Raw genomic sequence first — 115,343 nt, 5'->3', positions numbered from 1 at the left:
CCTTATAAAGTACGTCGTTTCAACTGGTTCTTATACGCTCAAAACGATGAGTTTGATTACCACATGAATGATGATTTAGGTCGTATGGTATTGAATCCAGATGTAACAGTTCGTTCACGTGGTGTGATGGAAAAATGTTCTATGTGTATCCAAATGACACAAAAGACCATTTTAGATGCCAAGCGTGATGGACGTCAAATCAAGGATGGTGAATTCCAAACAGCATGTTCTGCTGCATGTAGCAGTGGCGCTATGACATTTGGAGATATCAATGATAAAGAAAGTAAGGTGGCTCACCTTAAAGAAGATAACCGTATGTACCACTTATTGGAGCACGTTGGAACAAAACCAAACGTGATGTACCAAACTAAAGTGAGAAATACAACTGAAGCATAAACATTAATTAAGAAACAATTATAAAAGGATTATGGCGTCTCATTACGAAGCACCTATTAGAAGACCTTTAGTTACAGGCGAAAAATCATACCACGATGTATCTGTGGATGTAGCAGCACCTGTTGAAGGTAAAGCAAATAAATCTTGGTGGATTGTATTTTCTATAAGTCTTGTAGCATTCCTTTGGGGAATAGGCTGTATTATCTATACAATTTCAACAGGTATTGGAACTTGGGGTTTAAATAAAACCGTAGGTTGGGCTTGGGATATTACTAACTTCGTTTGGTGGGTTGGTATTGGTCACGCAGGAACGTTGATTTCTGCAGTACTATTACTGTTCCGTCAAAAATGGAGAATGGCAATTAACCGTTCTGCGGAAGCCATGACAATATTCTCGGTAGTTCAGGCTGGTTTGTTTCCTATTATTCACATGGGTCGTCCTTGGTTAGGATATTGGGTATTACCAATTCCAAACCAATTTGGATCGCTTTGGGTGAACTTTAACTCGCCATTACTTTGGGACGTTTTTGCAATTTCCACCTATTTATCAGTATCGTTAGTATTCTGGTGGACAGGATTATTACCTGATTTCGCCATGATTCGTGATAGAGCTGTGAAACCATTTCAAAAGAAAATATATTCTTTATTGAGCTTCGGTTGGACAGGTCGTGCGAAAGATTGGCAACGTTTTGAAGAAGTTTCTTTGGTTCTTGCAGGTTTAGCAACGCCTTTAGTACTTTCTGTACATACTATTGTATCGTTTGACTTCGCAACGTCGGTAATTCCAGGTTGGCACACTACTATATTCCCGCCATACTTCGTTGCTGGTGCTATTTTCTCTGGATTTGCTATGGTAAACACGCTTCTTATTATTATGAGAAAAGTGTGTAGCCTTGAAGATTATATTACGGTTCAACACATTGAATTAATGAACATAGTCATCATGATTACGGGTTCAATAGTTGGTGTGGCCTACATTACGGAGTTGTTTATTGCGTGGTACTCTGGAGTTGAATACGAACAATATGCCTTTTTAAACAGAGCAACTGGACCTTACTGGTGGGCATATTGGGCTATGATGAGCTGTAACGTGTTTTCACCACAATTTATGTGGTTCAAAAAATTACGTACCAGTATTATGTTCTCATTCTTTATCTCTATTGTAGTAAATATTGGTATGTGGTTTGAGCGTTTTGTAATTATTGTAACGTCTTTACACCGTGATTACTTACCATCTTCTTGGACTATGTTCTCACCAACGTTTGTGGATATTGGAATTTTCATCGGAACGATTGGATTCTTCTTTGTATTATTCCTATTGTATGCTAGAACATTCCCTGTAATTGCACAAGCAGAGGTTAAAACTATTTTGAAATCTTCTGGACAACGTTATAAGAATATCAGAGAAAGAGGTGAAAGTTTAGTTGGTACTGGAGCGGATGCTAGAACATCTGTATTAAAACTACCAAAAGAAACAGCTGAATCACATCTGGCGGTTGATCATTCTGATAAAATCAATAATTTATTATCAAGTATTGGTTCTTTTGATTCAGAATCGCAATCTGCTGATGATTTAAAGAAGATAAATGGTGTTGGTCCTAAAATGGAAGAAGCACTCAATAGCATAGGCATTTATACTTTCTTACAAGTGAGTAAAATGACTAAAAAAGAATATGATTTGTTGGATGAAATTACCGGTTTGTTCCCAGGAAGAGCAGAACGTGATGATTGGTCTGGACAAGCTAAAAATTTATTAAACTAAAGTAGCATATGGAAGCTTCAAAAGTAATTCACGCTATTTATACAGATGACGATGTATTAATGTCCGCTGTTAAACGAGTTAAAGCAGAAAAACATCATATAGAAGAAGTTTACACACCTTTTCCTGTTCATGGATTGGACAAGGCAATGGGCTTGGAACCAACACGAATAGCCATTGCATCATTTATTTATGGTTGCATTGGTTTAACAGTTGCGATAGTGATGATGAATTTCATCATGATACAAGATTGGCCTCAAAATATTGGTGGAAAGCCTAGCTTTAGCTACTTGGAGAATATGCCAGCTTTCGTACCTATTATGTTCGAGTTAACGGTATTCTTCGCAGCGCATTTAATGGTAATCACTTTTTATTTACGTAGTAGAATGTGGCCATTTAAAAAAGCTGAAAATCCTGATAAAAGAACAACTGATGATCATTTCTTGATGGAAATTGCCATTCATGGAAATGAAAAGGAATTAGAAAGTTTATTGAAAGAAACCGGAGCTGTAGAATTAAATATAGTTGAAAAAGAAGCGCACTAGTATATTATGAAAAGCTTATTTAAAATAACACTTGTAGCATTAGTATTGATTGTGGTGGTTTCCTGTAAAAAGGATTCTAGACCGAACTATCAATTCATGCCAAACATGTACGAACCAGTTGGTTATGAAACCTATGCTGAATCGGATGCATTTAAAAACGGTAAAGAAGGACAGTTACCTGCAGAGGGCAGTATTCCAAGAGGTTTCAAACCTTTTGACATTGAAAATACAACTGACGGCTACAATTTTGCAAAAGAAAATTTAATGAGTCCTCTCGATTCAATGCAAGTTGATCTGGCTAAAGGGAAAGAACTGTATGATATTTATTGTGGTATTTGTCATGGTAATAAAGGTGATGGTCAAGGTAATTTAGTCAAGCGTGAGAAAATTTTAGGTATCCCTAGTTATGATGATGTGGGAAGGGCTATTACCGAAGGTAGTGTATACCACACTATTTATTATGGTAAAAATGCCATGGGGTCTTACGCTAACCAATTGAATGAACAAGAGCGTTGGCAAGTTGTGGCTTACGTTATGGATCTAAAAGCTAAATTAGAAAAATAAGAACGATAAAGTTTATATATAGATATGTACACATTCTCGAATAAATTAAAGACCGTTTCTATAGCCCTAATGATTATTGGAGCGCTTGGTGTGGGATATGGTTTTATGACATCTCACAAATCTTTTGAAGAGGTGGAAACCATCTTGACAGAAGAGGCTTCCCATCACGGAGGAGGTCATGGTGAAGAAGCTGCACATGGAACTAGTCATGATGCTCACGCTGCTGAAGCTGCTCATGGAGAAGGTCATGCTGATTCAGCTGAAGAACAAGTAGATGAGCATACGAAACATGTAGAGCATGTACAACATCAGATAGCCAATAGACCTTGGTCGGCTTTCTATGTAGCCGCTTTCTTTTTCTTTATGATTGCATTGGGTGTTTTAGCGTTTTATGCCATTCAGTTTGCAGCGCAAGCAGGTTGGTCACCCGTACTGTTCAGAATTATGGAAGCTATTACAGCTTATGTGTTGCCTGGTGCTTTAATTGTATTGGCAATTGCAGTTGCTTCAGGAACGATTGGGCATTATAATATTTTTATTTGGATGGATCCTGAAGAGGTTGCACACGATAAATTATTACAAGGTAAATCAGGATTTTTAAATATGACTGGTTTTATCATTCGTGGATTAATCTTTATTGCTGGATGGAGTTTATACAGACACTTTGCACGTAAGTTCTCATTGGCGCAAGATAAAGCTGATGTGAATGATAATCGAAATTTCAAAAAATCATTTAGAATCGCTGCTGGATTTTTAGTGTTCTATATCTATACCGAGTCTATGATGTCTTGGGATTGGATTATGAGTGTTGATCCGCACTGGTTTAGTACCTTATTTGGTTGGTATGTATTTGCCAGCATGTTTGTAAGTGGTATTACCGTTATTGCGATGATTACCATGTATCTAAAATCAAAAGATTTATTACCATTTGTTAATGACAGTCACTTACATGATTTAGCGAAATTCATGTTTGCTATCAGTATTTTCTGGACTTACCTGTGGTTCTCGCAATTCATGCTTATTTGGTATTCGAACATCCCAGAAGAGGTTACTTATTTTGTAACGCGTTTTGCAGATTATAAATTACCATTCCTTGGCATGGTAGTCATGAATTTCGTATTCCCATTATTGGTGCTTATGAATAGTGATTACAAGCGTATTCCTTGGTTTGTAGTAATGGCAGGTATCGTCATATTATGTGGTCACTATATTGATGTTTTCAATATGATTATGCCAGCTACAGTGGGAGACAGATGGTTTATTGGTATCCCTGAAATAAGTTCAATCATGTTCTTTGCTGGGTTGTTCATATTTATAGTGTTTACAGCACTATCTAAACATCCATTATTAGCTAAAGGGAATCCATTTATTAAAGAGAGTGAACACTTTCATTATTAATATTTAATTAAAGTAGAGAAAAGACAATGACAGCTTTTTTATCCATTATAATAGTACTTTTTATAGCTATTGCAATTTGGCAAATGGTCAAGATATTTGATTTGGCACAGGTTGGTGTATCAAATAACCAAGTGGCCAATGATCATGATAACCGCTTGAATGGTTATTTAATGATTGGTTTCCTAATCTTTATTTATGTCATAACCATAGTTTGCATGGTCAAATGGGGTGATTTGCCATTAATGTCAAATTCGGCATCTGAACATGGACCTGGAATCGATAATTTAATGATTATCTCTATGGTCATCATTTTTATTGTACAGACTATTACTCAATATCTATTGCATTATTTCGCATTTAAATATAGAGGTGAAGAAGGTAAGAAAGCCTTGTATTTTGCAGATAACAATACATTAGAAGCCATTTGGACTATCATTCCAGTAATAGTTTTGGCTGGACTAATCATATACGGTTTGTTTACCTGGAATACCATCATGAATGTCAATGAAGATGATGATCCATTGGTTGTGGAGCTATATGCGCAACAATTTAACTGGAAAGCGCGCTATGCAGGTGAAGACAATACTTTGGGACAAGCAAATGTGCGTTTAATCAATATTGATAACGCCAACATTTTAGGATTGGATGAATCGGATCCCAATGCTCAAGATGATGTAATTACAACCGAACTTCACTTACCGGTTGGTAGACCAGTATTATTCAAAATGCGTTCTCAAGATGTATTACACTCGGCTTACATGCCGCATTTTAGAGCTCAAATGAACTGTGTTCCTGGTATGATCACGCAGTTTGGATTTACACCAACAGTAACGACTGCTGAAATGAGACAAACACCTCAAATGATCGATAAAGTTGCTAACATCAACAGAATCAGAGTCGAGAAAAGTAAGGAATTAGTTGCCAAAGGTGAGGCTGAATTAGAACGCTATGAGTTTGATTATTTATTGCTTTGTAATAAAATTTGTGGAAAATCACATTACAACATGCAAATGAAAATAATTGTTGAGACTCAAGAAGAATATGACGCTTGGATGGCTGAACAAAAAGAATTTAAAGATTCTTTATTAAAGTAATTAAAAAAACAGTTTTTAAAAGTATATAGAAGATTATGTCAACACACGCAGATACTCACGCACACGAAGACGATCACGGACATCATCATAAAGAAACATTCGTGACTAAATACATTTTTAGTCAGGATCATAAGATGATTGCCAAGCAGTATCTTATTACAGGTACTATTATGGGTGTTATAGGTGTATTAATGTCTTTAATGTTTCGTATGCAAATTGCATGGCCAGAAGAGCCTAATGTATTGTTTGAGGCATTGTTGGGCAAATGGGCACCTGATGGTGTTATGGATGCTGATATTTATTTGGCTCTAGTAACGATTCATGGTACAATCATGGTGTTCTTTGTACTTACAGCTGGATTAAGTGGTACATTTAGTAACCTGTTGATTCCATTGCAGATTGGGGCTAGAGATATGGCATCAGGGTTTTTGAATATGGTATCTTATTGGTTATTCTTCCTTTCTAGTGTTGTCATGGTTATCTCTTTATTTGTTGAAGCAGGACCTGCTGCAGCTGGTTGGACTATCTACCCACCGCTTTCAGCATTGCCAATGGCACAAGGCGGATCAGGTATGGGTATGACTCTATGGTTAGTCTCCATGGCTATCTTTATTGCGTCTTCTTTATTAGGTTCATTGAACTACATAGTTACTGTCATTAACTTACGTACCAAAGGGATGTCAATGACACGTTTGCCATTAACAATCTGGGCATTCTTTGTTACAGCAATAATTGGGGTAGTATCATTTCCAGTATTATTATCTGCTGCGTTATTATTAATAATGGATAGAAGCTTTGGAACCTCATTTTTCCTATCAGATATATTTATCCAGGGGGAAGTGTTGCACTATCAGGGGGGGTCGCCTGTTTTATTTGAACACTTATTCTGGTTCTTAGGTCATCCTGAAGTATACATTGTAATTTTACCTGCAATGGGCTTGGTGTCTGAAATTATGGCTTCCAACTCGAGAAAACCAATTTTCGGTTACCGAGCAATGGTAATGTCTATTTTAGCCATTGCTTTTCTATCTACCATTGTATGGGGTCATCATATGTTCGTTTCTGGTATGAATCCATTTCTTGGGTCAGTGTTTACTTTTACAACATTATTGATTGCAATCCCTTCGGCGGTAAAAGCTTTTAACTGGATTACAACTATTTGGAAAGGAAACCTCCAAATGAACCCGGCTATGCTATTCTCAATCGGATTTGTTTCGACGTTTATCACAGGTGGACTTACTGGTATTATTTTAGGTGATAGTGCATTAGACATCAATGTGCATGATACGTATTTCGTAGTGGCTCACTTCCATTTGGTAATGGGTATTTCGGCACTATATGGAATGTTTGCTGGTATTTACCATTGGTTCCCTAAAATGTTTGGTCGTATGTTGAATAAACGTTTGGGTTATATCCATTTTTGGGTAACTGCCGTTTGTGCTTATGGCGTGTTCTTCCCAATGCATTTTATTGGTATGGCAGGATTACCAAGACGTTATTATACGAACTCTAATTTTCCATTGTTTGATGATTTAGCTGATGTGAATGTCATCATTACAGTCTTTGCATTGGTTGGTGGTGTATTCCAATTGGTATACTTATACAACTTCTTTAGTAGTATTTTCTTTGGAGAGAAAACAGTTCAGAATCCATGGAGATCGACTACTTTAGAATGGACAGCTCCAATTAAACATATTCACGGAAACTGGGAAGGTGAGATACCACATGTTTACCGTTGGTCATATGATTATAGTAAACCAGGTCACGATGATGATTTTGTACCTCAAAATGTGCCTTTAAAAGAAGGAGAAGAAGAGTTGCATCATTAGTGAGTGATACTTAATAATACTAACAAGGCCTTTCTGATTTAGAAAGGCTTTTTGTTTATATTTGTGTTATATGAACGAGAATCTCAATCCAACAAACGAACATTTTTCATCTGAAGAACTTGATGTAGAAAAAAAATTAAGGCCCTTAACCTTTGATGATTTTACGGGTCAAGATCAGGTGCTGGAAAATCTTCAAATTTTTGTTCAAGCAGCTAATGGTCGTGAAGAAGCTTTAGATCATACCTTATTTCATGGCCCTCCAGGACTGGGAAAAACAACCTTGGCTCATATTCTAGCAAGCGAATTGAATGTTGGTATTAAAGTAACTTCTGGTCCTGTCTTGGATAAACCAGGAGATTTGGCTGGGTTACTAACCAATCTGGAAGATCGTGATGTGTTGTTTATTGATGAAATCCATCGATTGAGTCCCATAGTTGAAGAATATTTATACTCGGCCATGGAGGATTATAAAATTGATATCATGATTGAATCTGGGCCTAATGCCAGAACGGTTCAAATCAATTTAAACCCCTTTACATTAGTTGGAGCTACTACGCGTTCAGGATTGCTTACAGCTCCCATGCGAGCACGATTTGGTATACAAAGTAGATTACAATATTATAACACCGAATTACTAACAACTATTGTACAGCGAAGTGCATCCATTTTACAGGTACCCATTACCATGGAAGCTGCCGTTGAAATAGCAGGAAGAAGCCGAGGAACACCACGAATAGCTAATGCCCTTTTAAGAAGAGTGCGTGATTTTGCACAGATAAAAGGTGATGGCAATATCGATATTAAAATTGCTCGTTTTGCCCTTGAAGCGTTGAATGTGGATGCTCATGGATTGGATGAAATGGACAATAAAATACTGTCAACCATTATTGATAAATTCAAAGGCGGTCCAGTAGGAATTACCACTTTAGCCACAGCAGTAAGTGAAAGTGCGGAAACCATAGAAGAGGTTTATGAACCTTTTTTAATTCAACAAGGTTTTATTATGAGAACACCTCGTGGAAGGGAAGTAACAGAACAGGCCTATAAACACCTAGGTAAGATTAAGGGACCTATTCAAGGTGGATTGTTTTAAAGTTTATTGTTCTGAATGTCACTTAAAGAAAAATATTCCCAACTTATTAAAACCGAAGCTAAACGCCTCGGTTTTTTATCTTGTGGTATTAGTAAAGCTCAATTTTTAGAAGAAGAAGCGCCCAGACTTGAAAAATGGTTGAAAGACAACAGGCATGGAGAAATGCGATATATGGAAAATCATTTTGATAAACGTCTGGATCCAACAAAATTAGTTGAAGGTTCCAAAAGTGTCATTTCACTATTGCTCAATTATTATAATCCTGAAAAACAGAACGATGAATCGGCTCCAAAAATAAGCCAATATGCTTATGGAATTGATTACCATTTTGTGATTAAAGATAAATTGAAAGCCTTACTACAATTTATTCAAGAAGAAATAGGTCAAATATCTGGTCGCGCCTTTGTAGACTCGGCACCAGTTTTAGATAAAGCCTGGGCAGCCAAAAGTGGTTTAGGTTGGATCGGGAAGCATAGTAATTTGTTAACGCAGCAGGTTGGGTCATTTTATTTTATTGCCGAATTGATTGTAGATTTAGAATTGGATTATGATTCACCAACTACCGACCATTGCGGTACCTGTACAGCCTGCATTGATGCGTGCCCAACAGAAGCCATTATTCAGCCTTATGTTGTAGACGGTAGTAAATGTATTTCGTATTTAACGATCGAGTTGAAAGATAATATCCCGACAACGTTTAAAGGCCAAATGGATAATTGGATGTTTGGATGTGATGTGTGTCAAGACGTTTGTCCTTGGAATCGTTTTTCTAAACCACACCAAGAACCTTTATTCGATCCACATCCAGACCTTTTAGATATGACCAAACAAGATTGGGAGGAAATTACCGAAGAGACATTCAAAAAAGTATTCAAAAAATCAGCCGTAAAACGAACTAAATTCTCTGGGTTGAAAAGAAATATCAATTTCTTAAAACAATAGACTATAATTTTTTGGTCGAATCCCTTAATATAATATCAGTTTTTAGCTCAATGTTTTTATAATTAATTTTCTTACCTTCTTTTCTTTTCTTAATTTCTTTATAAAGTAACTTGAAAGATTTTTTTCCCATCAAATAGCCAGGTTGATTCACTGTAGATAGAGAAGGAGAAATTACTGAAGACATAAACCAATTGCTAAACCCAATTATAGAAATTTGTTCAGGAATTTTTATATTTCTTTTATTTAATTCAGTAATTGACCCAATAGCAACCAAATCAGTATTAATAAATATACCATCAATATCATCATGATCCTTTAATAACTCTTTAGTAAAATGTTGACCTTCTTCAAAACTCATAGAATCCAAAATATAAACTAAAGAAGGGTCATAAGGAATCTGATTGTGAAGTAATGCTTTTTTATAACCTAAAAATCTATCTATAGAATTTTGGGGAGTTAATGGTCCTCTGAAATGAGCTATTCTTTTGCATCCGGTATCGATGAGATGTTGGGTTGCATCAAAAGCCGCTTTTTGATCATCAATAATTACTTTTGAACAGTCCACAATTTTAGCGATTTTGTCAAACATTACTAAAGGGATACCTTGATTCATAACAGCTTTTATATGTGAGAAGTCATATGTGCCATTGGCTAATGATATCAAAATACCATCAACTTGCTTGTTGGCTAATAATTCAATTTGTTTTTTTTCCAATTCAAATGATTCATTTGATTGTAATATTATCACCAAATATCCTTTATCTTCCGCTTCACTAATTATTCCCTTTATTACACTTGAAAAAAAATGATGGACAACTTCAGGTATAACAAGTCCAATCGTTTTAGATTCTTTTGTTCTTAAATTTACCGCAAAAGCATTCGGTCGATAATTTAAAGTTTCTGCTAACTCTTTTACCAGTTTTTTAGTCTTATTACTTACATCTGGGTAATCTTTAAGCGCTTTTGATACAGTTGAAATAGATAACCCCAAGGTTGCTGCTATTTCTTTAAGGGTAGCTGGCTTCATAATTAATTTGAAAGTAAATATAATTAATTTTTACATGATCGAAAACGTTTTCGGTAAAATCGAAAACGTTTTCGATATTAAATTGTCATTTTTTAATATTGTTAACTAATAATTTAGAAGATAAATAAATAAAATATCACTAATTCAATAAAAACCAAAATGAAAAAACTAACGAAGCTCAAAAAGTTCTTTATAACAATCTTGGTATTAACTACATCCTTTGTAATGGGGCAGGTTAATATTTCAGGAACAGTAAGCGACACAAATGGGGAGACGCTACCTGGTGTAAATGTAATCATCTCAGGAACAACACAAGGTGCAGTTTCAGACATAGACGGTAATTTTGTCATTGAAAATGTGGAAGATGGAACATACACTATACAAGCTAGTTTTTTAGGCTACGCTAATGTAAATAGTAGTGTTGAGGTCTCTGGAAATGATGTCACACTTGATATTGTAATGAATGAAGATACTGAATCTTTAGATGAGGTTATTATTACTGGAGTTGTAAATCCTAGGTCAAAAATTGAATCAAGTGTTTCAATTACAACAATGAAGCCTAAAACAATTGTTGAATCTGCTCCGAGAACAACAGCGGAAATTTTTAGAACATTACCTGGTATTCGATCAGAATCATCAGGTGGTGAGGGTAATGCTAATATAGCGGTTCGTGGTGTGCCCATTTCCTCAGGTGGATCTAAATATGTACAACTACAAGAAGATGGGTTGCCTGTGTTATTATATGGAGATATTTCATTTGGAACAGCAGATATTTTTACAAGATTTGATGCTAATGTTGCACGTATTGAAGCAATTAGAGGTGGATCTGCTTCAACATTATCATCCAACGCACCTGGAGGAATAATAAATATTATTAGTAAAACAGGTAGAGTAGAAGGAGGATCAATTGCAACTAGCTTTGGTTTAGATTATAATTCTTTCAGAACAGATTTTGATTATGGATCAAGGATAGGAGAAGATTTATATTTCCATATGGGAGGATTTTACAGAGTTGGTGAAGGTGTACGTGAAACAGGTTTTACAGCTAATAATGGAGGTCAATTTAAACTGAACTTCACTAAAGATTTCAAGAATGGTTATGTTAGAGTATATGGTAAGTATTTGAATGATAAGGCTGTTGCTTATTTGCCAATGCCAATGAAGGTGACAGGTACTAATAGCGACCCAGATTGGGGAGATGCTCCAAATTTTGATGCAACAACTGGATCTTTACATACATCTAATTTAACTCAAAATGTAGGTTTAGGCGGTGATGGTCAATTAAGAAGATCTAATGTTGCCGATGGAATGAACCCAATTTCGACTTCGGTTGGCTTTGAAGCTTCATTTGATTTAGGAAATAACTGGAAAGTTAGAAATAACGGAAGGTATTCATCAAATAAAGGAGCATTTGTTTCGCCATTTCCTGCAGAAGTTGCATCTGCATCGGCAATCGCTGAATCTTTTGGGACAGGGTCAACTTTATCGTTTACTGATGGAACATCAGTTGCAGATAATAGTTTAGTGGCTAGAATTCACATGTTTGATGTTGAATTGAATAATTTTAACAATTTTATGAATGATTTTAAATTGTCTAAATCGTTTGGTAATGTTGATGTTACATTAGGATATTTTAAGGCAATTCAAGATATTTCTATGTCATGGTTATGGAATTCTTACCTACAAGAGGTAAATGATGACAATGCTAGATTGATTAACGTATTTGATTCAGCTAGTAATCCTTTAAGTGATAACGGCTTATATGCTTACGGAGTACCGTTTTGGGGTAACTGTTGTACTAGAAATTATGATACTCAATATAACGTTTCTGCACCATATGCAAACGTAACAATTGAAGCTGGTGAAAAATTTACAATTGATGGTAGTGTAAGATATGATAAAGGACGTGTTGATGGTTCATTTGCTGGAACAGTTCAAACGGAGTTCGATATTAATAACGACGGGTTTATTTCTGTGCCAGAACAAGATGTTTCGGCTGTTGATACTGCTAACCCAACTGCTGTTGATTATGACTATGATTATGTTTCTTACTCGTTAGGATTAAATTTCAAGATACAGGATAACCAGTCTGTTTTTGGTAGATACTCAAGTGGTGCATCGGCAAAGGCGGACAGGATTTTGTTTTCAGGTTTAAATTATCAAGATGGAGATAGAATTAATGCATTAGATTTTATAGATCAAGCCGAATTGGGTTATAAGCGTGGTTTTGCTAACGGAGCAATTTATGCAACTGCATTCTATGCAAAAACTAGAGAAGAAGGTGGTTTTGAAGCTACTTCAAATAGTATTATCGAGAATGATTATAAATCTATTGGTGTTGAACTAGAAGGATATTATAGATTTAATAATTTTAATTTAAGAGGTGCAATAACGTATACTGATGCTGAAGTAAACTCTGGGGACAATAAGGGAAATACGCCAAGAAGACAACCAGACTTAATTTACAATATCATACCATCTTATAATTTTGGTACAACTAAACAGAATGCTGTAGGATTAAGTTTTATTGGGCAAACAAAGGCATATGCACAAGATACCAATGAATTGGTAATGCCTGGTTTTATGATAGTAAATGGATTTGTAAACGTAGGAATTACGAAAGATTTATTTGTTAACCTATCAGCTAACAATATTTTTGATTCAATTGGTGTTACCGAAGTTGAAGAAGGTAGTATTACTGAAGGTCAGGATAATTATGTTAGAGCAAGACCATTGCCCGGTAGATCAATGTCATTAGCACTACAATATAGATTTTAGAATTAGTCTTTAGGATTTAAAATGGGTTGGTTTTTAAAATTGATATAACCTTTTTTAAGTGTGTGAAAGGAGTTGGTGTTAACACATTTAATACCGGCTCTTTTCTTATTAAATTTAGTTTCATGAAAAAAAATGTGTTTTTTATTACTGTAATTCTTGCTCTATTGAATAATTTTTCAGCATTTAGCCAAGGAATTAAAACAGATGATATAAATAATCAGGTAGTTTCTGAAAAACTTATAATTTATGGAAGTGATACCTGCCATTATTGTTTAGAAACAAAAATATTTTTAAAAAAGAATAATATTGAATTTCAATATTATGATATTGATCTAAATCTTGCTAAACAAAAGGAAATGATTGCCAAATTAAAAGCCGCTAAAATTTCACTTTCCAATTTAAGTCTTCCAGTAGTTGATAAAGCTGGTAGTATATTCACAAATAATGATGAGTTTGAAGAGTTTCTAAATAAATTATTAGAAAGATCATGATAAAGAAACCTAAATTAAGTTTTTGGCAAATATGGAATATGAATGTTGGTTTTTTTGGCATTCAATTCAGTTTTGGTTTACAACAAACCGCTGTAAACCCAATTTTTTCCTTTTTAGGGGCACATCATGAGGAATTACCATTACTTAATTTGGCAGGTCCGGTTACAGGATTATTAATACAACCAATTATTGGAGCTATATCCGATAAAACTTGGTCACCACGTTATGGAAGGCGAAAACCATTTTTTCTTATAGGAGCTATTATCGCGAGTATGTGTTTAATCTTATTTCCTTTTAGTTCCGAACTATGGTTTGCTGTTGGGTTACTCTGGATATTAGATGCAGCTAATAATACAGCTATGGAGCCCTACAGAGCTTTCGTTGGAGATAAATTACCAGATGAACAATTAACTTATGGCTTTCAAATGCAGAGTTTGTTTGTTGGTGCAGGTATAACTTTGGCAAATTTTTCTTTGTTTTTGTTTCAAGATTGGTTTAGCGTTCCAGCTGTTGAAGGGGCTTCATTATGCGGTAGTGAAACAGAAACTATTACAGCTATACCTAAATGGGTATACTATTCATTCTTTTTAGGCGCAATAGCTTCAATCGGAACTATTTTATGGTCAGTTTTTAAAACACCAGAAATACCTCCATCAGAGGAAGAGTTAAAATATATTAACGAGCGCAATAAAAACGCTTCTTTTTTGCATCGAACAATCGAGCCTTTCATTGAAATTTACCAAGCTATTGGAGAGATGCCAAAACTATTGAAAAAATTAGCTGGTATTTACCTATTCCAATGGTATGCATTGTTTATTTATTGGCAGTTTATTACTCCCATGTTACGTTCAAGTATGTTTGGAATAAGCAATGAGGATACCAATAAGTTTGACTCCATTATAGATGCATGCAAATCTGGAGCTGAAATCAGTATATCTGACACAATGTTTGCTCAAAACATACAATCGTTATCTGAACAAGCATTGGCTCAAACTGGATTAATGAATGGGACTTATAATTTTGTTACTATGATAGTTGCATTAATACTAGTTCCAATTGCTTTAAGATTTAGTAATAAGCTCGTTTATGTTGGAAGCTTATTTTTGACTGGTATAGCAATGATTAGCATGCCATATATAACTAACCAATATGCATTATTGGCACCAATGATTTTATTAGGTATTGGATGGGCTGCCATGATGGGTATTCCTTATGCCATGGTCTCAAAAGTTATTCCTGAAGAACGCAGAGGTGTTTACATGGGAATAGTTAACATGATGATTGTTATTCCAATGGGTATTCAAACTTTAACGTTTGGACCAATAGTAAAAAATGTGCTCGGTAACGATGCTATTAATGCCATATTATTTGCTGGAGTCTTATTTGTTATTGCCGGTTTGTTAGCTCTTCGTTTAAAGGGAAGGCCCAATGATAATTTAGAATTTGAAAATCAGAAATAATATAATATTCATTTTAGTAAAATGATAGTCTCAATGAATAATATTCCAAAAGCCCACGAAACATTGTTTTTAAATGGTATTAAACACCCTTATTTATACTTATGGGATGCATGGTCTTATTGTGAGGATGAAACACTTCATTTGTATTGTCTGGCTGTGCCACGATTTTTATCTGATGGTTCAAAGTTAGACCCCAACGAGCGTAATAATTTTCCGTTTCATATCAGGCATTTTTCATCCAAAGATGTCGGCAATTCTTGGAGGGATGAAGGATGTTTATTAAGTACAGATGAAGTAAGTAAACTCAATTTTAAAACTATTTGGAGTGGAAGTGTAATGCCGCTTTCAGATGAAAGAAAACTTGTGGCTTTTACTGGTATTGAAAATATTGATTCCAGTAGAAATTATCATCAAAGCATTGCGTTAGCAATTTCAAATGATGGTCATTCAGTGCTAGAAAATAGTATAAAAACCATTTCTTCTCCATCTAAAGATTGGGATGAAATTGTAGATAGAGGATATTATTTAGATAGAATAGATAATTTGGGGAGTAATTTGGGAGAAGAGAATGGACCTATTATGTCATGGAGGGATCCGTTTATTTTTTCTGATAAAAATGGTGAGTTAAACCTATTTTGGGGAGCAAAAGCAAATCCTATAACAGGAGCTTTAGCAAGAGCAACAATTGTAGAAAATGATGGTGTTTTTAAAATAAATAAACTATATCCTCCAATTTTAATTCCTGATGGTGATGATTTTACTCAATTGGAAGTTCCCAAAATTTTGTATAATAAAGATAAAGATTTATATTATCTCATAATTTCTACCTGTAACCGTTTGCATGAAAGCCAACCTTCCAATGAAGTATCAAAAGAAGTTAGGGTATATACATCTCAAAATGTTGAAGGTCCATGGATTTCTCTAGGTTCTAAAATTCTAAAAGATGAAAATCTGTTTGGTTTGACTGTATTAAAAGCGGATTTTAATAATAACCGATTATTATGCATTGCCCCTTATACTGAAAATGCGGAGCCAGATTTAAGGTTAACATTTCCAGAGACTTTCTTTATAAATTTAGACCCATTTAGAGTTGAATTTACTAAAAAAGACTAATCTAGAATATGAAGAAATTAAAAGTAGTCTGTTTTGGCGAAGTTCTTTGGGATGTGTTTTCAACATATAAAAAGGTTGGAGGGGCACCTCTTAATGTGGCAATTAGATTAAAATCGTTTGGGAATGAAGTTTCTATTATTAGTTGCATTGGTAAAGACGCTTTAGGAATGGAACTTCTAGAAATTTTTAAAGAAAACAAACTAGATTTTTCAAATGTGCAATTGGCTTCAGATTTGAAAACAGGAGTTGTTCAAGTTAGTTTAAGTAAAGAAGGTTCTGCTTCTTATGAAATTATGTTTCCAAGTGCTTGGGATTATATAAAATATAATGATGCTTGCAAAAATTTAGTTGCCAATTCGGATATATTCATTTTCGGAAGTCTAGCTGCGCGAAACGACACGTCTAGATCATCTTTATTAAGCCTTTTAGAATACGCCAATTTTAAAGTTTTTGATATCAACTTAAGAGCACCGCACTATACTCAAGATTTATTGAATGAATTAATGGGAAGGGCAGATTTTATTAAATTAAATGATGAAGAGCTTATCGAAATTATTAATAATCTAGGTTTAGATTCAACTTCAATAGAAGATAGTATTAAGAGATTATCAAATCATACCAAAACATCAAGTATATGTGTGACCCTAGGAGATAAGGGAGCAGTGCTATATTATAGTGATAAATTCTATTACAATAAAGGCTATAAAGTAAGCGTGATTGATACTGTTGGTTCAGGAGATTCGTTCCTTGCAACACTAATAAATTCTATCAAAAAAAATGAGTCCCCTCAAAAAGCAATTGATCATGCCTGTGCTGTTGGAGCAATGGTTGCTCAAAGTGAAGGAGCAAACCCAGTTATTACTAATGACGGTATAAGAAAATTTATAAGTAGTAAAATTAAATAATTCAATATCACTTAAAAGTAAAACTAACATTAAACTTAAATACAAGGTTGTCTCCTGAATCAGGCAAAGCATGATAGCCATATCTGTAAAAGGCACCAGCACCAAAGCCCATGTTTGCCATATCTAAATAATTGACTTTTATAAGATTCTTCATTTCCAAGCCAGTTTCCAAAAACCAGCGATCTTTGGTTGTAAAAGGAACACCAAGGTGATTGGTAGTGTTTGTTATGTTACCAATACCTACATTGTTATGCCAAAGAATATCTGGTTGAAAATTACCTGTTTTAAAAAGCAGCCCTCCAAAATTATGATAGGTAAAGAGGTTGACATACTTGTCAGATAAGAACTCATAAGGTTGCAAGGTTTGAAAATAGTTCTTCATAAAAAACGGAAATTTTTTATCATAAGAACCTTCACCTGTAAATAACAATCCATATGGTAAAGAGGTATCAATATACCCTGATTCCAATCTGTAAGTCGTTACCCCAAGATTGGTGATTGTGAAAGTATGATCAAGGCTGAAGACAAATTTATTGTAGTTAAAGTCGCCATTTAGTACACCATTTAATCCCCGCGAGTATGTAAGATTGATTACGGGATCATTACTGTCAATTCTCATTTTACCACCAAAATAAGTCACAACTTTTTCGTTAAAATAGTATTCAAATTTTGCAGTAAAGGTTGTATTGGTATAATTGCTTATAATCTGATTATTATCTATAAAGGTATAATTGTATTTAGGGATTGTTTTAGTGTTTCTGAAATCAAACGTCCAATACAAATTCCTTATAAGTTTCATCTTGCTTTGAAAACTAACGGATTCGATGTGATCCATGTTTTCAGAAATAAAATCTCTTGCCGAGCTAAAAAGACCATATTTATGAAATATCGATTTTCCAGCTTCCCTTAATGTGTTATCATAGCTTAAACTAAAAGATACATCTTTTCTTGTGGGTAAAATGGTATTTACTTTAAAGCCATATTTCCAAGTATGGTCTCTAAAACCATAACCTGCATAACCACCAAATGAAACATTTTCAATCAAATCATCATTAGTGTATAGTCCAACTCCCAATCTGGTGCCTTCATACTTATTGAAGTTGGCCAATTGGTTAATATCAAAATCCACATAGTTAAAAGATAACATTCCTGAATCTAAAGCTTCCAAGTAATTGGCGTATTTATCAAAGTTAACTTCATTACCTATACTGTCAATAAACTTGTAAGTTCTTTTTTCTCTTATATCTAGGGAGTCTGTTCTATGTAAATTCCAAAAAGTTGAATCTTTTACAACGTCTCTTTTTTTAAAGGTTACGGTCTCAAATGGGAAGTCTTTTTTAGTTAATGGCGCATTGGGTAAAATGTCAGTTATATAACTTTTACCAATATACTTGAGTCCAATTTCACTTACACCTACATTTATAATAAAATTAAGTTGTTCAGGGAACCAATAAGCGTCATCTATAAAAGTATATTGTTGTTGAATTTTTATTGAGGTTTTCTGCTTAATAGCAGGTTCAGCATCGATATTTTGAACAGCATATCTATTTGAGTTTATGTAGAAAACACCTTTTAGTCCATCAAAATTCTTATTCTTTTGGGGCTTGAAAGAGATAACATAAATAGTGTCATTCTCTTTTTGAAACGTTTCTTCCAATACAAAATCATATTTTTTAAGACTACCATTACTAATTGGATTTAAATAGTTAATGCCAATTAGATTAATGTATTCGTCGTAAAAAGAAAAAGGTTGAAAGTCAGTTGATAGGACTGAAAATATAGGTTTTTTTAAACCGGAAACACGTGTTGCAATAATACTGTCTTCAACAAAATTAGGCTTCAGGTACTTACGCTTCGAAAGGGTTTCTGTTATAAATAAGTATTTGTCCTTCAAAAATTCATTTATGGTATCATTGTCTTTAGTATTGGAATCTAGAACCACCTTGTTGTAAGAAGTAAACGAAAATGAATTAATGTTTTCAGGGTTGTTCAGTTCCTTGTTGGCGATCACCTTCTTAATAATCGGTATTGCTGGGTTTTCTTTAGGATTCAAAACGACCTCGTCTAAAGAGATAGGATCTTTCTTTAGGGAAATAGTTAAATCTGAAATATTATTTATGCTGATAGATTTAGTCTCATAGCCCAAATGGCTTATGGTTAAAGTTTGTACTTTTTTGTTATCAATAAGAAAGGCACCGTCTATATCACTAGTTGTACCTACAAATTTGTTGTCATTGAATATAATGTTTGCAAAGGCTATGGGTTTATTATTGTCAAAATCAACAACGGTGTATTTGGAGTTAGCTTGTGAAAAAATAGTTATGGAAGTAAGTATAAAAAGTAGAGAAATGATAAAGTGGTTAGGTTTTAACATATTTGAATTAATGATTGTTATGTGTTATTAAAACGATTGTAGGTTAAAAATGTTATAAAAAAATTAAAACACTACATGAGAAATTTTATTAGAATATTCAGTTGTTATACTATAATCTAAAAATAGGATTTATATTTAAAAACACAACATTCATTAAATTGTCAATCACAGTTAAAATGTACTACCTTTGTGTCTTATAAACATTCAAATTTATGAGCAAGCAGAGTAGAAGAAGAGAGGCTTTAGTTTATCATGCCAAGCCAACTCCTGGGAAGATTAAAGTTGTTCCAACAAAAAAATATGCAAGTCAAAGAGATTTATCATTGGCTTACTCGCCAGGTGTAGCGGAACCTTGTCTCGAAATTGAAAAAGACAAAAACAACGTTTATAAATATACTACCAAAGGTAATTTAGTAGCAGTAATTTCTAATGGAACAGCCGTTTTAGGGCTCGGGAATATTGGTCCTGAAGCTTCCAAACCTGTTATGGAAGGAAAAGGTCTGCTTTTTAAAATATTTGCCGACATTGATGTTTTCGATATTGAAATAGATACAGAAAACATTGAAGAATTTATTGCAACGGTCAAAAATATTGCGCCAACATTTGGCGGTATAAACCTTGAAGATATCAAAGCTCCAGAGGCGTTTGAGATTGAACGTCGTTTAAAGGAAGAATTAGATATTCCGGTGATGCACGATGATCAGCATGGAACAGCTATCATTTCAGCCGCTGCTTTGATTAACGCTTTGGAATTAGCAGAAAAAAAGATTGACGAAGTAAAGATTGTAATCAGTGGTGCAGGAGCTGCAGCCATTTCTTGTTCGAGATTATACCAAGCTTGTGGAGCAGTTCGTGAAAATATGGTGATGTTGGATAGTAAAGGCGTTATAAGACAAGACCGAGAAAACCTGACTAAAGAAAAAGCAGAATTTGCGACACATAGAAAAATTGACACTTTAGAAGAAGCTATGGTAGACGCCGATGTATTTATCGGATTGTCTACGGCCAATATTGTGTCTCCTGAAATGCTAAAATCTATGTCAGCTAACCCTATTGTATTTGCCATGTCAAACCCGGATCCGGAGATCGCTTACGATTTGGCAATCGATACGCGCGATGATATTATTATGGCAACAGGAAGAAGTGACCATCCCAATCAAGTAAATAATGTACTTGGTTTTCCTTTTATTTTTAGGGGAGCGTTAGATGTTCGTGCCACTAAAATCAATGAGGAAATGAAAATGGCGGCAGTTCGTGCTTTAGCTGAATTAGCTAAAGAACCTGTACCTGAACAAGTGAATATTGCCTATGGCGAAACGCGCTTGACGTTTGGTACGGATTACATCATTCCGAAGCCATTTGACCCAAGATTAATTGCTCAAGTTCCTCCAGCAGTTGCAAAAGCGGCTATGGAAAGTGGGGTTGCAAAACAACCAATAACGGATTGGCAGAAATACGAAGATGAATTATTGGAACGTTCAGGTTCCGATAATAAAATAGTTCGCTTATTACTTAATAGGGCCAAAACAAATCCAAAACGCGTTGTTTATGCTGAAGCTGACCATTTAGATGTATTAAAAGCAGCTCAAATAGCTTATGACGAAGGAATTGCATTTCCAATTTTATTGGGAAGACGTGATACTATAGAAAAACTAAAAGAAGATATAGAATTTGATGCCGATGTCCCTATAATTGATCCAAAAGCTGATGAAGAAGAGGTAAGGAAGAATAAATATGCTAAAGTTTATTGGGAACAACGTAAAAGAAAAGGTGTCACACTATATTCTGCTGAAAAAATAATGCGTGAACGTAATTATTTTGCCGCTATGATGGTTAATGAAGGTGATGCCGATGCCATGATTTCAGGTTACTCTCGCAGTTATCCTTCTGTAGTAAAACCCATGTTAGAATTAATAGGTCTAGCGCCAGGCTCAACACGAGTAGCGACTACCAATGTCATGATGACCCAACGCGGTCCTATGTTTTTAAGTGATACGTCCATCAATATTAATCCTTCGGCAAGTGATTTAACCAAGATTGCTCAAATGACAGCAGGCGTTGTTAAAATGTTTGGGATGGAACCTGTAATGGCTATGATTTCATACTCCAATTTTGGGTCGTCAAAAAATCAAACAGCCACAAAAGTTGGTGAGGCAGTTGCCTATTTGCATAAAAGACATCCAAACTTATTGGTTGATGGCGAACTTCAAACGGACTTTGCATTGAATAGTGAGATGCTTCAAGATATTTTTCCATTCTCGAAATTGGCAGGAAAAAAGGTCAATACACTTATATTTCCTAATTTGGAATCGGCTAATATTACCTACAAATTACTCAAGGAGTTGAACAAAGCTGACTCCATTGGTCCAATCATGATGGGTATGCGAAAACCAGTGCATATTTTACAACTGGATGCCAGTGTTGATGAGATTGTGAATATGACAGCAATTGCGGTCATAGATGCACAGCAAAAAGAAAAAAGAGAACTTGAATTAAAAGCGGGAATCACTAAATAAACAACTTTGTTTTGTAAATAATTTTATTACATTTGAGAGGTAATAGATTCCTATTTAATGATTTCACATATTCAAGGAAAACTTGTCGAAAAAAAACCAACGAATGTTATTATTGATTGTGGTGGAGTTGGCTATCAATTAAATATTTCCTTACATACATTTTCTCAAATTCCTGATCAGGAAAACTTGAAACTCTTTACGCATTTGCAAGTTAAAGAAGATTCTCACACCCTTTTCGGCTTTACAACGACTTCTGAAAGGGACATTTTTAGACTATTAATATCAGTAAGTGGTGTTGGCGCAAGTACGGCCCGAACCATGTTATCGTCTTTGACGCCCAAACAGGTCAGGGAAGGTATAGCTGTTGGTGATGTGGCATTGATTCAATCCATTAAGGGAATTGGAGCTAAAACCGCTCAACGAGTAATTTTGGATTTGAAAGATAAAATTTTGAAAGTCTACGATATTGATGAAAATTCTGCTCTTGAAAGCAATACAAATAAAGATGAGGCGTTATCAGCTTTAGAAGTTTTGGGCTTTTTGAAAAAACAATCGGAACGTGTTGTCGATAAGATTTTATCACAAGATCCAAATGCTGATGTAGAAACTATTATAAAGCAGGCGCTAAAAAATTTATAATTGATTTTGAATACAACCAACTCAAGTATATTTATATCACATAAGAACCGTTTAGTCTCCATTGTTGCACTGTTGTGTACGGTATTTGCTTTTTCACAAGAACCTGTAGAGCAAGATTCGACTGCTACTGTTACAGGTTTTAATTTAGGTAATATGCAAATGCCTAACCCTAATAGTATAGAATCTAAATATACTTACGATCCTATAACTGATAGATATATTTATACAGAAACTGTAGGTAGTTTTAATATTAATTATCCTATTATTCTGACTAGGGAAGAATATGAAGATTTGATTTTAAAAGAAAGTATTCAATCTTATTATAAGCAACAGATTGATGCGTTGGATGGGAAAAAGGAAGGAGCTGAAGAAGAACAGAGAAATCTTCTCCCAGAATTCTATATCAATTCAGGGTTTTTCGAAACGATTTTCGGTAGTAATACCATTGAAGTTATTCCACAAGGGTCTGTTGAAATGGATTTGGGGATACTATACACCAAGCAAGATAATCCAGCATTTTCACCTAGAAATAGAAGTAGTTTTACCTTCGATTTTGATCAAAGAATCAGTTTAAGTTTATTGGGTAAAGTTGGTACCCGTTTACAAGTTACTGCGAACTATGACACGGAGTCTACTTTCGACTTCCAAAACCTGATTAAGTTAGAATATACACCTACAGAAGATGATATTATTCAAAAAATTGAAGTAGGTAATGTCAGTATGCCGCTCAATAGTTCTCTAATAACGGGAGCACAAAGTTTATTTGGTGTTAAAACGCAGTTACAATTTGGTAGAACAACTATCACAGGCGTGTTTTCAGAGCAACGTTCGGATAGAAGAACCGTCGTAGCTCAAGGCGGAGGTACTCTTGAAGAGTTTGAGTTTTTTGCTCGTGACTATGATGAAAACCGTCACTTCTTTTTAGCACATTATTTTAGAGACCATTATGATGAAGCTTTGGCTAACTATCCATTCATTAATACCAATGTCCAAATAACAAGGATTGAAGTTTGGGTAACGAATAGAACCAACAGAACGGAGAATGTTAGAAATGTGGTAGCTATTCAAGATTTAGGTGAATCAAATCCAGATCCAGTTGACAATGACATCTATTTGCAGCCAATTCCACCAGGATTTTTGAACGCCGGGCCTAATGCCTTCCCAGATAACGGAAATAATGATTATGACCCTACGGCCATTGGATCAGGATCAGTTTTAAATAACCTGATTAGAGATATTGCGACGGCACAACAAGGTTTTGGAATTCTTTCGAATAGAGTTAATGAAGGGTCTGATTATGCTAAATTAGAAAATGCTAGAAAATTAATAGAAGGACAAGAGTATACAGTTAACACGCAATTAGGGTATATATCCTTAAATCAACGTTTGCTAAATGATGAGGTTGTTGCAGTAGCTTTCCAATATACCGTTGGTGGTCAGGTTTTTCAAGTTGGTGAATTTGCCAATGGGGGAGTTGACCCAACTGGGGTTGATACCTCTGGAACTATTACAACAGTAACCAACAACAGTTTGGTGTTAAAACTATTAAAGAGTCCTGTAACCAATGTTCAGCAACCTATTTGGGATTTAATGATGAAGAACATTTATGATACAGGAGCTTATCAGTTAAGTCAGGAAGATTTTAAGTTAAACATTTTTTACAACGAGGCCTCACCGCTTAACTTTATTACTCCTGTTGATGGGACTGCTTTTCCATCGTTTGAAGGTAATCCCATACAAGAAACAACATTATTGAGACTATTCAATTTAGATAGACTAAATTTTAACAATGATCCTCAGGCAAACGGTGATGGTTTTTTTGACTTTGTACCAGGAATAACAGTATTGCCACAGAATGGGAAAATAGTATTTACGAAGGCTGAACCTTTTGGAGAGTATTTATTTAATACACTGGCATTGGGTACAGAAGATTATAACAATACAGCAACATATAATGATAATCAATCAAAATATGTTTATGATATACTATATAAGGAAACCAAAACAGCCGCTTTAGAGGAAGCAGACAAAAATAAATTCAAAATCAAAGGACGGTATAAGTCAGCCGGAGGCGATGGAATACCAATAGGCGCATTTAATGTCCCGCGTGGTTCAGTGACCGTTACTGCTGGAGGACGAACTTTAGTTGAAGGAATAGACTATACAGTAAATTATCAGCAAGGAACGGTACAAATTTTAGACGAAGCACTTAAAGCATCCAACACACCTATTCAAGTTTCAACTGAAAACAATGCGGTATTTGGCCAACAAACCAAACGCTTTACTGGGGTAAATGTTGAGCATAAATTCAATGATAATTTTGTGATAGGGGGTACATGGTTGCATTTAAATGAACGACCAATTACTCAAAAGGCCAATTATGCGCAAGAGCCCATCAATAACCATATTTTTGGCTTTAACGGAAACTACTCCACTGAAGTCCCATTTCTAACAAGAATGGTTAATAAATTACCAAATATTGATACCGATGTGCCTTCAAATGTATCCTTAAGGGGAGAATTTGCCTATCTGGCTCCTGGATCGCCTAAAGGAACCGATTTTCAAGGCGAAGCAACTGCTTATGTTGACGATTTTGAAGGGACACAGAATAATATCGATCTTAAATCACCACAATCTTGGTTTCTGTCAACTAGGCCAAGAGGTATTAATAATAATGATGATGATCAAAACGGTATCGAGCAAGGGTTTAATAGAGCCATGCTGAATTGGTATTTTATTGACCCAATTTTCTACAGTAATAGAGCACCAAGTGGAATAACTGATGAAGATATTTCTGATTTGTTTACCAGTCGCGTGTTTATTAATGAATTATTTCCGCAACAAGATATCGCGCAAGGACAAACAACCATTCTCAACACATTAGATCTAGCCTTCTATCCCGAAGAAAGGGGGCCATACAATTTTCAAACGACCAACATCGATATAAACACCAACACGCTAACAAACCCTGAAGATAGTTGGGCTGGTATAACACGTCAAATAACATCAACAGATTTCGAACAGGCCAATGTCGAGTATATAGAATTTTGGTTACAAGATCCTTTTCAAGACAACCCGACTAATACAGGGGGTAAATTAGTATTCAATTTGGGTAATATTTCGGAAGATATTATTAAGGATGGAAGAAAATTATACGAAAATGGTCTTCCAGCTGATGGAAATGTCATAGGTGTACTTCCAGAATCTCCATCTTGGGGAACGGTTTACCCTCAAAATCAATCGCTGATTTATGCATTTGATACTACTGGACAAGAACGAACCAACCAAGATGTTGGATATGACGGGTATGATGATGCAGAAGAACGCATCAAATTTTCCTCGTTTGCGACATTGAATGATCCAGCAAATGATAATTACGCTTATTTTTTAAATGCAGAAGGCGATATTTTTGAACGCTATAAGCGTTATAATGGCGTTGAGGGAAATTCTCCTGATACGTTTTCAGATACTAATCGAGGCGCAAACCCACAGCCTGATGTAGAAGATGTAAACCGCGATAATACCATGAATACTATTGATAGTTATTTTGAGTATGAAGTGGAACTATCTCCTGCAACTCTGAACCTGAACAACCCGTATATTGTAGATATTAAAAATACTCAAATAAGAAGTCTTCCTAATGGTACAACAGTAACACCTGTTTGGTACCAATTTAGAATTCCAGTTTCTGAATACACAAATGCTGAAGGCGGCATAACAGATTTAAGATCTATTCGTTTTGCCCGAATGTATCTTAAGGAGTTTTCTGAAAAGACCGTTTTTCGTTTTGGGACATTAGATCTTGTAAGAAGTGAATGGAGACGTTATACGCAAACTCTAGATGAAGATGAAGGAGATCCATCATTGGATAATACGGAATTTTCTGTAGGAGTAATCAGTACTTTAAGAAATGATGGTAGTTACCAGTCACCACCAGGTGTGGTTCCTGAAGAGTTATTTAATAATAATACAGTAATTAGGCAAAATGAGCAATCACTATTATTGGATGTTTGTGATTTAGAATCTCATGATGGAAGAGCGGTATTTAAAAACATTAACGTTGACATGCGCCAATATAAACGTTTACGAATGTTTATGCACGCTGAACCAGGAAGTGTTCCAGGTTTAGCTGATGATGATTTGGTGGGCTTTATTAGAATGGGTAATGACTTAACACAAAACTACTATCAAATAGAAGTGCCGTTAAAAGTGTCTCAAGGAACCTCACAAGCGGCATTATGGCCAGAAGCTAACCAAATTAATTTACCATTAAAAGTCCTTCAAGAAATTAAAGCTAAATCAATTGCTTCTGGAAACATCAGTAGTCCAGATCCAACATTTTATGATGTAATCAGTGAACAGGTTAGTGAGAATCCAGTTTTAGAATATGACCCTCTGCCTACTGGAGCTGGTCTTGGAGATGGGTACCATCGTGTTGCCATTGTCGGTAATCCGAATTTTGGTGATATTAGAACATTGATGGTTGGGGTTAAAAACCGAACAGATATTGATCAATGTGGTGTACTTTGGTTTAATGAACTACGCCTATCCGATATGGAAAATAAAGGTGGTTGGGCTGCTGTATTAAGTATGGATTCTAATATTGCGGACTTTGCAAGCATCAGTGCTACTGGTAGACAAAGTACATCAGGATTTGGAACCATAGAACAAGGACCCTTGGAAAGAAGTATTGAAGATGTTGTTCAATATGATGTTGTTACCAATGTTAATATAGGGCAGCTACTGCCACAAAAATGGGGAGTGGAAATACCGTTTAATTACGGTGTTGGTGAAGAAAAAATTACACCAAAGTTTGATGAATTCTACAGAGACATTGAATTGGAAACTCAATTAGATAACAATAGCAACAAAGACTCGATATTAAATGTCAATGAAAATTATACTAAAAGAAAAAGTATTAATTTCATAGGTGTTCGTAAGGTTCGAACAGGTGAATCAGCTCCACGTTTTTACGATGTGGAGAACTTTACGTTCAATTATTCTTACAACAAAATAGAGCACCGGGATTTTGAAATTGAACGATCTGTAGATAAAAATTTATCAACAGGTGTCAATTATGCTTATAATTTCAACCCATTAGTTATAGAACCATTCAAAAAAAATGATTCTCTATTTACTGGTAAGTATTGGAAAATATTAAAGGATTTTAATGTTAACCCGTTGCCAGCGAGTTTTGTTGTTAACACAAATATCAATAGACAATTCAACAGGCAAAAATTTCGAGAAGTGGATTTAACCGGAGCAAATATTGGCCTCGAGGAGTTGTTTAGAAGAAATTACACCTTTGATTTTGGTTATACTATAAATTACAACTTGACAAATTCCTTAAGTGTAAATTTCACAGCTTCCAATGTCAATATTGTTCGAAATTATTTTAAGAACGACATCTTAAACGGAGAACAAGACCCTGAATTGGACATTTGGGATGGCATGTTTGATTTTGGAGACCCCAATACGCAGTATCAACAATTAGGGGTAAACTATGAAATTCCTCTAAATAAAATACCCACCTTCGCATTTATAGATGCCAACTATTCTTACAGTGGTGAATTTCAATGGCAAAAGGGATCTGATTTATTTGGTGATTTACAAGTAGATGGACAAACGTATGATTTGGGAAATACTGTTTCTAACGCCAACCAGCATACATTGAATACAACCTTCAACATGAACAAATTCTATAATTATATAGGATTGAAAAAGAAACCGGTTAGAAGAAGCAGAACATCTGGACCGATAAGTCGAGATAGTAAATCAGAGCCACCTTCATCTAAAGATGGAGAGGACTCCAAAGACGACAAAAAACCGAAAAAGAAAGCATCCAATAGTGCAGGCACAAAGTTATTAAATACAGGAATTGGAATTTTGACCAGCGTTAAACGAATGACACTTAATTATTCGGAGACTAATGGAACCTACTTGCCAGGATATTTGCAAACACCCGGTTTCATTGGGACTTTAAAACCAACTGTTGGTTTTACATTTGGTAGCCAAAATGATGTAAGGGAGTTGGCAGCACGAAGAGGTTGGTTAACCCTTTATCCAGAATTTAATGACCAGTATCGTGTCAATAAAACAAGGCAATTGGATTATACGGCCACTGTAGAGCCTTTCAAGGACTTGAAAATTGATTTGGTTGGGAATAGAATTTATGCTGAAAACTATACGGAAAACTATCGAGTTAATGATTTGGGAGATGAATTAGAATATGAGTCTTTGACGCCAAATTCATTTGGGAACTTTAATATTTCAACCATTTTAATCAAGACAGCCTTTAGTAAAAGTGACGAAAGACAATCGGAAGCATTCACTGAATTTAGAAATAACAGAATTAAGGTAGCCAATAGGCTCGCGACACAATTTTATGGCACCACAGCCTTTCCGGTTGATGCCGAAGGTTACCCTGTAGGATTTGGTAAAAACAGTCAGGCTGTTTTACTCCCTTCATTTCTATCGGCTTATTCTGGACAAGATGCAGGAAAAGTGTCTCTAGATGCGTTTAGGGATATACCAATTCCAAACTGGGACATCAAATATACAGGGTTAATGAATTTTAAATGGTTTAAGGATAGATTTAAGCGATTTTCAATTATTCATGGGTACCGTTCAAATTATACCATTAATCAATTTCGTTCTAATTTAGATTACGATCCAGATAACCCTACGGAAGTAGACCAAAGTGGAAACTTTAAGAACGAGACAATATATAGCAATATCAATTTAGCTGAAATGTTTACGCCACTTTTCAGGGTGGATATGGAAATGAATAACTCCATAAAGATATTAGCCGAAATGAAAAAGGATAGGCTGCTTTCCTTAAGTTTTGACAATAATCTCATGACCGAAATACAAGGCAATGAATACATTTTAGGACTGGGTTATCGAGTTAAAGATGTTAGAATAAAATCGAAATTGGCAGGTCCACGACGGATGATTGTCAGTGATTTGAATATGAAAGCAGATGTTTCAGTACGTGATAATAAAACCATTATCAGGTATCTTGATTTGGATAACAACCAGATTACGTCTGGACAAACCATTTGGTCAGCTAAATTTACTGCCGATTATGCCTTTAGTAAAAATTTAACAGGTATATTTTATTTTGATTATGCCTTTTCAGAGTATGCCATTTCTACTGCATTTCCACAAACTACTATTCGTTCTGGAATAACATTGCGATATAATTTCGGTAATTAAAAACTATTTGTTTGATTTTAAAAACCGAATAAATACATTTGTAAAAAATTTAATTGACCATGAATATACCATCAGAATTAAAGTATACAAAAGATCACGAATGGGTTAAAATTGAAGGTGACATAGCCACTGTAGGCATTACAGATTTTGCTCAAAGTGAGTTGGGCGACATTGTTTATGTAGAAGTGGAAACCGTTGATGACACTTTGGAAGCTGATGAGGTTTTTGGAACCGTTGAAGCTGTTAAAACAGTTTCAGATCTCTTTCTACCGGTTTCGGGTGAAATCATTGAGTTTAATGAATCTTTGGAAGATGAACCAGAAAAGGTGAATTCCGATCCTTATGGCGAAGGCTGGATGATTAAAGTAAAATGTTCTGATGTTTCACAAATAGACAACTTAATGTCTCCGGATGAATACAAGGAACTCATTGGTGCTTAAAGAAAAATCATTACAAATAGCCATATTATATACCATCTTATTGCTAATTGTAAGTTTAATTACAATCGATTTTGGTGGCTTGGACTCTCTTGTGCCCTCTTACGGTGACAAGATTTTCCATTTTTTAGCCTACGGCTTATTAACCCTGTTGTGGTTTATTGCCATAAAATGGCAATTTAATACTTCAAAAATTAAAACTTTAATAGTGGTAGCTGGATCCTGTATAGCATTTGGTACAGTTGTTGAAGTATTACAAAAAGTATTGACCATTTCACGCTCATATGACGAAGCCGATATTATATCGAATATAGCAGGTGTCATGCTCATGAGTATTTTGATACTGTTGGTCAAAAAAACAGACGTTAAAATATATTAATCGTTTGCTTATTTACCATTAATTTGGTTATTTTAGCGAACAGTAATAAACTTAAAATTATGGAACCTAAAAAAAATCCAGAATCAAATGTAGGTAGAAACAGTTCCCTGTTTTTTGCGATTGGTTTAGCACTTATGCTGTTTTTAACCAATTATGCCATAAACTACAAAACATACGATAAGTCAGATATCGACATAGGACAGTTGAATTTAGATGAAGAACTGGAAGAAGAAGTTCCAATTACTGAACAGATTGCGACACCACCGCCACCACCGCCACCACCAGCAGCTCCAGAAGTTATTGAGGTAGTTGAAGATGAGGAAGAGGTAGAGGAAACAGTAATCGAATCAACAGAAACTAGCCAAGAGGAAGAGATTGTTGAGGTTGAGGAAGTTGAGGTAGAGGAAGTTGAAGAAGATGTTGAAGTTCCTTTCGCTGTTATTGAAAACGTGCCAGTTTTCCCTGGATGCGAAAAAGGAAATAACGATGCTAAAAAAGCTTGTATGAACCAAAAAATGAACGATTTCATTAGAAAGAAGTTTAACACTGAATTGGCTCAAGAATTAGGACTATCAGGAATTCAACAAATTCGTGTATTCTTTAAAATTGACAAAACAGGTGAAATCGTTGATGTTCAAGTTAGAGCACCTCACCCAAGTTTGGAAAAAGAGGCTAGACGTGTAATTGGTTTATTGCCACAAATGCAACCTGGAAGACAACGCGGTAAAGCTGTAAGAGTACCGTATTACTTACCAATTAAATTCCAAGTACAAGATTAAGTAGTATAAGATTCATTTATAAATTAAAATCCCGTTACAAATTTTGTAACGGGATTTCTTTTTTGGTATGCTTATTGTGATTTTATCATAATATTAACAATTTAAACTATAGTATTATGAATTTTTCAAGAAAAAACCACGAACTCATTCGGCAAAATGAGGTAAACGTGAAAAAATCGCAAAAGCATGATGTAAATTTACAAAAAAACTCAACGCTCTATTTTCAAATAGGACTTATTCTTTGTTTGCTCTTTGCCTATGGTCTTTTAGAAATGAAATTTCTAAAAACTGAAACAACTATTCCTGATATGGCTTATGTTGACGATGTGCCAACAGAATTCTCAATGGACAAGTATGAAATTTACAGAGAGCCAGTTGAAAAGATTGAGAAGACCATTAAAAAGCAAATAAAGTATTCCAACAAGATTGAGGTCGCCAAAAACACTGATGATGTCGAGGAGAATACAGACGAAATCTTTGATGAGAATTTACCAACAACGGACGAGCCTATTAAACCAGAGAAGATTGTTGTGGATAAAGAACCTGAAGGTCTTATGAATATTATGCTGGTTGAAACAGTTCCTGTGTTTCCAGGTTGTGAAAAATTGAATTCTAATCAAGAAAGACGTGACTGCATGTCTTCCAAATTGACCAAGTTCATTCAGAAAAAGTTTGATACAGATTTAGGGTCTGAATTAGGACTTAAGGGTAAACAGAAAATCTATGTAAACTTTAAAATTAACAGACAAGGCGAGGTAGAAATTTTACAAACCCAAGCCACTCATGATAAGTTGGGTGAAGAGGCTAATCGAGTCGTTAATAAGCTGCCTCGAATGACTCCGGGTAAGCATGGGAATAAAACTGTTGATGTTTTATATACATTACCTATAGCGTTTACCATTCAAAATTAAGTCATACTTTTTAAGTATCATACCGCTATTAACACCTTTTTGATAGCGGTATTTTTTATGACATTATTAAAAAAATAGTATCTTTCTGCACTCATAAAAATTGTATCAATGAATTGGAAACCACTTTTGGTAATAGTGTTGTGTGCTATACAATACAATCTGTATTCACAGGATGATTTATTTTTTGAAAAGCCCCCTGTTTTTCCTGAATGTGAGAGCGTGTCGGTCGATTCGCTTCAAGCCTGTTTTGACAAGCAAGTTTATACTAAAATATTTAATGAATTTCAGGTTCCTGAAAAGGTAACTAAAGACAATTACAAAGGTGAAGTCGTTATTCTTTTTGAAGTAGATGTTGAAGGGGAATTTCGCGTAATTTATGTAGATGCCATGTATAGAGAATTAAAGGAAGAAGCCAGGCGCATTTTTGAAAGCTTTCCTAAAATTCAGCCTGCCACTTATAATGGTAATTCGACCTTCAAGCAATACTCTATGGGAATTCAAATCCCATTAGTTGACCAATCGGTAACTACCAAGGATCTTTCCGAAGATGAAGAATTAGCAGAATTAGAAAACGCTGCCAAATCAGAGTACGATAGTGTCAATCAAAATTTGAAACCATTTTCAAATAGAGAATATTCCAGTACATTAAATATTCCGTTTACCCATAGTTATTATGCCCAGTTTGATAGAAACATCAATTTAGTTGGAACTAATAGCCATACAGGTTCAAAACCTTATATGTATGAAGATGTTGCCAAGTATTATGATTTTGAAGCTGAACAAGCCAAACTAGCCAAGGAAAAATCATCTTTTGCCGGCAGAAAATTATGGAATGAGCGTTTTGTCAGGGTAGAAGGGAAGGATTATTGGTTTACTGTAGACCCCATTTTTGATTTTGAAGTTGGTAAAGATACAGAAGCTGAATTCAATAGCACATTTAATAATACTAGAGGTATTATGTTTCAAGGTGGCTTGGGTAAAAAGTTAACTTTCTACACTTCGGTTTTTGAGAGTCAAGGACGTTTTCCACAGTACTTCAACCAATACGCAGAATCTATAAGGGCAGCCGATGAAATTGCTATTATTCCTGGACGAGGTATAGCAAAAGAATTCAAGAAAGACGCTTATGATTATCCTGTTGCAGAAGCTTATCTTTCCTATTCCCCAGTTAAATTTTTCAATGTCCAGTTTGGACAAGGGAAAAACTTTATAGGCGATGGTTACCGTTCATTATTTACTAGTGATGTTGCCAGCCCTTATCCTTTTTTAAAGCTAAACACTAAATTTTGGAAAATTAAATACACCAGTACTTGGATGTGGTTAAAAGATTCTAGACCTGAAGCAACCGATCCTGAAGGCGCCTATTTAAGTAAGTACATGGCAACCCATTTTTTAAGTTGGAATGCCACCAAACGTTTGAATATTGGAATGTTTGAATCGGTTATTTGGGCAAAATCTGATAATCGTGGTTTTGATGTCAGCTATTTAAATCCTATTATTTTTTATCGCGCTATTGAGTTCCAAACGGGACAGGATGCGGGAAATGCGGTGATGGGACTATCAGCTAAGTATAAATTTACCGATAATATCTACAGCTATGGGCAATTTATATTAGACGAATTTTCTCTAGATGATATAACAGGTGGCAATAAAAGTTGGAAAAACAAATATGGCTATCAATTGGGCGTAAAATATTTTAATGCCTTTAAGGTTAAAAACTTGATGGTTCAAGCAGAATACAATAGAGTAAGACCTTATACTTATTCCCATAATACCATTGTACTAAATTATGGGCATAACAACCAGTCTATGGCGCATTTATGGGGAGCCAATTTTAGTGAGTTTGTATTAATTGGCCGCTATCATTTTAAACGCTGGTTTGCCAATGCCAAGATGGTAGTTGGTGAACGTGGATTGGATTTTAACACTACAGGAGATAATTTTAGTTATGGTGGTGATATTTATCGTAATTATAATGACAGACCTAGCGATAATGGTATAGAGTTGGGTCAGGGAAATAAAACTACCACGTTTTTTACCAACGTCCAAGCTGGATATTTAATTAATCCAGCTACCAATCTTAAGATTTTTGCTGATCTGACCTTTAGAGACTTTAACCCCAACACCATAACCAACACGGCCATTAAGAGTAATACCGTTTGGTTTAATTTGGGTATCAGAACAGACTTGTTCAACTGGTATTTTGATTTGTAAAATTCACACAATTAATCAAAAGTCTCGTTCACGTATTATAAGTATTTTAGCTTATTAAGTTTTATTAGTTTTGACTATGAAACAGACACTTTTAATAATTATAATAACCCTATCCGTTTTATTCTGCAAGGCACAAAGCCCTATTATCGATATAGCAGATAAGGAGACAGAATTGGTTGATGGTGCTTATATTAAAGATGTCCATAATGAGCTTGACAAGTTTGTTGGTACTTGGGTATATCGCCATGGAAATACGTCATTAACAATTACATTTCAGAAGAAAGTTCAAGTGCAAAGTAGATATTTCAGAGATTTATTAATTGGTGAATATCAATATATAGAGGATGGTGTAGAAAAGATAAATACGCTGTCTATTTTACAGAACCAAGCAAATTTAGAAAGTCCATATGAACATAATTTAGTTGGCAGTTCAATTCTCCTTAAATATGAATTTCCAGGCTGCCCTGAATGTGACCCTAGTGAGAAACGTGTAAAAATAGAATTTACTGACCCTAGCCCAAATATGAAGCACTTAAATGGTATTATGTTTATGGGACTCCGTTATATTAATGACAACCCAGAAAAATTGCAAATTAGTTTTGGGAAAATTGGAACTATTATCATTGAGGATGGTGCACCACTTGAGCCCAATGTTCCGTTTGGTAATTACTTATTGGTTAAGCAATAAAAACTTAAAGGTCCTTGGTTCAATAAAGACTATGGAGTTTTTATCAGTATTTGGTGGTTAATTTAACTTTTCAAAGTATCTTTGCACGGCAATAAACAAGCAAATAAGCAAGTATTACTTTGAGTAAATCGGTTACGTCTAAAACATCCCATTCCCTAATTTCAGATTTTAAGGAAATTACCAAAATGCGTTTGGCGTTAAGCGTGGTGTTTTCATCATTAGCTGGATACTTGTTAGGTGCCGAGATTGTCGATTTTCAAACTTTACTGCTGCTAGCGTTGGGCGGTTATTTTATGGTGGGTGCATCCAATGCTTACAACCAGATTATTGAAAAGGATCTGGACGCCTTAATGGATCGCACCAAAAACAGGCCCATTCCTGCGGGACGTATGTCGGTGACCACTGCATTTATTATTGCCACTATTTTTGCCATTTTAGGTATTGTGATTTTGTATATCATCAATCCACAAACGGCTATGTTTGGAGCTATTTCCATATTTCTTTATACTTGTATATACACGCCTTTAAAAACCAAAACACCATTAGCGGTATTTGTTGGCGCCATTCCTGGAGCCATCCCTTTTATGTTAGGGTGGGTTGCAGCAACCGACGATTTTGGTATTGAGCCAGGAACCTTGTTTGCGATTCAGTTTTTTTGGCAGTTCCCACATTTTTGGGCTATAGGATGGTTTTTGTATGACGATTACAAAAAAGGTGGGTTTTTTATGTTACCAACTGGCAAACAGGATAAAGCCACGGCTTTACAAACCTTGATGTATTCCATTTGGACCTTATTGGTCTCACTTATACCAGTTTTTGGATTTACAGGGCGTTTATATTTAACTCCGCTTTCGGCTATAGTGGTAGCCTTGTTGGGCTTGGGAATGGTTTATTTTGCCATTCAACTGTATAAAAAAATGACGGTTAAAGCTGCTAAACAACTCATGTTGGCAAGTGTATCGTATATAACCCTTTTACAAATAGTTTACGTTTTAGATAAATTTTTAAGATAACCATGGATTTAACCCAAGGAACCCAGGAAGAAAAAAACAACAGAGCCAAAAAAATGATGCTGTGGTTTGGTATTGTTTCTTTAATCATGTCTTTTGCAGGTTGGACAAGTGCTTACATAGTAAGTAGAACAAGACCAGATTGGTTACATGATTTTGATTTGCCACAGGCTTTTATTGTAAGTACAGTGCTCATTATATTGAGTAGTGTGACGGTTATTTTAGCCAAAAGAGCCTTGCAAAATGGCAATAGACAATTAACAACTATAGGGGTTTTGGCAACGGTTGTTTTGGGAATTCTATTCATCTCATTTCAGTTTGTAGGTTTTGGCGATATTGTTGGTCTTGGATATAATTTTACTGGGCCAACAAGCAATCCCAAAACATCATTTATATATGTCATTGCCGTTGTACATATCTTGCATGTGGTCGTTGGGTTAATATGTTTATTGGTGGTGATGATCAATCATTTTAGAAATAAATATACATCTAATAACATGTTGGGCTTTGAATTGGCGGCTACTTTTTGGCACTTTGTTGATATTCTATGGGTTTTTCTCTTCTTGTTTCTATACTATGTGAAATAGAAACAGGAAGCTTAAATCATGCAGAAGTTAAGCCTTATTTAGAGTGTTTAAAATTTAGCTTGTTAGTTTCGTTAGATAAATAAAATGATTATTTTTGTGCAACTTTTATAAACTAAACCTTAAATATGAATACTACAGTTGTAAATACTGGAACGGAAGGTAAAACTTGGGGAGGCGGAAATGAGCCTCTAAAAGCGAGTTACGGTAAAATGATGATGTGGTTTTTTATCGTATCGGATGCCTTGACGTTTTCTGGGTTTTTAGCAGCCTACGGATTTTCAAGATTTAAATTTATTGAATCATGGCCAATTGCCGATGAAGTTTTTACCCACGTGCCATTTCTGCATGGTCAAGAATTGCCCATGATCTATGTGGCGTTCATGACGTTCATACTGATTATGTCATCGGTGACTATGGTATTAGCGGTTGATGCTGGACATAAAATGCAAAAGACCAAAGTAACTTGGTATATGTTTTTGACAATCATAGGTGGTTTAATTTTCGTTGGTTCTCAAGCATGGGAATGGGCTACGTTTATAAAAGGAGATTACGGTGCTGTTCAAACAAAAGGTGGCAATATTTTACAGTTTGTGGATACTGATGGACACCGTGTGGCTTTAAGCGATTTTGTTGTTGCAGAACACAAAGATAGAACAGCTCACGAACGTAAAAATGGTCTTTGGTTTGTTGATGAAGGTACATTACCAACCTATACTGTGGATGAAGTTATTCATGGGTTGGAATCTCATGAAAATGTGTTGGTAAGAACACAAATGATTAATGAGCATGGTGAGAAAACGGTTTTATCTAGAGAAGAGTCTTTGAAACAATTAAAAGATAATGGAAAGCTTGTGGTTGAAGGAGCAAACCTGCACGTCAATGAATATGGATCACCATTATTTGCTGATTTCTTTTTCTTTATCACAGGATTCCATGGATTCCACGTGTTTTCGGGAGTAGTAATCAATATCATCATATTTTTCAATGTGATATTGGGAACTTATGAAAGACGCAAGAGTTATGAAATGGTTGAAAAAGTTGGTCTTTATTGGCACTTTGTAGATTTAGTTTGGGTATTTGTATTCACATTCTTCTACCTTGTTTAATTTCAGATAATACAATTTAAAAATGGCACACGCACATAAATTAGAAATATTAAGAGGACTTGTTAAGTTTAAATCCAACACCCAAAAAATTTGGGGCGTCCTGGTACTACTGTCAATTGTTACCGCTGTTGAGGTTGTTTTAGGTATTTACAAGCCAGAAGCTTTGATGGCAAAAGTATTAGGCATGAAAATATTAAACTGGATTTTCATCATCTTGACCATTGTAAAAGCTTATTATATTACTTGGGACTTCATGCACATGCGTGATGAAACCAAAGCTTTAAGACGTATGGTAGTATGGACAGCCGTATTTTTAATATGTTACTTAATATTTATTTTACTACAAGAAGGTGGTTATATTGAAGGTGTTTACTCAACAGGATTTGTGAAGCGCGATTTTTAATTTACCATTTAGAAATATACAGTATTAAAGGCGGTTATTAAACCGCCTTTTTTTATTTTTGCACTATGAACAAAAATCTGATAAAAAGAAACCTGATTCTGGGAATTTTATTCTTATTGCCTGTTTTTTTTGTACTGATTTTGTCGCTTTCCAAGGACAATTATAACACACTGGATATCGTCAAGGAAGGTGTTGTTGAGTTACCAAAAAACGAAGCGAATATAACTTTAAAGGATCATATTACTGTATTGGCTTTTTTAGGTAATAAACCAATGGACAACGTTATTGCGGCTTCCAATTTAAAGGAGTTGATTTATGACAAATTCAAGGGATTTAAGAAATTCCAGATAGTTGTTCTGGTAAATGAATCAGCTAGGGCAGAAGCACAAGAGCTGTTTCGCGAAATAGCAACCTATGAAGATTTGCGGTTTTGGCATTTTGTGTATGCCAACGACTATGAGATATTAAGTACGTTTAAAGGGCTGAATTCGGATATTGAGTTAGATGAAAATCTGGCAACAGATCATGTTTTTATTATTGATACAGATTTGAATCAACGTGGTCGATTGGATGACCGAACTGATAATGAAATTGAAAAGGACAAACCAATTTATGGCTTGTTTTCCTATGACTGCATTGAAGTAGCCGTCTTGAAAAACAAAATGGGTTCAGAAGATTTACGAGTTTTGTTTACAGAATATCGTCAAAAACGCAAAGGAAATTTTGACTCGACTACGAGGCGAGCAGAAGATTTAAACAGAAAAGATGAATAAGAAAACAAATTACTCTTTTGTTGGAATAGCATTTATCATTTTGGTTTTCGGAATTATTTTTATTCCTAAAATCATTGATAGAATATCCAATGATGATACCGTAAGGAATGATAGCAGAAGTCAGCAGGTTTCCACCAATGTAAATGATACCAATGCTGCTTCAGATTTGATGTTTTTGGAAATAAATGGTGCTCCAAAAAAAGTACCTGCATTTAGTTTTGTGGACCAGAATCGGGATACCATAACCCAAAATGATTATTTAGGTAAAGTTTATGTAGTGGAATTCTTTTTTACAACATGTCCTACTATCTGTCCTAGAATGAATCGTAATCTGGTTGAAATACAAAATGAATTTGAAGAGTTTGATAATTTTGGAGTCGCATCTTTCACGATTACTCCAGAAATAGATACCCCTGAAGTGTTGAAAACCTATGCTGACAATTATGGGATTACCAACCCTAATTGGCATTTAATGACGGGTGACGAAGATAAAATTTATGATTTGGCCAACGTTGGGTTTAATATTTATGTAGGTAAAGATGATTCAGTAGCGGCTGGATTTGAACACTCTGGAAATTTTGCATTAATTGATAAGAATGGATTTATCCGTTCTAGAAAAGACGACTTTGGTAATCCCAAAATTTTCTATTCAGGGATCATTAGTGAAGCTGAAAAGGTTGATGATGAAGGTATGAAAGAAGAGATTAGTATGCTAAAAGAAGATATTGCTAAACTATTAAGGGAATAATGGAGAACACAAATTTAGAAAGTAAGAAGTATAATAAATGGATTGTAGTTTTATCCATTGCCATTCCATTGGTTGTAGCTGCCTTGTTTGGAGTAAAGCTGGATGTGGAATTACCTGTTTTTCTGCCACCCATTTACGCTACCATTAATGCCATAACTGCTTTGGTTTTGGTTTTGGCTTTTGTAGCAATCACTAATGGCAAAAGAACCTTGCATGAACGCCTCATGAAGTTTGCTATTGTATTATCGGTATTATTTTTGGTTATGTATGTTGCCTACCATATGACCAGTGACTCTACAAAATATGGAGGAGAGGGTATGATGCGGTATGTATATTTTACGATCTTGGTATTACATATTGTATTGTCAGTAGTGGTTATTCCTTTTGTTTTGATCACCTATGTGAGAGCCATAACCAATGATTTTGAAAAACATAAAAAAATAGCCAAAGTTACTTTCCCTATCTGGTTGTTTGTAGCAATTTCTGGCGTTGTGGTTTATATTATGATTTCACCCTATTATTAACTTGAAAAAGTATATCGTCATATTGCTCTTGGTGTTGTTGGTAACTGTTCCGGCAGAGGCGCAATGTGCCATGTGTCGTGCCGTATTGGAGAGTGAAGAAGGGCAAGGTGCAGCCAAAGGAATCAATGATGGAATTGTATATTTAATGGCTATACCCTACCTGTTAATAGGTGGTATAGGGTTTCTAATTTATAAAAAGTTTAACAAGCCAAAAAAAGGTAAGGCTTAATTAATATTTACTTTTGTTGTAACAATTTTTCGGTTCAGTAGTCTAACTAATAACTGTAGGAATAAACAATAAGTAAATTATGCTAACCATCAATAAACTACACAAGTCTTATCCAATTGGCGATTCCAGCTTACATGTTTTAAAAGGTATTGATCTTTCGGTAAAAGAAGGTGAAATGGTGGCCATTATGGGCTCTTCTGGTTCGGGAAAGTCTACTTTGCTCAATATCATTGGGATGTTAGATGAAGCTGATGAAGGTGAATACATTTTAGATGGTGTTCCCATTAAGAACTTAACAGAAAAGAAAGCAGCTATTTACAGAAATAAATTTTTGGGGTTTATTTTCCAATCTTTTAACCTGATTAATTATAAAAATGCCCTTGAAAATGTAGCCTTGCCGTTATATTATCAAGGTATGAAACGCAAAGAGCGTCAAGAAAAAGCTATGTTCCATTTAGGGAAAGTAGGTTTGAAGGATTGGGCGCATCACTTACCTAATGAATTGTCTGGAGGTCAAAAGCAACGTGTGGCCATTGCAAGGGCATTGGCAGCAAATCCTAAATTGCTTTTGGCTGATGAACCTACGGGAGCTTTGGATACCAAGACATCCTACGAGATCATGGAGTTTATTCAACAACTTAATGACGAAGGTAAAACCATTTTAATGGTAACTCATGAAGAAGACATTGCCAATATGTGTAAACGAATTGTAAGACTTCGTGATGGTGTTATCATGGAAGACACGTTTGTAGAACAAGTAAGAGCAGGAGAGTATGTTTGATATAGATCTTTGGCGCGAAATATTTCAAAGTATAAACAAAAACAGAACCCGTAGCCTGTTGTCAGGTTTTACGGTAGCATTTGCTATTTTGTTGTTTGCTATATTATTTGGTTTAGCCAATGGTTTACAAAACACTTTTTCTGAAGCTTTTAATGATGATGCCAACAATGCCATTTTTATTTACGCAGGAAGAACGGCAAAAGCCAACAAAGGGTTACAGGCAGGAAGACGCATTCAATTTAAAAATGAAGATTTAGATTATGTTAAAGATGAATTTTCAGACAAAGTACAATACATTACCGCTAGAATTTATAGAAATGTAACCGCAACATTCAGAAATGAAAAAAACACCTACAATGTAAGAGCGGTTCATCCAGATCATCAATACCTTGAGATGACACTCATGAAAGAAGGTCGTTATGTCAATCAAAATGATATAGAGAATCATACCAAAGTAGTTGTCATAGGTAGATTGGTTGAAGAAGATTTGTTCTTAAAAACTACAGCATTAGGAAAGTACATTAACCTAGACGGTATTCAGTATAAAGTTGTGGGCATATTTACAGATGAGGGAAATGATAATGAAGAGCGTATTATTTACATGCCCATTACTACTGCTCAAAGAATTTATGGTAATAATGATTACATCGATCAAATAAACCTGACCTATAATCCAGATATGGATTATGACCAGGCCATTGGTTTTGGCAGGTCACTCACAGATAAGCTAAAGAATCGTTTTGATGTTGCTGCTTCTGACCAAAGAGCTATTAGAATACAAAACATGGCCGAAGCCAATAAAAATGTTGGGCAAATGACGGGAGCTTTAGGCATCATTATTTTAATAATAGGCTTTGGAACACTTATAGCTGGTGTAGTGGGTATCAGTAACATTATGATTTTTATTGTAAAAGAACGCACCAAAGAAATTGGCATTCGTAAGGCTTTGGGAGCCACGCCACGCTCCATAGTTTCCATTATTTTAATAGAATCTATCTTAATTACTGCCATAGCGGGTTATTTTGGATTATTAATTGGTATGGGCGTTTTGGAATGGGCAGGACCCATGTTGGAAACTTATTTTATTAAAGACCCAAGTGTTAAGCCATCATTAATCATCGGAGCAACCATAACACTAATATTTGCTGGCGCCATTGCAGGGTATTTACCTGCTAAAAAAGCATCGAAAATAAAACCAATTGTAGCATTAAGAGACGACTAATATGTTTAAATTTTTAACAGATAGAGATACTTGGCAAGAGGTTTTTGACAGTTTAAGCAAAAATAAGTTGCGCTCCATATTAACCATGGTTGGTGTCTGGTGGGGAATTTTATTGTTAATAGGTTTGTTGGGTTCTGCAAGAGGATTGGAGAATGCATTTAACAGACTTTTTGGAGACTTTGCCACCAATAGTGTGTTTATTTGGGGACAAAGCACGAGTAAACCATTCAAAGGTTTTCAAGAGGGTAAGCAGGTTCAACTTACTTTAACTGATGCCAAAAAAGTTGAAGAAAATATTGAGGGTATTGAATTTGTAGTGCCAAGAAATCAAAGCCAAGCCACTGTAGTGCGTAACTTTTTGTCGGGAACTTTTGGAATTAACGGTGACTACCCTTTACTAGATAAAGTTCAGAAAAAGAAACTCATTCATGGACGTTTTATCAACCAGAATGATATTGATGATAACAAAAAGGTAGCTGTAATTTCAGAAAATGTTTACAAGCAGCTCTTTGAGAAAGATGAACAAGCCATTGGAGAGTTGATTCAAATAAATGGCATGAATTTTCAGGTAATAGGCATTTTTGAAGACGGTAATATCAATATGGGGCCATCATCAGATATGCATATACCATTTACTACTTTTCAGCAAATTTATAATCGTGGTGACCGAATTGGTTGGATGATGATAACTGGAAAACCAGATTACGATATCAAGCAAATTGAGGAAGATGCCAAATTATTGTTAAAGAACCTAAATCGCATTCACCCCAAAGATAATCGTGCCTTTGGTAGCTTTAACTTGGGTAACGAGTTTGCAAAAATGACAGGCTTTTTAACGGGTATGCAATTTTTAACTTGGTTTGTGGGTATCGCAACCCTTATAGCAGGTGTCTTTGCTATTGGTAATATATTATTGATTACCGTTAAGGAACGCACCAAGGAAATTGGGGTGAGACGTGCTTTGGGTGCAACACCGTTTGAAATAAAGAGACAAATATTAGTTGAAGCTGTCTTTATCACATTATTGGCAGGATTCATGGGAATTATTAGTGGAGGTTGGATATTAATTTTATTGGATTGGGCATTTGGTCAAGGTGAAGATGCAGCCATTGTGAATGCATCCGTTTCAATAGCCGTAGTATTTATAGCCTTAATTATATTGGTGGTTTTAGGTACGTTAATTGGTTTAATACCTGCATTTAAGGCCACAAGTATCAAGCCTATAGAAGCATTAAGAGAAGAATAGAATAATCAATCATAATTTAAAAATGAACAAAACAATTAAAATAATCGTTGGAATAATAGTGTTGGTGCTATTTGTTTGGGTAATTAAATATTTTAAAGACTCCAACTCAAAGGAAATTGAAGAATTTAAAGTAGAAGAGCCTTTTTACACGTCTATCAAAACAAAAGTTGTTGCAACTGGTAAATTAAACCCTGAAGAAGAAATTGAATTAAAGCCGCAAATATCAGGTATTGTAGATAAGATACTTGTTGAAGAAGGGGATATAGTGAGTAAGGGAGATCTTATTGCCAAGATTCGCGTGGTGCCAAATGAGCAAAATCTGGTAAGTGCCAGAAGCCGTATCAATACAGCGCAATTATCCTATGATAATGCCAAAACCCTATATGATAGAAACAAGGCCCTATTTGAAAAAGGAGTTATTTCTAAACAGGATTTTGAAAACAGTGAGTTATCACTTAACCAAGCTAAAGAATCCTTAAGACAAGCGCAAAATGATTTTCAAATCATTAGACAAGGGTCACTTTCTGGTGGTAGCTCAGCCAATACCAATATTGTTGCGCAAATTTCAGGAACTATTTTAGAGATTCCAGTAAGAGAAGGAGACCAAGTTATAGAGAGTAACAACTTTAACGAAGGTACAACCATTGCGTCTGTAGCTGATATGAGTAAAATGATTTTTGAAGGAAAGGTTGATGAAGCAGAGGTTGGTAAATTGGAAGAAGGTAAGGAAATCATAGTCGTATTAGGTGCCATTAACCAAAAGGAGTTTCCAGCAAAATTAACTTTTGTGGCACCAAAAGGAGTTGAAGAAAATGGTGCTGTGCAATTTACTATAAAAGCTGATGTCAATGTAGAACAGTCTACAAAAATTAGAGCAGGCTACAGTGCCAACGCCGAAATTGAACTAGAAAGTAAAGACAGCATCTTGGTTGTAAAAGAAGCCTTATTACAATTCAATAGAATTACTGAAAAGCCTTATGTTGAAATTCAAAAAGAAGATGGTTCTTTTGAGGAAAAGTATGTTGAATTGGGTATTTCGGATGGTATAAATGTTGAAATTACCGAAGGTGTGAGTGAAGGTGATAAAATTAAGATTTGGAATAAAGCATCAAAAGATAATGAAGATGAATAATAGAAAAGGTTTAATATTAGTTTTTACAATACTGTTTTCAGCTTTTACACAAGCGCAAGACAAAAAAGTCTGGACCTTGGAGGAATGTGTAAATTATGCGTTGGAAAATAATATATCAGTTCAGCAAGGCGAGAACACACTTTTAATTAATGAGCAAGATGTAATTGCTAATAAAGGAGGTTTTCTTCCTTCGGTTTCTGGTGGTTTAGGAGAAAGGTTAACTATTGGTTCTGGTTTTGATCCTGTGTCTAATAGAAGAGTTAGTAATCAAACAACTAACTCATTTAGCTATAATTTTAGTGTTAATCAAAACGTTTTTAATGGTTTTAGAACGCTTAATATCTATAAACAATCTCTAATAACTCTTGAGAGAAATGAACTAGAGTTAAAACGTATTAAAGATGATATTTCGTTGAATGTTGTTAATACATATTTAAATGTATTATTTAACAAGGAAAACCTAGAAACAGCTGAAGCCCAAGTAGATTTTTCGCAAAAACAATTAGATCAGGTAAGAGAATTGGTTGATGCTGGAGTGCAGCCACGGGCTAATATTTATGACGTTGAGGCGACCTTAAGCAGTGATGAACAAAACTTGACTATTGCAGAAAACAACTATAATTTAGCATTATTGAGCTTGTCGCAATTATTACAACTACCATTTGATGGTTTTGAAGTGGAAATAATTGAGATAGACAGTCCGTCTGCAGCATTGATGTACAATGATATTAGTTCTATACTGGACTATGCTTATTCAAATCGATATGAAATAAAAGTTGCCGAAAAAGACATTGAAAATGCTATACTTGGTAGAGAAATATCGAAATCAGGATATTACCCTTCGGTTGGATTTAGTTATGGTTTTGGGTCAGTTTGGAGTGAATCAAAAAACGATTTAAGAAAAGATGCATTTTTTAAAGAGTTGGATATAAACAAAGGTCATACTTTAAACTTGAATGTAAGTATACCCATTTTTTCTCAATACCAAAATAAAACTGCTGTTGCCCAAGCTCAAATTCGAGAAGACAATGCAAAACTAAATTTAGAACAAGCTAAATTAGATTTAGAAAGTAACATTCAAAGGGCTTTTACGGATGCCCAAGCGGCTTTAAAGGCTTATGAAGCAGCAAAAAAGTCTAGAGAGGCGCAACAGTTGGCATTTCAAAATTCTCAAGAACGTTATAACTTGGGTTCAATGAACTCCTTTGATTTGGAGCAGTCTAGAATTCAGCTTATAAATGCACAATCCCGATTAATAAATGCTAAATATGATTTTGTGTTTAAAACAAAAGTGTTAGATTTCTATCTTGGTAAACCAATAACCCAATAACTTGGCTATAATATTAAGCATAGAAACAGCTACAACAAACTGCTCGGTCTCTCTTTCTAAGAATGGAGAGACTTTTGCTTTAAAGGAAGATTATAAGGATGGTTTTTCCCATGCTGAAAAGCTCCATGTTTTTATTGAGGATATCTTAGTAGAGAACGATATTAAGAAAACCGATATTGACGCCATAGCCGTGAGTAAAGGACCAGGTTCTTACACAGGATTAAGAATAGGTGTTTCGGCTGCTAAAGGTCTTTGTTTTGCATTGAATATTCCGTTAATTAGTGTTTCTACTTTAGAATCTTTAGCACATCAAGTCCATGCTAAAAGAGGGCTTATTGTCCCGATGTTAGATGCTAGGCGTATGGAAGTTTATTCAGAAATATTCGATTTTAATCATGTCTCTATGAGAGGGATTGAAGCTGAAATTCTTGAGGAGTCTTCTTATGAGGAATTTTTGAAAAATGATTTAGTACACTTTATTGGAAGCGGTGTTGGAAAAACCAAATCATTGCTATCGAGTGATAATGCCATTTTTATTGAAGACAAACTACCATCTGCTGATCAAATGAGTGCTTTGGCTTATGCCAAATATCAAATAAGCGACACTGAAGATGTCGCTTATTTTGAACCTTATTATTTAAAAGACTTTGTGGCCTTAAAGCCTAAATCAAAATAACTTACTTATTCTTTGTGTATTTCAACTTGGTGTGGGTAAGGAATTTCAATACCGGCCGCATCTAGAGCTTCTTTGACTTGTTCGGTTACATCAAAATATACGGTCCAGTAATCTTCCGTCTTACACCAAGGTCTTGTTGCAAAGTTTACAGAGCTATCTGCTAATTCTAAAACTGTAACTGCGGGAGCAGGGTCCTTTAATATCATTGGATGTGATGTTAATACATTCATGATAACATTCTTGGTTTGTTTGATATCAGCATCATAACTCACGCCAAATACCAAATCCACTCTTCGGGTTCCTTCAGTTGTGTAGTTTACAATATTACCATTGGACAATGCACCGTTAGGGATAATGATTTCCTTGTTAGATAAGCCTGTCAGTTTGGTTGTGAAAATTTCTATTTCTTTGACAACGCCAATTTCGCCTTGAGCTTCAATCAAATCACCAATTTTTATAGGCTTAAAAATCATCAATAATACACCTCCAGCAAAATTGCCCAGTGAACCCTGTAATGCCATACCAACGGCTAAACCAGCCGCTGCTAGTATTGCAGCAAATGAAGTGGTTTCAATACCCAATTGGGATAAAATAGCCAAAATAAGCAGGATTTTTAACGCCCAGCCTATCAGATTTAAGAGGAATTTTTGAAGACTTTCCTCATAATTACTTTTAGTCATGACTCTTTTTACAGCTTTGATCATTTTTTTAATGATCCATGAACCTATAATCCATATGATTATAGCGCCTATTATTTTTATTCCATAGGTAGTTATGATATTCATACCCATTTCAGTCCATTTACTTAAATCGATGTTTTCCATGTTTTTGTTGTTAATTTATTGATTTACAAATTTAGCAATCAGATTAAACTTTATAAATGATTAGATGTTAATTAAACATTATTAACAGAAGCGCCAGAATAGCAGGTAGGGATTGCACATAAAACAGTTTTATTTTTTTTGTGGAAAATGCGCCATAAACTCCAGCAACAATAACACAGCCTAAAAAGAAGCAAATAAAAGGTAAGCTTTCAATAAAATGTGCAAATAGGAGACCTAGTGCCAAAAACCCATTATATAGGCCTTGATTAGCTGCCAATACTTTGGTTTCTTCGGCATATGATTTTGATTTTAAACCAAAAGTTTTAATACCCTTTGGCTTGGTCCACAAGAACATTTCCAAAGTTAAAAAGTAGAAATGTTCTAAAGCCACAAAAAAAATAAGAATGGTAATAATGTTATTCATCAAATAAAAAAGCGCCTTTTTGTGGCGCTTCCAATATAATTTATTTTACTTCAAAAGTCAATTTTAGATTTACTCTAAACTCGGTAACGTCATTGCCGTTTACTATCGCACTTTGTTCTTTTACATAAACGGATTTGATATTTTTGACTGTTTTAGAAGCTTCCTTAACTGCTTTTTTAGTTGCATCTTCCCAACTTTTATCAGAATTTGATAATACTTCAATTACTTTTAATACTGCCATAATAGTTTTTAAATTTTAATTTGAGATTACTTAAAGTTAACTATTTTTTCTGACACATAAAAAAGTAAAAAGTCACGATTCTAACCATTGATAGCTTCAACGGTTTCTACTTTTCCATTGAGCATTTCCTTAAGCATGTTTTCAATGCCATTTTTAAGAGTAAAAGTTGAGGATGGACAACCACTGCAAGCACCTTGTAAAATAACTTTAACCAGTTTGCTGGAAGGGTTATAGGATTCGAATTTAATATTGCCGCCATCACTAGCCACAGCTGGTTTAATAAATTCTTCAATGATATTGACTATTTCTTTAGAAGTGTCGTCTAATGCTTCAAAAGATTTATCCAAAGCTTCGGTTGTGGTTTTTAAAACTTCAGGAGCATGTGCATCAACAACATCTTTGCCTTGTTCAATATAAGCCCTTATAAACTCACGTATTTCCATGGTAATGGTTTCCCATTCCGCAATATCATATTTAGTAACAGATATATAATTGTCCTCAATAAAAACACTTTTAACAAAAGGAAAATGGAATAATTCTTTAGCAAGCGGTGATAATTTAGCTTCATCAATAGAGGTGAATTCGTAAGTGGCTGTAACCAATTTTTTGTTGGCAACAAACTTGAGAACTGCTGGATTAGGTGTACTTTCAGCATAAACCGTTACAGGAACTTTTTTAGTTGTTTCGGTCTCATTGATCACAATACCTCCAGAATTAAGATAATCTTGTATTTGTGTGGCAACCTCTTCTTGCACATCTTGCCACTCCGCAATGCTGAAACGTTCAATGGCAATAAAATGACTGGTTATATAAACTTTTTTAACAAAAGGCAAATAGAATAATTGTTGTGCTAAGGGCGAATTTTTAGCCTCGTCAATGTTGTTGTACTCAAAACTTTGATGGTTTGTGATGAACTTGTTAAGTTCAAATTTTATAATAGTATCGTTGGAAGTCTCTTTAATTGAAACTATGTAGGAATTCATAATAATTATTTTTTGCAAAAATACTAAAAGATAAGCATCTAAACATTTGAATTTTGAGATTAAAGATTGTTTTAATATTTCGGAATATTAAAAGGCTTTAACTATTCTAAATGCTTTGGATAAAAAGTAATTTTATATATTTGGAGTTTTGATTTATAATTTTATCAAAAAAATGGAGTTTATATAGGTTAAAAGCCATTTATGTATGCCAATCTACCTTGAAAAAAAGACTATGAGATTTAAAAGGTTTTGTTTAATAGCAATCATTACCCTATTTGCCCAGTTAGTTAACGGGCAAGAAGGACTTCCAATATATACGGACTACCTTACGGATAATTATTACTTAATTCACCCCTCAATGGCTGGTGCGGCCAATTGTGCCAAAATTAGAATGACTGGTCGTCAGCAGTGGTTTGGTCATGAAAATGCACCAAAATTATTAACGTTAAGCGCTAATGGAAGAATTGGTGAGTCAGATTCGGGTATTGGTGCTATGTTTTATACTGACCAAAATGGATTTCATTCACAAACTGGAGGATATATTACCTATGCGCACCATATTTTATTTTCGAGAAATGAGATAGACTTGAATATGTTGTCATTTGGATTAAGTGTTGGTGCCATTCAGTATAAGTTAGATGAAACTCAATTTATAAATGAATTACCTGATAGATTAATTTCTGGTATTGAACAAAGTTCAACTAACTTCAACATTGACTTCGGATTTTCCTATCATTTATATAATTTTTATGCCCACGCTACTGTGAAAAATATACTTAAAAATGAAGGTATCAATAACGATTTGGAGATTACCAGTAATTTAAGACGTTATTTATTATCAGCAGGTTATGTTTTTGGTAAGTTTGGTAGTGAATGGAGTTTTGAGCCATCGTTAATGTATCAATACAGAGATGCTACTAAAGAATCGTCTATTGATGTCAATTTTAAAGCATACAAAGAAATGGACTTTGGAAAACTTTGGGCGGGACTATCTTATCGTAGAAGTTTTGATGGAGCCGAATACTATGATAATGGTAGTGTAAGCAGTCAAAAATTACAATTAATTTCGCCTCTTGTAGGTATTAACTATAATCAATTTATGTTTGCATATACTTATGCCTATCAAGCAAATTCTATTGTATTTAACAATGGTGGCTTTCATCAAATAACATTAGGCTATAATTTTAGTTGTAAGAAAGAACGTTATCACTGTAACTGTCCTGCTGTTAATTAACAATGAGTCTTTAAAAAAATAAAAAAACGCCTTGATTTTCAAGGCGTTTTTTATTGCAATTTTCTCCGCAGTAATTTCTAAATTTTCTATTTCATATAATGTTTGAATGCCAGACTAATTTATGATGAAACTATTTTTTATAAAACCTATAATGAGTCAATAGGTTATTTAATTGAGTTAAACCCTACTTTCAATTTGTCATTGGGTCTATTTTGTTGAGCAAAGCACTTAAAATAAAGGTTGAGCATTTTATTTTAAACTTGAAAGTATGTATGTTTATACAATTCATTTCTTAAATCATGAAAGCAGGTTTGAAGTTATTAGTTCTATTGGTTGCTGTTTGTTACAGCCAAGGTTTTTATGCTCAAAACTCTCAATCGGCTCAAACATTCACTGTTCGTGGAGTTATTTTTGATAGTGAATTTCAAAAACCTGTTTCCAATGCCAATATTGAAGTGAATGGAGGAGCTTATACAACATCTAATGCTTCAGGAGAATTTAGAATACAAGTAAAAAAAGGGGATGAGATTGTTATTAAACATAAGGATTTTGAAACCGTTTATTATACTATCAAAAATCAAGAGCGCATACGGGTTGAAGTATTTCCCTATCGCTATTCGAGTGAAGGAGAAATTAGTGATGAACCCGATATGCCATTTAATTCATTAATTGATTCAGCCAGTATTTATTTGAAAACCGATTTTGAAAAGAGTATCCGTTTTGTGACACAAGCACTTGCAGAAAGTCGTTCAGTTAAAGAAAATTCGGAAGTTTATGAAATTCTGGGTGATATTTATTTACACTGGAAGCAATACGATTTAGCCGTAACTAACTACCGAATTAGTTTGCAAAGTGTTCAGGCAAATGAGGTTAAATTAAAATTAGCTAAAGCCTACTGGCATAATAAAAATTATCAAGAAAGTTTAAGTGTTTATAATGACATAAACAAAGAAGAACTATCAAATTGGCAATTGGCAGTTTTATATCAGGGCAAAGGTGATACGTATTATAGTATGCAAGATTTTTCTAAAGCTTTAGAGGAATTTAATAAGGGTCTTCAAGTTGCAAAAAAGCATGATATAAAACCAAAGGTTATTGATTTAAACTCAAAAATTGCACAAACTTACGATGCTAAAGGAGATGTGGTTGAAGCTGAAGAATATTTTGAAAGTTCATTGAATTTAGCTGCTCAAGAGGATAAAAAAAGAGCTTTAGAAGAGAAAGTTAAAGTCGCAGATTTTAAAGCAACTAAACAAAACTTTAATGATGAAATTGAATTGCGTAAGGAGGCCATTGAAAATATTAGAGAAATTGAAAGAGATTCCGTAATTGGAATTGAAAGTGCTCTAACCACTCAAAAACAAAATTATAAAATAGGTAATGCATATTTTCTGAAAAATGATTTTGAAAATGCCATAACCTATTTAGACAAAAGTATAGTAGAGGCCAAATCAAAAAATGATTTGGTAGTTGAAAAAGATGCTACTAGAAAATTGTCTGAAGTTTATAGTAGTTCTGGAGACTATAATAAGGCTTTGGAGACCTATAAAGAATATACAAATCTGGTTGAAGCGTTATATGTCAAAAAGGAACAGGAAATCATTCGGGCAGCACGATTTAGCCGTGAGATTGCTAATAAGCAGAGTCGTATAGCCAGTTTGGAAACCGATAGACAGTTGTCTGAGAGTAAATACCAACTAACTACGGAACGCAATAAACGTCAGCAGTTATGGATCTATTCTTTGATTGGAGGATTGGCTCTATTGTTAGTGACAGCCTATTTTATGTATAAATATATCAAACAACAACGCTTAGCCAATAATTTACTAGCATTGAAGTCCCTAAGAAGTCAAATGAATCCGCATTTTATTTTTAATGCCTTGAATTCTGTAAACGATTTTATAGCAAAAAGCGACGAGCGTACGGCCAACAAATACCTTACCGATTTTTCATTCTTAATGCGTGCGGTTTTAGAAAACAGCGAAGAAGATTTCATTCCATTAGAAAAGGAAATAGAATTGTTAGAACGCTATACACAATTGGAACATTTTAGATTTCAGGAAAAATTTGATTACACAATTGATATTGATGAGGACATAGATGTTTCGTCATACAAAATACCTCCTATGTTATTACAGCCTTATATTGAAAATGCTGTGTGGCATGGCTTGCGATACAAAACCGAAAAAGGACACCTGAAGATTAGTTTACAAAAAAAGAGTGAAAATGAAATAACCATTTCCATAATTGATGATGGCATTGGTCGTGAACGCTCGAGGCAACTAAAAACGGAGAACCAGAAAAAACACAATTCCAAAGGCATGAGTAATATTAAAAAACGGGTTGCTATTTTGAATGATATGTACCATGATAAGGTAGATGTCACCATCGATGATTTTCAATCAGAAGGAGATGTAGGAACAACAGTAATTGTAACATTAAAAAAGGATTGATTGTGAAACTTAGGTTAACTCTATTGTCGTTTTTTTTAATGTTGATCTTTAATTGTAAATCAGCAAAACAGAAAAAAAGTTGTTTTGAATTGGTTGAGAATAATTCACCAATTACATTAAAAAATTATGAAGAATTTATTGAATATGTTGGCATAGATAAATTGGAGAATATTACTATTTGGGTAGTTGATGGTATTATTTCTTCACCTGAGAATGTTAAAAATATAATTAATAATAAAAGATATAAACTACTAACAATAGATTTAATAAAAGGAGCAGATGGTTCAACTTTGGACGGGCCAAACGTAGATAGAGCTCTAATTATTACAACAAACAAATGTCTAGAAAAATATAAATCATGGAACTAAAAGCATTAATCGTAGAAGACGAAAAAACAAGTCGCGATATTTTAAAGAATTATTTAAACAAATATTGCCCCAATGTGCAAGTACTTGGAGAAGCTGAAAATATTGACCAAGCTCTGGAATTAATCAGAAATAATGAATTGGACTTGGTTTTTTTGGATGTTGAAATGCCTTATGGTAACGCCTTTGATCTTTTGGAACAAGTAGGTGATATCAATTTCGAGACCATATTTGTAACGGCCTATAATCAGTATGCCATGGATGCCTTAAATGCACATGCATCCTATTACTTGATGAAACCCATATCTATTGAAGAACTCATTAAGGCAGTCGATTATGTTACAGAAATAAAAACTAAAGAAAATGCATTGCATGAAGAAGTACTTATTCCTAAAACCAATCCAGTAAATGGTAAGATTACCATACCGCAGCAAGATGGTTTTGAAGTTATTAATACAGCCGATATTTTGTTCTGTAAAGCCGATGATAATTACACCGAAATATATTTAAACAATAACAAAAAGAAGTTGGTCAGCAAAACCCTTAAGTATTTTGAAGACGCACTAAATGATGGTGGCTTTGCCAGAGTTCACAAATCTTATTTGGTCAATGTTAATGAAATCGTGAAGTATGTCAAGGGCAAAGGAGGCAGCGTGGTTTTAAGAAATGGTAAACAAATTATGGTATCGGCTTCAAAAAAGTCAGATTTATTATCTTATTTTAAGTAACAATTGATTTTTAATTATTGTAAATTATACCTAATTTTTATTTTTCTGCCTATAGGTAGTTTTACACAAACTTTCGATGAAATTTTTGAATTGGATAAATTCCATAATGGGATTAAAATATATAATAAATTGAAATTGAGTTCAGATGGAACTTATCATAAAAAAATATTAAACTCTGGACATCAATTGGAGTCTTATGAGGAAAATGGGAAATGGTATAAGAAAGGAGATACCCTGTATTTACAATTGGAAAGATTAATTGCTTTTCCTGAATTTCCGGAAAGTAAATGGAAGGATTTTACTAGAGAAGATGTGTTTTTAATGAAAAGAAGAAGAATTATACCAATTTATAATCAAAAAAAGGCTTTGAAGTTTAGTCTGATAAGAAAAAATATAAAATATGCCAATAATTAAACCTGTTAACGGGAAACACCCTGAAATACCTAATGATTGTTTTATAGCTGATAACGCTACCATTGTTGGGGAAGTGAGCATGGGCAATGACTGTAGTGTCTGGTTCAATGCCGTTATAAGAGGTGATGTGCATTTTATAAAAATGGGGAACAAGGTTAATGTTCAGGATGGCGCGGTAATTCATGCCACTTATCAAAAATCGCCAACAACTATTGGTAATAATGTTTCTATTGGACATAACGCCATTGTACATGGTTGCACCATTCATGATAATGTATTGATTGGCATGGGCAGTATTGTCATGGATGATTGTGTGGTAGAAAGCAATAGTATTATTGCAGCAGGTGCAGTTGTAACTCAAAACACTAGAGTAGAAGCAGGGAGTATTTATGCGGGCGTTCCCGCCAAAAAAGTTAAGGATATAAGTAAGGACTTAATATCTGGTGAAATTGATCGTATAGCCAATAATTATGTGAAATATTCCAGTTGGTTTAAAAACGAATAGCATGAAAAATATTGGTTGCATAGTAATATTAGGTATTCTTTTATTGGCCTGTAAAAATGACCCAAACTGAAAACGGTCGATTCAAAAACTTATGCTAAAATTGAACAATTACACTGGTTAGTTGGTAAATGGGAGAATTTAACTGAACTAGAAAAGTCCTATGAAAATTGGACCCAAAAAAACGATAGTACCCTTTTGGGACATAGTTTTACTTTAATAGGGACTGATACGGTTTTTGCAGAAAGGGTAACTTTAAAACAATTAGGTGATGAGGTGTTTTTCACAGTCATTGCCTATCAGCAAAATGATGATAAACCAGTAACCTTTAAACTGTCATCAGTGGAAGCGGGTATTTTTTCATTTGATAATCCAGAACATGATTTTCCAACGCGTATTTCTTATTCAAATCCTACAAAAGATTCCATTCATGCATGGATAGAAGGCTATACGGCTGGTGAATTTCAAAAAATTGATTTCCTATTTAAGCGGTCCAATTAAAAATCCAATGGGAGAACTTCATGTCTATTTCCCAGAAGAGAAGCCATTACTTCAGGATTAGCATTACTGTAAAACTTTATGTTTGGTTCTCTGTTGGACGTATTAACTAAATCATTTTGTTTTAAAATAGATAACGTTTGTTTCGCGACAGCCTCACCTGAATCAATTATTTTAATGTGCTTAGGAAGCAACTCCAAAAGTTGAGGCAAAAGGTATGGGTAATGAGTACAACCTAAAACCAAATAATCAATATTTGCCTTAATCATAGGATTTAAGTATTCCTGCAATAATGCTTTCATTTCAGGTGAATACAATTTTCCAGATTCAATTAGAGGAACAATACCTTCACCTTCTTGTTCTATTACATGAATGCCATTACTATAAAGGTCTGTGGTTTGGTGAAACAAGTCACTGGATAGTGTTCCTTTTGTAGCTAAAATACCAATGGCTTTGGTTTGTGTTTTAAGTGCTGCTGGTTTAATAGCAGGTTCTATACCAATGAACGGGATGTTATAATTATTTCGGAGTGTTTTAATGGCATTAGTTGTAGCCGTATTACAAGCTACCACAATCAGTTTACAACCTTTTTCAATCAAAAGTTCGGTGTTCTTAATACTCAACTCTAATATTTTCTCTTTGGGTTTATTACCATATGGGGCATTTTTACTGTCGGCTAAATATATGGTATTTTCAAAAGGCATTAACGCATGGATTTCCTTCCAAATGGAGGTGCCTCCAACACCAGAATCAAATATGCCGATAGGATTTGTATTCATACAGTATAAAAATAAAAAAAGCCACTTTATAAAGTGGCTCTAGAATTTATATTTTAAAAAAATTAAATACCTAATTCTTTTTTAACATCATCCAATAAGTTTTTACCATCTGCCATAATAACACCACCGCCTTGTGTAGAATCTAAAACATATTGGTACCCTTGTGCTCTGGCAACTTTTAAAATAGCTGCTTTTGCCTTTTCAGTGATTGGCTTCAATAAATCAAGCTCTTTTTGTTGCATTTGTTGTTGCGCAGTACCTTGATATTGTTGAATGTTTTGTTGCATGGTTTGTACTTCAACCAAACGCTTTTGATTTTCCTCATCAGTTTTTGATGAAGCTTCAGCTTCATACTGCTTCATTTTGTTCTGATATTCAGTTGCCATGGCTTTAATATCAGCTTCGTAGGTTTTTCCAAGTTTTTCCATTTCAGACTGTGCTGCTGCCATTTCTGGCATGGCCTGAATAAGATCTTGGGTATTAATATGAGCAACTTTGCTTTGAGCTTGCGTGTAACTAGTCGCTCCAATAAATAATGCTGCTGCAAATAATAGGGTTTTGAATTGTTTCATTTTAAAAGTATTAATGTGTGTTATAAATTATTAATTATCTCCACCGCCTTCATCGTCGGGTGCTTCGTCTTGTTCGTCTTCGTTGTTATTATTTTGTTGATTTTCTCTTTCTTCTTTTGCTCGTTGTCTTTCTTCTAATATTCGTTGTTTGCGTTCTTCAAGTTCCTGTTTTCTACGTTCTCTATCTGCAATTTTAGCCTGTCTTCGTTCTTCTGCTATTTGTTCAGGTGTTTTGGCTTGTTCATCAGAATTAGGTGCTGAATCTGTTTCAACACTTTCTGATTCACCTTGTATATCCTCAACAGATTCTTGATCTTGCTGTTGGTTGCGTTCTTGTAATTTAGCCTCTCTAGCAGCATTACGAGCTTCAATAATACTGTCTCTTCGTCTTTGAGCAGCCTGTTTTCTAGCTTCACGTTCATCGAGAACAGCTTGTCTACGCTCTTCATCGGCTGCTTGTTTTGCCTCTAATTCCTCATTAATTTCAATCACAACATCTTCTTCTTCGGCAGCCTTTCTTTCAGCTTTAGAACTAGCTTGTTGACGTTTTGCGCTTCTGGTGATACTTCTAATCACTTGTTCGCTAAAATCAAATCGCTTTGCAGAGTACAGCATAACCACATCAGCAGATTTATCAAAAACAAAATCATATTTTTGTTTTTCAGCAATATCTTGAACTGCTGCAAATATTTGGTCCTGAATAGGTTGAATCAATTGTTTTTTCTGAATCATTAAATCACCATTAGGCCCAAAACGCTTTTGCTGATAATCTAAAATTTCCTTTTCCTCAAAAGCTATATCTTCTTCACGTTCTTCAATCAACTCTTTTGTTAAAAGTGCTTTTTCGTTGCTTAAATCCTTACGTTTCTGTTCAATACCGCTCAATTGTGTTTCAATTTCACTTTTCCATTTTTGAACTTTATTTTCCAGCTGTAAAGTTGCTTCTTGATATTCAGGAACATTTTCAAGTATGTACTCTGTATCAATATAACCGATTCTCACACCACGTTGCGCAAATGTGGAGAGGCTTAACAGAAATACTATAGTCACTAAAAAAAGAACTTTTAATTTCATCTGTTTCATATTTTATAATTTATTGGCATGTAAATTCTAAAACGACAGACCTTTATAATTATTCTACCTGTTTCGAATTTATCTCTCAAAATTAAGGAAATTTAATTTTAAAAAAATTAATTCGGGTTTAAATAACTAATTTGATACTAGAAAATATCGTGCCAAAATTAAAATTGTTGACCAATTATGAAATGTGTTTCCCAACCATTGGCTTTAGATTGACCAGGTAACGGGTCAAATCCATAACCAAAATCAATACCCAATAATCCAAATGCTGGCATAAAAATTCGTAAACCTGCTCCAGTAGATCTATAAAGCGCAAATGGATTATAATCTTTAAAGTCGTTATACGAAACACCACCTTCAACAAAACCTAATACAAAGATTTTGGCTTGTTGTTTCAGGCTGATAGGATACCGAAGTTCCATAGAAAACTTATTATAGATACTTCCTCCATCGTTAGTTATATTGCCATTTTCATCTAATGGTTGAAGCGATTGGTTAGGGTATCCACGTAAGGCCACCGCTTCACGCCCATCTAGGCTGAAATTACCTAAACCATCACCTCCAAGAAAAAACCGTTCAAATGGAATAACGCCTCTATATTGATTATAGGCTCCAAGGAAACCAAATTCAGCTGAAGATTTTACAATTAGTTTTCCAACCAATCGCGTATACCAATCACCTCGCATTTTAATTTTATAAAATTCTAGCCACTTAAAGCGTTCTTGATCTATTGCGGCAATAGCATCAGATGCTTCATTTCTTAAGACTATTGTTTCAGCGTTATCTCTTGCTTCAACCAAATCTTCACGTTCTTCAGATAATGCTTTATAATCTACACCATTGAATAACGAATAGGGTAAAGATAATTTGGCACTAATACTAAAATTAGATCCACCCATTGGAAAAATAGGATCATTATAAGTGTTGTTTCTGGTCAAGCCGATAGTATAGGATAAATTGTTAGAATATCCATCACCAAAAGTAAAGAGACCAGTATTATAGTTTTTAAGATTATAATGTTGGAAACTGATAGCTTGCGATAGGGTGAAAAAATCATCTGGGATGGTCAATCTTTTTGCCAATCCTATAGTTACCCCAGTGATGTTAAATCGTTTATCCTTGTCAGCATTACCAGTTGCTGGGTCATATAAAAATTGTTGTGAATGAGATAATGATGTTGAGAATTGCACCGGTTTTTTACCTCCCATCCAAGGTTCTGTAAAAGAAAAGCTATAGGTTCTAAAAAAGCGACTTACTTGCAAACGAAGCGCCAATTTTTGGCCATCACCTCTAGGCACTGGTTTATAGGCTTCTAAATTAAACAAATTACGTAATGAAAAGTTATTAAAAGAGAGACCTAAAGTTCCAATAAAACCACCGCCACCATAGCCACCTTGCAATTCTATTTGACTGGATCCTGTTTCTACAACACCATACTCCAAATCTATAGTGCCTTCATTAGGATTAGGATTTTGAAAATTGGTAGCTATTTGTTCTGCATCAAAATACCCAAGCTGACTTAGTTCACGAATGGTCCGTACGACATTTTCTTTACTGTAAAGTTGGCCAGGTCTTGTATGTAATTCCCTGTAAATAACCTTGTCATTGGTGACATCATTTCCAGTAACTGATATATTGTTAAAATAAACGGGTTTTCCTTCTGTGATACGGATTTCCATGTCAATGACATTGCCTTCAGTGTTAACTTCAACTGGGTTGATTGTAGAAAATAAATATCCTGAGTTTTGATATAGGTTAGTAATATCCTGAGCGTCAGGACGTGAATTGTCGGCAATTCTTTTTTCCAATTCTACACCGTTGTAAATATCTCCTTTGTTAATTCTAAGAACGTTTTTTAATACCTGATCTGAATAAACAGTATTACCAATGAAATCTATATTTCCATATCTATATTGCTCACCCTCTTCAATTTTTAGTTGTATTGAAATGTTCTTTTTGTCAACCGAAACAATAGTATCAGATATAACACGAGCATCGCGATAACCATTTTCCTTGTATTTATCTATAAGGCTTACCAAATCTTCTTTGTAATCTTCTTCAATGTATTTTGATCTTTTAAAAGGATGCCCAAAAACACTTTTTTGTTTTGTGTTTTTCATGGCGCCACGTAATTTAGACTCCTTTAAAACACTGTCACCAATAAATTCAATATCCTTGACCTTTACTTTTTTACCCTTATCAATATTAATGACCATATTAACTTGTGGTCGATTGGTTGAATCTTGAACCTCTATAGTATTGATGTAAACTTTAGTATTATAAAAACCATCTTTTTGGTATTTGTGAGTTAGATAGTTTTTGGTTGTTGTCAATAGGTTTTCTGTAACTTTTACACCCGTTTGAAGATTGTTTTCCTTTATTAAATCGTCCTTTTTTCCTTTTTTAATACCATTGATCTTTAATTCGTTAAGTTCAGGTAGATCAAACAACCTGATTTCAAGATAGGCAACATCACCTTCGGTTTTCACGAGATATATGTTGATATCACTAAATAAATTTGATTTCCATAATTTTTTAATAGCGTCACTAATTTTATCACCTGGAATCAAAATTTCCTGGCCTTTACGCAAGCCAGAATAGGTAACTATTGTTTGCGGACTAAAATGGGTGTTACCTGAAACAGTAATGTCACCCAAAGTATATTGTTTTCCTTCAGTATTGAAAGATTCTTGAGCAAAAGTGTTGAAACTACCTAATAAAAATAAAAAAGTAATGGTTAGACCTATATATGTTCTCAATGATGTTGGCTTAATTAATTTGTTCACTTGTTTTCCCAAATCGTCTTTCTCTTTTTTGATATTCAATAATAGCTTCATATAAACTTTCTTTGGTAAAATCAGGCCAAAGAATAGGTGTAAAGTACAATTCTGCATAAGCTATTTGCCATAAAAGAAAATTACTAATACGTTGTTCACCACTAGTGCGAATCAATAAATCCACATCCGGTAAATTTTGCGTGTAAAGATGCTCATTTATAACTGATTCATCAATTTTTTCGGGCGAAATTATATTATTTTTAACTTTAACACTTATTTTTTTAACGGTATTTAATATTTCTTCCCTCGAGCCGTAGCTTAGTGCTAATGTTAAGCACATTCTTTTATTGTCTTTTGTCTTTTGAATGACTTCATTGAGTTCTTCGTGAACTTTTTTTGGGAGTTCATTTAGACGGCCGATAGCAGAAAGTTTGATGTCATTGTCATTTAAAGTTTTTATTTCCTTCTTTAAAGATGATACCAATAGCCTCATTAAAGTTTGCACTTCCAATTTTGGCCGATTCCAGTTTTCGGTAGAAAAGGCATATAGGGTTAAATTCTCAATTCCTAACTCGGCACAACTCTCCACGGTTTCCCTGACTGATTTCGTGCCATTTTCATGTCCTACAGTTCTTAAAAGCCCTTTTTGTTTAGCCCAACGACCATTACCATCCATGATGATGGCAATATGTTTTGGGAGTGATTTTATGTCAATAGATTCTTTTAAGCTCATTTAAAAAATACAAAAACAAGGTTTTTTACCAAACGTGTAAGTTAATGTTAGACCAGTAAACATATACCAGTCATTATTATTTGTATTTCCAAAACCAAAAACATCTTTCAAGTTTTCAGAATCAGGAACACTGCCATCCAATTCGTCAGAAAAAGTATAACGAGCACCAATCTCGGCAGAAACAATAATACTTTGAAGAACGTTCATTTTAAAGCCTAAAACCATTGGAATGCCATAAGCATAACTTGATGTGTTTTCAGATTTTAACTGACCTTGATTGTTAAAATAAAAGTTGTCATGATAAGCCACTGTAATACCAGAATATAAATATGGCGTAGCGACATTTTTACCAGTATGTAAATCAAAATCAAAAAAAGTGAACTCTAATCCAACAGAAGCTTCAACTATTTGATTGGTAAAACTATAATTTCTTTCAAGGCGTCTTGGGTCATCAGATTTTGAATCTTTTCCTTCTAATTCAGTATAAATTAACGAGAATCTAAAGGAATGCCGTGGACTTCTATTCCATTTATATACACCGCCAAATGCCGGTTTATTTGGAGATATATATTTGGTGGATCCAACATCGCCAATAAAATTGCTTCCACCAACAAACAATCCAATTTCATGAGTTTGAGATTGGCAAAGTTGATAGCCGAAAAATAATAATACTATAGCGGTTAAATCCCTCATAAATGTTCAAAAGTTTGCAAATATAATAAATATGATTAGCCTATGACAATTTGAATCAAATTGTATTTGATTTAAACTGTTTTTAGTACAAATTATTGTTTAGTTGCGTTTGTCTTCTCCCCAAAGTAATTTTTTTCGGAGGGTATCCAAAAAACTTTCCTCCAATAATTCAATCATTTTTATTGTGAAAGGAGCTTTTTTAATAGTTACAACGGTATCATTTGATAATGTAGCAATTCGGGAGTCTAATGATACTAAATAATTGTCTTCACGACCACTAACACGTAATTGAATTTCAGTAGAATCAGTGATGACTAGTGGCCTAGCACTCAAATTGTGGGGAGCAATTGGTGTAATAACAAAACTATTGGTGTCGGGTGTTATAACAGGCCCACCGCAGCTCAAGGAATACCCTGTTGAACCCGTAGGAGTTGACACTATTAATCCGTCACTCCAATAGGAAGTGAGATATTCGTCATTTAATCGTGTTTCAACAGTTATCATGGAAGTCGTATTTTTTCGACTAACTGCAATTTCGTTTAGAGCAAAATCAAGAATTTTAAATTCTTCGTGCTCTGGTTCTGTGGCAATGGTCAATAAGTTGCGTTCGGATATTTTGTATTTATTTTCCAAAATAGCATCAATAGCATGTGTGATATTTTCATTTTGAATGGTAGCTAAAAATCCTAGTCGACCAGTGTTGATTCCAATAATAGGAATATCAAAATCTTTAACATAAGTAATGGCTCTCAATATAGTTCCATCGCCACCAATACTAATCAGTAAATCATAACTAGTATCTAAAATGTCAAATGTTTTGTGGATTTCAGAATCAAAAAGATTGTTAAATAAGTTTTTGGCAGTATTAAAAAATTGACGTTCAATATAAATTGACACATTTTTATTTTTTAAATGATCCAAAAGAATTTGAAGCGACTCTTCGTTACTTTTTTGATAGGATTGACCAAAAACAGCAATTTTCATAACCTTACATGTTTAAATATTTATTCAAATATTCCGATCGCTCTTTAAGACTCTGTAAATAGCTATCTTCTTCATGTCCTGAAACAATATTGTAACTGTAACGCCTAAAGGTTTGCATGATATCATTTAGTCCAGTATTTCCAATTTTTAGTGTTATCTGGACGATATCATTTTCAATTTTTGAAATAAAAGCCCCCAAAAGTTTTCCGTCATTGGATTCTACTATTTGACTAACCTCACTAAAGGAATAGTCAACAAGTCCTTTTTCAATAACCAAAATGCCACCTGCCTCGGAGAAAAACGGTGTTTCATTAAACAAGCTAATGATGTCATTTAATTCATAATATCCTAGATACGTGTTTTTGGCATTAAGAACAGGCATAATGTTGGTTGAGTTCATGGCAAAGGCCTCAAGTACATCTAGCCAATTAGTACTTTCCCGAACAAAAAAACCTTCAAGGGCATGAGCATACTCCAGAATATCTTTCCTACTATCAAAACAATGCGCATCAGTTTCAGACATACAACCCAAATACATATTGCTTGCATTTTTTATGGGAATATGCGAATAGGTCAACTGATTGAATAATACCTGAATATCACCAATTTTATCAGTATTGTTTAAGGGTTTTATGTCGTTAATAATGTATTCTGAAAGATTCATTTTTGAGTATGGCTATGAACATGCAAATTAATTAAAAAATACTACATTAAGCCTTAATGAGTTTGTATTTTTGTATTCCAAAAAACTAGAGAATGACTAAATTAAGTGTGAATATAAATAAGATAGCGACTTTAAGAAATTCCCGAGGAGGTAATGAACCTAACGTGGTCCGTTTTGCTAAAGATGCTCAACGTTTTGGAGCAGAGGGTATTACTATTCATCCTAGGCCAGATGAACGTCACATCCGCTATCAGGATGCCTATGATTTGAAATCAGAAGTTTATACCGAATACAACATTGAGGGTAATCCTATTGCAAAATTTATGGACATGGTTTTAGAAATAAAACCAACTCAAGTAACATTGGTTCCCGATGCTGTTGATGCCATAACAAGTAATGCGGGCTGGGATACTATAAAACATCGGGATTTTTTAGTTGAGACCATCAAAGAGTTTAAAAACAATGGCATTCGCACATCTATATTTGTGGATCCCGTTTTAAAACAGATTGAAGGTGCTAAAGAAACAGGGACTGACAGGATAGAACTTTACACCGAGGCTTATGCGCATCAATATGGATTTGGAAATAAAGACGCCATTCAACCTTATTTTGAATGCGCGGAATTGGCCAATAATCTAGGATTGGGTGTTAATGCAGGTCATGACTTATCCTTGGATAATATTCGTTTTTTTAAGGAAAACATTCCTGGTCTATTAGAAGTTTCTATTGGGCATGCCTTAATTTCTGAAAGCCTGTATTTAGGAGCTGAAAATGTTATTCAAATGTATTTACATAAACTAAAATGATGGATTTATACTCAAATATTCTAGGTGAAGGAAAACCATTTATAATCTTACATGGCTTTTTGGGTATGGGCGATAATTGGAAAACATTGGGGCAACAATTTAGTGAAGCTGGATATGAAGTGCATTTGCTTGACCAACGCAATCACGGTAGAAGTTTCCATGATGAGGTTTTTAATTATGATGTCTTGGTAGAGGATTTAAAGCGCTATTTAGATGATAAGGCATTAAGAGAAATAGTGCTTTTGGGGCATTCCATGGGAGGGAAGACGGCCATGTTATTTGCTGCTAAATATCCAGAATATGTCAGTAAACTAATTGTAGCCGATATTTCACCAAGATATTACCCAGTGCATCATGATATGATTCTAAAAGGTTTGAGCAGTTTGGACTTTTCTAAAATAAAAAGTAGAGGTGCTGCCGATAAGCAATTAGCTAATTATGTACCCGAATTTGGTATACGTCAGTTTTTATTAAAAAATCTGTATTGGAAAGAAAAAGGTCAGTTAGCGTTGCGAATGAATATTGACGTTTTGCGTGAGCAAGTAAGTGAGGTTGGTGAGGCTTTGCCAGTTCATGCTAGGTTTGAAGGTGATGTATTGTTTTTGCGAGGCGATAAATCGGAATATATAGGGCATCAAGACGAGGCCATCATCAAAAATCACTTTCCTCATTATAAGTTAGTAACTATTTCAAACGCCGGTCACTGGTTACATGCTGAAAATCCCGAAGATTTTTACAATGCTGTAATCAGTTTTTTAAACTAAAAAATTGTACCTTTTTAAAAACTAAACATTAAAGATTATGAAAATTATTTTAAAGGTATTACTAACCGCTGTTGCCGTTGTTTTATTATCCAAGTTATTATCAGGCGTTTCAGTGGATGGCTATACAACAGCCATAATTGTTGCTGCGGTTTTAGGTCTGCTCAATATTTTTGTTAAACCATTGTTGGTGCTCTTTACATTGCCAGCAACTATCCTGACACTAGGTTTATTCCTATTTGTAATAAATGCCTGCATAATTCTTTTGGCTGATAAATTGGTCGATGGTTTTGCGGTAAGTAGTTTCTGGACAGCGCTGTTATTTAGCATACTACTTACCATTTTACAATCGATATTTTACTCCGTTTTGGGAGAGGAGAAAACGGACTGAAATACAATACGTTAAAATACTTTGTTGGAGTGTGAAAAAGTAGTACTTTTGCACTCCAATTTTTATAGTTAGAAAATGAATATTACAAGAGAAAACATTGATGCATTAAATGCTGTAGTAAAAGTAGATATTGCTAAAGAAGATTATAATGACAAAGTCGAAAAAATCTTATCAGATTATCGAAAAACAGCCAACATTCCAGGATTTAGAAAAGGACATGTGCCAATGGGAATGGTAAAAAAGCAATATGGTAAAGCTGTATTGGTTGATGAGGTTAATAAATTACTTCAAGATGCATTAAACAAATATTTAACTGAAGAAAAATTAGATGTTTTAGGTAATCCATTACCAAAACCTCAAGATAATTTGGATTGGGATGCCGATAAATTGTCTTTTGAGTTCGAATTGGGTTTAGCGCCTGAATTTGATGTTAACCTAAAACCAAAGAAAGCATTCATTCATTACAATATTGTTGCTGGAGATAAAATGATCAATGATCAGGTTGAGAATATCCAAAAGCAGTATGGTAAACTGGTTTCTCAAAAAGAGGTAGCTAAAGACAGTGAAATCACAGGTATTTTTAAAAATGAAGAGCGTGAAATTGAAAACACGGTAACCTTAACTTTAGATAAATTTAAAGGAAAAGCTACTGAAAAGAAATTTGTGGGAGCCAAAGCAGGAGATGTTATTGAGCTAAAAACCAAAGGTCTTTATGATGATGAGCACGAGTTAATGCATGCGTTAAAATTAGGTCATGACGATGTTCACGGTTTGGATATCAATGTAACATTTACCATTACTGAAATTAACGAACGCGTATTGGCGGATTTAGATCAAGAGTTATTTGATAAGTTGTTTGGAAAGGGTGTAGTAACTTCAGTGACTGAATTGAAGGAGAAGATAAAAGAAGATGCTGAAAAGCAATTTACCCAACAGTCAGATCAAAAACTTTTGAATGATGTTACTGAATATTTAGTAGAAAACACCAAGTTTGATTTACCATCAGTATTTTTACAAAAATGGATGCAAACGGCAGGTGAGCAGGAATTGTCTGAAGATCAAGCAAAAGAGGAATACGAGAAGTCTGAAAAAAGCTTGCGTTACCAGTTAATTGAAGGCAAATTAATTACGGACAATGACATCAAAGTAACCATGGATGACATTAAAAATCATGCAAAAAACATGATTAAAGCTCAAATGGCACAATTTGGGCAAATGAATCCAACTGATAAAGAGCTAGAAGATATTGCTGCACGTGTATTATCGAATCAAGAAGAGGCGCGTCGTATTTCAGAACAAATTATTAGTCAAAGACTATTGGCCATGTATAAAGAAAAAGCCAATATCAAGACTAAGGAAATTACTTATGATGACTTTGTAAAAGAAGTATATGGTGATAAATAAGCCATAAAGCTTTTAAAGAATAAATCATTATATTTAGGCGCTGAAACTATTAGAGTTCAGCGCCTAAATTTTTATAAAAAACCCTATATATAACTATGGATTACGCTAAAGAATTTGAAAAATTCGCTATAAAGGACCAAGGGATAAGCAGCACATATTACAACAAGATAATAAGCAGTATGTATCCTACTAATTTAACTCCAAACATCATTGAAGAACGCCAAATGAACATTGCGATTTTTGACGTGTTTTCGCGCTTGATGATGGATCGTATTATTTTTCTTGGCACAGGCATTAATGATCAAGTTGCCAATATCATTCAGGCTCAATTGTTGTTTTTAGAAAGCACAGATTCCTCAAAGGATATTCAAATCTATATTAATTCGCCTGGAGGAAGTGTTTATGCTGGATTGGGAATTTATGATACCATGCAATTTATAAAGCCAGATGTGGCAACAATTTGTACGGGAATGGCTGCATCAATGGGTGCTGTCCTATTATGTGCTGGAGAAAAAGGTAAGCGCAGTGGATTAACACATTCGCGTGTCATGATACATCAGCCTTTAGGGGGAGCTCAAGGTCAAGCAAGTGATATTGAAATTACAGCTAGAGAAATTCTTACATTAAAAGAAGAGCTTTATAAAATAATCAGTAAGCATTCTGGTCAGGATTACGACAAAGTATATTCTGATAGTGATCGTGATTATTGGATGAAAGCCGATAAAGCCAAAGAATATGGAATGATTGACGAAATATTGGTACGCAGTTAATCGTTTTTAAAAGAATACAGAATTTAGATTTATGTCAAAGGAAGATTTAGAATGCTCATTTTGTGGTCGAAAAAAACCTGAAACCAATTTACTTATTGCCGGATTGGATGCTCATATCTGCGATAGGTGTATTGAGCAGGCACATGGAATTGTTTTAGAGGAATCTAAACAAAGTGATAATAGTGAGCTATCTGCTGAATTAATGCTTCGAAAGCCTCAAAAAATAAAATCATTTCTTGATGAGTATATCATTGGTCAAGAAGCCACTAAAAAAGTAATGTCTGTTGCCGTTTATAATCACTACAAGCGTTTATTGCAACCACCATCGGATGATGATATTGAAATTCAAAAAAGTAATATTATCATGGTTGGTCAAACGGGTACAGGAAAAACCCTGATGGCCAAAACAGTTGCTAAAATGTTGAATGTGCCTTTGGCTATTGTTGATGCTACGGTTCTAACAGAAGCAGGTTATGTAGGAGAGGATGTTGAAAGTATTTTGACAAGACTTTTACAGGCTGCTGATTATAATTTGGAAAAAGCAGAAAAAGGTATCGTATTTATTGATGAAATTGACAAAATTGCTCGAAAAAGTGATAACCCTTCAATTACGCGAGATGTCTCTGGTGAAGGTGTGCAGCAAGCTTTGTTGAAATTATTGGAGGGTACTACAGTGAATGTTCCACCTAAAGGAGGTCGAAAGCATCCTGATCAAAAATTTATCGAGGTTAACACGGAAAATATTTTGTTTATTGCTGGCGGCGCTTTTGATGGGATTGAAAAAGTAATCTCCAAGCGTTTGAACATGCAGGCCGTTGGATATAGCGCCTCGATGTCTGATGAGCGTGTTGATCAGGCTAATTTACTACAATATATCATTCCAAAAGATTTAAAGGACTTTGGTTTAATTCCTGAAATAATTGGGCGATTACCAGTGTTGACTTATATGGATCCGCTAGATGCCCATACGTTAAGAGCTATTTTAACAGAGCCTAAAAACGCTATTATTAAGCAATATAAAAAGTTGTTTGAAATGGATGAAATTGATTTCAGTATTACGGATGGCGCGTTAGATTTTATTGTTGATAAAGCTATTGAATACAAACTCGGTGCCAGAGGCCTTCGTTCATTATGTGAAGAAATTTTAACCGATGCCATGTTTGAAATGCCAGGAAGTGACGAAAAGGAATTAAAAGTCACAAAAGCTTACGCTGAAGATAAAATTACCAAGACGACGCTCAAAAAATTGAAAGCCGTATCCTAGGTAAACTGACTTATTAAAGACCACTGTATTAAGATGCAGTGGTTTTTTATGCTTTAGATTTAAAATATTCATAACCCTCAATATTCATGAGGATCAGCAATAAACCGTAAATAGTATCTTCAATTGGGATGTTGAACAACCTGATACCCAAATTTTCTAGATCATTATACCAGACTATAGGTTCAACAAGGAAGCTTCCTGTTAGAACTCCATTGCTCAAAATAAAAAATGGGAAAATAAATAAGTAACTCAAATAATGATAAGAAAGATCTTTCTTTTTAATGATCAAATATATCAAATAGAAACTGGCACTAAAAAATGTTATGGACGTATAGAGCCTATTGTAGTAAATGATTGCTGTAATTAATAAAATGCCAATTAGAGCATAGGAAATAATATGTTGTAGTTTTTCAATGGGATTCTTCTTGATTAGGAATTTAAATGCGAAATAACTGAAAACACAACAAAAAGGAATACAAATAAAAAATAGGATTTCCTCTAAAGGGATAACTCCTAAATAAATTCCAGTTACATAATCATTATTAAATCCCCAAACCCCAATTTCAGTAAACCAATAGTCCCAAATTAAAAAGATTATGGCTACTAAAATATTAGCCTTGAAAAATGATTTCCATTCTCTGTAAAAAGGTTTTTTTGGATAAAAGCTAGCAAATAAGGGTATGCTTATACATGCCAGATTAACCAAAAGATAAGTAAAGGATTTCATTATTTGTATTGGTCATGATATTTTTTTGGAACATAAAGCATTCCAAAACACTCACCATCTTCTTTTCCTAAATGCTTATGATGAACTTTGTGGGCTTTTCTCAAACCTAGTAAAAATTTATTTTTAGTGTGTTTAAACCACTTAAAGCGCTGATGGATTAAAACATCATGAACCAAAAAATAGGTTACACCATAAAAGAAGATACCAAGACCAATGAAAAACATGAAATTAAGTTCGGGAACTAATCCAAAATAGAACAATAAGATACTGGGAATGGCAAAAATCACGAAAAAAGCATCGTTTTTTTCAAAAACATGGGGGTATTTTGGCTGATGGTGATCTTCATGCAAATACCATAGAAACCCATGCATAATGTACTTATGAGTGAACCATGTAATGAGTTCCATTAAGAAAAACGTTGCCAAAGTTATTATGATAAATAAAAGAATCTGCATATTGTAATGTAAGAAAATTTAAGCTTATTAAAAAGCATGTAATTTATATCTAATGTAGGATTTGGTTAGTATGAACAATTTCAATCCGTTTGAAATTCTGATGCGTTCGGTTGCAATTTTTTTTGAATCAGCTTTTTTTAGTTTTTTAAGTAACTTTAAATAGTATCTATAAGCAATATAAACGCCAAGCTTGCTTTCCATGGGTAGTTGAATGATTCCTTTGTAGGCTATATGCAAATCCTGTTCGATATCTTGAACAATTTCTTTTTTCGAAACATTATTCAACGCATTACTGGATAAGTTCGGGAAATAGGATCTGCCAAGTTTTTCAGTATCATCTTTAAAATCCCTTAAAAAATTAACTTTTTGGAACGCAGACCCTAAATGTTTAGCTGCGTGTTTCAAATCGTTGAATTTTTCTTCATCATTATTTACAAAAACCCGTAAACACATGAGTCCAACAACATCAGCAGACCCATAAATATAATTCTCATAATCTTCTTGGGTAGTATAATCTGAAACATACAAGTCAGCTTCCATGCGCTTTAGGAAGTCTTCAGCGTAGGTTTCTAGCTTGTAATGTCTGGCTACTTCTTGAAACGAATTTATAATAGGGTTTAGACTTATTTTTCGTTCCAAAGATTTATGATATTCATCAACAAAATCTTTGAATAGTTCACTTTGATCGTAGTTTTCAAATGAATCAACTATTTCGTCAGCATAGCGCACAAAACCATAAATGGCATAAATGGCTGGCCTGATTGAAGGAGCAAATAGTTTTATACCAAGTGAAAATGACGTGCTGTATGAATTGGTTACAATTTTACTGCATTTTAAACTTGATTTGTCAAATAATGCTTTCATAGTTTGTGATATTTATTGATTAAGTCACTGACAATTTTGCCAGAAATAAGAGAAGGTGGAACTCCTGGTCCAGGAACCGTTAACTGGCCACAGAAATATAAGTTCGATACTTTTTTACTTTTTAATTTAGGCCTTAAGATGTGCGTTTGCATTAAGGTGTTAGCTAAACCATAAGCATTGCCTTTATAGGAATGGTAGTCTTCTTTAAAATCTTTAACACAGTAAGATTCTTTGAACAAAATATGTTCTCTAACGGCTTCTCCTGTAATAGTTTCCAATCTGGTTATAAGTTGATCAAAATAACGTTCTCTAATGGCTTGAGTGTCCTCAATATCTGGAGCAATCGGAATAAGGAAAATACCAGCTTCTTTATCTTTTGGTGCAGATGAATCATCTGTTATACTCGGAAAACTGGCATAGAACAATGGTTTTTCAGCCCATTCTTTGGTATCATAAATGGTTTTGGCATGTGCTTCAAAATCGGTATCAAAAAACAAGGTGTGATGAGAGACGTTCTTGAGCTTTTTATTAAAACCAACATAGAATAATAAGGCTGAAGGCGCAAACGTTTTTTTATCCCAAAAGGATTCCGAATATTGCCTGAACTTTTGAGGTAAAAGCGATTCAGTATGATGGTAATCTGCACCGCTTAACAAAATATCACAATCAAAATAATCTGAATCGGTTATTACATGCGAAACTTTATCACCTGATAATTCTATCGTTCTTACTTCCGAATTGGTTAGAATCTTGACGCCTAGAGTAGTTGCTAGATTCGTCATGGCTTGAACAACTTGATACATGCCACCTTTTGGATGCCAAGTCCCAAGTTTAAAGTCTGCATAATTCATGAAATTATAGAAAGACGGTGTGTTACTTGGTTTCGCCCCTAGGAATAAAACTGGAAATTCTAGTATCTTTTGTAATTTTTCATTTTTCACATAACCAGATACTTGATTTTTGATAGTTTGAATAAACTCATGAAGTTTCAAAAATGTTTTACCATTGATAATTTCGAAAATATTTTCACCAGGCTTATAAACTAAATCTTTTATAGCTATGTTATAGTTTATTTGAGCCTTGTCAATAAACTTTTGTAAATTTTTACCACTTCCTGGCTCAATGGATTCGAATGTTTCTTTAATGTTTTCAAGATTATCAGAAATACTAACTGAATCATCTTTTCCAAAGTATATTTGATAGGCTGGATTGAGTTTTTCTAATTTATAATAATCTTTTGTGGATTTATTAAAATCATTGAAGAATCGCTCAAAAACATCAGGCATCCAATAAAACGTAGGCCCTATATCAAATGTAAAACCATCTTTTTTTAATTGGCGGGCGCGCCCACCGACTGTTTCGTTTTTTTCTAAAACAGTAACATGATGTCCACTATTTGCAAGATAACATGCTGCCGACAAGGATGAAAATCCCGATCCAATTATGATTATGTTTTTAGAAGACATCTTTAAATTTACGTTTTTTTAATTAAGTAAACCGGTAACCATAAATAGCTACCGGCTCACTAACTAACTAACTTAAAACAACTGAAATTAGTTCGTTTTAAATTTTAGATAATTAAAATAAGACTAATCTCAATATTAGTTTGGTAACATAACCTTGTTGAGTACATGTATGACGCCGTTAGCTGCTTGAACATCAACAGCAACAACACCAATATCTGTAGCTCCAGAACCATCAGTTATATCAGCAATGTTGTCTCCAGTTCCTGGAACATTAAGAGTAAATGATCCTCCTTGCAAAGAAGTGACTGGATTAGCTCCTGGCATTAAATCACCAGATGTCACATTAGCTTCACTAGCAACATGGTATAATAATACTTGAGTTAGGGTAGATTCGTCTGGAACACCTCCAAGGTCCTCAATTAGGGCATCAAAAGCGTCATTGGTCGGGGCAAAAACAGTATAATCGGGATTAATACCATCAGCATTACTTCCTGATGTTCTGGAAAGTATTTCTACAAAGTCGGTTCCTGGAGTCAAGTCTGTTAAGGCAGAAACTAAAGTGCTGAAGTTTGGGTCAGCAGCAGCAAATGTCACCACAGTTGGTAAGCCAATTACAGCATCAACAGCATGAATAATACCATTAGTTCCAACTACATCAGCTTCAAACACAGAAGAAATACCGTTAAACATGACACCATTGTCTGTATTGAAATACAAGCTCATGGCATTACCACCAGCTCCATTGGCTAGCGTATTGGTATATCCAGCACCTGCATTAATAAGAAATTCTGAATTAACTGCTGCGGATAACACATGATTTAATAAAATCTGTCTCAAAACAGCTGTGTCAACACTTCCTAGTGGGGTGCCATCCAAAAATGTTTCAAACGCATCATTGTCAGGAGCAAGAACTGTATAAGGGCCATCTAATCTTAAATCGGAAACCAAATCACCATCAGCAGCACCAAGAGCAGTTACCAAACTTGTAAAAGAAGGATTGTTAATGGCGTGGTCAACGATATCTGGAAGTCCTAGCACACCATTAATGATGTGTATAGTACCATTAGAAGCGTCAATATCTGGAGTTGTCACCGTGCCAGCATTGTTGAATCTAACACCGCTTGTAGTATCAAAGAAGATGCTAATATTCATTCCAGCAGCGCCGGTAGCACTACCTGAAGCATAACCTGCACCCATGGCAACCAAATCACTAGATGTTACATCAGCCATGATAACATGGTTTAATAAAATTTGTGATAGAACATCAGTAGGTACATCCTCCAGTGAAGCAAATCCGTTTTGGTTCAAAAATGCAGTAAATGCAGCGTTAGTTGGCGCTAAAACGGTGAAGGGTCCGTCACCATTTAATACATCAACTAAATTTCCATCTGCTCTGGTTAAGGCGGCTACTAAAGTCGATAATTCAGGAGTGTCTAGGGCAATCTCAACAATATTTTGTTGTTGTGGGGTTGGATTAAAGGGTATTGAATTGTCGTCGTCACTACTACATGACACACCCAATAAAGTCATGCAGAATAATAGTAAAGTAATTTTAATAGTTTTCATTTTGTCAATTGTTTTATGTTATATGTTAGACAAAAGTATAAATAATTTTTTAATTGTCAAATAATTATACAAAATAATTAGACAAAAAATTTATTTATTAATTGTGTGCTTTCATTTTTTTGTATAAGTTTGTAATGTAAAACGCTAGACATGAGTAAATATACTATGGCACAAATCGTGACTTTAACAGGTATCAATGCCCATACCTTGAGAAAGTGGGAAACACGATATAATATTATAGAACCCGAAAGGACTGATACCAATATTAGGTATTATTCAGATGCTCAACTTAAAAAGCTTTTGAACATCAGCCTATTGACAAAAAACGGTTTCAGGATTTCCAAAATCGATAAAATGTCTGAATCTGAAATCCATGAAGCGGTTAGTAATCAGGTTTCAGATGGACACCATGAAGCTGAAATAAATGCACTGATTGCAGCCATGTTGGATATGGATGAAAGGGCATTTGATCAAATTTTTAAAGAACAAATAATCAAACGTGGTCTTTTAGCTACTACCGTTCAAATTATCTATCCCTTTTTAAATCAGGTTGGTGTGCTTTGGGGAATTGATAAAGTGATGCCAGCTCAAGAGCACTTTATATCAAGTCTTATTAAAAAACGATTTTACTCGTCCATTGATCAATTACCTTATTCAAAAAATGAGTCGCCATCAATAGTGATGTTTCTTACGGAATATGAGCACCATGAGTTGGGTCTTTTACTTGCTTATTATATCGCAAGAAAAATGGGATGGAAAGTTTACTATTTGGGACAAAATGTTCCCATAGTCAATTTGAAACAGGTCTTACAGGATGTCAAACCAGATGTCATGTTCACCATGTTCGTCACACCAATTCATAAAACAATTATACCTAAAGTTGATGACCTTTTTGCCCATGCTGGAAACACACCATTGTGGGTTTCAGGTAACCCTGATAACATAGATGAATTAAAAAATGATAAAAGGGTCTTTTATTTACCAACACCTGAAGATTTTATTGATAAACTGAAAGAGAAAGATTGATGAATGTCATCAAAAAAAAAGAACCCACTCGATTGAGTGGGTTTTTTATTTGGTTGTATGGATAGTTGTTAATTAATACTTATACATTATGATAAAGTATATTGTTCAATGATTAATAGCTTTGTAAAACTATCATTTTTTTTGTAAGAATAAAGAGACCGTATTAATTTTTAGATTAACCACCTTTTAAATTCGATTACAGTTTTTTTTTGGTTGATTTATTCGTTTAAATGCTGTGGTTTAGATTTAATAAATCGTCTAAATAATTTCGTGAATTTGATAATCTGGGAACTTTGTGTTGGCCGCCTAATTTATTCTTCTCTTTGAGCCAATCATAGAACAAACGTTCACGCGCCATATGGATTTTAGGTTTATTCAACGTCATGTTGTTGTATCGTTTTGCTTCGTAATCTGAATTCAAGGCTTTTAAAGCATTGTCTAGCAGTTCGTTGAAATAATCAATATCATTGGGAGGTGTCTTGAACTCAATGAGCCATTCGTGAGCTCCTTTTTCTTTGCCATCCATAAAAATGGGTGCTGCTGTATAATCTACAATCTCTGCTTTAGTTTTTTTACAAACTTTTTTCAGTGCATCTTCGGCATTTTCAATGATTAACTCTTCTCCAAATGCGTTAATATGATGTTTGGTTCTTCCTGAAACTTTAATTCTATAGGGGTTAACAGATGTAAACCTTACTGTGTCACCAATTTTATAGCGCCAAAGCCCAGCATTGGTAGTAATAATTACAGCATAATTTTTATTGACTTCTACCTCACTCAATGGAATAACTTTTTCGTTTTTGGTACCATAGGTATCCATAGGAATAAATTCATAAAATATGCCGTAGTCTAACATCAACAATAATTCACTGGATCTATTTTGATCTTGTATGGCAAAAAAACCTTCAGAGGCATTATAGATTTCGTAATATCTGAAATCTTTTTTGGGTAGAATTTTTTTATACTGATCAGCATAGGGCAGAAAACTCACGCCTCCATGAAAGTAGACTTCTAGGTTGGGCCAAATATCAAAAAGATTGTTTTTGCCCGTTTCCTCCAAAACGTTATTAAGTAGTACAAGCATCCAAGATGGTACACCAGCCAAACTGGTAACATTTTCTTGAATCGTTTCATTTACAATGGCTTGCATTTTTTCTTCCCAGTTACTCATTAATGAAACTTTGCTACTTGGTGTACTACTGAATTCAGCCCAAAAAGGCATGTTATCTATAAGTATGGCTGAAAGATCTCCAAAAACGGTTCCGTTTTCTTTATATAGTTCTTTACTGCCTCCAAGCCTTAAACTTTTTCCAGTGAATAATTGAGAGTCTTCATTGTTGTTGAGGTACATGCAAAGCAAATCTTTACTCGCTGCATAATGACAATCCTCTAATGAATCTTCACTAACAGGGATAAATTTGCTTTTCGCGTTAGTAGTGCCACTAGATTTGGCGAACCATTTTATGGGTTGCGGCCAAAAGATATTATCTTCACCCAAACGCGATCGCTCAATATAATCTTGATAGTCTTCGTAAGTTGATATGGGAATCTGCTCTGTAAATGCTTGATAACTATTGATGGATTCAAAGCTGTATTTTTTACCAAGCTCGGTGTCTTTTGCTTTAGCCAACAAGTTGTTTAGTAATTCTGTTTGTACTTCATTGGGGTATTTTAGAAACAATTCAATTTGATGAAATCGTTTTTTTAAAAACCATGAAGCAATTGAATTTACTATAGGAATTGGCATATTTGCATTATCTTTAAAAAAAACTAAAAATAATACTTTTTTTTATGACCTACCAAGGTGTTCTGACAAAAATGGAGAGTGAGTTTCTGGAGCCAATTCAATACTATTTGGTGTTTGAGAATGACTTTATCAATATTAACCAATTATTGGAAAAACGAATAACTTTAGAGTTTGTTGTTTATCAGTGTTTAAACTGCGGCTTAAACAAGCCCATATTCAGACAAGGATTCTGTAAAAGCTGTTTTTTTGATATTCCGCAAGCTGCCGATTGGATCATGAGACCTGAATTGAGCACAGCGCATTTGGATCAAGAAGATCGGGATCTAGAATATGAAAAGAAGGTGCAGTTGCAACCCCATATTGTGTATTTAGCAAATTCCAGTAATGTTAAAGTTGGCGTAACCCGAAAAAGTCAGGTGCCCACGCGATGGATAGATCAAGGTGCTCATGAAGCCATTGAGATTGTTGAGGTGCCCAATAGGTATTTGGCTGGTATAACGGAGGTAGCACTTAAGGAGCATGTTAGTGATAAAACCAATTGGCGCAACATGTTAAAAAATGACATTCAAGATGAAGATTTGGTAGCATGGCGTGAACGTTTAAAATCTTACATTCCTGAAGAAGCGCATGACTACTATATTGCTAATAATACGGAAACCAATTTGGTTTTTCCTGTTGACAAGTATCCTGAAAAACCTAAAAGCTTAAACTTGGTTAAAGAGAAACAATATTCAGGAAAACTGGTGGGTATTAAAGGGCAGTATTTGATTTTTGACGATGATAGGGTTTTTAATATTCGATCTAACGAAGGTCTTGTGATAGGATTGAGTTTATAAAATAAAAAACGCACTATTTCAATATAGTGCGTTTTTTAAAATTGTGTAAGTTTAAAAAGACTAAATATCTTCTTGATCTCTTAAGCTTTGTATGTATGATGCTTTTTGAATTTCACGTCTACGTTTAACTGAAGGTTTTGTAAAAAATTGTCTTTCTCTTAAGTTTTGCATAACCTTAACGTTTCTGTGTTTACGCTTGTAACGTTTTAATGCTCTTTCGATATTTTCGCCTTCTTTAATCTCTATTTTAATCATAAATTCTGTTTAATTCTTAAATTTCTCATAAGTTACGGCTATTATTTTAATTAAGCGTATCCTTTTCCTTTTTATTCTTATTTAGAATACCTCCCAAAATATTTTTAATGGTTTGTTGACCGCTAGTTGTGTTGCTTGAAGTTGAATCTTGTGTGCTTGAAGAATCATTGGTGTTTTCTGAATTCCCACTAATAATATCTCCCAAAATGTCCTTGACGGTGTCTTGCCCTTGATTCAATAATTTTTGTTTCTGTATTTCCAATAATTGATTCATTAAGTTGGAAACACTTGAACTTAAATCCGTTTTCACCTGCGGATTTGTAAATGACCCTGTCAAGTTAGCAGTAACGGGAATACTAATTTTATTGACTTCAGGGTCGTTTATTTGTCCTATAAGTCTGTTTACGTCACTGCCTAAATATTTTGCTGGGACATTAAAAACCACATCGTAGTCCATAGTTTTGTCAAATCCATGGTTTCCAGCTACAGCTATATCAATATCGTCATATTTAAGATAAAACGGTTTCACATTCACACCACCATCCTCAAAAGTCAAAGAGGTTTTTAAATCCTTCAGATTTAATTTATCAAAGTCAACAAAACTTATTTTGTCTTCCAATGCTTTTAAAACAGTACTGTTGTCCGAATTGAATTGGGTAGTCATTAATTCAGCAAAAGCATTTCCAGAAACAGTCTGTAAGTTGGGTGAAAACGATTCGTTCAGCATACCTTGTAAGTTGATTGTTGAATTTAACTTACCATTAAATACCTTGGCTATTGGTGCTAAAGCGTGCAATAAATCTAAATCGGTGAAAGATTGTGCAATATCAAATCCATCAGCTCCTAAATTTAAATTAAATGAAGGTGTTTTCGCTTGGGTATTAACATCACCAGCAATAGTCATTTTACCATCAAAAATGTTTGAGGTCATATTTTGTAGACTGGCTATTTGATCTTTTATAACAAGTTTACCCGTAACATTTTTTAGATTGAGGTTGTCATAAACTACTGTTTGAACGTTGGCATTAATGGTGCAATCCAAAAAGGCTGGGATTTTTAGTGATTCACCTTCGGAAGTTGTTTTGTTCGATTCTATAGAATCGTCATCAGCTACCATAAAATCACTTACCAAAAATTGTTTGGAATTCACATTGAAAGTTCCTTGAAGGTTTTTGTCACTCAATAAGAAACCTAATAAATTGGTAATGGTCCCTGTAGCCGCAATATCACTGTTGCCTGAAATAGCATCGAATGCATTTAACGATACGGTTCCTGGGTTAAAACTCATTTGAGCCGTTTTTATATGAATGGGATTGACAATATCTTCAGAAGAAAACACAAAATCAGAAACACTGGCCGTTCCATTGTTTTTGATTCGATTATAAGCATTGGTTTCAATGGCATTCATATCAAATTCGGTATTCAGTTTGGCTTTTAGGATACCGCTCAATTCCTTTTCAAGTTCAATAGGGTAGGCCTTTGAAATATTGGCAAGATTTAAAGTGCCATCTATATTGGCATTCACCAACATGTTTTCGGTAATATTCTTAAGCGTTGCAGACGATTTGAATTCATCTGCATCAATCTTAAAATTAAACCTGTTTATATTTACAAAGGTTTCATCGGGATTACCAGTTGTGTTTTTTAGAGCAGCGTCAATTGAAATATTTTCAACGCGTTTTGGTAAATCAGGGTATTTAAATGAGGCATTGTTTGATAGTATACTAATATCCAATTCTGGGATGGTTTCCTCTGAAAGCAGACCCCTAATGATACCATTCACCTTAAAATCACCTTGTGTTTCTACATCGGCAATGCTTTTAGAATAATTGGACGGAATGACCGCTAGAAAATCTTTAAATGAAGCACCAGGATTTTGAAAGGACAAATCAAATTGCTGGCCATTATCAACCTGTTGTACAAAACCATCAAATTTCAATAGAAGATCATTGATATACCCTGTGTTTTCTTTAAATGTGTATTTGTTGTTCGCTAAATCTAAATCAATTAGCGCATCCAGTTTTAAGGTGTTGTTGTTTAAGTAATTGGTACTATCAATGGTTAAACTCAAACGCGCATCGGTTTCAGTTTCCAATTCAGAGATATCACCCGAAAAAGTCCCTTTACCAATATGGTTGAACTCTGTTATATAAAATGTGGTATTATTAGTCTCATCAATATAAGTAAGCGCACTGTTTTCAATACGATAGTCTTGAACATCAAATGTAAAGCCATTCGAGTCAGAAAGATCTTGATCATTGTTTTTGGATGGCTTTAAAATGTCATAATTAACATCGCCTAGTTTATTGGTTTTAAGTGTTAAAAGGGTTTCATCAACATAAATTTTGTTGATAATCAAAGCCTCATCTCCCGAAGTCTTAAAAACTTCGGCAATTGGCAAGGTTAATGAAATGGATTTGGATGTTGCCAAAGTTTCACCTTCAAAGGGTTTGTAAGTAGTTATGGCCAGATCGTTAATGTCAACCTGTGCATTGGGGAAGCTTTTAATTAAGCTTAAGTTTACCGAACTAAAAGATACCTTGGCATTCAGGTTTTCGTCGGCATAACGCTGTACAATGGTTTCTATTTGGGATTGCAATACAAAAGGAATTGCGAATAAAATTAGTAAGAAGATAAGTAAAGTAATTCCAATAATTTTGAATACTTTTTTCATAAAATGTGATTAAGTGTTTAGCTATCAGTATATACGTATAGAATAACCTAAAGGTTGCCTGAAACCAAAACTTTAATAAAACTTTAGTAATTACTGCAAAGGGATTTCATCATTGATTTTCAGCTTAAATCGCCTTCTGAACAGAAAAACACCTAGATATAGAAATGGGGTGTCCAGAATGGCAATTAACACCTTAAATAAAAATCCTGCTATCAATAAACCCAGAAATTTATCCCATTCAATAATATGGAATGAGCACAGCAGCAATAAAATGGTACAGGTATCCACAAACTGTGAGAAAAAGGTTGAAAAATTATTGCGTAGCCAGAGGTGTTTGCCTTTCGTCAGGCGTTTCCAAAAATGATAGATTTGTATATCCACAAACTGTGCAAATAAGTAAGCTAGCATGCTGGCCAACACGGCAATAGCCGTACTACCAAAAACAGTTGTAAATAAATCATCTGTTACTGGAGACCATGTTGTTGCAGGAACAGCATTGGCTGTATACACAATAAGCATGGAGAAAAATGATGCAAAAATTCCCGTAACCACCACTTGATTGGCGGCTTTTTTGCCATAAATCTCACTGATTAAGTCTGTTATTAAAAAGGTAATGGGATAGGGCAGAATACCCACCGAAATTTCAAATAACTTGGTTCCAAAAATCTCAACATCTATAGGATACCAATAAAAAAACTTTTGAAAGATGAGATTGGAAACCACCAACGAGGTAATGAATAGTGCCGCTAGGAGTAAATAAATACGATGGGCTAGTAATCGGTCTTTTAAAGTCATTTAAAATTGTGGATAAATAGACTTTGTAAATATAAACTATTAAATTTTCTTTTAGTTATTTTGGCATGCGCTATGAGTCAACAAAATGCTGTTTATATATCTCTGGGAAGTAATCAAGGTGACCGATTACAAAACTTGCAATTGGCAGTGGATGCCATTTTTAAACAAGTTGGAAATGTGAAGCTAATTGCTAAAGTCTACAATACACCAGCTTTAGGATTTAAAGGTCCTGATTTCCTGAATACCTGTTTGATGCTTTTAACTGATTTATCTGCCCAAGAGGTTTTGGAGGGTCTATTAAAAATCGAATCGCAAATGGGTCGTGAGCGCTCGCAATCTGGTGGCTATGAATCGCGAATAATTGATTTAGATATTTTATTGTTTAATGATGAGGTTGTTCATACTAAAGAACTTACTATTCCGCACCCGCAGATTCCAAATCGTCGATTTGTATTACAGCCACTCTATGAAATTGCTCCAAAACAGGAACATCCTGTATTGAAAGTACCTATTTCTGAATTGTTGAAGCAATGTAGTGATGACAGTGTTTTGGAATCGATTAATATTTGGTTGAAGAACCCAAGTAAGCAATATGGTTTGTCGCAATTCAATTACATAGCCATCGAGGGGAACATTGGTGCCGGTAAAACTAGTTTGGCTACCAAAATCTCAATTGATTACAATGCCAAACTCATTTTGGAACGATTTGCCGACAATCCGTTTTTGCCCAAGTTTTATGAAGATGCGAAGCGCTATGCCTTTACTTTGGAAATGAGTTTTTTGGCCGACCGTTACCAACAAATTTCTGATGATTTATCGCAATTGGATTTGTTTAAGGATTTTATAGTGAGCGATTATGACATCTATAAATCTTTAATTTTCTCAAAAATTACTTTGCCCGAAGACGAGTTCAGATTGTACCGACGCTTGTTTTACCTGATGTATAAGGATATTGCCAAACCCGAATTGTATGTGTATCTCTATCAGAACACGGAGCGTTTGCAGGAAAACATTAAAAAACGAGGTCGCGATTACGAGCAGAATATCGATAATGACTATTTAGATAAAATCAATGCAGGATATCTGGAATTCCTAAAAAATCAAACGGATTTGAATGTCAAAACCATTAACATTTCGGATAAGGATTTTGTAAAAAACCGTGAAGACTATCTGTGGATTTTAAATGAAATTTGTAATGGCGTATAGCATTATCACCCAAAACGATATTTTGGTTGTTGGCAAGAATGCCCAAGTAGATTTTCAGACCATGCCCATGAAAATGGGTCAGTTGGCCAGAGAGTTCATGCCCAGAAGACATGAGATTGTAGGCATAGTAGGAACACATAGTTTTTCTATTCAAGATTATGCTAACAAAGATTTTAATAAGATAACACCACAAACCACATTTGACAAATGGGTAGCTGTTGAAGTTGAAAATCATAATCACGTTCCTGAAGGCATGCAGCCCTTCATTTTAAAAGGCGGCGACTTTTTATTGGTTGATTATAAAGGTAGCTTGCCCGATTTCCCAATACTCTGGCAAACTATTTTAACCGATTGGTTGCCTAATTCTAAATATGAACTGGACAACAGACCACATTTTGAAAAGTTACCTGAAAGTTACAATCCGCAAAACGCAATTAATGAAGAACAGGTTTGGGTGCCTGTGAGGTTGAATTGATTTTTTTGTCCAAATAATTAGGATGAATCAGTTGATAGCTTTCTTGTGTTTTAGCATTAAGCTACATTTTTTAAAAGCGTGATTGACAATAAGATTAGTGATTATTGACTCATTCTTTTACATAAAGTGATTTATCGAAGAATAATCTTCTTCCGAAATTTTTATTATTTAGTTTATTTCTCTCAATAATTACACCTCGAACCCTCTTACTCCCAGATTCCTCATATATAAGCCCAAAATGCACAATAAGATTTAGGGGTAAATCTAATTCTGTTAATTCAGGATGAGGTATTTTGTCGTTTTTTAAACTATAAAAAGTATCTAATTCAATTTCAAAAAGATTTGAGAAGTCATCCTTTAATTCTTCGTCGTAAGTTGGAAGTAAAATATACATATCTGAATTATAACTTATTCTTGGTTCCAAGATAAATCTAAATTCAGTGACCTCTCCAAGTTGAGTTGTATCTTTAAAAATAGCTTCAAAATAATTACCCCCAATGGTATCATTTTTTTTATTAACTACCCAAATTTGATTAACATATTCCTCCCCATTTACGTTTATATATTCTACAATGCTATCCTTGTTAGTGGTCTGGATTTTTTTTATTCCGACTTTATTTGTTGATTTAATAATTGGAGCACCTTTTCTTTTTTTATCAGATTTACAGCTAAAAATTGAGATACATAAAATTAGAATAAAAATTTGCCTCATTAGTTTATTTGTATTATTGATTGTTATTTTGATTGATTCTTGTGGATATTAATTAATTCTAATGTGAACGAAAGTAATCTATTAAACTTTTAAAATCAAACTGTACTAATAGTTGGTATACAATGTCGTCACAATCCGCCCTTTATGATCATCCAAAACAATTTCGCTTAAGATACTTTGAGATTTGGCTTTAAAATTAAAAGGAGGTTGCATTATATCAACACCACTGTTGTTTTTCAATCTGATGCCTTGCCCTGAAATAATATTGCGGTTTGGTACAAAGTCGCCCATTGGAAGGTGTTCGGTGAGTATAATGTATCGGTAAGTCGTTAACTTATTAAGAATATCTTGTATTTCAGCATTGGATAAATGTTGTAACACTTGCCGTATAATGATGCAATCTGCTTTAGGGAGTTCGTCTTTAGAAATATCTAAACACACAAAGCTTATGTTGTCATTTTGATACAGCTTTTGGTTTCTTTCAATGAGTCCTTCGACAATATCAATACCTACATAGCTTTTGGTAAAAGGTGCTAATTGTTTACTGATATTAAAATCACCGCAACCTAAATCGCAAACAGTTAAAGGGTTTTTATGACTTTTTAGAAACGATGTGACACTTTTTATGTATGGTTTAACTATATGTGCCTTGTGCGAACCTTCTCCCGAATAAAAATCATGGTCTTTCCCACCCCAAAGATGCTGGTCATAGATTTGCTCCATTACGGCTTTAGTTGGCCAAGGTTTTTTGGACTTTTTGATCATGGTTTTATTCTTCAAATTCCAAAATATCACCAGGCTGACAATCCAAGACCTTGCAAATGGCTTCCAAAGTGCTAAATCGAACGGCTTTGGCCTTACCAGTTTTGAGTATGGAAAGGTTGGAGAGCGTTACACCAACACTTTCCGAGAGTTCGTTGAGGGACATTTTTCGTTTCGCCATCATGACGTCTAAATTTACAATGATTGGCATGGCTTAAATAGTTAATTCGTTTTCAGTTTGAATGTCTATCCCTTTTCTGAAAATGATAGCAATAACATAGATTATAGCTGCCATCAGAATAAAGGCTTGGCTATCTGCCCAAAACATATTTAGCATATCGGTATCATACCCTTTGTGTTGTAGGTTTTTAGCAGTCTGAAGACCTAGATAACTCAACAACCCAATTGAAAAGGTGTAGTAACTAATTTGTGAAATCTTTTTTGATACAAAATCATTGAATGGTTTTGACAGGTCAATTTTGGTTACCAGCACAATGACTTGGTAAAATAAAATAGCTTTAAGAATGGATATAATTAAGATAAAACTATACATGCTAAAGTAAGCCCACTTACTGCGATCATACATTTGGCTTAAATCTAACTTTTGATACAGATTTTCAACAAATTCAGGTTTGAAAAGACTGAAAATAAAGTTTACGATAAGGCCTCCTGCCTCAATGCATAAACCTACAAAAATGATCCAAGCAACAATTTTTAAGAAGTTGAATACGAAATTATTTGTTTTCATAGTAGTATTATTTTAAATAATAATAACAAATAACGGCAAATATATATTGAAAAACAATAAATATTTTGTAAAAAATAATAAATACCGATATTTCACTCCATATCAAGTGAGGAATTCATTATCTTGGATACCTGCCTGCGCAGGAATAACAAGAAGATTTAGAAAAATGAGAATAGTTTATAAGATACTGAATCATCTTTCGAGTGCATTTCGACAAGTTTAGTGTGACGCCTCTTCGTTCAGGATGACAAACTTTCTAGTTTACTAAACACATCCCACACCACGACACCACAACTCACAGAAATATTTAAGGAATGCTTGGTGCCAAACTGAGGGATCTCCAGAACAACATCACTATTAGAAACCACATCTTGCTGGACACCCTTGACCTCATTGCCGAATACTAGAGCGTATTTTTGGTCGGGTTTGGGCGTAAAGTCATTAAGCATCATGGCGTTTTCGGCTTGTTCAATGGAACAAACGGTTATGTTTTCAGCTTGAAGTTTTTTAACCAATTCAAGCGTGTCTGTAACATATTCCCATGCCACTGTTTCGGTACTGCCCAATGCCGTTTTGTGGATATCTTTATGAGGTGGTTTGGCTGTAATACCGCAGAGATAAATTTTTTCAATTAAAAAAGCATCGCTAGTTCTAAACACCGATCCAATGTTGTTTAAACTCCGGATATTGTCCAAAACAATAATTAAAGGCGTCTTTTCGGTGTTTTTAAACTCATCAACACTCAATCGGTCCAGCTCGCTATTTTTTAATTTACGCATGTTAATTTCTTATGATAATTGTAGATAACTTATAAGTTTCAGGTTTTAAAAACCTTAAATTAATAAGTACTTTAGCAATCCTACATTTTATGCAAAAGTAACATATAAAAATCAGTTAATCATTGGCTAAAAAAGTTAAGAAGGAAACACCGTTAATGAAGCAGTACAATACCATCAAGGCCAAGTATCCTGATGCCCTGTTGCTGTTTCGTGTGGGCGATTTTTATGAAACTTTTGGTGAAGATGCTGTGCGTACAGCCAAAATATTGGATATTATTCTCACCAAACGTGGCGCTGGCAGTGAGAGCGAAACCGAACTAGCAGGTTTTCCACACCATTCCTTAAACACCTATTTGCCTAAATTAGTTAAAGCTGGTGAACGCGTGGCTATTTGTGATCAGCTGGAAGATCCCAAACAAACCAAAACCATTGTAAAACGTGGGGTAACTGAATTGGTGACTCCTGGAGTTGCTTTGAATGATGAGGTGCTGAAATCAAAGTCCAATAATTTTTTATGTTCGGTTTATTTTGGTAAAACCTTTATTGGAATTTCTTTTTTAGATATTTCTACTGGTGAATTTCTCACCTCCCAAGGAAATGCTGAATATATTGATAAATTACTTCAGAATTTTAGCCCAAGTGAAATATTGGTTTCCAAGCAAAAAAGAATGCATTTCAATGAAACCTTCGGTCAGGATTTTCATACCTTTTATTTAGAAGATTGGGTCTATCAAACCGATTATGCCCATGAAACTCTAATCAAGCATTTCAATACCAAAACGCTCAAAGGGTATGGTATTGAAGATTTATATGAAGGTATCATTGCTTCAGGCGCTATCTTACATTATTTAAGCGAAACGCAACATCACAAGTTGCAACATATCATATCCATTAGTCGCATAGCTGAAGATGATTATGTGTGGATGGATAAGTTTACCATTCGGAATTTAGAGCTTTATCATTCTACTAATAACAATGCGGTAACCTTGCTGAATGTTATTGATAAAACTATTTCACCCATGGGTGGGCGCATGCTCAAACGTTGGCTGGCTTTACCGCTTAAGGATGTCAAAAAAATAAAACAGCGTCATGAGGTTGTTGACTTTTTAAGCAAGAACAAGTCCATTCTTCAAAAAATCCAAAACCACATCAAGCACATTGGTGATCTGGAGCGTTTGATTTCCAAGATTGCAACTGCGAAAGTGAACCCCAGAGAAGTTATTCAACTAAAAAATTCTTTGGAAGCCATTGTTCCGATCAAGGCTTTGGCGACAAATACCGATAATGAAGCGCTCAATATTATAGGTGATACCTTACAAAGTTGCGATCTACTGCGTGAAAAAATAAAAGAAACTTTAAATGAAGATGCACCTGTAAATGTATTAAAAGGGCATACTATTGCCGAAGGTTTTTCCATGGAACTGGATGAACTGCGTGCTTTGTCTACTTCAGGAAAGGATTATTTAGATAAAATGCTGGAGCGCGAGAGTGAACGCACCGGAATAACTTCTTTAAAAATAGCATCTAATAACGTGTTTGGTTACTACATCGAAGTACGTAATACTCACAAGGATAAAGTCCCTCAAGAATGGATACGTAAGCAAACTTTAGTTAGTGCGGAACGATATATTACCGAAGAACTTAAAGAATACGAAGCAAAAATATTAGGTGCAGAAGAACGTATTTTGGCTATTGAACAACAATTGTTTTCGGAATTGATTCAATGGATGACCCAATACATCAAACCCGTCCAACAAAATGCGCATGTAATTGGTCAACTTGACTGTTTGTGTGGATTTGCGCAATTGGCCAATGATAATAATTATACCTATCCAACAATTGATGATTCCTTTGATTTAGATATCAAAGATGGTCGTCATCCTGTAATCGAAAAGCAGTTGCCACCCAGTGAGGCCTATATTGCCAATGATGTCTATTTAGACCGTGAAAAACAGCAAATGATTATGATTACAGGTCCCAATATGTCTGGTAAATCGGCTATATTACGTCAAACAGCCCTTATTGTACTGTTGGCACAAACGGGGAGTTTTGTGCCTGCTAAATCGGCGAGAATTGGTCTTGTTGATAAAATATTTACCCGTGTAGGTGCCAGTGACAATATTTCTATGGGCGAATCGACTTTTATGGTGGAGATGAATGAAACGGCATCTATTCTAAACAATATTTCTGAACGTAGCTTGGTTTTGCTTGATGAAATTGGTCGTGGTACTAGTACATATGATGGGATTTCTATTGCTTGGGCCATAAGTGAGTATTTACATGAGCATCCAGCGAAAGCTAAAACCTTGTTTGCAACACATTATCATGAACTTAATGAAATGACGGAAACATTTGAGCGTATCAAAAATTACAATGTTTCGGTTAAAGAATTGAAAGATAATGTGCTTTTTTTACGTAAGCTTGTGGAAGGTGGTAGTGAACACAGTTTTGGTATTCACGTAGCTAAAATGGCAGGAATGCCGCAACAGGTTATTCATCGCGCAAATAAGATATTAAAGAAATTAGAAAAATCGCATTCCAGTGAAGAGTTGACTGATAAGGTGAAATCGTTAAAAGATGATGAGATGCAATTGAGTTTCTTTAATTTGGATGACCCACTATTGGAAAACATCAAAGAAGAGATCCTTCATATTGATATCAATACCCTGACTCCTGTGGAAGCACTCATGAAACTCAATGAGATAAAACGCATGTTGGTCAAGAAAAAACATGCCTAAAATAAAATCTATTATTTTTTTAAAAAGGCTTTGCATTTCCTAGAAATATTTTAAATTTGCATCCGCAATCGCAAGATTGTAAGTTCATTTAAATTGCGAAAGTAGCTCAGGGGTAGAGCATCACCTTGCCAAGGTGAGGGTCGCGGGTTCAAATCCCGTCTTTCGCTCTGAAAACTTTCTTGAAAAATAAATCGAGATGCTGAAGTGGTGGAATTGGTAGACACGTTGGACTTAAAATCCAATGGCCATTATGGCCGTGCGGGTTCAAGTCCCGCCTTCAGTACTAAAAAAAGCCGAAACTAATGTTTCGGCTTTTTTGTTTTATTGTAAAAAGTATACAACTAAAAAATGCCCTCAATTTTGAGGGCATTTTTTATTTCAAAAGATTCACTGATTAGTGACCTCCTGTTAATTCTTTAGCTTTTTCGTCTACTTTGTCAGCAGCTTTGTTGGCAGCATCATCAACAGCGTCAGCAGCATCGTCAACCATTTCACCTGCAGCATCAGCAGCGTTATCGATGGCTTCACCAGTAGCGTCAACAGCATCGTCAACAGCTTCACCAGCGTCTTCTACAGCTTCTTCAACTGCATCACCAGCATCTTCCATTGTTTCTTCAGTAGCATCAACAGCATTTTCTACAGCTTCCTCTGCAGAATCACCTTTTTTCTCATCTCTACAAGATGTGAAAGAAATACTTAAGGCTAATAAGAAAGCAACACTTAATAATAATTTTTTCATTAGTTTAAAGTTTTAGTGTTAATTAATAATGCGAATTTAATAACAAATTTGAAATGTCAATTAATTTTCTTAACATTTTTTAACATTGTTATTAACGTCACTTTAGGACTATATACGTATGTGGTTCATAATTTGGATTACGGCACCAGTATTTTTTTCAATAAAATTAAAGTTTTTTCTTCCGGAATTTTCTCTGAAGGCTTCATTGTTGGCTAACTTATTCATTATCAATTTAAAGGAATCGGCATCCTTAACTGGGAACATACCACCAATTTCAATCATGTTTTTAGCTTCAGGAAACTTATTGTAGTGGGTTCCAATAATAATTGGAATGCCAAATACCGCTGGTTCAAGAGTATTGTGTAAACCAGTTGAGCCTATAGCACCACCTACATAGGCAATATCAGCATAGCTGTAAATTTTGGAGAGTAATCCAATAGTGTCAATTATTAAAACAGAATATTCAGAAAGGTTTTGCCCTTTTTTTTCCGAGTATAGTACGGTTTTTTTAGAGAGATGTTGTTTTAGTTTTTGTATTTGACCACTTTTGATATTATGAGGTGCAATTATAAATTTTAGATTTTCAGGAGCATTATTGATATAGTCAATTAAGACATTTTCGTCTTCAGGCCATGTACTTCCTGCAACAAGACATAAAGAATCATTTTTGAAAGTTTTAATGAAATCTAATTCATTGTCTTGGCTTAATTGACTGTGAACACGGTCAAAACGCGTATCACCAGATACAGTCGTATTGTGGTAACCAATTTGCTCCAACAACTCCTTCGAATTGAGATCTTGAGTGAAAATATGTTCAAACGTAAAAAGTTTGTTTCGCATAAAGCCACCATAAAACTTGAAATAGGATTGATTTTCACGAAATAAGGCTGAAATCAATACGGCTTTAAGGCCTCGCTTTTTTAGTTCCTTTAAATAGTTTGGCCAAATGTCATATTTCACAAAAATGGTTAAATCCGGATTGACTAACTTCAAAAAACGATTGGCATTAAATGACGTATCTATCGGGAGATAGCATACAACGTCAGCCACAGTTGTGTTTTTTCTAACTTCATAACCCGATGGAGAGAAAAAAGTGAGTACGATCTTGTGATCTGGATACTGTTTTCTGACTTCCTGAAATACAGGTAGTCCTTGCTCGAATTCTCCCAAGGAAGCACAATGGAACCACAAACATTTGTCTGTTTCTTGGATGCTTTTTTTTAAAATCCGGAATGTTTCTGATCGGCCATTAACGCCTAATTTTATCTTATGGTTGAATAAGGCAATCACCTGGAGGCCAAGTTGCGCTAAAAGAATTCCAATATTGTATAAAATACCCAATGTTTGTACTTTGTTGCTAAAATACATTTCTTTAAAATAACATCCCGATTAAAATTAATATTATTAGTGAATCATTCATTGGTTTGCAAAGGTGAATTTTGTAATTTCGTAACGTATGAAAAAAATTCAAATGGTTGACCTTAAGGGTCAATATGCCGCAATAAAAGACGTTGTCGACCCTGCAATTCAGGAAGTTATTGAGACAACTGCATTTATAAATGGACCAAAGGTTCATGAGTTTCAAAAGAATCTTGAAAATTATTTAGGCGTAAAACACGTCATTCCTTGTGCCAATGGTACAGATGCATTACAGATTGCCATGATGGGACTAGGATTGAAGCCTGGTGATGAAGTCATTACGGCAGATTTTACGTTTGCAGCGACTGTTGAGGTAATTGCTTTGCTGCAGTTAACACCTGTTTTGGTTGATGTTAATCCGGACGACTTTAACATTAGTGTTGAAGCAATCAAAAAAGCCATTACACCTAAAACAAAAGCCATTGTTCCCGTTCATTTATTTGGTCAAGCCGCTGATATGGAATCTATCATGGAGATAGCTAACGAGCATAATTTATATGTAATTGAAGATAATGCGCAAGGTATTGGAGCAAATTACACATTCAGCAATGGTAATAAAGCCAAAACGGGGACTATTGGTCATGTTGCATCAACGTCGTTTTTTCCATCAAAAAATTTGGGTTGTTATGGTGATGGTGGCGCTATTTTTACCAACGACGATGATTTAGCCCATATAATCAGGGGAATTGTAAACCACGGAATGTATGAGCGTTATCATCATGATGTTGTAGGAGTGAACTCGCGTTTAGATTCTATTCAAGCAGTTGTTCTAGATGCAAAATTACCGCATTTGGACACCTATAATAAAGCACGTCAAAAGGCGGCGTCAAAATATGATAAAGCTTTTCAAAATCACCCTAAGATTGAAACCCCATTTAGAAAAAGCAATGGCTGTTCAGGAAATTGTGATACTTGTGATTGCCATGTATTTCATCAATATACCCTTAAGTTAAGTGGTGTTGATCGCGATGGTTTGGTTAAGTTTTTAAATGCCAACGATATTCCTTGTGGTGTTTATTATCCCATACCGCTGCACAAACAGAAAGCCTATCTTGATGAGCGTTACAATGAAGCTGATTTTACAGTAACCAATCAGCTTGTTAAGGAGGTTGTTTCTTTACCTATGCATACCGAACTGGATGATGAACAAATTGATTTTATTACATCAAAAGTTTTAGAATTTATTGATGGATAAAATACTAGTTACTGGAGGGTTAGGTTTTATTGGTTCACATACCGTTGTCGAATTACAAAATGAAGGTTTTGAAGTCGTTGTTATTGACGATTTATCCAATTCGTCCATTGATGTGTTGCATGGCATAACTTCTATTACAGGTAAAACGCCAATTTTTGAAAAATTGGATTTAAAGGATAAATCAAAAGTTAAGAAATTTTTCAAGGCGCATCAAGACATTAAAGGCGTTATTCATTTTGCTGCAAGTAAAGCAGTAGGCGAAAGTGTACAGAAACCATTAATGTATTATGAAAATAACATTAACACCTTGGTTTATGTCCTTCATGAGGTATGCAATTTATTAGAAGCAAATGTTATTTTTAGTTCATCTTGTACGGTTTACGGTCAAGCTGATGTGATGCCAATAACCGAAGATGCTCCGATAAAACCTGCGGAATCGCCTTATGGAAATACCAAACAGATAGGTGAGGAGATTATTCGGGATACCTGTAATGTTGTACAATCTTTAAAAGCTATTTCCTTAAGGTATTTCAATCCAATCGGTGCGCATCCAAGTGCTAAAATAGGGGAGTTGCCCATTGGTGTTCCCCAAAACTTAGTGCCGTTTATTACCCAAACTGCGGCTGGATTGCGTGATTGTCTTTCTGTTTTTGGAGATGATTATCCCACGGCAGATGGTACTTGTATTAGGGATTATATTCATGTAGTCGATTTAGCAAAAGCCCATGTAGTAGCACTGCAACGATTACTAAAAGGTCAGAATAAAAGCAATTATGAAACCTTTAACGTCGGGACGGGAGTAGGGAGTTCAGTTTTAGAAGTTATTCAATCTTTTGAACGTGTTACAGGATTATCCTTGAATTACAAAATAGCTCCAAGACGTGAAGGAGATGTAACACAAGCTTATGCCGATACCACTAAAGCCAATCTCGAATTGGGATGGCGAGCCAAATCTACTTTAGATGATGCCATGAAATCTGCCTGGTTGTGGGAAAAGCACATTCGAAACTTATAAAACCACCATAATGAAAAATCTCATTTATTTTTTCGCACTATTATTGGCAAATTCAGTAATAGGCCAGAACACCTATTTGCACTGTGGTAAAATTTTGGATACCAAAAATGGCAAAGTTTTAGAAACTAAAACCATTGTCATCAGTGCAGATAAAATCATGGCAGTTGAAGATGGTTATATACAACCTAGTTCACCAGATGATGGCGTCATAGATCTCAAAGATAAAACAGTGATGCCAGGTTTTATCGATATGCATGTACATTTGGAAATGGAAACAAATCCGCAAGAATATTTAGAAGGATTTACGCTCAATGACGCCGATGTTGCCTATAATACAATTGATTTTGCCCAACGAACATTGATGGCTGGTTTTACAACTGTTAGGGATTTAGGAGGTAGTGGAATCAATGTGTCCTTACGTGATGCCATAAATTCAGGAAAAGTTGAAGGGCCTAGAATTTTCACTGCTGAAAAAGCTTTAGCAACAACAGGTGGTCATGCTGACCCAACTAATGGTGTAAAAGATGAATTGCAAGGTGACCCAGGTCCAAAAGATGGTGTGGTAAATAGTATAGACGATGCCAAAAAAGCAGTTAGACAACGCTATAAAAATGGAGCCGATTTAATAAAAATAACAGCTACAGGAGGTGTTTTGAGTGTTGCTAAAAGTGGACAAAACCCACAATTTACGCTTGAAGAAATAAAGGCTATTTGTGAAACAGCTAAAGATTATGGATTCCACGTTGCTGCACATGCACATGGCGATGAAGGTATGCAGCGTGCTGTATTAGGTGGTGTTAAAACCATTGAGCACGGCACCTTAATGAGTGCTGAAACTATGCAATTGATGATAGAGCATGATGCGTATTTGGTACCAACTATTACGGCTGGAAAATCAGTTACTGAAAAAGCTAAAATTCCAGATTATTACCCAGATGTGGTTGTAGGAAAGGCGTTGGATATTGGTCCTAAAATTCAGGACACATTTGGGAAAGCTTATAAAAAAGGGGTTGGTATTGCTTTTGGAACAGATGCTGGCGTATTTTTACATGGTGAAAATGCCAAAGAATTTGGTTATATGGTAGAAGCTGGTATGCCTGAAATGAAAGCTTTACAAAGCGCAACCATTACCAATGCCAAAATATTGAATATGGAAACGGAAATTGGGCAATTACAACCTGGTTTTATTGCGGACATCATTGCCACCAATGACAACCCTGTTGAAAATATTAAAACAACTGAAAACGTCATTTTTGTAATGAAATCGGGTAAAATCTATAAAAAATAGTTTTTAAGACTGTTAATAATTTCAGGGAATTATTAGAAATTTCTTAATTATACCTTGATATCATTATGGTATTCATATTAATCAATTGATTAACAAAGGTTTAATATTGATTTTTTGGATTAGCGGCAGATCCTTTGTTACTTTGTACCAAATGATAAATGATATTATGAAATTGATTACAGTAAAACGCGAAACCCTAATCGAAAAGCGATTCACACCAAAAATGGGTGAATTATTGACCAAAGTAACTTATATCAAAAAACAATTTTTAAGTATTCCTTTTAAGACAATTCATAAGTACCGAGAGACTTATTATGGTGAAGTTAAAGATTGTGAAGCTTGCGAATTGGCAAGATAAGACATAAAAAAGCCTCAATTTAGTTTGAGGTTTTTTCTTTTTTTGTATTTGCGAAACTACTGTAGAGTAGTAATCCCATACCTAGCATAACGGACATGTCGGCTATGTTAAAAATACCGGTTTTAAAAACACCACCCAAATCTATATGGAAAAAATCGGTCACGGATTTATGAACAATTCTATCATAAACGTTGGCAACACCACCGCCTATTATACAGCAAAATCCCACTAAAGAAAAGCGATCCAATGTTTTATTTTTAATGATATAATATAGTACATAGCCCAGCACAACAATTGGAAGTAATAATAACAAGATTAACCGTAAGGTTGGGTTTAAATCACTACCCATTCCCAAAAAGGCTCCTGTATTCTCTACATTATGTAAAGTAAAATAATCGCCAATTATCGGTGTTTCACTAAAAGGTGTGATTTTGGCCCTGACAATGATTTTAGAGATTTGATCAATGGCAATATTGAAAACAATCAACAGAACAATAAATGCCGTTCTAGATAATTTCATTAAGCGTTGGTTTCAAATGTGGCAGATGCTGTTTGGGCGTCTCTATTTATTTTCTTTACTAATCCTTGCAAAACATTTCCCGGACCTACTTCAGTGAATAGTGTTGCACCATCAGCAATCATTTGTTGCACAGATTGGGTCCATTTTACAGGAGCCGTTAATTGAGAAATTAAGTTTGCTTTAATGGTGTTTTCATCCATGACAGCAGTCGTAGATACATTTTGGTAAATCGGACAAATAGGCTTGTTAAATGCTGTATTTTCAATGGCGGAGGCCAGTTCTTCACGAGCTGGTTCCATAAGTGGTGAATGAAATGCACCGCCCACTGGTAATACTAATGCCCGACGCGCACCTTCTTCTTTTAGTGTTTCACAAGCTTTGTTAATAGCATCAACTTCACCGGAAATCACCAATTGTCCTGGGCAATTATAATTGGCAGCCACAACAATCCCATCAGTCATGGCGCATACTTTTTCAACGATATCATCATCCAGGCCTAATACAGCAGCCATGGTACTAGGTTTTAATTCACAGGCTTTTTGCATGGCCATAGCACGTTGAGAAACCAATCTCAATCCATCTTCAAAATTTAAGGAACCATTAGCAACTAGCGCCGAAAATTCGCCTAATGAATGACCAGCAACCATATCAGGTTTAAAACTATCTCCCAATGTTTTAGCCAAAATAACAGAGTGTAAAAATATAGCAGGTTGGGTGACCTTGGTCTGTTTTAAATCGTCTGCCGACCCTTCAAACATGGTGTCGGTAATAGAAAATCCCAATATTTCATTGGCTCGTTCAAACAATTCTTGAGCTAATGATGAGTTTTCATAAAGATCTAACCCCATACCTGTAAACTGGGCTCCTTGACCAGGAAATATAAATGCATTCATGTGATTCAAATTTTGTTTGGTGCAAAAATAGGAATTATATCTTTAAAAGAATTCTGTAATTATTGGTGAAGATCAAACTATCAAAAGTTTGATAAAAACCGATGGATAGCTTCAAAATAACCTTCAGGCTGTTCTAGCCAGCCATAATGCACACATTCATTCAAAAATACCAATTCAGAATTTTCGAGTAATTTATGAGCTTCTCTGGCAATAGTATTTCCCATGACATCTTGCTTGCCCTGAATGATTAAAACAGGATTTGTGAAATTTCTATAGCCATCACGGCAATTAAATTCAATGGCACGCATATTTTGCCAAATTAAACTATTTACTACTGAATTACCTTGTGTTAAACGTTCTGCAATGACAGGTACATGTTTTCGATCATACACATAAGCAGGTGCTAAATACTTCCCACGATTATAGCTTGCCAAATACGTGGTGTCACCTTGGTTGATTCGTTGATTCCAATAATTAAGTGAATCACGTTCAGTTTCAGATAACCTAGCTAGTAAATTTAAATTTCGTGTGATGTTTAAATCAAATCCACCAGATCCGGATAGAATTAATCCGCGAATACGCTCAGGTTGTTTTTTGAGATAATAGGAGGCTAACATACCTCCAAAAGAATGACCCAAAACTATCCAATTTTCAAAACCAAAATACTGTCTAATAATTTCAATATCGGAAACCATCAAGTCCATGGTCATGGTTTCAGAATTAATTTCAGATATAGTAGATTTTCCTGTTCCGCGTTGGTCGTATAAAATGGCTAGATGGGTTTTACCTAATTCTTGAGCCAAAGAAACAAAACCATTGCTATTCATGCCTGGACCACCATTAATAATCAGTATTGGCTCTCCACCACCATAAGTGGTTACATGTATATTACCATTTTGAATTGGGATATTAAGCATGGTTTGCGCTTGAGTAGAATACGCAGTAATTAGCAAAAACCATATAATAAGAGTCCTCATGTTTAGGAGCTTGTTAAGCTCTTTTGTAAGTAATAAATGAAAATGCATAGTTGTGTTTTTCATCCTTATCATGAAACGTTTTAGTCACTTCTTTCCAAGCAGAGCTATTAATTTCTGGGAAGAAAGTATCAGCATTTTCAAAGCTACCATGAACGCGAGTCAGTTCAATTTTATCTGCAAAAGGCATAGCCTGTTTATAAATTTCACCACCACCTATTACAAAAGGCTGCTTGTCATTTTTGGCAGCGTCAAAAGCATCTTCTAAATTATTGACCACAATAATGCCATTGGGAACTTGGTAGTTGTTTTGACGTGTAATGACAATATGAGTCCTGTTTGGAAGTGGTTTTGGAAAACTCTCAAAAGTTTTACGACCCATTATGATGTGGTGCCCATTCGTAAGATTTTTAAACCGTTTGAGGTCATCACTCAAATGCCATATAAGATCATTGTCCTTTCCAATAGCATTGTCCTCACCAGCAGCTACAATAAGTGTTATTTCAGAGTTTTTAGAGTTCTTTACTGGAGTTTTTTTTTCAGTAGGTAACGGATAGTCTTTATCAACCCGTTCTTGAAGTTCAGCAATGCGTTCTTTTTGTTTAGCGACTAAATCATTAAGTTGTTTTTCCTCCCATTTTTTGCTCAATAATTTGGATGTGACAAAAACGTTGAAAAGATGATAAACAAACAGAAAAAACCAAAATAAAATAGCATATACAAACCAGTCTATACCAAAAAAAGTGACGTCTTTTCCTATGTTTAAAACCAAATTGGCAATTATTAAAAATACAGCACCTATCAAAAACACCACAAAATGTGCGTATAAACGTTTTTTTTGTTTAATCCGTTTTTGAGCATGCTTAATAAGTTCTAACTGCTCTTTATCTATTTCTAGAGTTTGGGATTTCTTTTTTCCGAACATGGCTTGTTATTATCTGATGTAAATTTAACTTTTTTCTAGCATTAATAAGAAGAAGTTAAAAATATATGGTCATCAATATTTCCATTTCTGTATTTACAGGTTTACCATTCTTGTACCCAGGACTTTTTAATTTTGGCATACGTTTTAGGACATTGATTGCTTCAGCAGCCATTTCACGTTTGTGAGCTTTGGCAGTAATATTTTCTAATTTGCCCTTTTTGTTAATAGAAAAGCTTACCAAAAATTGTGTGGTTTTATCTAAAGGAAATAATTTGTCAGCCAACTCATAGTTGATACTAACTTTAATATAATCCATGATTTTTTGAGTAGTGCACTCCTTTTGGGTATTATAACTTAATGCTGGGTCACAACCTCTATACACAGGGAATTGCCTGTTAGCATTGTTTTCTTGAGAAAATAATGAATTACAAAATAAAAAAGCCGTTAGTAGCAGTATTCTCAGAACCATGATTTTAAACTGCCACAATACCTTTAATATGCGGATGCGGATTATAATCTACCAAGGTAAAATCCTCAAATGTAAAATCGAAAATATCTGTTACTTCAGGATTTAGAATCATTTTTGGTAATGGTCTAATATCGCGAGACAATTGTAGTTCCAATTGATCATAGTGATTGCTGTAAATATGGGCGTCACCAAAGGTGTGGATAAAATCGCCTGGTTGGTAGCCACAAACTTGAGCCATCATTAAAGTCAATAATGCATAAGAGGCAATATTGAAAGGTACACCTAGGAAAATATCAGCGCTGCGTTGGTATAATTGGCAAGACAATTTGCCATCAGCTACATAAAATTGAAAAAAAGCATGGCAAGGTGGTAAGGCCGCTTTCCCGTTAGCTACATTTTCTGCAAATGATTTGGAGGTGTCTGGCAAAACCGATGGATTCCAAGCTGAAACCAACATGCGACGGCTATCAGGATTGTTTTTGAGTGTATTGATGACATCTTTTATTTGATCGATTTCATCACTATTCCAATTACGCCACTGGTGACCATAAACAGGCCCTAAATCGCCGTTGTCATCAGCCCACTCGTTCCAAATTCGGACGCCATTTTCTGTAAGATAGTTTATGTTGGTATCACCTTTTAAAAACCATAATAATTCATATACGATAGATTTTAAATGAAGCTTCTTGGTGGTGATCATTGGAAACCCTTCACTTAAATCAAAACGCATTTGATAACCAAAAACACTTTTGGTTCCCGTTCCCGTGCGGTCAGATTTCTCATTGCCATTTTCTAAAACATGCTTTACAAGGTCGTGATATTGCTTCATCGTCAATTTATTTTACTGGAAATAAAAATAGAAAAAAGGGTCAAATCAGAATAAACCAACCAATAAATTCTATAAAAAGTTATTAACTAAAATCAGGGAGTAATTAGCCAATAATCATTCCTGCAATGGTCGCTGAAATTAAAGAGGCTATTGTTCCGCCAATTAACGCTTTCATACCAAATTCGGACAAGGTTTTGCGTTGACCCGGAGCCAAAGATCCAATTCCGCCAATTTGAATGCCTATGGAAGCAAAATTGGCAAAACCACAAAGCATATAGGTAGCCATAATAATTGACTTATTGTAGTTCAAGTGTGTGGCGCTAGCAACATTTTTCAAGTCGGCCAATTGGATGTATCCAACAAATTCACTTGCTGCCAGTTTAATACCTAACAATTGCCCCATCATCATCATATCTTCTTTGGCAACGCCAATAAGCCACATAAGGGGTGCAAAAATATAGCCCAAAATCAACTCTAATGATAAATTTTGATAAGGGGTGTTTTCAGCTATCCATGAGTTTAATCCAGAGAAACTACCAATTTGTAAAAAAATGTAGTTAATCATAGCAATAAAAGCTACAAACACCAAAAGCATAGCACCGACGTTAACAGCTAATCTCAAGCCTTCCGTTGTGCCATTGGCAATGGCATCTAAAAAATTAGAACCAATTTTTTCGGACTCAACGGTGACATCTGTGTTGATTTGTTCGGTTTGAGGGGATAATATTTTTGAAATTACAATGGCACCTGGAGCCGCCATGACCGATGCCGCGAGAAGATGCTTGGCATAAACCAATCGCAACGCCGGGTCATCACCACCTAAAAAACCAATATAGGCCGCTAAAACAGCACCCGCAACCGTAGCCATACCACCAATCATCACCAACAACATTTCAGATTTATTCATTTTTTCCAAGTAAGCCTTGATAAGCAATGGCGCCTCCGTTTGGCCTAAAAATATATTTCCTGCAACACTTAAACTTTCAGCACCAGAAATCTTTAATAATTTAGAAAGAAGCCAGCCAAATGCTTTAACAACTCTCTGAATAATACCCAAATAGAACAGTACTGAAGTTAATGCTGAAAAGAACAAAATGGTAGGTAATACTTGAAAGGCGAAAATGAAACCAAAAGTATCCATATCAACAACAAGACCTTCAAATAAAAATTGACTACCTGCCCTGGTAAAATCTAATACCTTGATAAATAATTTCCCTATGGTTTCGAATATTTTTTGAATTATCGGCACTTTTAAAACACCAACAGCAATAACCAATTGAAAAGCCAGGCCAATACCAACCGTTTTCCAGTTAATAGCGCGTCTGTTGCTGCTGAATAAAAAGGCTATGAAAATTAAGGAAATCATTCCTAATATACCTCTCCAAAGGCTATTTATTGAAAATCCTTGACTAGGAATTATGGTGTCTTTATTGTTTTCTGAAATGCTATTGCCTGTTGCTTCCTGAAGTTCCGGAAATGATTTAAAACGATATGTTGTATTGTTTTCAACAAAAACCAATGTTGAATCAGTAAGTTCAGATATTTTATATCTTCTTATCGTATCATTAGGTTGGTTGTAATAAAAAACCAATAAGTTATTTTGATGGATATAATCTCCTGATGCTTCAAGATTTCGAGATGCAATATTATATTTAAAATCGCCTTTATCTAAAACAAAAACATCAGATTCAGATAATTGAAATAGATTGGAAACAGTATCATTTTCTATTGCTTGAAACTGCCATTTTTTTTCAATACTTTGAGCACAAATTGCGTTTAGACCAAAAAAAATAGCTGTAATAGCTAATAAAAACTGTTTCATAGTTTGTTATCGTTTAGAAATTTCGTCTCGAATTTTTGCAGCCTTTTCGTAGTCTTCATTGGCAACAGCTTCATCGAGTAGGTTGTGAAGTTCTTCCAAAGTTTTACTCTTGTAACTTTCTTGAACACTTCCCGTTTCGAGTTCTTCAGCAATTAAATCATCAACCAAGACACTATCCTCTTCGGACTCGTCTTCTTTTTCTGGATTTATTTTTAGGTAAATACCAGCTTTATCCAAGATGTTCTTGTAGGTGAAAATAGGTGCTTGAAATCGCAATGCCAAAGCTATGGCATCACTGGTTCGGGCATCAATAATCTCTTCAATTTTATCGCGTTCACAAATAATACTGGAGTAAAACACACCATCAACTAATTTGTGGATAATAACCTGCTTAACAACAATATCAAATCGATCAGCAAAATTCTTAAAGAGATCATGGGTTAAGGGTCTGGGTGGTCTAATTTCCTTTTCTAGAGCAATGGCAATGGATTGAGCTTCAAAAGCACCAATAACAATTGGTAATTTTCGATCGCTATCTACTTCATTTAATATTAAGGCATAAGCTCCATTTTGCGTTTGGCTGTAGGAAATACCTTTTATTTTCAGTCGAACTAAACTCATAGAATATAAAAAAGCAAAGAACTGTTTAAATTAGGACTTTACCAAACGGTTATGAACAGTTTTTGGTACTTTAAACTAATTTAAACAGCCCTTTATAAATACAATTTAAAAAAAATATATTTATTGTTGTGCCTTAAACGCTTTTAAATTCTCAATGAGTTTTGGAACTACTTCGAAGGCATCACCAACGATTCCATAATCTGCAGCCTTAAAGAAAGGTGCTTCAGGATCGGTATTGATGACCACTTTTACTTTAGAAGCATTGATTCCAGCCAAATGTTGAATTGCTCCTGAAATGCCTACGGCTATATATAAGTTTGAAGCTACTGGCTTACCTGTTTGCCCCACGTGTTCACTATGTGGTCTCCATCCTAAATCACTTACGGGTTTCGAGCATGCTGTAGCAGCACCCAATACATCAGCCAATTCTTCAATCATACCCCAATTTTCTGGGCCTTTTAAACCACGACCACCTGATACAACTATTTCAGCATCAGCTATTGTGACTTTTCCAGTGACTTTATCAACCGATTCCACCGAAACACCTAATTCAGGAATGTTTGGTGAAAAATCTTCTGCACTTGCCGATGCTGATGTTTCGACCACCCCAAAGGCGTTTTTGGAAACACCTACTAACTTCACATCAGTGTTGATTGAGGTTGAATTGAATGCCTTATTGGTAAAAGCGGTTCTCTTAACGGTAAATGGGGAAACACTACTTGGAGCTTCAACCACATTTGAGGCATAGCCAGCTTCCAAATCAATAGCTAAAAGAGGTGCTAGATACTTACTGTCTGCACTTGAGCTAACGACAACCACTTTTGCATTTTCGTTTTTTGCGGCTTGTGATATGGCACTTGCATACGCTTTGGCGTTGAAGGATTCTAATTGCGAATTGGTTACCTTTAGAACTTTGTCAACACCATGATTTCCTAAAACACTAACATCATTGGCATTAAATGTAATAGCCGTAACCGATGTTCCCATTTGTTCGGCAACAGCCTTGGCATAGGAAGCCACTTCCAAAGCGGTTTTCTTAAATTTTCCGTTTTCTGATTCTGTATATACTAAAACTGACATTTTCTTTTCTTTTTGTACGTTAATTATATGACTTTGGCTTCGTTATGCAATAAATTTACAAGCTCTTGGACATTGTCTGCGTCAACTAACTTGACTGCACCTTTTGGTGCTGGTTTTTCAAACTTGACAGAGTCTGTTTCGGCTTGAGCATCCGTTGGATCAACAACTTGAAGGGGTTTTTGACGAGCCATCATAATACCTCTCATGTTTGGAATACGTAAATCACTTTCTTCAACCAATCCCTTCTGTCCGCCAATCACCAAAGGCAGATTAGTGGAAACGGTTTCCTTACCGCCATCAATTTCTCTCACAGCTTTGGCATTATTGCCGTCTACTTCAAGACTGATGCAGTTATTCACAAAATTGGCATTGGTTAAACCCGCTAACATCCCAGGAACCATACCGCCATTGTAATCAATGGATTCTCTACCAGCAATTACTAAATCATAACCACCATCCTGAACAACTTTTGCTAATTCTTTGGCAACTTGAAATCCGTCTTTTGCAGTCGTATTAACACGTATGGCACTATCCGCTCCAATAGCCAAAGCCTTACGAAGTGTTGGTTCAGTTTCAGCACCTCCAACATTAACAACAGTAACGTTGGCACCTTGTTTTTCTTTAAACCACATTGCTCTCGTCAAACCAAATTCATCGTTTGGATTAATCACAAATTGAACACCATTAGTATCAAACTTTGTGTCATTTTCAGTGAAATTGATTTTGGAAGTCGTATCAGGAACATGACTAATACATACTAATATTTTCATATCGAAATTTTTAAATAAAATGTTTAATTTTTTGAGGTTACGAAGTTACTTATTTTATTCTGATTTTTTACTATGCACGCATAGTAAATTTTTAATTAATTCTATGAAGTAAAGTTTTTCATTTATTTCTATTTTTGCTCATTATAATAATTGATACTATGAAGACAATACAATTTAGGGAAGCCGTATGTGAGGCCATGAGTGAAGAAATGCGCCGTGATGAGAGCATTTACTTGATGGGAGAGGAAGTAGCCGAATACAATGGTGCATACAAGGCTAGTAAAGGTATGTTGGATGAATTTGGCCCAAAGCGTGTGATTGACACACCAATTGCCGAATTGGGTTTTGCAGGAATTGGAGTCGGCTCTACCATGACGGGTTGTCGTCCAATAATTGAGTTTATGACCTTTAATTTCTCTTTAGTTGGTATAGATCAAATTATTAATAACGCTGCAAAGATCAGACAAATGTCTGGCGGACAGTTTAAATGTCCTATTGTTTTTAGAGGGCCTACGGCTTCTGCTGGGCAATTGGCAGCTACACATTCCCAGGCATTTGAGAGCTGGTATGCCAATACACCTGGTTTAAAAGTCATTGTACCGTCCAATCCCTATGATGCTAAAGGTTTGTTAAAATCAGCTATTCGTGATGATGATCCTGTGATTTTTATGGAAAGTGAGCAGATGTATGGTGATAAGGGTGAAGTGCCTGAAGGTGAATATGTGATCCCTATTGGTGTGGCTGATATCAAACGTCAAGGTACTGACGTGACCATCGTGTCATTCGGAAAAATTATTAAAGAAGCGCACAAAGCAGCTGAAGAATTAGAAAAGGAAGGTATTTCTTGCGAAATTATAGATTTAAGAACCGTGAGACCAATGGATCATGATGCCATTTTAAATTCGGTTAAGAAAACCAACAGATTGGTTATTTTGGAAGAGGCTTGGCCTTTTGGTAATGTCGCAACTGAAATTACTTATCAAGTGCAATCTAAAGCGTTTGATTATTTGGATGCACCCATTGTAAAAATAAACACTGCAGATACACCTGCACCTTATTCTCCTGTTTTATTGGAAGAATGGTTGCCAAATAGTAACGATGTTATTAAGGCAGTTAAAAAGGTTATGTATAAATAAAATGACGTTTTTTACGTTGAATTAACTTCATTGGCAACATTGTTGATGAAGTTTTTTTGTAATTATGAGGTTTAATCTACTACTTGCATTATTATTTTTTGGATTTATATCTGGTTTCTCCCAGACCAAAGTAAGTGGTCATGTTACAGAGGCAGGAAATGAGCCAGTTCCTTATGCCAATATCATATTTAAGAATTCTTCTGAAGGTACTATAACCAATGAAAATGGCCGTTTTTATCTGGAGTCTGATTCAACGTGGGACACGCTCATAGTTTCATTTGTTGGCTATAAAACGATTGAATACCCATTGATTAAAAAAGTCAATTACGATTTAAATTTTGTTATTGAGGAAGAAGCTGCCGCTTTAAATGAAGTGGTTCTGGTTTCTGGTAAACAATCCAAAAAAGCGGAAGAAAATCCGGCTATTGCCATATTACATAAAATATGGGAACGTAAACGCCAAAATGGTCTTCGCCAATTTAAGCAGTATGCTTATGACAGATATGAAAAGGTAGAATTTGACTTGAATACCATTGATAGTTCACTCATCAAAAGTAACTTATTCAAGGGCATGGAGTTTGTTTTTGAACAAGTTGATACCTCTAAAGTAACTGGTAAAACATATTTACCAATTTTTGTCAATGAGGAGGCGGCAAAAGTTTATGGTGATAACTTGTTAGATAAGGAAAAGGTTGAGCTTAAAGGGAATAAAAATTCTGGATTTAGCAACAATCAAACCATTATAGATTTTATAAAGGATTTGTATTCGCAGTATGACGTATATGACAATTATCTCAAGTTCTTTGATAAAAGTTTTGTTAGCCCATTATCAAAAACAGGTGTCAATACCTATAACTATGTTTTAGCCGATAGTGCCTATATTGGTGATAAATGGTGCTATAATATTATTTATTACCCGCGTAGAAAGAACGAATTAACCTTCAAAGGCGATTTCTGGGTTAACGATTCAACCTTTGCCATTAAGGAAATTAATCTTCAAGCTTCAAAAAGTGCCAATATTAACTGGGTTAAAGAAATATATATTGAGCAAGAATTTGATGTTGTCAACGATTCTGTATTTTTAATTAAACGTGATTACTTCATGTCTGACTTCACCTTCAACAAAAAGGAGAAATCTCGAGGTATTTATGGTAAACGAACAACCTTATATGATAACTATGTCTTTGATGAAGTCAAAGACGAAAAGTTCTACAAGGAAGAGGTCTTTGATTATGATAAGGATGCCTATAATCGCGATGATGCCTTTTGGGAAGCCAATCGCATGGAGGAATTGAGCAAGGATGAGAAAGCTGTTTATAAAATGCTGGACACCTTAAAAACAGTTAAAAAGTTCAAGCGACTTTATAATGTTGGAAGTGTTTTAGCCTCTGGGTACATTGAATTTGATGACTTGAACCTAGATTATGGACCCATATTTTCCACAGTGGGCTATAATGATGTTGAAGGCATTAGATTACGAGCGGGAGGAAGAACCTATTTTGGCCCAAATGACCTTTGGCGTTTGCAAGGTTTTCTGGCATATGGTTTTAATGACGATAAGTTCAAATATGGCTTTTCAGCAAAATGGTTGTTGAATAAACGCAACCGATTGATTATATCGGCAGGTCATAGGCGAGACATTGAACAAATAGGAGCTAGTTTGACCACGTCAACTGATGTTCTTGGTCGAAGTTTGGCTTCAAATGCGGTTTTTACTACAGCTCCTAATGATAAACTTTCCAATATTAATTTAACGGCATTAGCTATTGAGATTGAGCCTATAAAGAATGTATTATTTCGGGTTGGTGGCGATTATCGGACACTGTCCTCCGCTTCACCAACATTCAGCTTGGATTATGTGGATTTGGAATCACCTACCGGAATATCATCTGAAGTACATCAGTTTGAAAGCACCTTTGCAGTTTCCTATTTCCCAGGACGAAAGATGTCAGGTTTCGGAGTTGAAAGGCGTAATGCTAATGATACCTATGCGTCTATTTTTGCTCAAATGAGTGTTGGTCGAAAAGATCTGTTTCATAGTGATTTTACCTACACTAAATTACAATTTTCTTATATACAACCCTGGATATTAGGTGGTTTTGGAAGATTGTATTCTACTGTGGAAGTGGGTAAAACATTTGGAGAAGTGCCTCTGGGTTTGTTGAGTGTTGTGCCTGGTAACCAATCCTATTTTTCTATTTATAAATCGTTTTCCCAATTGAATTTCTACGAATTTGTCACAGATACTTATGCCTCATTACATCTGGAACATAATTTTAACGGTAGGCTTTTTTCAAGGATTCCATTACTACGAAAACTCAATTGGCGTGAAATAATTGGAATACGCGGTGTATGGGGAGAAATTTCTCAAGAGAATGTCGCTTTAAGTGCACCTTCCAATATCCCGTTAGTCGCTCCAACCGATGAAATATATTACGAATACAGCTTTGGTATTGGTAATATTTTCAAGGTCTTTAGGATTGACTTCAACTTTAGAGGCAATTACCTAGATAATCCAGATTCACGTGATTTTGGAATTACGGGAAGCTTTGGTTTTATGTTTTAATCAGACTTCTTATTTTTAAACTCATCAAATTGTGAAGCTTCTTCAACCTTTGGAAAGTTATTATTCGTCATATCTGTATCAGCAAATTCAAAATTAGGATCCAGATTTACCTTTTCAACTTCTTTATCTTTAAGAAATGTTTTGGTTACCTGATATTCATTGCGTCTCCAAATATCAGCAGGAAGCATATCCGTTTCTTTGCTACCATCTTTAAAAACCCACTCTATTTTAACAGGCATGACTAAACCACCCATATTTTTGATGGTTACTTCGTAGATGTTCTTTCCGGAAACCTGTTTACGTAATTCGTCTTCATCTATACGAGATAAGAATCCACCATAAGCTTGGTCAGGTGTTTCAGACAATTTAATCATATCTGGTCCACTTGAAAAATCTTTGGCCTTTTGTTCTGTACCTTCACCTGTTGCTGCTATTGTAACTTTTTTCTGCTGGTCTTCAATATTTAAATCTTCTTCATAAACCTTAAACCATTTCACATCGGTTAATTCCATATCCACATGATCGGTGGTAAAAAACCATCCTCTAAAAAACCAGTCTAAATCCGTAGCTGTGGCATCTTCCAGTGTTCGGAACAAATCTCCTGGATTCGGGTGTTTGTATTTCCAACGGTTAGCATATTCCTTAAACGCTTGATCAAATAATTCAGGGCCTATGATGGAATTACGTAACATTTGTAATCCTACCGTTGGCTTTTGATAGAAATTGTTTCCAAACTGCGTGAGTAATTCACTATCTGAAGTTGTCATAATAGGGCGTAATATATTTTTATCGCCTTGCATAAACGGAACAATGTCTTTGGGCTCCGTACTATGAAATTCTGGGTAACGTTCTGCAACCGTTCTCTGGTGTAAAAAGGTATTGAGCCCTTCATCCATCCACATCCATTTGCGCTCATCAGAACTGACAATCATCGGGAACCAATTATGGCCTACTTCATGAATGATGGTTCCAATCATACCAGACTTGGCATTATCGCTAATTTTACCATTACGAGGTCTACCTCCATTGAAACTAATCATGGGAAATTCCATGCCAATGTTGGATGTATTAACCGAGATAGCCACAGGGTAAGGATATTCAAAGGTCGCTTCGGAATATACTTCTAAAGCCGCCTTTACAGCTTTGGTAGATTCTTCACTCCAAACAGGCAAGCCTTCTTTGGGATAAAAAGACATCGCCATAACTTTATTCGTTTCCAATTGAACCGCTTGTGCATCCCAGATAAATTTTCTAGAGGATGCAAAAGCAAAATCACGCACATTTTTAGCGGTATATCGCCATGTTTTTGATTTGGTTGATTTGGACTTTTCATTGGCTTTTGCTTCGTCAACTGTCACAATCATAAGCGGTTTGTCAAAGGTGTTTTCGGCCTGTTCCAGACGCTGTCTTTGAGTTTTGGTTAAAACCGATTCACTATTTTGAAGTCGTCCCGTGGACGCTACAATATGATCTTCAGGTACGGTAATCTCCACATCATAGTCTCCAAATTCCAAAGCAAATTCTCCCAATCGTTGAAATTGTTGATTTTGCCAGCCTTCAGTATCGTTATAAACAGCCATTCTGGGGAACCAATGCGCTATAAGATATACCGTATTATCGTCTTCAGGGAAGTATTCATACCCTTCACGTGAAAGTAAAAACATGCTTCTATCGGTAATAGGGTAGGACCACGCCAATGAAAAACTCATGGATTCACCAGATTTTAGTGGCTGGTTTAGCATGACCTTCATCATGGTATTATTAACAAAGGCTTTCATATTATTGCCTGAATTATCTTTAATGTATTTGATGCTGTAACCAGCAGGAAAGTCAATGGCACGCGTTAAGCTTTGCATTTGTTTAGTGGTCATGTTGTTACGAACACCACCAAAGGCATCGCCAAAATCAGGATTTCCTTTTTTATTGACGTTTTGTTCTAACTGAATCCACAGATAGCTCAAATCGTCTGGTGAGTTATTATGATAAGTTATGGTTTCTTCGCCTGAAAGCACGTTGTTTTTTTCATCAAGGGTAGCCTTTATTTTGTAATCAGCACGTTGTTGCCAATAAGCTTTTCCTGGAGCTCCACTAGCGTTTCGGTAGGTATTGGGTGGTGCTATCATATTATCAATGGGTTCAAACTTGCCTTGCCAAGGTTGCGTTTGCGATTGAATGGTAGAAACGCTGATACTAAAAACGAATAGGAAAAGAAAATGCCTCATAATGTGTGGTCTGATTAATTTTTTTGATTGAAACAGCAAGATATAAAAAAAATGAAATGAGAATTTTTATTTTAACATATCAATAAAGTTAAGAAGATTCAATGCTATTAAAAGTATAAACTTCACTAACTTTGCAGTCCTAAAAAATTCACAATGACAAATACAGGTAAAACCACCTTTGATGTACTGATTGAAATACCAAAAGGTAGCCGTAACAAATACGAATACGATTTTGAATTAAACAAAATACGTTTTGACCGTATGCTGTTTTCTTCTATGATGTATCCTGGTGATTATGGCTTTATTCCAGAAACCTTGGCATTGGATGGTGACCCTTTGGATGTTTTGGTTATGGGAACAGAACCTACCTTTCCTATGTGTGTGATGGAAGTAAAACCTATTGGTGTGTTTCACATGGCTGATGAAAAAGGACCTGACGAGAAGTTGGTTTGTGTACCTGTGAGTGATCCTATCTGGAATAGTTATAATGATATTCAGGATTTGAATCCGCATAGAATCAAAGAGATTACCCATTTCTTTCAAGTTTACAAGGATCTGGAAAAAAAGAAAGTTGATGTTGGAGGTTGGGGAAATGCTGAAGAAGCTTATGATATTTTTAATAAATGTGTAGAACGCTATGAAAATAGTGAGCATAAAGCCCAAGGAAATTTCAAGATTTAATTCATCTGAAAAAATCAAAAATAAAAACCCTTTTAATCTATTAGTTAAGAGGGTTTTTCTTTTAGAATCCATTTCACTACTTTTGCGCAGCTAATTATTAAAATAAACTAAAAAATATGGAATCAAACATGATTTTTGTGCCAATTGCTATGGCGGTGATAGGGCTCATTTTTATGATGATAAAAATGGCTTGGGTAAAAAAGCAAGCGCCTGGAAACGACAAAATGCAAGGCATATCTAAAGCCATTAAAGAAGGAGCTTTAGCTTTTTTAGGTGCTGAATATAGGTTGCTATTGATCTTTGTGGTTATTGCAGCAGTAGCACTGGGTATTATTTCTATGATGGTTGACACAACCCATTGGATTATTATAGTGGCATTTATTGTTGGAGCATTTGCTTCGGCATTAGCAGGAAACATTGGTATGCGAATAGCAACAGAAGCGAACGCTCGTACTGCTGAAGCTGCTAAAACAAGCTTGCCTCAAGCTTTAAAAGTATCGTTTGGTGGAGGAACTGTTATGGGACTTGGTGTAGCGAGTTTGGCTGTATTAGGTTTGAGTTTGTTCTTTTTCGTGTTTGTAAAAATGTTTGTGGATGGCGGTTCGTCATTCTATAATGATATGACCATGGCTCTTGAAGCCTTGGCTGGATTCTCATTGGGTGCTGAATCGATTGCTTTGTTTGCACGTGTTGGTGGTGGTATTTATACAAAAGCTGCCGATGTTGGAGCTGATTTAGTAGGTAAAGTTGAAGCGGGTATCCCTGAAGATGATCCTCGTAACCCAGCTACTATTGCAGATAACGTGGGTGATAATGTAGGTGATGTTGCGGGTATGGGAGCTGACTTATTTGGTTCTTATGTGGCAACAGTTCTAGCCGCTATGGTATTAGGAAATTATTTGATTAAAGACATATCTTTATTTACAAATGCACCTTTTACGGATTCGTTTAACAATATGGGGCCTATTTTATTACCAATCGTTATTGCTGGTGTTGGTATCCTTGCTTCTATATTAGGAACATTTTTGGTTAAGATTTCGAATAATGATGCTAAAGAACCACAAGTTCAAAAAGCATTGGATATGGGTAACTGGGTAGCTATCGTGATTACATTAATTGCTAGTTGGTTCTTAATTGATATGATGTTACCAGAAACTATGAATATGAAGTTCTTTGGTGAGGGCTATAAAGCGATTCCATCTATCAATGTATTTTGGTCAGCCTGTATTGGTTTGGCTGTTGGTGCGTTAATCTCTATGGTAACAGCTTTCTATACAAGTCTTGGTAAAAAGCCCGTGTTGGATATCGTAAAAAACAGTTCTACTGGTGCTGCAACCAACATTATTGCAGGTTTGGCAGTAGGTATGAAATCAACATTTTTGTCAGTGGTATTATTTGCTGCTGCTATTTATGGTTCTTATGAGTTAGCAGGTTTTTATGGTGTTGCTTTAGCGGCTTCTGCTATGATGGCTACAACAGCTATGCAATTGGCTATTGATGCTTTTGGACCAATTGCTGATAATGCTGGAGGTGTTGCTGAAATGAGTGAATTGGAACCTCACGTTCGTGAGCGTACGGATATATTAGATTCAGTTGGTAATACAACTGCTGCTGTTGGTAAAGGATTTGCCATCGCTTCAGCGGCTTTAACAGCTTTAGCTTTATTTGCAGCTTATGTAACCTTTACAGGTATTGATGGTATCAATATTTTTAGAGCTGATGTATTGGCTATGCTATTTGTTGGAGGTATGATTCCAGTCATATTTTCGGCTTTGGCTATGCAATCAGTTGGTAAAGCGGCTATGGAAATGGTTCAGGAAGTACGTCGTCAGTTTAGAGAAATTCCAGGTATTATGGAAGGGACTGGAACACCTGAATATGCGAAGTGTGTGGATATTTCGACTAAAGCAGCTTTAAAAGAAATGATTTTACCAGGTTTAATTACAATCATTACGCCAATCATAATAGGATTGGTATTTGGTGCTGAACCACTGGGAGGTTATATGGCCGGTGTTTGTGTTTCTGGTGTTATGTGGGCTATCTTCCAAAACAATGCTGGTGGCGCATGGGATAATGCTAAGAAATCATTTGAAGCTGGTGTTGAAATCAATGGAGAGATGACTTACAAAGGTTCAGATGCTCATAAAGCGGCTGTAACTGGTGATACTGTAGGTGATCCATTTAAAGATACTTCAGGACCTTCAATGAATATCTTGATTAAATTAACATGTTTAGTTGGATTGGTCATTGCGCCTATTTTAGGTGGTCATGATATTGAGGAAGGCATGGCTATGGAAACAACTACAACCGCAAAATCTCCTGACGATGTTTATAAAAAAGTCTTGATAGATATGGAAGTAGTGAGTGATGACATTGCGAAAGCAGTAGTTACTACGACATCAGTGGTAAACGGCGAAGCAGTTGTTGAAGAAAAAGTTATTTCAGGAACAAAAGCTGAAGTTAAAGCACGTGTTGAAGAAATTAAAACTGGCGCTTCTCAAGTGAAAGAGAACGTCAATGACTTAACAATTGAAGAAGAAGTTATAAAAGAATAACTATTCAATATACAATAAATAAAAAGCCACGCATTGCGTGGCTTTTTTAATATATTATTTAAGGTTTTTAAAAGAGACCATGTATTTCGGCTTCTATTTTATTGACAATGGTTCCTAAATCTTCAGGGTTTGAAACAAAATCCATATTATCTACATCAATAACCAATAATTTGCCTTTGTCATAACCGTGAATCCATGCCTCGTATCGTTCATTCAAACGACTTAAATAATCAATGCTGATAGAGTTTTCATAATCCCGACCACGTTTGTGAATCTGATTGACCAAATTTGGAATGGAACTTCTTAAATAGATCAATAAATCAGGTCCTTGCACAAACGATTCCATTAAATCAAAGAGTGACCGATAATTCTCATAATCACGATTGGTCATGAGTCCCATGGCATGTAAATTGGGAGCAAAAATATGGGCGTCTTCGTAAATGGTCCTATCCTGAATAATGTCTTTGCCGCTTTGTCTAATTTGAGCGACTTGGCGGAAACGACTATTCAAAAAATATACTTGCAAATTAAAACTCCAACGTTCCATTTGGTTGTAAAAATCATCCAAATAAGGATTGTCAACTACATCTTCTAATTGAGGTTCCCATCTGTAATGTTTGGCTAATAATTTGGTAAGTGTCGTTTTTCCTGCGCCAATATTTCCCGCTACTGCAACATGCATATATTCTTTAGTTTTTTAGTTGGAATTCATGTAGAATTTTAGAATCGTAAATATACAAGGTTTCGGCGGTTACTAAAAACTGATTTATTAACAATTCAGGTGTTTTTACGGGCGTTATTTTTTGGGTCTTATCATCTAAATAAAAGAGCGCATTGCCCTGGTTTAAAATGATATTGTCATTGCTTTCAGAGAGTTTTGAAAAACCCTTGTTTTCAATCTTAAATAGCAAGCTACCAAAATAACTATACTTATACAGGTAGTTTTCTGTCAAAAGCCAGCAGTAATTGTAGTTGCTGGTAAGGTCCAACACATTAGAAACTACAGGAAGTGTAGTCGCTCGAACCAACTTGGCTTTATAATCATAAAGTTGCAATTGCTGTAAATCTTGATTAAAGGTCCAAATAGTATTGTCATTGCCAATGGAAACATGGGTAATGTTTTTGTAGGGCTGCGTGCTATTAAAATCAATTTTATAAACTTCAGCCAGTCTATTATCCAAAATAATGACGGTGTTGAAGTCCTTATAAAATAATACTAATTTCAACGGGTTGAATGTGTTTACAGTTGTCAAGTTTCCAAGTTGCACATTACTGTAATTGATGGTGTTGTCCGTAGTTTTTTTATAAAAAATATTGTTTTTCAGAAAATATTCAGTCCCAAAATTATCAATACCAATAATTTGTGAGACATCCAAAGGACTTTGTCTTTGTTTGATAACGGAAATACTGTCTTGGGAGTTGACCGTAATGACGCAAAAAAATAATAAATAGTTAAGCCATTTCATTGAACTTGAAAAGTACAAAAATCAATCCAAAAATCAACAGATTAATTTATAGCCAAATCCACGAACATTTAAAATTTGAATATGCTCGTCACGATTTAATTTTTTTCGGAGTTTGGTAATAAAAACATCCATACTGCGTCCGCTAAAAAAATCGTCATTGCCCCAAAGTTTATTTAAAATAAGCGAACGGTCCAAGACCTGATTTTTGTTGTTTATTAAATGAAAGAGCAAATGCGCTTCTCTATGTGTTAATTGCATGGGTTCGTTGTCACCAAACTGTAATAATTGTTTGGGAAAATCAAATGTATA

At 34.9% G+C, this 115,343-nt stretch carries 107 protein-coding genes and 2 tRNA genes (2 of these 109 cut by a window edge); 65 read left to right on the top strand and 44 right to left on the bottom strand.

Going from position 1 to position 115,343, the window contains the following annotated elements:
* The 9 genes from C1T31_RS06840 to queG all read left to right on the top strand — a co-directional run.
* Positions 1 to 396, top strand: the end of a protein-coding gene (locus C1T31_RS06840; protein ID WP_103051726.1) for a TAT-variant-translocated molybdopterin oxidoreductase. The gene continues 2,919 nt to the left of window position 1, outside the view; the window shows 396 of its 3,315 coding nt (coding positions 2,920-3,315); its start codon lies off the left edge, out of view; the stop codon is at positions 394 to 396.
* A 31-nt stretch (positions 397 to 427) separates the two neighbouring features.
* On the top strand, positions 428 to 2,158 hold the full coding sequence (gene nrfD / locus C1T31_RS06835; RefSeq protein ID WP_103051725.1) for an NrfD/PsrC family molybdoenzyme membrane anchor subunit: 1,731 nt from the start codon (positions 428 to 430) through the stop codon (positions 2,156 to 2,158).
* Positions 2,159 to 2,166: 8 nt separating this feature from the next.
* Positions 2,167 to 2,700, top strand: coding sequence for a DUF3341 domain-containing protein (locus tag C1T31_RS06830; RefSeq protein WP_103051724.1), 534 nt, complete (start codon positions 2,167 to 2,169; stop codon positions 2,698 to 2,700).
* A 6-nt stretch (positions 2,701 to 2,706) separates the two neighbouring features.
* Positions 2,707 to 3,264 (top strand): c-type cytochrome, encoded by a 558-nt coding sequence (locus tag C1T31_RS06825; protein ID WP_165780079.1) that lies wholly within the window; start codon positions 2,707 to 2,709, stop codon positions 3,262 to 3,264.
* Positions 3,265 to 3,288: 24 nt separating this feature from the next.
* On the top strand, positions 3,289 to 4,662 hold the full coding sequence (locus tag C1T31_RS06820; protein WP_103051723.1) for a quinol:cytochrome C oxidoreductase: 1,374 nt from the start codon (positions 3,289 to 3,291) through the stop codon (positions 4,660 to 4,662).
* 26 nt (positions 4,663 to 4,688) lie between these two features.
* The gene (locus C1T31_RS06815; RefSeq protein WP_103051722.1) at positions 4,689 to 5,756 is read left to right on the top strand and encodes a cytochrome c oxidase subunit II; all 1,068 of its coding nucleotides are present in this window, start codon (positions 4,689 to 4,691) and stop codon (positions 5,754 to 5,756) included.
* A 35-nt stretch (positions 5,757 to 5,791) separates the two neighbouring features.
* Complete coding sequence (locus C1T31_RS06810; RefSeq protein ID WP_103051721.1) at positions 5,792 to 7,585, top strand: cytochrome c oxidase subunit I; 1,794 nt, start codon at positions 5,792 to 5,794, stop codon at positions 7,583 to 7,585.
* A 70-nt stretch (positions 7,586 to 7,655) separates the two neighbouring features.
* The gene (gene ruvB / locus C1T31_RS06805; protein ID WP_103051720.1) at positions 7,656 to 8,678 is read left to right on the top strand and encodes a Holliday junction branch migration DNA helicase RuvB; all 1,023 of its coding nucleotides are present in this window, start codon (positions 7,656 to 7,658) and stop codon (positions 8,676 to 8,678) included.
* 15 nt (positions 8,679 to 8,693) lie between these two features.
* Entirely contained in the window at positions 8,694 to 9,620 is a 927-nt protein-coding gene (gene queG, locus C1T31_RS06800; RefSeq protein ID WP_103051719.1) for a tRNA epoxyqueuosine(34) reductase QueG, read from the top strand.
* 1 nt (position 9,621) lies between these two features.
* Here queG and C1T31_RS06795 read toward each other — a convergent pair whose 3' ends face one another.
* On the bottom strand, positions 9,622 to 10,647 hold the full coding sequence (locus C1T31_RS06795; RefSeq protein WP_103051718.1) for a LacI family DNA-binding transcriptional regulator: 1,026 nt from the start codon (positions 10,645 to 10,647) through the stop codon (positions 9,622 to 9,624).
* A 159-nt stretch (positions 10,648 to 10,806) separates the two neighbouring features.
* Between C1T31_RS06795 and C1T31_RS06790 the strand changes: the two genes are divergently transcribed.
* The 5 genes from C1T31_RS06790 to C1T31_RS06770 all read left to right on the top strand — a co-directional run bounded on the left by C1T31_RS06790 (position 10,807) and on the right by C1T31_RS06770 (position 17,394).
* Positions 10,807 to 13,425 (top strand): TonB-dependent receptor, encoded by a 2,619-nt coding sequence (locus C1T31_RS06790; protein WP_103051717.1) that lies wholly within the window; start codon positions 10,807 to 10,809, stop codon positions 13,423 to 13,425.
* A gap of 122 nt (positions 13,426 to 13,547) precedes the next feature.
* The gene (locus C1T31_RS06785) at positions 13,548 to 13,916 is read left to right on the top strand and encodes a glutaredoxin family protein (RefSeq protein WP_123912639.1); all 369 of its coding nucleotides are present in this window, start codon (positions 13,548 to 13,550) and stop codon (positions 13,914 to 13,916) included.
* Entirely contained in the window at positions 13,910 to 15,376 is a 1,467-nt protein-coding gene (locus C1T31_RS06780) for an MFS transporter (RefSeq protein ID WP_103051715.1), read from the top strand. Before C1T31_RS06785 ends, C1T31_RS06780 begins: the two co-directional genes overlap by 7 nt.
* A 33-nt stretch (positions 15,377 to 15,409) precedes the next feature.
* Positions 15,410 to 16,489: a glycoside hydrolase family protein gene (locus C1T31_RS06775; protein ID WP_103051714.1), complete on the top strand. Its 1,080-nt coding sequence runs from the start codon at positions 15,410 to 15,412 to the stop codon at positions 16,487 to 16,489.
* An 8-nt stretch (positions 16,490 to 16,497) separates the two neighbouring features.
* A complete protein-coding gene (locus tag C1T31_RS06770) occupies positions 16,498 to 17,394 on the top strand; it encodes a carbohydrate kinase family protein (protein ID WP_103051713.1) in 897 nt (298 codons plus the stop codon).
* Between the two features lie 7 nt (positions 17,395 to 17,401).
* Here the strand turns inward: C1T31_RS06770 and C1T31_RS06765 are convergent, their stop codons facing one another.
* Complete coding sequence (locus tag C1T31_RS06765) at positions 17,402 to 19,768, bottom strand: DUF5686 and carboxypeptidase-like regulatory domain-containing protein (RefSeq protein WP_103051712.1); 2,367 nt, start codon at positions 19,766 to 19,768, stop codon at positions 17,402 to 17,404.
* 212 nt (positions 19,769 to 19,980) lie between these two features.
* On the opposite strand from C1T31_RS06765, the gene C1T31_RS06760 reads away from it, so the two are divergent.
* From C1T31_RS06760 to tsaB, 23 genes are all read left to right on the top strand, one after another.
* Positions 19,981 to 22,284 (top strand): NADP-dependent malic enzyme, encoded by a 2,304-nt coding sequence (locus tag C1T31_RS06760; RefSeq protein ID WP_103051711.1) that lies wholly within the window; start codon positions 19,981 to 19,983, stop codon positions 22,282 to 22,284.
* 57 nt (positions 22,285 to 22,341) lie between these two features.
* Complete coding sequence (gene ruvA / locus C1T31_RS06755) at positions 22,342 to 22,923, top strand: Holliday junction branch migration protein RuvA (RefSeq protein ID WP_103051710.1); 582 nt, start codon at positions 22,342 to 22,344, stop codon at positions 22,921 to 22,923.
* 6 nt (positions 22,924 to 22,929) lie between these two features.
* Positions 22,930 to 30,141 (top strand): T9SS outer membrane translocon Sov/SprA, encoded by a 7,212-nt coding sequence (gene sov / locus C1T31_RS06750; RefSeq protein ID WP_103051774.1) that lies wholly within the window; start codon positions 22,930 to 22,932, stop codon positions 30,139 to 30,141.
* A 59-nt stretch (positions 30,142 to 30,200) separates the two neighbouring features.
* Positions 30,201 to 30,581, top strand: coding sequence for a glycine cleavage system protein GcvH (gene gcvH, locus C1T31_RS06745; RefSeq protein WP_103051709.1), 381 nt, complete (start codon positions 30,201 to 30,203; stop codon positions 30,579 to 30,581).
* Positions 30,553 to 30,957 (top strand): VanZ family protein, encoded by a 405-nt coding sequence (locus tag C1T31_RS06740; protein ID WP_103051708.1) that lies wholly within the window; start codon positions 30,553 to 30,555, stop codon positions 30,955 to 30,957. Before gcvH ends, C1T31_RS06740 begins: the two co-directional genes overlap by 29 nt.
* Positions 30,958 to 31,016: 59 nt before the next feature.
* A complete protein-coding gene (locus C1T31_RS06735) occupies positions 31,017 to 31,736 on the top strand; it encodes an energy transducer TonB (protein WP_103051707.1) in 720 nt (239 codons plus the stop codon).
* Between the two features lie 116 nt (positions 31,737 to 31,852).
* A complete protein-coding gene (locus C1T31_RS06730) occupies positions 31,853 to 32,647 on the top strand; it encodes an energy transducer TonB (protein ID WP_103051706.1) in 795 nt (264 codons plus the stop codon).
* A gap of 108 nt (positions 32,648 to 32,755) precedes the next feature.
* Complete coding sequence (locus tag C1T31_RS06725) at positions 32,756 to 34,861, top strand: gliding motility protein RemB (protein ID WP_103051705.1); 2,106 nt, start codon at positions 32,756 to 32,758, stop codon at positions 34,859 to 34,861.
* Positions 34,862 to 34,937: 76 nt separating this feature from the next.
* A complete protein-coding gene (locus C1T31_RS06720; protein ID WP_103051704.1) occupies positions 34,938 to 35,549 on the top strand; it encodes a DUF6705 family protein in 612 nt (203 codons plus the stop codon).
* Positions 35,550 to 35,668: 119 nt separating this feature from the next.
* The gene (cyoE, locus tag C1T31_RS06715; RefSeq protein WP_103051703.1) at positions 35,669 to 36,562 is read left to right on the top strand and encodes a heme o synthase; all 894 of its coding nucleotides are present in this window, start codon (positions 35,669 to 35,671) and stop codon (positions 36,560 to 36,562) included.
* Between the two features lie 2 nt (positions 36,563 to 36,564).
* On the top strand, positions 36,565 to 37,146 hold the full coding sequence (locus C1T31_RS06710) for a cytochrome c oxidase subunit 3 (protein WP_103051702.1): 582 nt from the start codon (positions 36,565 to 36,567) through the stop codon (positions 37,144 to 37,146).
* A gap of 125 nt (positions 37,147 to 37,271) precedes the next feature.
* Positions 37,272 to 38,252, top strand: coding sequence for a cytochrome c oxidase subunit 3 (locus tag C1T31_RS06705; protein ID WP_103051701.1), 981 nt, complete (start codon positions 37,272 to 37,274; stop codon positions 38,250 to 38,252).
* 22 nt (positions 38,253 to 38,274) lie between these two features.
* The gene (locus C1T31_RS06700; protein WP_103051700.1) at positions 38,275 to 38,655 is read left to right on the top strand and encodes a cytochrome C oxidase subunit IV family protein; all 381 of its coding nucleotides are present in this window, start codon (positions 38,275 to 38,277) and stop codon (positions 38,653 to 38,655) included.
* Positions 38,656 to 38,720: 65 nt separating this feature from the next.
* A complete protein-coding gene (locus C1T31_RS06695) occupies positions 38,721 to 39,428 on the top strand; it encodes a hypothetical protein (protein ID WP_103051699.1) in 708 nt (235 codons plus the stop codon).
* Complete coding sequence (locus C1T31_RS06690; protein ID WP_103051698.1) at positions 39,421 to 40,176, top strand: SCO family protein; 756 nt, start codon at positions 39,421 to 39,423, stop codon at positions 40,174 to 40,176. Before C1T31_RS06695 ends, C1T31_RS06690 begins: the two co-directional genes overlap by 8 nt.
* A complete protein-coding gene (locus C1T31_RS06685) occupies positions 40,176 to 40,700 on the top strand; it encodes a DUF420 domain-containing protein (protein ID WP_103051697.1) in 525 nt (174 codons plus the stop codon). Before C1T31_RS06690 ends, C1T31_RS06685 begins: the two co-directional genes overlap by 1 nt.
* 1 nt (position 40,701) lies before the next feature.
* The gene (locus C1T31_RS06680; protein ID WP_103051696.1) at positions 40,702 to 40,929 is read left to right on the top strand and encodes a hypothetical protein; all 228 of its coding nucleotides are present in this window, start codon (positions 40,702 to 40,704) and stop codon (positions 40,927 to 40,929) included.
* Positions 40,930 to 41,008: 79 nt separating this feature from the next.
* Positions 41,009 to 41,710 carry an ABC transporter ATP-binding protein gene (locus tag C1T31_RS06675; RefSeq protein ID WP_103051695.1) on the top strand — a complete coding sequence of 234 codons (702 nt, stop codon included), beginning with the start codon at positions 41,009 to 41,011 and terminating at the stop codon, positions 41,708 to 41,710.
* A complete protein-coding gene (locus tag C1T31_RS06670; protein ID WP_103051694.1) occupies positions 41,703 to 42,932 on the top strand; it encodes an ABC transporter permease in 1,230 nt (409 codons plus the stop codon). The genes C1T31_RS06675 and C1T31_RS06670 overlap by 8 nt, the downstream gene beginning before the upstream one ends.
* Before the next feature lies 1 nt (position 42,933).
* On the top strand, positions 42,934 to 44,178 hold the full coding sequence (locus C1T31_RS06665; protein ID WP_103051693.1) for an ABC transporter permease: 1,245 nt from the start codon (positions 42,934 to 42,936) through the stop codon (positions 44,176 to 44,178).
* Between the two features lie 22 nt (positions 44,179 to 44,200).
* Entirely contained in the window at positions 44,201 to 45,310 is a 1,110-nt protein-coding gene (locus C1T31_RS06660) for an efflux RND transporter periplasmic adaptor subunit (protein WP_103051692.1), read from the top strand.
* Positions 45,303 to 46,640, top strand: a complete 1,338-nt coding sequence (locus C1T31_RS06655; protein WP_103051691.1) for a TolC family protein — start codon at positions 45,303 to 45,305, stop codon at positions 46,638 to 46,640. Before C1T31_RS06660 ends, C1T31_RS06655 begins: the two co-directional genes overlap by 8 nt.
* 1 nt (position 46,641) lies before the next feature.
* Positions 46,642 to 47,316: a tRNA (adenosine(37)-N6)-threonylcarbamoyltransferase complex dimerization subunit type 1 TsaB gene (tsaB, locus tag C1T31_RS06650; protein ID WP_103051690.1), complete on the top strand. Its 675-nt coding sequence runs from the start codon at positions 46,642 to 46,644 to the stop codon at positions 47,314 to 47,316.
* 5 nt (positions 47,317 to 47,321) lie between these two features.
* Here tsaB and C1T31_RS06645 read toward each other — a convergent pair whose 3' ends face one another.
* From C1T31_RS06645 to C1T31_RS06630, 4 genes are all read right to left on the bottom strand, one after another.
* A complete protein-coding gene (locus C1T31_RS06645) occupies positions 47,322 to 48,140 on the bottom strand; it encodes a mechanosensitive ion channel family protein (protein WP_103051689.1) in 819 nt (272 codons plus the stop codon).
* A 67-nt stretch (positions 48,141 to 48,207) separates the two neighbouring features.
* Positions 48,208 to 48,564 carry a DUF1304 domain-containing protein gene (locus C1T31_RS06640; RefSeq protein WP_103051688.1) on the bottom strand — a complete coding sequence of 119 codons (357 nt, stop codon included), beginning with the start codon at positions 48,562 to 48,564 and terminating at the stop codon, positions 48,208 to 48,210.
* A gap of 40 nt (positions 48,565 to 48,604) precedes the next feature.
* Positions 48,605 to 48,805: a dodecin family protein gene (locus tag C1T31_RS06635; protein ID WP_103051687.1), complete on the bottom strand. Its 201-nt coding sequence runs from the start codon at positions 48,803 to 48,805 to the stop codon at positions 48,605 to 48,607.
* Positions 48,806 to 48,885: 80 nt separating this feature from the next.
* On the bottom strand, positions 48,886 to 49,788 hold the full coding sequence (locus C1T31_RS06630) for a NifU family protein (RefSeq protein WP_103051686.1): 903 nt from the start codon (positions 49,786 to 49,788) through the stop codon (positions 48,886 to 48,888).
* Positions 49,789 to 50,020: 232 nt separating this feature from the next.
* Here C1T31_RS06630 and C1T31_RS06625 point away from each other — a divergent pair, with 232 nt between their 5' ends.
* From C1T31_RS06625 to C1T31_RS06595, 7 genes are all read left to right on the top strand, one after another.
* On the top strand, positions 50,021 to 51,022 hold the full coding sequence (locus tag C1T31_RS06625; RefSeq protein WP_103051773.1) for a PorP/SprF family type IX secretion system membrane protein: 1,002 nt from the start codon (positions 50,021 to 50,023) through the stop codon (positions 51,020 to 51,022).
* Positions 51,023 to 51,321: 299 nt separating this feature from the next.
* Positions 51,322 to 53,475 carry a histidine kinase gene (locus C1T31_RS06620; RefSeq protein WP_103051685.1) on the top strand — a complete coding sequence of 718 codons (2,154 nt, stop codon included), beginning with the start codon at positions 51,322 to 51,324 and terminating at the stop codon, positions 53,473 to 53,475.
* Between the two features lie 2 nt (positions 53,476 to 53,477).
* Positions 53,478 to 53,843: a hypothetical protein gene (locus C1T31_RS06615; RefSeq protein WP_123912638.1), complete on the top strand. Its 366-nt coding sequence runs from the start codon at positions 53,478 to 53,480 to the stop codon at positions 53,841 to 53,843.
* Positions 53,834 to 54,568 (top strand): LytR/AlgR family response regulator transcription factor, encoded by a 735-nt coding sequence (locus C1T31_RS06610; RefSeq protein WP_103051683.1) that lies wholly within the window; start codon positions 53,834 to 53,836, stop codon positions 54,566 to 54,568. The genes C1T31_RS06615 and C1T31_RS06610 overlap by 10 nt, the downstream gene beginning before the upstream one ends.
* A 129-nt stretch (positions 54,569 to 54,697) precedes the next feature.
* On the top strand, positions 54,698 to 54,982 hold the full coding sequence (locus tag C1T31_RS06605; RefSeq protein WP_123912637.1) for a hypothetical protein: 285 nt from the start codon (positions 54,698 to 54,700) through the stop codon (positions 54,980 to 54,982).
* Positions 54,969 to 55,487 carry a gamma carbonic anhydrase family protein gene (locus C1T31_RS06600; RefSeq protein WP_103051681.1) on the top strand — a complete coding sequence of 173 codons (519 nt, stop codon included), beginning with the start codon at positions 54,969 to 54,971 and terminating at the stop codon, positions 55,485 to 55,487. The genes C1T31_RS06605 and C1T31_RS06600 overlap by 14 nt, the downstream gene beginning before the upstream one ends.
* Positions 55,488 to 55,553: 66 nt before the next feature.
* Complete coding sequence (locus C1T31_RS06595) at positions 55,554 to 55,985, top strand: DUF6265 family protein (protein ID WP_317047287.1); 432 nt, start codon at positions 55,554 to 55,556, stop codon at positions 55,983 to 55,985.
* Here C1T31_RS06595 and murI read toward each other — a convergent pair.
* From murI to C1T31_RS06555, 8 genes are all read right to left on the bottom strand, one after another.
* On the bottom strand, positions 55,982 to 56,761 hold the full coding sequence (murI, locus tag C1T31_RS06590) for a glutamate racemase (protein ID WP_103051679.1): 780 nt from the start codon (positions 56,759 to 56,761) through the stop codon (positions 55,982 to 55,984). The two genes, C1T31_RS06595 and murI, sit on opposite strands and share 4 nt — an antisense overlap.
* A 62-nt stretch (positions 56,762 to 56,823) precedes the next feature.
* Positions 56,824 to 57,333 carry an OmpH family outer membrane protein gene (locus C1T31_RS06585; RefSeq protein WP_103051678.1) on the bottom strand — a complete coding sequence of 170 codons (510 nt, stop codon included), beginning with the start codon at positions 57,331 to 57,333 and terminating at the stop codon, positions 56,824 to 56,826.
* A 30-nt stretch (positions 57,334 to 57,363) separates the two neighbouring features.
* Entirely contained in the window at positions 57,364 to 58,407 is a 1,044-nt protein-coding gene (locus C1T31_RS06580; protein WP_103051772.1) for an OmpH family outer membrane protein, read from the bottom strand.
* 167 nt (positions 58,408 to 58,574) lie between these two features.
* Positions 58,575 to 61,250, bottom strand: coding sequence for an outer membrane protein assembly factor BamA (gene bamA, locus C1T31_RS06575; RefSeq protein WP_103051677.1), 2,676 nt, complete (start codon positions 61,248 to 61,250; stop codon positions 58,575 to 58,577).
* The gene (locus C1T31_RS06570) at positions 61,183 to 61,923 is read right to left on the bottom strand and encodes an isoprenyl transferase (protein ID WP_103051676.1); all 741 of its coding nucleotides are present in this window, start codon (positions 61,921 to 61,923) and stop codon (positions 61,183 to 61,185) included. Before C1T31_RS06570 ends, bamA begins: the two co-directional genes overlap by 68 nt.
* On the bottom strand, positions 61,924 to 62,616 hold the full coding sequence (gene porG / locus C1T31_RS06565) for a type IX secretion system protein PorG (RefSeq protein WP_103051675.1): 693 nt from the start codon (positions 62,614 to 62,616) through the stop codon (positions 61,924 to 61,926).
* A 99-nt stretch (positions 62,617 to 62,715) separates the two neighbouring features.
* Complete coding sequence (locus C1T31_RS06560; RefSeq protein ID WP_103051674.1) at positions 62,716 to 63,600, bottom strand: NAD kinase; 885 nt, start codon at positions 63,598 to 63,600, stop codon at positions 62,716 to 62,718.
* A 4-nt stretch (positions 63,601 to 63,604) separates the two neighbouring features.
* Positions 63,605 to 64,264, bottom strand: coding sequence for a CBS domain-containing protein (locus C1T31_RS06555; protein WP_103051673.1), 660 nt, complete (start codon positions 64,262 to 64,264; stop codon positions 63,605 to 63,607).
* Positions 64,265 to 64,356: 92 nt separating this feature from the next.
* On the opposite strand from C1T31_RS06555, the gene C1T31_RS06550 reads away from it, so the two are divergent.
* From C1T31_RS06550 to clpX, 6 genes are all read left to right on the top strand, one after another.
* Positions 64,357 to 65,070: a pyridoxine 5'-phosphate synthase gene (locus C1T31_RS06550; RefSeq protein ID WP_103051672.1), complete on the top strand. Its 714-nt coding sequence runs from the start codon at positions 64,357 to 64,359 to the stop codon at positions 65,068 to 65,070.
* Positions 65,070 to 65,834: an alpha/beta fold hydrolase gene (locus C1T31_RS06545; RefSeq protein WP_103051771.1), complete on the top strand. Its 765-nt coding sequence runs from the start codon at positions 65,070 to 65,072 to the stop codon at positions 65,832 to 65,834. The genes C1T31_RS06550 and C1T31_RS06545 overlap by 1 nt, the downstream gene beginning before the upstream one ends.
* Positions 65,835 to 65,871: 37 nt before the next feature.
* A complete protein-coding gene (locus tag C1T31_RS06540) occupies positions 65,872 to 66,222 on the top strand; it encodes a phage holin family protein (protein WP_103051671.1) in 351 nt (116 codons plus the stop codon).
* A 75-nt stretch (positions 66,223 to 66,297) separates the two neighbouring features.
* A complete protein-coding gene (tig, locus tag C1T31_RS06535) occupies positions 66,298 to 67,626 on the top strand; it encodes a trigger factor (RefSeq protein ID WP_103051670.1) in 1,329 nt (442 codons plus the stop codon).
* Positions 67,627 to 67,721: 95 nt separating this feature from the next.
* Positions 67,722 to 68,396 (top strand): ATP-dependent Clp endopeptidase proteolytic subunit ClpP, encoded by a 675-nt coding sequence (gene clpP, locus C1T31_RS06530; RefSeq protein WP_103051669.1) that lies wholly within the window; start codon positions 67,722 to 67,724, stop codon positions 68,394 to 68,396.
* 31 nt (positions 68,397 to 68,427) lie between these two features.
* Positions 68,428 to 69,660 (top strand): ATP-dependent Clp protease ATP-binding subunit ClpX, encoded by a 1,233-nt coding sequence (gene clpX, locus C1T31_RS06525; RefSeq protein ID WP_103051668.1) that lies wholly within the window; start codon positions 68,428 to 68,430, stop codon positions 69,658 to 69,660.
* A 46-nt stretch (positions 69,661 to 69,706) separates the two neighbouring features.
* Here the strand turns inward: clpX and C1T31_RS06520 are convergent, their stop codons facing one another.
* From C1T31_RS06520 to C1T31_RS06500, 5 genes are all read right to left on the bottom strand, one after another.
* Complete coding sequence (locus C1T31_RS06520; protein ID WP_103051667.1) at positions 69,707 to 70,387, bottom strand: lycopene cyclase domain-containing protein; 681 nt, start codon at positions 70,385 to 70,387, stop codon at positions 69,707 to 69,709.
* Positions 70,387 to 70,842, bottom strand: a complete 456-nt coding sequence (locus tag C1T31_RS06515) for a sterol desaturase family protein (RefSeq protein ID WP_103051666.1) — start codon at positions 70,840 to 70,842, stop codon at positions 70,387 to 70,389. The genes C1T31_RS06520 and C1T31_RS06515 overlap by 1 nt, the downstream gene beginning before the upstream one ends.
* A 27-nt stretch (positions 70,843 to 70,869) precedes the next feature.
* Positions 70,870 to 71,706 (bottom strand): phytoene/squalene synthase family protein, encoded by an 837-nt coding sequence (locus tag C1T31_RS06510; RefSeq protein ID WP_103051665.1) that lies wholly within the window; start codon positions 71,704 to 71,706, stop codon positions 70,870 to 70,872.
* A complete protein-coding gene (locus C1T31_RS06505; RefSeq protein WP_103051664.1) occupies positions 71,703 to 73,172 on the bottom strand; it encodes a phytoene desaturase family protein in 1,470 nt (489 codons plus the stop codon). Before C1T31_RS06505 ends, C1T31_RS06510 begins: the two co-directional genes overlap by 4 nt.
* 135 nt (positions 73,173 to 73,307) lie before the next feature.
* On the bottom strand, positions 73,308 to 74,738 hold the full coding sequence (locus C1T31_RS06500) for a fasciclin domain-containing protein (protein ID WP_103051663.1): 1,431 nt from the start codon (positions 74,736 to 74,738) through the stop codon (positions 73,308 to 73,310).
* 150 nt (positions 74,739 to 74,888) lie between these two features.
* On the opposite strand from C1T31_RS06500, the gene C1T31_RS06495 reads away from it, so the two are divergent.
* Positions 74,889 to 75,764, top strand: a complete 876-nt coding sequence (locus C1T31_RS06495) for a MerR family transcriptional regulator (protein WP_103051662.1) — start codon at positions 74,889 to 74,891, stop codon at positions 75,762 to 75,764.
* A 226-nt stretch (positions 75,765 to 75,990) separates the two neighbouring features.
* On the opposite strand, the gene C1T31_RS06490 is transcribed toward C1T31_RS06495, so the two are convergent.
* Complete coding sequence (locus C1T31_RS06490) at positions 75,991 to 77,511, bottom strand: GH3 auxin-responsive promoter family protein (protein ID WP_103051661.1); 1,521 nt, start codon at positions 77,509 to 77,511, stop codon at positions 75,991 to 75,993.
* Positions 77,512 to 77,555: 44 nt separating this feature from the next.
* On the opposite strand from C1T31_RS06490, the gene C1T31_RS06485 reads away from it, so the two are divergent.
* A complete protein-coding gene (locus C1T31_RS06485; protein ID WP_103051660.1) occupies positions 77,556 to 78,347 on the top strand; it encodes a DUF2797 domain-containing protein in 792 nt (263 codons plus the stop codon).
* A gap of 60 nt (positions 78,348 to 78,407) precedes the next feature.
* On the opposite strand, the gene rpsU is transcribed toward C1T31_RS06485, so the two are convergent.
* From rpsU to C1T31_RS06470, 3 genes are all read right to left on the bottom strand, one after another.
* A complete protein-coding gene (rpsU, locus tag C1T31_RS06480) occupies positions 78,408 to 78,602 on the bottom strand; it encodes a 30S ribosomal protein S21 (protein WP_103051659.1) in 195 nt (64 codons plus the stop codon).
* 46 nt (positions 78,603 to 78,648) lie between these two features.
* Complete coding sequence (locus C1T31_RS06475; RefSeq protein ID WP_103051658.1) at positions 78,649 to 81,276, bottom strand: AsmA-like C-terminal region-containing protein; 2,628 nt, start codon at positions 81,274 to 81,276, stop codon at positions 78,649 to 78,651.
* A 90-nt stretch (positions 81,277 to 81,366) separates the two neighbouring features.
* On the bottom strand, positions 81,367 to 82,071 hold the full coding sequence (locus C1T31_RS06470; RefSeq protein ID WP_103051657.1) for a queuosine precursor transporter: 705 nt from the start codon (positions 82,069 to 82,071) through the stop codon (positions 81,367 to 81,369).
* Positions 82,072 to 82,143: 72 nt separating this feature from the next.
* On the opposite strand from C1T31_RS06470, the gene folK reads away from it, so the two are divergent.
* Together folK and C1T31_RS06460 are read left to right on the top strand one after the other, a co-directional pair.
* A complete protein-coding gene (gene folK, locus C1T31_RS06465; protein ID WP_103051656.1) occupies positions 82,144 to 83,277 on the top strand; it encodes a 2-amino-4-hydroxy-6-hydroxymethyldihydropteridine diphosphokinase in 1,134 nt (377 codons plus the stop codon).
* Positions 83,267 to 83,752, top strand: a complete 486-nt coding sequence (locus tag C1T31_RS06460; protein WP_165780078.1) for a GyrI-like domain-containing protein — start codon at positions 83,267 to 83,269, stop codon at positions 83,750 to 83,752. Before folK ends, C1T31_RS06460 begins: the two co-directional genes overlap by 11 nt.
* A gap of 109 nt (positions 83,753 to 83,861) precedes the next feature.
* Here C1T31_RS06460 and C1T31_RS06455 read toward each other — a convergent pair whose 3' ends face one another.
* The 5 genes from C1T31_RS06455 to C1T31_RS06435 all read right to left on the bottom strand — a co-directional run bounded on the left by C1T31_RS06455 (position 83,862) and on the right by C1T31_RS06435 (position 86,753).
* Positions 83,862 to 84,464 (bottom strand): hypothetical protein, encoded by a 603-nt coding sequence (locus C1T31_RS06455; RefSeq protein ID WP_103051654.1) that lies wholly within the window; start codon positions 84,462 to 84,464, stop codon positions 83,862 to 83,864.
* Positions 84,465 to 84,569: 105 nt separating this feature from the next.
* The gene (locus C1T31_RS06450; RefSeq protein ID WP_243398902.1) at positions 84,570 to 85,187 is read right to left on the bottom strand and encodes a class I SAM-dependent methyltransferase; all 618 of its coding nucleotides are present in this window, start codon (positions 85,185 to 85,187) and stop codon (positions 84,570 to 84,572) included.
* A 46-nt stretch (positions 85,188 to 85,233) separates the two neighbouring features.
* Positions 85,234 to 85,437, bottom strand: a complete 204-nt coding sequence (locus C1T31_RS06445; protein ID WP_103051653.1) for a helix-turn-helix domain-containing protein — start codon at positions 85,435 to 85,437, stop codon at positions 85,234 to 85,236.
* 3 nt (positions 85,438 to 85,440) lie between these two features.
* Positions 85,441 to 85,974: a DUF2975 domain-containing protein gene (locus C1T31_RS06440; RefSeq protein WP_103051652.1), complete on the bottom strand. Its 534-nt coding sequence runs from the start codon at positions 85,972 to 85,974 to the stop codon at positions 85,441 to 85,443.
* A 239-nt stretch (positions 85,975 to 86,213) separates the two neighbouring features.
* A complete protein-coding gene (locus tag C1T31_RS06435) occupies positions 86,214 to 86,753 on the bottom strand; it encodes an RNA methyltransferase (protein ID WP_103051651.1) in 540 nt (179 codons plus the stop codon).
* Positions 86,754 to 86,875: 122 nt separating this feature from the next.
* Between C1T31_RS06435 and mutS the strand changes: the two genes are divergently transcribed.
* The 3 genes from mutS to C1T31_RS06420 all read left to right on the top strand — a co-directional run bounded on the left by mutS (position 86,876) and on the right by C1T31_RS06420 (position 89,774).
* Complete coding sequence (gene mutS / locus C1T31_RS06430; protein WP_103051650.1) at positions 86,876 to 89,491, top strand: DNA mismatch repair protein MutS; 2,616 nt, start codon at positions 86,876 to 86,878, stop codon at positions 89,489 to 89,491.
* Between the two features lie 95 nt (positions 89,492 to 89,586).
* Positions 89,587 to 89,658 (top strand) — tRNA-Gly (locus tag C1T31_RS06425).
* Positions 89,659 to 89,689: 31 nt separating this feature from the next.
* Positions 89,690 to 89,774 (top strand) — tRNA-Leu (locus C1T31_RS06420).
* A 111-nt stretch (positions 89,775 to 89,885) separates the two neighbouring features.
* Here the strand turns inward: C1T31_RS06420 and C1T31_RS06415 are convergent.
* Together C1T31_RS06415 and C1T31_RS06410 are read right to left on the bottom strand one after the other, a co-directional pair.
* Positions 89,886 to 90,230 (bottom strand): hypothetical protein, encoded by a 345-nt coding sequence (locus tag C1T31_RS06415; protein ID WP_103051649.1) that lies wholly within the window; start codon positions 90,228 to 90,230, stop codon positions 89,886 to 89,888.
* 108 nt (positions 90,231 to 90,338) lie between these two features.
* Positions 90,339 to 91,571 carry a 3-deoxy-D-manno-octulosonic acid transferase gene (locus C1T31_RS06410; protein WP_243398901.1) on the bottom strand — a complete coding sequence of 411 codons (1,233 nt, stop codon included), beginning with the start codon at positions 91,569 to 91,571 and terminating at the stop codon, positions 90,339 to 90,341.
* Between the two features lie 115 nt (positions 91,572 to 91,686).
* Here C1T31_RS06410 and C1T31_RS06405 point away from each other — a divergent pair, with 115 nt between their 5' ends.
* The 4 genes from C1T31_RS06405 (at position 91,687) to C1T31_RS06390 (ending at position 95,505) form a co-directional block, all read left to right on the top strand.
* Positions 91,687 to 92,844 (top strand): DegT/DnrJ/EryC1/StrS family aminotransferase, encoded by a 1,158-nt coding sequence (locus tag C1T31_RS06405; protein ID WP_103051647.1) that lies wholly within the window; start codon positions 91,687 to 91,689, stop codon positions 92,842 to 92,844.
* The gene (galE, locus tag C1T31_RS06400; protein WP_103051646.1) at positions 92,837 to 93,859 is read left to right on the top strand and encodes a UDP-glucose 4-epimerase GalE; all 1,023 of its coding nucleotides are present in this window, start codon (positions 92,837 to 92,839) and stop codon (positions 93,857 to 93,859) included. Before C1T31_RS06405 ends, galE begins: the two co-directional genes overlap by 8 nt.
* 10 nt (positions 93,860 to 93,869) lie before the next feature.
* Positions 93,870 to 95,147, top strand: coding sequence for a metal-dependent hydrolase family protein (locus tag C1T31_RS06395; protein WP_207764261.1), 1,278 nt, complete (start codon positions 93,870 to 93,872; stop codon positions 95,145 to 95,147).
* A 166-nt stretch (positions 95,148 to 95,313) separates the two neighbouring features.
* Positions 95,314 to 95,505, top strand: coding sequence for a hypothetical protein (locus C1T31_RS06390; protein ID WP_103051769.1), 192 nt, complete (start codon positions 95,314 to 95,316; stop codon positions 95,503 to 95,505).
* A gap of 19 nt (positions 95,506 to 95,524) precedes the next feature.
* On the opposite strand, the gene lspA is transcribed toward C1T31_RS06390, so the two are convergent.
* The 10 genes from lspA to C1T31_RS06340 all read right to left on the bottom strand — a co-directional run bounded on the left by lspA (position 95,525) and on the right by C1T31_RS06340 (position 104,408).
* Positions 95,525 to 96,025 (bottom strand): signal peptidase II, encoded by a 501-nt coding sequence (gene lspA / locus C1T31_RS06385; RefSeq protein WP_103051644.1) that lies wholly within the window; start codon positions 96,023 to 96,025, stop codon positions 95,525 to 95,527.
* A complete protein-coding gene (gene fabD, locus C1T31_RS06380) occupies positions 96,025 to 96,918 on the bottom strand; it encodes an ACP S-malonyltransferase (RefSeq protein WP_103051643.1) in 894 nt (297 codons plus the stop codon). The genes lspA and fabD overlap by 1 nt, the downstream gene beginning before the upstream one ends.
* Positions 96,919 to 96,998: 80 nt before the next feature.
* Positions 96,999 to 97,895 carry an alpha/beta fold hydrolase gene (locus C1T31_RS06375; RefSeq protein ID WP_165780077.1) on the bottom strand — a complete coding sequence of 299 codons (897 nt, stop codon included), beginning with the start codon at positions 97,893 to 97,895 and terminating at the stop codon, positions 96,999 to 97,001.
* A 13-nt stretch (positions 97,896 to 97,908) separates the two neighbouring features.
* Complete coding sequence (locus tag C1T31_RS06370) at positions 97,909 to 98,817, bottom strand: dihydrofolate reductase (RefSeq protein WP_103051641.1); 909 nt, start codon at positions 98,815 to 98,817, stop codon at positions 97,909 to 97,911.
* Between the two features lie 55 nt (positions 98,818 to 98,872).
* Positions 98,873 to 99,286 carry an energy transducer TonB gene (locus C1T31_RS06365; RefSeq protein ID WP_103051640.1) on the bottom strand — a complete coding sequence of 138 codons (414 nt, stop codon included), beginning with the start codon at positions 99,284 to 99,286 and terminating at the stop codon, positions 98,873 to 98,875.
* 4 nt (positions 99,287 to 99,290) lie between these two features.
* Positions 99,291 to 100,115: a thymidylate synthase gene (locus C1T31_RS06360; protein ID WP_103051639.1), complete on the bottom strand. Its 825-nt coding sequence runs from the start codon at positions 100,113 to 100,115 to the stop codon at positions 99,291 to 99,293.
* Between the two features lie 103 nt (positions 100,116 to 100,218).
* Positions 100,219 to 101,937, bottom strand: coding sequence for a NupC/NupG family nucleoside CNT transporter (locus C1T31_RS06355; protein WP_103051638.1), 1,719 nt, complete (start codon positions 101,935 to 101,937; stop codon positions 100,219 to 100,221).
* Between the two features lie 6 nt (positions 101,938 to 101,943).
* Entirely contained in the window at positions 101,944 to 102,558 is a 615-nt protein-coding gene (locus C1T31_RS06350; protein WP_103051637.1) for a bifunctional nuclease family protein, read from the bottom strand.
* A gap of 120 nt (positions 102,559 to 102,678) precedes the next feature.
* Positions 102,679 to 103,638, bottom strand: a complete 960-nt coding sequence (locus C1T31_RS06345; protein WP_103051636.1) for an electron transfer flavoprotein subunit alpha/FixB family protein — start codon at positions 103,636 to 103,638, stop codon at positions 102,679 to 102,681.
* A 23-nt stretch (positions 103,639 to 103,661) separates the two neighbouring features.
* Positions 103,662 to 104,408 (bottom strand): electron transfer flavoprotein subunit beta/FixA family protein, encoded by a 747-nt coding sequence (locus tag C1T31_RS06340; protein WP_103051635.1) that lies wholly within the window; start codon positions 104,406 to 104,408, stop codon positions 103,662 to 103,664.
* Positions 104,409 to 104,566: 158 nt separating this feature from the next.
* Here C1T31_RS06340 and C1T31_RS06335 point away from each other — a divergent pair, with 158 nt between their 5' ends.
* Positions 104,567 to 105,544 carry a pyruvate dehydrogenase complex E1 component subunit beta gene (locus C1T31_RS06335; RefSeq protein ID WP_103051634.1) on the top strand — a complete coding sequence of 326 codons (978 nt, stop codon included), beginning with the start codon at positions 104,567 to 104,569 and terminating at the stop codon, positions 105,542 to 105,544.
* A 64-nt stretch (positions 105,545 to 105,608) separates the two neighbouring features.
* Positions 105,609 to 108,110, top strand: a complete 2,502-nt coding sequence (locus C1T31_RS06330; RefSeq protein WP_103051633.1) for a DUF5686 and carboxypeptidase-like regulatory domain-containing protein — start codon at positions 105,609 to 105,611, stop codon at positions 108,108 to 108,110.
* Here C1T31_RS06330 and C1T31_RS06325 read toward each other — a convergent pair.
* Positions 108,107 to 110,332 (bottom strand): M1 family metallopeptidase, encoded by a 2,226-nt coding sequence (locus C1T31_RS06325; RefSeq protein ID WP_103051632.1) that lies wholly within the window; start codon positions 110,330 to 110,332, stop codon positions 108,107 to 108,109. The two genes, C1T31_RS06330 and C1T31_RS06325, sit on opposite strands and share 4 nt — an antisense overlap.
* 153 nt (positions 110,333 to 110,485) lie before the next feature.
* Between C1T31_RS06325 and C1T31_RS06320 the strand changes: the two genes are divergently transcribed.
* A complete protein-coding gene (locus tag C1T31_RS06320) occupies positions 110,486 to 111,013 on the top strand; it encodes an inorganic diphosphatase (protein ID WP_103051631.1) in 528 nt (175 codons plus the stop codon).
* Between the two features lie 116 nt (positions 111,014 to 111,129).
* A complete protein-coding gene (locus tag C1T31_RS06315; RefSeq protein WP_103051630.1) occupies positions 111,130 to 113,568 on the top strand; it encodes a sodium-translocating pyrophosphatase in 2,439 nt (812 codons plus the stop codon).
* Positions 113,569 to 113,635: 67 nt separating this feature from the next.
* On the opposite strand, the gene C1T31_RS06310 is transcribed toward C1T31_RS06315, so the two are convergent.
* The 3 genes in view from C1T31_RS06310 to C1T31_RS06300 are tightly spaced (at most 33 nt apart) and all read right to left on the bottom strand, a layout consistent with a single transcriptional unit that may run on beyond the window.
* Entirely contained in the window at positions 113,636 to 114,250 is a 615-nt protein-coding gene (locus C1T31_RS06310) for a deoxynucleoside kinase (protein WP_103051629.1), read from the bottom strand.
* A gap of 7 nt (positions 114,251 to 114,257) precedes the next feature.
* Complete coding sequence (locus tag C1T31_RS06305) at positions 114,258 to 115,034, bottom strand: hypothetical protein (protein ID WP_103051628.1); 777 nt, start codon at positions 115,032 to 115,034, stop codon at positions 114,258 to 114,260.
* 33 nt (positions 115,035 to 115,067) lie between these two features.
* Positions 115,068 to 115,343, bottom strand: the 3' end of a protein-coding gene (locus tag C1T31_RS06300) for a response regulator transcription factor (RefSeq protein WP_103051627.1). Its footprint extends 408 nt past the window's final position; 276 of the gene's 684 nt are visible here — the last part of the coding sequence; the start codon falls outside the window, past its right edge; the stop codon is at positions 115,068 to 115,070.

The sequence above is a fragment of the Hanstruepera neustonica genome (assembly GCF_002895005.1).
Lineage (GTDB): Bacteria > Bacteroidota > Bacteroidia > Flavobacteriales > Flavobacteriaceae > Hanstruepera > Hanstruepera neustonica.
The sequence above is the reverse complement of the archived record's forward strand: the minus strand, read 5'-3'. Positions and strand labels throughout refer to the sequence as shown.

What these genes read in the sequence shown, in the direction of transcription:
- nrfD (WP_103051725.1), top strand. Translation starts at nt 428, where the DNA reads ATGGCGTCTCATTACGAAGCACCTATTAGAAGACCTTTAGTTACAGGC.
- C1T31_RS06830 (WP_103051724.1), top strand. Translation starts at nt 2,167, where the DNA reads ATGGAAGCTTCAAAAGTAATTCACGCTATTTATACAGATGACGATGTA.
- C1T31_RS06825 (WP_165780079.1), top strand. Translation starts at nt 2,707, where the DNA reads ATGAAAAGCTTATTTAAAATAACACTTGTAGCATTAGTATTGATTGTG.
- C1T31_RS06820 (WP_103051723.1), top strand. Translation starts at nt 3,289, where the DNA reads ATGTACACATTCTCGAATAAATTAAAGACCGTTTCTATAGCCCTAATG.
- C1T31_RS06815 (WP_103051722.1), top strand. Translation starts at nt 4,689, where the DNA reads ATGACAGCTTTTTTATCCATTATAATAGTACTTTTTATAGCTATTGCA.
- C1T31_RS06810 (WP_103051721.1), top strand. Translation starts at nt 5,792, where the DNA reads ATGTCAACACACGCAGATACTCACGCACACGAAGACGATCACGGACAT.
- ruvB (WP_103051720.1), top strand. Translation starts at nt 7,656, where the DNA reads ATGAACGAGAATCTCAATCCAACAAACGAACATTTTTCATCTGAAGAA.
- queG (WP_103051719.1), top strand. Translation starts at nt 8,694, where the DNA reads ATGTCACTTAAAGAAAAATATTCCCAACTTATTAAAACCGAAGCTAAA.
- C1T31_RS06795 (WP_103051718.1), bottom strand. Translation starts at nt 10,647, where the DNA reads ATGAAGCCAGCTACCCTTAAAGAAATAGCAGCAACCTTGGGGTTATCT.
- C1T31_RS06790 (WP_103051717.1), top strand. Translation starts at nt 10,807, where the DNA reads ATGAAAAAACTAACGAAGCTCAAAAAGTTCTTTATAACAATCTTGGTA.
- C1T31_RS06785 (WP_123912639.1), top strand. Translation starts at nt 13,548, where the DNA reads ATGAAAAAAAATGTGTTTTTTATTACTGTAATTCTTGCTCTATTGAAT.
- C1T31_RS06775 (WP_103051714.1), top strand. Translation starts at nt 15,410, where the DNA reads ATGAATAATATTCCAAAAGCCCACGAAACATTGTTTTTAAATGGTATT.
- C1T31_RS06770 (WP_103051713.1), top strand. Translation starts at nt 16,498, where the DNA reads ATGAAGAAATTAAAAGTAGTCTGTTTTGGCGAAGTTCTTTGGGATGTG.
- C1T31_RS06765 (WP_103051712.1), bottom strand. Translation starts at nt 19,768, where the DNA reads ATGTTAAAACCTAACCACTTTATCATTTCTCTACTTTTTATACTTACT.
- C1T31_RS06760 (WP_103051711.1), top strand. Translation starts at nt 19,981, where the DNA reads ATGAGCAAGCAGAGTAGAAGAAGAGAGGCTTTAGTTTATCATGCCAAG.
- ruvA (WP_103051710.1), top strand. Translation starts at nt 22,342, where the DNA reads ATGATTTCACATATTCAAGGAAAACTTGTCGAAAAAAAACCAACGAAT.
- gcvH (WP_103051709.1), top strand. Translation starts at nt 30,201, where the DNA reads ATGAATATACCATCAGAATTAAAGTATACAAAAGATCACGAATGGGTT.
- C1T31_RS06740 (WP_103051708.1), top strand. Translation starts at nt 30,553, where the DNA reads ATGAATACAAGGAACTCATTGGTGCTTAAAGAAAAATCATTACAAATA.
- C1T31_RS06735 (WP_103051707.1), top strand. Translation starts at nt 31,017, where the DNA reads ATGGAACCTAAAAAAAATCCAGAATCAAATGTAGGTAGAAACAGTTCC.
- C1T31_RS06730 (WP_103051706.1), top strand. Translation starts at nt 31,853, where the DNA reads ATGAATTTTTCAAGAAAAAACCACGAACTCATTCGGCAAAATGAGGTA.
- C1T31_RS06725 (WP_103051705.1), top strand. Translation starts at nt 32,756, where the DNA reads ATGAATTGGAAACCACTTTTGGTAATAGTGTTGTGTGCTATACAATAC.
- C1T31_RS06720 (WP_103051704.1), top strand. Translation starts at nt 34,938, where the DNA reads ATGAAACAGACACTTTTAATAATTATAATAACCCTATCCGTTTTATTC.
- C1T31_RS06710 (WP_103051702.1), top strand. Translation starts at nt 36,565, where the DNA reads ATGGATTTAACCCAAGGAACCCAGGAAGAAAAAAACAACAGAGCCAAA.
- C1T31_RS06705 (WP_103051701.1), top strand. Translation starts at nt 37,272, where the DNA reads ATGAATACTACAGTTGTAAATACTGGAACGGAAGGTAAAACTTGGGGA.
- C1T31_RS06700 (WP_103051700.1), top strand. Translation starts at nt 38,275, where the DNA reads ATGGCACACGCACATAAATTAGAAATATTAAGAGGACTTGTTAAGTTT.
- C1T31_RS06695 (WP_103051699.1), top strand. Translation starts at nt 38,721, where the DNA reads ATGAACAAAAATCTGATAAAAAGAAACCTGATTCTGGGAATTTTATTC.
- C1T31_RS06690 (WP_103051698.1), top strand. Translation starts at nt 39,421, where the DNA reads ATGAATAAGAAAACAAATTACTCTTTTGTTGGAATAGCATTTATCATT.
- C1T31_RS06685 (WP_103051697.1), top strand. Translation starts at nt 40,176, where the DNA reads ATGGAGAACACAAATTTAGAAAGTAAGAAGTATAATAAATGGATTGTA.
- C1T31_RS06675 (WP_103051695.1), top strand. Translation starts at nt 41,009, where the DNA reads ATGCTAACCATCAATAAACTACACAAGTCTTATCCAATTGGCGATTCC.
- C1T31_RS06670 (WP_103051694.1), top strand. Translation starts at nt 41,703, where the DNA reads ATGTTTGATATAGATCTTTGGCGCGAAATATTTCAAAGTATAAACAAA.
- C1T31_RS06665 (WP_103051693.1), top strand. Translation starts at nt 42,934, where the DNA reads ATGTTTAAATTTTTAACAGATAGAGATACTTGGCAAGAGGTTTTTGAC.
- C1T31_RS06660 (WP_103051692.1), top strand. Translation starts at nt 44,201, where the DNA reads ATGAACAAAACAATTAAAATAATCGTTGGAATAATAGTGTTGGTGCTA.
- C1T31_RS06655 (WP_103051691.1), top strand. Translation starts at nt 45,303, where the DNA reads ATGAATAATAGAAAAGGTTTAATATTAGTTTTTACAATACTGTTTTCA.
- C1T31_RS06645 (WP_103051689.1), bottom strand. Translation starts at nt 48,140, where the DNA reads ATGGAAAACATCGATTTAAGTAAATGGACTGAAATGGGTATGAATATC.
- C1T31_RS06640 (WP_103051688.1), bottom strand. Translation starts at nt 48,564, where the DNA reads ATGAATAACATTATTACCATTCTTATTTTTTTTGTGGCTTTAGAACAT.
- C1T31_RS06635 (WP_103051687.1), bottom strand. Translation starts at nt 48,805, where the DNA reads ATGGCAGTATTAAAAGTAATTGAAGTATTATCAAATTCTGATAAAAGT.
- C1T31_RS06630 (WP_103051686.1), bottom strand. Translation starts at nt 49,788, where the DNA reads ATGAATTCCTACATAGTTTCAATTAAAGAGACTTCCAACGATACTATT.
- C1T31_RS06625 (WP_103051773.1), top strand. Translation starts at nt 50,021, where the DNA reads ATGAGATTTAAAAGGTTTTGTTTAATAGCAATCATTACCCTATTTGCC.
- C1T31_RS06620 (WP_103051685.1), top strand. Translation starts at nt 51,322, where the DNA reads ATGAAAGCAGGTTTGAAGTTATTAGTTCTATTGGTTGCTGTTTGTTAC.
- C1T31_RS06610 (WP_103051683.1), top strand. Translation starts at nt 53,834, where the DNA reads ATGGAACTAAAAGCATTAATCGTAGAAGACGAAAAAACAAGTCGCGAT.
- C1T31_RS06600 (WP_103051681.1), top strand. Translation starts at nt 54,969, where the DNA reads ATGCCAATAATTAAACCTGTTAACGGGAAACACCCTGAAATACCTAAT.
- murI (WP_103051679.1), bottom strand. Translation starts at nt 56,761, where the DNA reads ATGAATACAAATCCTATCGGCATATTTGATTCTGGTGTTGGAGGCACC.
- C1T31_RS06585 (WP_103051678.1), bottom strand. Translation starts at nt 57,333, where the DNA reads ATGAAACAATTCAAAACCCTATTATTTGCAGCAGCATTATTTATTGGA.
- C1T31_RS06580 (WP_103051772.1), bottom strand. Translation starts at nt 58,407, where the DNA reads ATGAAATTAAAAGTTCTTTTTTTAGTGACTATAGTATTTCTGTTAAGC.
- bamA (WP_103051677.1), bottom strand. Translation starts at nt 61,250, where the DNA reads ATGAAGCTATTATTGAATATCAAAAAAGAGAAAGACGATTTGGGAAAA.
- C1T31_RS06570 (WP_103051676.1), bottom strand. Translation starts at nt 61,923, where the DNA reads ATGAGCTTAAAAGAATCTATTGACATAAAATCACTCCCAAAACATATT.
- porG (WP_103051675.1), bottom strand. Translation starts at nt 62,616, where the DNA reads ATGAGGGATTTAACCGCTATAGTATTATTATTTTTCGGCTATCAACTT.
- C1T31_RS06560 (WP_103051674.1), bottom strand. Translation starts at nt 63,600, where the DNA reads ATGAAAATTGCTGTTTTTGGTCAATCCTATCAAAAAAGTAACGAAGAG.
- C1T31_RS06555 (WP_103051673.1), bottom strand. Translation starts at nt 64,264, where the DNA reads ATGAATCTTTCAGAATACATTATTAACGACATAAAACCCTTAAACAAT.
- C1T31_RS06550 (WP_103051672.1), top strand. Translation starts at nt 64,357, where the DNA reads ATGACTAAATTAAGTGTGAATATAAATAAGATAGCGACTTTAAGAAAT.
- C1T31_RS06545 (WP_103051771.1), top strand. Translation starts at nt 65,070, where the DNA reads ATGGATTTATACTCAAATATTCTAGGTGAAGGAAAACCATTTATAATC.
- C1T31_RS06540 (WP_103051671.1), top strand. Translation starts at nt 65,872, where the DNA reads ATGAAAATTATTTTAAAGGTATTACTAACCGCTGTTGCCGTTGTTTTA.
- tig (WP_103051670.1), top strand. Translation starts at nt 66,298, where the DNA reads ATGAATATTACAAGAGAAAACATTGATGCATTAAATGCTGTAGTAAAA.
- clpP (WP_103051669.1), top strand. Translation starts at nt 67,722, where the DNA reads ATGGATTACGCTAAAGAATTTGAAAAATTCGCTATAAAGGACCAAGGG.
- clpX (WP_103051668.1), top strand. Translation starts at nt 68,428, where the DNA reads ATGTCAAAGGAAGATTTAGAATGCTCATTTTGTGGTCGAAAAAAACCT.
- C1T31_RS06520 (WP_103051667.1), bottom strand. Translation starts at nt 70,387, where the DNA reads ATGAAATCCTTTACTTATCTTTTGGTTAATCTGGCATGTATAAGCATA.
- C1T31_RS06515 (WP_103051666.1), bottom strand. Translation starts at nt 70,842, where the DNA reads ATGCAGATTCTTTTATTTATCATAATAACTTTGGCAACGTTTTTCTTA.
- C1T31_RS06510 (WP_103051665.1), bottom strand. Translation starts at nt 71,706, where the DNA reads ATGAAAGCATTATTTGACAAATCAAGTTTAAAATGCAGTAAAATTGTA.
- C1T31_RS06505 (WP_103051664.1), bottom strand. Translation starts at nt 73,172, where the DNA reads ATGTCTTCTAAAAACATAATCATAATTGGATCGGGATTTTCATCCTTG.
- C1T31_RS06500 (WP_103051663.1), bottom strand. Translation starts at nt 74,738, where the DNA reads ATGAAAACTATTAAAATTACTTTACTATTATTCTGCATGACTTTATTG.
- C1T31_RS06495 (WP_103051662.1), top strand. Translation starts at nt 74,889, where the DNA reads ATGAGTAAATATACTATGGCACAAATCGTGACTTTAACAGGTATCAAT.
- C1T31_RS06490 (WP_103051661.1), bottom strand. Translation starts at nt 77,511, where the DNA reads ATGCCAATTCCTATAGTAAATTCAATTGCTTCATGGTTTTTAAAAAAA.
- C1T31_RS06485 (WP_103051660.1), top strand. Translation starts at nt 77,556, where the DNA reads ATGACCTACCAAGGTGTTCTGACAAAAATGGAGAGTGAGTTTCTGGAG.
- rpsU (WP_103051659.1), bottom strand. Translation starts at nt 78,602, where the DNA reads ATGATTAAAATAGAGATTAAAGAAGGCGAAAATATCGAAAGAGCATTA.
- C1T31_RS06475 (WP_103051658.1), bottom strand. Translation starts at nt 81,276, where the DNA reads ATGAAAAAAGTATTCAAAATTATTGGAATTACTTTACTTATCTTCTTA.
- C1T31_RS06470 (WP_103051657.1), bottom strand. Translation starts at nt 82,071, where the DNA reads ATGACTTTAAAAGACCGATTACTAGCCCATCGTATTTATTTACTCCTA.
- folK (WP_103051656.1), top strand. Translation starts at nt 82,144, where the DNA reads ATGAGTCAACAAAATGCTGTTTATATATCTCTGGGAAGTAATCAAGGT.
- C1T31_RS06460 (WP_165780078.1), top strand. Translation starts at nt 83,267, where the DNA reads ATGGCGTATAGCATTATCACCCAAAACGATATTTTGGTTGTTGGCAAG.
- C1T31_RS06455 (WP_103051654.1), bottom strand. Translation starts at nt 84,464, where the DNA reads ATGAGGCAAATTTTTATTCTAATTTTATGTATCTCAATTTTTAGCTGT.
- C1T31_RS06450 (WP_243398902.1), bottom strand. Translation starts at nt 85,187, where the DNA reads ATGGAGCAAATCTATGACCAGCATCTTTGGGGTGGGAAAGACCATGAT.
- C1T31_RS06445 (WP_103051653.1), bottom strand. Translation starts at nt 85,437, where the DNA reads ATGCCAATCATTGTAAATTTAGACGTCATGATGGCGAAACGAAAAATG.
- C1T31_RS06440 (WP_103051652.1), bottom strand. Translation starts at nt 85,974, where the DNA reads ATGAAAACAAATAATTTCGTATTCAACTTCTTAAAAATTGTTGCTTGG.
- C1T31_RS06435 (WP_103051651.1), bottom strand. Translation starts at nt 86,753, where the DNA reads ATGCGTAAATTAAAAAATAGCGAGCTGGACCGATTGAGTGTTGATGAG.
- C1T31_RS06415 (WP_103051649.1), bottom strand. Translation starts at nt 90,230, where the DNA reads ATGAAAAAATTATTATTAAGTGTTGCTTTCTTATTAGCCTTAAGTATT.
- C1T31_RS06405 (WP_103051647.1), top strand. Translation starts at nt 91,687, where the DNA reads ATGAAAAAAATTCAAATGGTTGACCTTAAGGGTCAATATGCCGCAATA.
- galE (WP_103051646.1), top strand. Translation starts at nt 92,837, where the DNA reads ATGGATAAAATACTAGTTACTGGAGGGTTAGGTTTTATTGGTTCACAT.
- C1T31_RS06395 (WP_207764261.1), top strand. Translation starts at nt 93,870, where the DNA reads ATGAAAAATCTCATTTATTTTTTCGCACTATTATTGGCAAATTCAGTA.
- C1T31_RS06390 (WP_103051769.1), top strand. Translation starts at nt 95,314, where the DNA reads ATGAAATTGATTACAGTAAAACGCGAAACCCTAATCGAAAAGCGATTC.
- lspA (WP_103051644.1), bottom strand. Translation starts at nt 96,025, where the DNA reads ATGAAATTATCTAGAACGGCATTTATTGTTCTGTTGATTGTTTTCAAT.
- fabD (WP_103051643.1), bottom strand. Translation starts at nt 96,918, where the DNA reads ATGAATGCATTTATATTTCCTGGTCAAGGAGCCCAGTTTACAGGTATG.
- C1T31_RS06375 (WP_165780077.1), bottom strand. Translation starts at nt 97,895, where the DNA reads ATGAGGACTCTTATTATATGGTTTTTGCTAATTACTGCGTATTCTACT.
- C1T31_RS06370 (WP_103051641.1), bottom strand. Translation starts at nt 98,817, where the DNA reads ATGTTCGGAAAAAAGAAATCCCAAACTCTAGAAATAGATAAAGAGCAG.
- C1T31_RS06365 (WP_103051640.1), bottom strand. Translation starts at nt 99,286, where the DNA reads ATGGTTCTGAGAATACTGCTACTAACGGCTTTTTTATTTTGTAATTCA.
- C1T31_RS06360 (WP_103051639.1), bottom strand. Translation starts at nt 100,115, where the DNA reads ATGAAGCAATATCACGACCTTGTAAAGCATGTTTTAGAAAATGGCAAT.
- C1T31_RS06355 (WP_103051638.1), bottom strand. Translation starts at nt 101,937, where the DNA reads ATGAAACAGTTTTTATTAGCTATTACAGCTATTTTTTTTGGTCTAAAC.
- C1T31_RS06350 (WP_103051637.1), bottom strand. Translation starts at nt 102,558, where the DNA reads ATGAGTTTAGTTCGACTGAAAATAAAAGGTATTTCCTACAGCCAAACG.
- C1T31_RS06345 (WP_103051636.1), bottom strand. Translation starts at nt 103,638, where the DNA reads ATGTCAGTTTTAGTATATACAGAATCAGAAAACGGAAAATTTAAGAAA.
- C1T31_RS06340 (WP_103051635.1), bottom strand. Translation starts at nt 104,408, where the DNA reads ATGAAAATATTAGTATGTATTAGTCATGTTCCTGATACGACTTCCAAA.
- C1T31_RS06335 (WP_103051634.1), top strand. Translation starts at nt 104,567, where the DNA reads ATGAAGACAATACAATTTAGGGAAGCCGTATGTGAGGCCATGAGTGAA.
- C1T31_RS06330 (WP_103051633.1), top strand. Translation starts at nt 105,609, where the DNA reads ATGAGGTTTAATCTACTACTTGCATTATTATTTTTTGGATTTATATCT.
- C1T31_RS06325 (WP_103051632.1), bottom strand. Translation starts at nt 110,332, where the DNA reads ATGAGGCATTTTCTTTTCCTATTCGTTTTTAGTATCAGCGTTTCTACC.
- C1T31_RS06320 (WP_103051631.1), top strand. Translation starts at nt 110,486, where the DNA reads ATGACAAATACAGGTAAAACCACCTTTGATGTACTGATTGAAATACCA.
- C1T31_RS06315 (WP_103051630.1), top strand. Translation starts at nt 111,130, where the DNA reads ATGGAATCAAACATGATTTTTGTGCCAATTGCTATGGCGGTGATAGGG.
- C1T31_RS06310 (WP_103051629.1), bottom strand. Translation starts at nt 114,250, where the DNA reads ATGCATGTTGCAGTAGCGGGAAATATTGGCGCAGGAAAAACGACACTT.
- C1T31_RS06305 (WP_103051628.1), bottom strand. Translation starts at nt 115,034, where the DNA reads ATGAAATGGCTTAACTATTTATTATTTTTTTGCGTCATTACGGTCAAC.